Source organism: Myroides pelagicus, assembly GCF_009711055.1.
Classification (GTDB): Bacteria; Bacteroidota; Bacteroidia; order Flavobacteriales; family Flavobacteriaceae; genus Flavobacterium; species Flavobacterium pelagicum.
Window position 1 is genome coordinate 1 of record NZ_WMJY01000007.1, and the last position, 115,343, is coordinate 115,343.

The following is a 115,343-nucleotide window of genomic DNA, read 5'->3' on the forward strand; positions in this document are numbered from 1 at the left end:
TTAAATGCTGTTGCATTTATTTGTTGAATCTAAGATTGAAATAAGTTCCAATTTGGAAATCAAGAATAATTATATCGAGCAGAAGTGGATTGCTGCCCATTTTGACTTTACCCCAGACTGCGATAGAAATGCAAAAACAGCTTATCAAAAGTCAATCATAGAAATCGTTTTAAAAGATGGTCAGTATGCTGCCCATGATAAATATAGTATGACATCTTCACAAGGTACTTACACACTAGAAGGAAGTCGATTGACAATGACTTCAGAACAAGGGAAAGTACATCAATATAAAATAACAGAATTAGGTAAGAGAGAAGCAAGAGTTGAGGTTTTAAATGATCCAAACTTACTAGCTGTAGAGTTAGTGAGTTTATAATTATATCGTTGAGTTTTTAGGTTGTGTTGGAAAAAATGGGGCTATTATGCTCCATTTTTTAATTATCTATAGTCCTTAAACAATTGAGAGTATTGACTTTTATGCAGGTGATCGCATTATTTTAGTTTGTTTTTCGCGTACTTATATAAGTCGCTGCGATGGCTAAGATACTCAATAGTGTTAGTGTAATAAAGTATCCGGACCAATTGGCCTTGTTGACAAATACTCCTGTGCTACTACCGAGAATACTTGATCCCAAGTAATAAAATAACCAATAGAGTGCTGTAGCCGAACTCTTTGCCTTACCAGCCATGGTCGTGACTACCTTACTAGCAATGGTATGTCCGCTAAAGAATGCCATCGTAAAGATGACCAATCCTGTAATGACAATGACTAGACTAGTTGTGGACATGGCTATAATTCCAATTAGTAATAAGGTCAACGCAATAAAAAGGATTCGCTTAGCAGAGAATCTGTCGGATAGACTTCCGGCGACCATATTGCTAAATATACCAAAGGCATACATCAAAAAGATTAAGGCAATTAGGTAATGGGGTAGGTTAAATGGGGCTGCTGCTAGTTTGAAACCTAAGAAGTTGTACACGCTCACAAAGCTTCCCATCAGACAAATTGCTACTACGTACATAGCCAATATCTTCTTGTTTTGGAAGATGCTTTTCATCTGGTCGAGCTTGTCGGTAAAGTTGAGCTTTTGTGGTTCGAAGAACTTTGAGTTTGGAAAGTATATATAAAAGACAACTGCGATAATCGCTGAAATGATACCAATGGATAATACTGCCATTTGCCAACCCAACCAGCCGCTAATAAAAGCTGCTACTAATCGACCAAACATACCTCCAAAGGTGTTCCCCGCCAAATAAAAACTAATAGCTAAACCAATGTTCTTGCTGTCTATCTCTTCGGCTAGATAGGCCAGGGTAACTGCCGATACACCTGATATACACATTCCCTTGATCAGATTGATATTGATCAGTACAGGGAAGTGTTCTACCCAAATAGAACCAATGGTCAGTATAGTTGATGTTACTAGTGAAAAGACCATAATCTCTTTTCGTGTAAAGCGATCGGCTATAAAGGCAAACAACAATAATCCTATCGCCATACCAAGTGTAGAGGCTGATACGAGATAGCTACTCTGGGTAGGGGTGACGTGAAAGTAGTCTGTAATTTCGGATAGAAGAGGTTGATAGTTATATAGTTGAGCAAATACGGATACACCAACAGAAAAGATTCCCCATTTGATGCGCTTGTATCGCCAAGTGCCTGGTATTGCTTTTTCTTGTGAATGTATTTGACGATAAGTTGTGGTAGTCATTTTTCTTTTTTTGGTAAAGTTACTCTACTGTTGTATATTAGTAAAACGTTATTTTTCTATCATATCAATCGATAAAACCGATTAGTCTATGGAACTCAGACAGCTTAAATATTTCTTGAAGGCAAAGGAGTTGCTTAATTTTACACAGGCGGCTAAGCATTTGTATATTACCCAAAGTACATTATCCCAACAGATCAAACAGCTGGAACAAGAACTCAATATGCCTTTGTTTGATCGCATCGGCAAGCGCATTAGCCTTACCGAAGCTGGTGAACAGTTTGCTCAATATGCGCAAAAGAGTGTTGATGCTGCTCAAGAGGGGCTTTTACTACTCAATGATCTCAATACGATGAATACTGGAGAGCTCAAAATAGGACTAACATGGGGGCTAAAGTCGTTGGTATTGACCTCTATGAAGGCATTTGCGGCAGCATATCCTAAAGTTAAGTTGACCGTTACCTTTGGTACTACAACAGAGTTGATTGTCGCCTTAAACAAGCAAGAAATAGATTTTGCCCTTACCTTCTTTGAAGGGGATCACGAAGACAATCTAGTCTATGAGCCTTTAATGTTGTCAAAAATGGCCCTTATTGTCTCAAAGCATTCTTCCTTAGCTTCTCGAAAGCAAATCACCTGGGCTGAGGTAGCATCGCTACGTTTGGCTTTACCAGTTAAGGGGTTTAGTACGCGCAACTTTTTAGATCGACAATTCGAACTGCACAATATACATCCTGAGATTGCTGTTGAGGTAAATCACACATCTACGGTTATTGATTTGGTTCGAGTCAATGCTTTTAAGACAATCTTGACCTTGGCTACTGTACACGGTGAGTCTGGGGTTTGTGCAATTGATATAGCGGACTGCGATATGGATAGAGAGGCGGTTATCATTACCCTGAAGGATTGTTATCAAAAGCGGGCGGTTAAGATATTTATAGACCTACTTTTGAGTGAAGACAAAGATTTGTATAACGAACTTTGATTATTTAGGTAACTATAAGGTGATCACCTATTTGAAAAGAGGTGTGTGGAATCACTATATATAAAGAATAAATAGAAGAGAGAAGACCCCTTATTCTATTGGGATAGCCTAATGGATAAGGGGTGTTTTATTGTTTTTTTTTGTAGGTAGTTCGATTTATTAAAAAACGAAATAAAGTGTTGTTATTTTTAATTAAATTAAATAAGATGTTATTTGTATTGTCCGAGTGTTAATCAAATATGCGGTATACTTAACGTTCTGATAATTTGTAATTCTGCAAAATCGTTATTCCTAAGGGTTTAAGTTTTTGTCGGCTTATTTACTTTTATATATTTGCCATTATTTAAAAAAGTTCTAAATAAACACAACGGAATTATATGATAAGAATTCTTCTCGTTCTTATGCTGCTTATCCTATCTTTTTTATCCCTATTTGTAGGGGTCAAAGACATCTCAATATTTGATATACATCAGCTGGATAAGGACGAATTACTCGTTATTTTTGTGAGCCGAATACCTCGTATGGTGGCTGTTTTGATTGCTGGTGTAGGAATGAGTATATCAGGACTTATCGTTCAACAGATTTCCTTAAACAAGTTTGTGTCTCCCACAACTATGGGGACTTTAGACGCCTGTAAGATGGGAATTCTCTTTAGTATGATTCTTTTCCCCGGAAGTGGCATGATCACTAAGATGGTCTTGTCATTTGTGATAGCACTTGCCGCGAGTATGTTGTTTCTAAACATATCGAGCAAGATTAAGATGCGCAGTCTTATCTTTATTCCATTAGTAGGGATTGTATTTGGTAATATCCTTAGTGCGATATCGACATTTTTTGCTTATAAATACAATTTAGTTCAAAATATGGAAGGGTGGCTGATCGGTGATTTTTCGGCTATTATTAAAGGGAATTATGAGGTGCTGTATTTGGGTATTCCCATTGTGTTTATGAGCTACCTCTATGCCAATAAATTCACGATTGTAGGTTTAGGGCATGAGACAGCTACAAGCCTTGGTCTGAACGCAAAGCGAGTGACTTATCTAGGATTGGGATTTGTCGCTATTACTTCTACGGTTGTTGTTCTAACAGCTGGTGTGATTCCATTTTTGGGACTAATTGTTCCCAATATTGTTAGCTTGATCTTTGGTGATAATTTAAAGAAGACCATCGGGCTAACGGCCTTGATAGGGGCTATTTTTTTACTGATTTGTGATTTGATCAGCCGAACACTGATTGCGCCTTATGAGATACCAATTGGACTGACCGTTAGTATTATCGGTGGAATAATCTTCTTAGTATTAATTTTAAAAAGAGCCAAACATGTTTAAGCATAAAATTATTACTATCCTGCTAGTGGCCTTGTTAATTTGTATTGGGATCTATATGTTCACTTTTACAGGAGTCAATTTAGATTATGTCCTTCCACGTCGAGGTTTTAAGATTATAGCAATGATCTTGATTTCCTTTGCTATTGGATATTCTTCTGTAGTGTTTCAAACTATTTCAGCCAATCGTATTTTGACACCGTCGATAATGGGGTTTGACTCTTTCTATTTATTGATTCAGTCGACTTTAGTCTTTATCTATGGAGACAAGACATTTCAAGTGCTTAATGCAGAGTCTAATTTTGCAATATCTGTTGGGCTGATGATTTTGTTTTCACTTGCGATGTACTATTTAGTATTCAAACGCGAGAGTAAAAGTATGTATCTCTTGCTATTAGTGGGTATGTTGATTGGTACGCTGTTTCGCAGTATATCGTCTTTTATTGTGATGTTGATTGACCCCAATGAGTTTATGATTTTTCAGGCGGCTATGTTTGCGTCTTTTGACAAGATTAACGTAAACTTACTTACGATATCCTCTGTGGTTTTAATTGGTGCTATGATTTTTGGCGCGCGATATTTCCGTCAGTTGGACGTGATGAATCTAGGGAGAGAGAACGCGATTAGTTTGGGTGTGGATTATCACAAGGTTATTCGCGTGAATTTGATGATTATCTCTGTGATGGTTGCGATATCCACTGCTTTAGTTGGACCGATTACCTTCTTGGGGATTTTAGTAGCCAATTTAGCCTATGAATTAGTCAAATCGAGCAAGCATATCTATATTGTTATTACTTGTTGTCTATTGACGGCAGTGACGGTTATTGGAGGACAGTATCTGGTGGAGCACCTATTTAATATGTCCACCACCATTAGCATTATTATCAATTTTGTCGGTGGTATTTATTTCATTTATTTATTATTAAGAAGCAACAAAGGATGATACAGGTAAAGAACGTCTCTAAAAAATACGGAGAGAAAAATATATTAGACAATGTATCTGTTACCTTTCCCAAAGGTAAGATTACTTGTCTTGTCGGTGGTAATGGAACAGGTAAGAGTACACTGCTATCGATTATCAGTCGATTGGTTTCGCGAGACCAAGGAGAGATAAACTTAGTTAACCAAGAGATTGTCAATTTTAAGAACAGAGACTTTGCCAAGCGCTTGTCTATCTTAAAGCAGGCTAATCACCCGAATGTTCGCTTGACAGTAAAGGAACTGGTAGCTTTTGGACGATTTCCTCATTCTCAGGGGCGATTGACTCATCAAGACCAGGAGAAGATACAGGAGAGTTTGGTATTTATGGGGCTTGTGGATATACAAGATCAATACATTGACGAGCTCAGTGGTGGACAAAAGCAGCGTACTTTTTTAGCTATGGTATTAGCGCAGGACACCGACTATATTTTGTTAGACGAACCATTGAATAATTTGGATATGAAACACTCTGTTGAGATTATGAAGATTCTTCGTGTCTTGGCAGATGAATACGGGAAGACCATTATTATTGTTGTGCACGACATTAATTATGCCTCTTCTTACGCAGACTATATCGCAGCAGTGAAAGACCACAAGATCATTCATTTCGGACCAACTGATGAGATCATTCGCGAAGACATCATGAAGGAAGTTTTTGATATTGACATGACGATTGTGGATAACTGCAATAATAAGGTCTGTATTTATTTTAAATAAATTGTAGAATTGTTAAGTAAAGTTATGAGTAAATTATTTATCAGCTGTTTAGCAGCTTCAGCAGTACTTTTTGTTTCGTGCAAAGACACTAAAAAACAAGAAGATAATACCAATAGAACAAAAATCGAAGTAACCCATAGCTCTGGAAAGACAGAAGTATTAACCCAGCCAAAGAATGCTGTGGTTATCTCTTATGGAGCCTTGGATACCTTTGACGAATTGGGGATTCCTGTAAAAGGGGCACCAAAGACTAACCTGCCTTCTTACTTGGACAAATATGCGAAAGACGAGAATGTGGTAGATATCGGAGGCATCAAGAATCCTAATCTTGAAAAAGTAAATGCTACATCAACTGAGTTAATCGTTGTAGGAGCACGTAATGTGGCAATTATGGAAGAGTTAAATAAAATAGCGCCAAGCATTAATCTTGATGTGAATGCAGAGGACTATATGACTTCTTTTCGTGAAAATCAGCAGGCAATCGGACAATTGTACGGTAAAGAAGCTGAGGTAGAAAAAGAGCTAACAGATATTGATGCACGTATCGAAAGTATTAAGAAGAAAACAGCGGCTTCTAATAAGAAAGGATTAATCGTCTTGACTAATGAAGGACGCTTGAGTGCTTATGGGCCAGGTTCTCGTTTTGGAATTATACACGATGTATTTGGTGTGAAACCTACGGATTCAAAAATTGAAGTAGCTAGACACGGTCAGTCGATATCTAACGAGTTTATCAAAGAGGTGAACCCAGATTATATCTTCGTGATTGACAGAGGAGCTGCTATTAAGAAAGATGTGATGACACAAGAAGCATTTGCTAATGTGTTGATCCAACAAACAAACGCTTATAAGAATGGCAAAGTTATCTTTTTAGATCCAGAGGTATGGTATCTATCAGGAGGAGGACTGAAGTCAATCAAAATGATGATAAGCGAGATTGAAAAGGCAATCGCTGAGTAAGTTAATTTTAAATTTGGCAAAAGGGGCTGTGCGTATGTACAGCCTTTTTGTTTTTTAACAAAGACAACGAAGGGCTTTGTAAATATCCAGTCGAGCTGGCGGAGGTGCTGTGATGAGGTTATGTTTCCTTAGTTTATTTTGTATTTTTGTCCTTATAAGTAGTATAGTTAAGCTTATACAAAACAATTAAACCATATGAAAATAGACGCACAGACGGCCCTTGATCAAATATATAATTACCTGGACAAGTACAGCTTAAAAACCAGTACAGCTACCCAGGCAGATCTAATCTCTTTTGTGGAAGAGCAATGGGCAGTGGCAGATGAGACTAAATATCAAATAGCAAGTGCAAAGATCATCATGTCGCGTATGGTAAATGAATACATTCGCTTGAGCGACTATGATAATATGAAAGTCTGGCTGGACCAGATGGATAAACACAGTAGTGCCTCAGACAATCCGACGTATATTCGCCACTATTACAAAGGCGAATGTTGTCTTAGTTGTGGCAATGAAGAAATGGCGTTGCATTATCTGAACCTGTGTTATAAAGAGCAGCCAGATTACATATTTACGCGAGCGCCTTTTTGTTATACATTTTTTAATCAACACTTGGATGAACCAGTCGTTTTACCTGAACCAGAGGAGAGTGATGAATTAGAAATTGAAGGAACAGTCCATTTGGAAAAATGGTCATCTTTTTTCCAAACCAATAAGCCTATCCGCTATCAAGTACTGTTAGATGAGATGGAAGAACAAGCCACAGTAGAACAATTAACAGACTTAGCAGAGCAAGTGCTATTATCTATTCAAGCACAACAGCCACAGCTATTGACACGACTGTTAGACACTTTATTTCAAGAGTACAGACAGTGGCAGCCGATGTATGGCTATCAAGGGGAGGACAAGGAAGCCTTTATGCCTGATGTGCACACACACCAGGACTTCGCTAGACTCCTTACTCCGATGGTTATCTATATTCTACCCACTAGTATGCAAGAGACTCTAGCCGTAGGTTTTTTGTTTGATTGCTCTTGGGACAACGAACACGGACTGGGCTTTCTAACTAAAGAAGGTCAAGTGATTGACCTGGGTGGAGCTAATGTAGCTTTTGGTATGTAAGGACTTTTTTTGAACAGCTCAATACACTCAATAGTTAATTTATAACCAATGAGTGTATTGAGTAATTAGAGTTTCAAAAATTGCCTGTATAGTTTAGAGTACTCCTGTTTTTTCTACCTATTAAGATATTTGATTGGCTAATTCGTTATCATACAGGAGTGATAATTCTTGTAAAAAAAGAGCGGATTATTTCGCTTTTTTATGGGTAGCAATAGCGATTCTATTCCAAGCATTAATAGTTACAGCACACATTACCAGCTGAGCGACATACAATTCATCAAACAAGGCGTGAGCCTCTAGATAAGTGTGGTCGGTTATACCTTTTTCGCTGATAAAGGTAACTTCTTCCGTCAGCTGTAGTATTACGCGCTGCTCGGCTGAGAATAATTCAGTTTCTCGCCAAGCTGCGATAGCTAGAAGTTTTCTTGGGTCAGCACCAAGTTTTAAAGCGTCTTGGTTGTGTAAATCAAGACAATACCCACATCCGTTGAGTTGAGAAGCTCTTATTTTGATCAGCTCAATGTGAAGCGGTTCTAAAAGAGAGTTTTGCAAATACTTCTCTAAGGCGATCATACCGGTATAAGCGGATGGATCAATCTGGTAAATATCTTTTCTTGTCTTCATGTAGAGTTATTTTATATCTACAAAGTTTAGATTTATAAAGAGCAAAAAACTTAAACCAGTTTAAGAAAGTCTCTTCTTCTTTATTTCACTTAAATATTCAGGTGAAAAACCCAAATAAGAAGCGATGAGGTATTGAGGAATCCGTTGTATAAACCAGGGGAAATTAGACTCAAAGTGCAGGTAGAGTTCCTCTCTAGAAAAGTCGTAATGATAAGTGATTCGCCTTTGAGCAGCTGCACTTACCCGTTGATAAATACAGCGAAAATACTTCTCTAATTCAGGGTATTGATCAAGTAGTAAGTTGTAGTTGTCACGAGTAATTTTAGCAATGGTCGTATGCTCGACCGCTTGAAAAGAGTATGCTGAGTTTGTCCTTTGTTCAAATGCCGTATAATCAGTTAACCACCAATTCTCAATAGCAAAGTCAATAGTTTGCTCACTACCGTTGTTTTTGATGTAGTAGCTGCGCATACACCCTTTTATTACAAAATATAAATCGTTACATTTATCATCTTGATGGAGTATAATCTGTTTTTTCTTTATATTTATCAAATCAAAGAAAACAGCAATCTCTTCCCAAGTGTTTTTTAGGTCTAGGTGTGCAATCTTTTGGATATGTAAAAGTAAAGGAGTGAGCATTGTAGTTTAGTTTTGCTGGTTGATACCATAAAGATAAAGAGAAATAACAAGTAAAAAAGCAATAGTATGGCATTAGTCAAGGTAAATCCAACTCGTAGTACATCAGATATACAAGTTTTTGAAGTAAACGCTCGTAGTTTGGCAGATTTATTAGTGTATCGGGAGGAATCGCGAAGCCTAGCCAAAGGCGTCGATCACCTGTGGTACTTCGTAGACTCTGTATCTGTGGCTGACACCCGCATCTTTATGACTTCTTCTCGTGCCACAGCGGATTTGTTAGTATATTATGTTCCGACTCGTTCACTGGCTGGCTGGAGCAAGCAACACCCCCTTCGCGGAAAGATAGGGTAGATATGATCGCTTAGAAGATCTTTTTAGGACTACTGAAAGCCTCAATACCCATTAGACTGATATTCGGGTTCGGTTTTACGCTTGTTCGAGTCTTGGTTCATTAAAAGGCTTATTTTCGTAACAAACTAGGAGAACTATTGTAGTTCTTGTCAAGTTGTGAAGGACGGAGAGAATGATTTGAGTTTTGAAGAGTTAATATATAACTGGTTTATAGAATACGTAATTAATAAACTGAATTAAGAGTTTTATAATCGTAAGAAAGTAGTACCTCTCACGATTTTTTTTATACATAGAATAATGAGTACACAAGAGATTACTAATAAACTATGGAGCTTATGTAGTCGAACCTTAAAAAGTCATTTTGAAATTTAAATTCCAAAATAGTAAGTTGGTTAATCTATAAAAAGCTTCATTAAATCTATTATCATCAATATCTATAGGGATATAGACAAAAAAAGCCCATCAGAATGAATACTCAGATGGGCTTTTTAGGTATCGATAAAGAATAAATTATTCTTCTATTTCGTCTAATACAGGAACAGGTCGTTTGCTCTCGTTAATGGCTACTAAAGTAAACGAACCACTGATTGCTTTTTCGCGTCCATCTCTGTACATACTTTCTACGAATACATCTACGCGTACGTCAAGACTGGTACGTCCAACACGTGTAACAGTACCGATTAATTCAACTAAAGTACCTGCAGGGATAGGGTGATTAAAGTCAACTTTATCACTAGATACAGTTACGATAGGCTTGCGACAAAAGCGTGTAGCTGTCATAAATGCGATCTCATCCATGATGTAAAGGACTGCTCCTCCAAACATCGTGTTGTGGTGATTGGTTTGTCCAGGGAATACTGTTCTGAATACGTGAGTTTCCGAGTCTTTAATCTTCTTTTGAATGCGTAGTTCTCTGTTTGTTAATTGACCTTCCATATTGTTGTAATGAATATTTTATTACGTTGTTAAGTTTTTACCTTTTTCTATGATGGTATAGCTTATGGTTTGGGTTAATTCAGTAAAGCCTATTTCCTAGTGTCATAAGGGAAATAGCGGTTCTGCTGACTTAGCTTCAAATCGCGAAAGCACTTGCCATTTTTTTGTAGGGAGAGCAAGGGTGGTAATCTGACTTGTCATGCTATTTTTGATAGACTGACTTACAGTTGCGCGACAGTTCGTGAATTGCACACGATTCCCCACATTTCACACCGTAGTGTTCTCGTTCTTTGTATCCTTACAAAGAGGCAAATATACGAAGTATTAATGGGATAGTGTTTATTTCTCTGTAAATATTGATAGCAAGTAGTCGCGCTAAGAAATATGGACAGAAGTGTCCACCTGGATTAGATATAATATGTTAGTTTGTACATAGATATGATTTGTAGTTATCTGCATTTTTTGTTAATTTATAACTCAAAAAGATTGAATGTCTTTGTGTATGAACAAGTTGTCGAAGTTTATTGTAGTGGTTTTAGCTATTATAGGGAGTCTATTTATAAGTATATATTGGAGAATTGGCTTGATTGATGTAGAGGTATTACCAATGGAAATCTCTGATATTCACGTATTCCTTAGTGTGTTATTTCAACTAGAATTATCTATTTTGTTTGTAGGTATTCTCCTAAGGCTATTTGTTGTTCGATTTCAGTTTGCTATAGCTCAAGTCTTTCATTTGTTTCTCCTTATTTGGTTTAGAGATTACGGTTTTTGTGTGGTGCTCTACTTGACTCTGTCTTTTCTGATAGCGACGATTATTTTTAGATTGTTGGTGATGTATATTCAGTTTACTTTTTACCGATCGCAATGAGAAGAAGATAGAAGAGAAATAGTAGGGAAAGGGTGAGCTTTTTAATTGTTTAAATAAGTGATTATAAGTCCTGTGGTTAGTTTGGGAAAAGTAATCTTTATAGAAAGCGAATTTAATATTAAATAAAAAGAATAAAGTTTTACTTTTGCTGAAGGATTTCCAAAATTGGAACCAGGAAGTGACCTATCCAAGAGGATTGAGCAAAGTGTACACATTGCGTTTAGAAATGAATAATCACTAGACAATCCCATTTGTGAAAGCTTTAGTCAATACAGGCCTGTCTTAGGTAGGTTTGATATACCGCCAGAGAAACTGGTGAGAACAAAATAAAAGAACTACACAACTTAAATATATGAATAACACAATCACTAAAACAAACTTTTCGTTTCCAAATCAAAAGTCTGTTTATCACGGAAAAGTAAGAGAAGTGTATACAATTAATGACGACTTATTAGTCATGATTGCTACAGATAGACTTTCTGCTTTTGACGTTATTATGCCTAAAGGAATTCCTTATAAAGGGCAAATCTTAAATCAAATTGCAACAAAGTTTATGGAGATGACAGCTGATATCGTGCCGAATTGGCTCGTAGCGACTCCAGACCCTAATGTAGCTGTAGGACATGTATGTGAGCCGTTCAAAGTGGAGATGGTTATCCGTGGATACTTGGCGGGTCATGCTGCTAGAGAGTATCAAGCAGGTAAGCGTGTACTGTGTGGGGTGACTTTAGCAGAAGGTTTAAAAGAAAATGATAAGCTGCCAGAGCCGATTATTACACCTTCAACTAAGGAGGAAATAGGCTTACATGATGTAGATATTTCTAGAGAAGATATTTTGTCTAGAGGGATTGTATCAGAAGAGGATTACTTGGTGTTAGAAAAATACACACGAGCACTTTATGCTAGAGGAACAGAAATAGCAGCTAAGCGTGGACTTATATTGGTAGATACAAAATACGAGTTTGGAAAGACTAAAGATGGTCAGATTGTATTGATTGATGAGATACATACGCCAGATTCTTCGCGTTATTTTTACGCAGAAGGATATCAGGAGCGTCAAGCAAAAGGAGAAGCTCAAAAGCAATTGTCTAAAGAATTTGTTAGACAATGGTTGATTAGCAAAGGATTTCAAGGAAAAGAAGGGCAGCAAGTGCCAGAGATGACAGATGAATATATCAATTCTGTCTCGGAGCGTTATATCGAGTTGTATCAACAAATTATCGGAGAGCCATTTGTTAAAGCAGATGTGTCAAATATAAATGAGCGAATTGAAAAAAATGTTTTATCTTTCCTTTCAAAGTAAGATAAAAACAGATGCAAATGCAGTTATTAGATAATTTAAAGTGGCGCTATGCTACAAAGCGATATAATAGTCAGGTAAAATTAGCTGATGATAAGGTCATGCAGATTGTCGAAGCGGCTCGATTAGCACCTACCTCAAGTGGACTTCAGCCTGTAGAGATGATTCTGATTAAGAACCAAACATTAAAAGAAGAGTTGGTGCCTATTGCTATGAATCAACCTCAAGTAAAGGAGTGTTCGCATTTACTGGTATTTGCGGCTTGGGATACCTATACAGAAGAGCGCATTGATAGGGTTTTTAGTAATATGGAACAAATACGCGAATTGGCAACTGGAGAGATGAGCGATTATCGCGATAGTTTAAAAGCACATTTTGGCGCTATGACTGCCGAGAAACAATTTGAACATGCAGCAAGACAGGCATATATTGCATTAGGATTGGCTATTGCGGCAGCAGCAGAATTAAAAATAGATTCTTCACCTATGGAAGGTTTTCACAATAATCAATTGGACGAGGTATTGGGACTGTCAGCTAGAGGTCTTAAGAGCGTCACGCTTTTAGCCTTAGGACATCGAGACCATGAGAATGATTGGTTGGCTCCGATGAAAAAGGTGAGATTAGAGACTGAAGAAGTTTTGACGATTATAGAGTAAGGATAGGATTACTTTTTATATGAGCTAGAAGCAATTGTTTCTAGCTCTTTTTTTTGTTTGAAGGTGAACGAATAAAAGAAAGGAATAAGAGCCTTGTATCCGAATATTTTTTGTATCTTGCTTGAAGTTGTATGAAATTTGCGTTATGCACGTAATTAGTTGTGTTATTACGGAGAACTATACATAGCGTAAAAAACCAATGAGATTGTGAAAAGTAAAACTTTTGACAATCTTTTTTTTGTTTATATCCTTTGTATTAGGTTGTTTATCACTGTAAATATCGATTAGTGAATTCGAGCGTATTTCGCTTATATTTTGCGAAGAAGTCAATTGTTAAATATTTAATAAGAAGCTTAATATTAAGATGAAATTATTGCATTGGTAATTTTTTGTATTATTTTTTATTGATTTATCAATTGTGTTAGGTATTATTTTTGGATAAACGATGTGGTGAAATTAGCTTTTTTATCTATAATATTTTATCTTCGTAACCAGTAAATTAGTGTTTTTACAATGAGTCAGACTAAAAAAAATGAAGCTCTTTCTTTTGAAGATTTCAAGAAAGAAGTATTACAAGATTATACGATAGCAAAGATTAGTAGAGAATGTAGTCTATTAGGTAGGCGAGAAGTACTAACTGGTAAGGCTAAGTTTGGAATATTTGGAGATGGTAAAGAAGTACCTCAATTAGCACTTGCTAAGGCATTCCAAAATGGTGATTTTAGATCAGGATATTATAGAGATCAAACCTTTATGATGGCCATTGGTCAATTGACCGTAGAGCAATTCTTTGCTGGCTTATTTGGACATGCAGATATTGATCATGATCCAATGTCAGGAGGTCGCCAAATGGGAGGTCACTTTGCTACGCACAGTATCGATAAGGATGGTAATTGGAAAAAGTTGACAGCACAAAAGAACTCAAGTGCTGATATTTCTCCAACAGCAGGACAAATGCCTAGACTATTAGGATTAGCGCAAGCTTCAAAATACTATAGAGAATTTCCTGGAGCAGATAAACAACAAAACTTTTCAGTAGAAGGAAATGAAGTAGCGTGGGGAACTATTGGAAACGCATCGAGCTCAGAAGGATTATTCTTTGAGACAATCAATGCAGCAGGGGTATTGCAAGTTCCTATGGTAATGAGTGTATGGGATGATCAATACGGAATCTCTGTGCACGCGAAGTACCAGACAACAAAAGAGAATATTTCGGAAATACTTAAGGGATTCCAAAGAGATGAAAACGGTAATGGGTATGAGATTATCCGTGTTAATGGATGGGATTACCCAGGGTTAATAGAGGCCTATAACAAGGCATCTAAAATCGCTAGAGAAGAACACGTGCCAGTGCTTATTCACGTGCAGGAATTAACACAGCCTCAAGGGCATTCAACCTCAGGGTCTCACGAAAGATATAAGAGCAAAGAGCGTTTAGCATGGGAAGCAGAGAAAGACTGTGTGCTACAAATGAGAAATTGGATGATAGAGTCTAATATCGCTACAGAAGAGGAATTAACTCAACTAGACAAGGAGCTTAAGAAACAAGTATTAGATGGGAAAAAAGCTGCGTGGAAAGCGTATCTTGATCCAATTGTAGCTGAACGCAATGAGTTAGTCGATGTGTTAAATACAGTTGCTTCAGCTAGTGCAAATAAAGTTTTCTTAGAGAAATTAGCAGTTGATATAGCAGCAATTAAAGAACCTATTCGCAAGGACGTAATAACGGTTGCTAGAAAGGCATTGCGCATGGTAATTAGTGAACCTGTGAAATCAGCTTTAATTGCTTTTATCGAGAAGTATTATGCAAAAGTACAGCCGAAGTACAGCTCTCATTTGATGTCAGAGTCAGCTTATAAAGCAGAGGCAATCGCAGAGGTTAAGCCAGTATATGATGAGACGAGTGAGGAAGTAGATGCACGTATTATCGTGAGAGATAACTTTGATAATATATTGTCAAAGCACGAAAACGTAATGATTTTTGGGGAAGATTCAGGTAATATTGGAGACGTGAACCAAGGATTGGAAGGCTTACAAGAAAAACATGGAGTAAACCGTGTAACTGATACAGGGATTAGAGAGGCGACGATATTAGGACAGGGTATAGGTATGGCTATGCGCGGACTAAGACCAATTGCAGAGATTCAATATTTAGACTATTTGTTGTATGCAATTCAAATCATGAGTGATGATTTGGCTACTTTGCAATACCGTACGGTAGGAAGACAAAAAGCGCCATTGATCGTGCGTACGCGTGGTCATCGTCTAGAAGGGATTTGGCATTCGGGATCACCTATGGGAATGATCATCAACGCAATTAGAGGAATGCATGTGTTAGTTCCTAGAAATATGACTAAAGCGGCAGGATTCTACAATACACTGTTGGAAACAGATGAGCCAGCTTTGTTAATTGAGTGTTTGAACGGGTACCGTTTGAAAGAGAAAATGCCGAATAACTTAGTGGATATGCGTACACCAATTGGAGTTGTAGATACCATGAAAGAAGGAAGTGATGTAACTATCGTTTCTTATGGATCGACACTTCGCATCGTGGAGCAAGCAGCTAAGGAACTATTAGAAGTAGGTATTGATGTAGAAATTATTGATGCGCAATCATTATTGCCATTTGATATCAACCACGATATTGTGAAGAGTTTGGAGAAAACAAATCGCTTATTGGTGGTAGATGAAGATGTGCCAGGAGGGGCATCTGCTTATATTCTTCAAAAAGTATTAGAAGAGCAGGGTGGTTATCGCCATTTAGATAGCGAACCACAAACGTTGACTTCGAGAGCACACCGCCCAGCGTATGGTACTGACGGAGACTACTTTAGTAAACCGCAAATAGAAGATGTATTCGAGAGAGTTTATGCAATGATGCATGAACAGAATCCTACGAAGTATCCAAGTTTGTATTAATATATAAAATAAGGCCTTTCAATTTGAAAGGTTTTATTTTTTTGTTAGATTTGTTGTCCAAAAACAAATTAACAGGCATGCTTATTGTATATAATTGAAAATTGTGTTTTTATACCTTGTGATAATTTTTTTATCATTATTTAGATAGGTTATGGACTCAATTAATAGGTGAATTATTATGAAAGCATATAAAATATAATTAATTTTGCATTTGTTTTTTTAAACATTGTTATATTATGGTAAACGATTTATTTGACAGAATACAGAAAAATAAGGGACCTTTAGGAAAATGGGCTTCACAAGCGGAGGGATATTATGTTTTTCCTAAGTTAGAAGGACCTTTGTCAAATCGTATGATGTTTCATGGAAAAGAAGTGATTAACTGGAGTATTAATGACTATTTAGGGTTGTCTAATCATCCAGAGGTAAGAAAAGTTGATGCTGAATCAGCTGCAGAGTACGGAGCAGCATACCCAATGGGAGCTCGTATGATGTCAGGGCATACTTCAGTGCATGAACAATTACAAGAAGAGTTAGCGTCATTTGTACATAAAGAGTCAGCTTATTTATTGAATTTTGGTTACCAAGGAATGGTGTCTATTATTGATGCATTAGTAACTAAAAATGATGTAATTGTATATGATGTAGATTCGCACGCGTGTATTATTGACGGTGTACGTCTTCACATGGGAAAACGTTTTACGTACCAACACAATGATATTGACAGTTTAGTGAAGAATTTAGAACGCGCAACTAAAATGGCTGAAACAACAGGCGGAGGTATTTTAGTAATTACTGAAGGAGTATTCGGTATGCGTGGTCAACAAGGTAAGTTGAAAGAGATTGTTGCTTTAAAAGAGCAGTTTAACTTCAGATTATTGGTTGATGATGCACACGGATTTGGTACTTTAGGACAGACAGGAGCAGGAGCAGGAGAAGAGCAAGGATGCCAAGATGGTATTGATGTATATTTCTCTACCTTTGCTAAGTCAATGGCTTCTATCGGTGCATTCGTTGCTGCAGATAAGGATATTATAGATTATTTAAAATATAACTTGCGTTCACAAATGTTTGCTAAATCGCTACCAATGATCTTTACAAAAGGAGCATTGAAGCGTTTAGAGCTTTTAAGAACTCAACCAGAGCTTAAAGGTAAGTTATGGGAGAATGTGAACTTGCTTCAAAATGGATTAAAAGACAGAGGATTTAATATTGGTGATACTAATACATGTGTTACACCAGTATATCTTGAGGGAAGTATTCCAGAAGCAATGGCAATGGTAAATGACTTGAGAGAAAATTATAATATTTTCTTGTCAATTGTAGTTTATCCAGTAATTCCAAAAGGTATTATTCTACTTAGAATGATTCCTACCGCTACTCATACAAAACAAGATATTGATGAGACATTATCGGCTTATGAAGCGATCCGTGAGAAATTAGAAAATGGAACGTATAAGAAAATTGCTGAAGCTACAACAGTAGACGTATCTTAACGGGAGTATAGATAAATTGCGTAAAAAGGACAGCTTAAGGGTTGTCCTTTTTTGTTTTTACAGTAATGCTTTTTTAACTTGCTAGGATTTTTAGCACAATATAGTGTTGATTTATAGCGTTTAAGTATTAAATTAGATTATGTAAAACATAAAAAATATGTACTTATGGCAACAACAAACACGTATTTGACTTTTGAAGGAACTTGTGAGCAGGCTTTTACTTTTTATAGATCTGTCTTTGGCGGAGAGTTTACCTACATAGCACGCTTTAGTGATATACCGCCGAGTGAAGAGTTTTTTGTAGAAGAGGGAGATAAAGATAAAATTATGCATGTATCGTTACCGATTGGTCAATCGGTCTTAATGGGAAGTGATAATTCGTGTGCTAATCCGGTGAAATTTATTCAAGGTAATAATTTCTCTGTCTCTGTGATTGTTCAGAGTAAACAAGAGGCAAATGATATATTCCAGGGGTTGTCAGATGGAGCTACAATAGTAATGCCTTTAGCAGATATGTTTTGGGGAGACTACTACGGAATGTTAGTGGATAAGTTTGGGATTCAGTGGATGGTTAATTTTAGTAATGAACAATAATAAAATAAATACCTGAGTATTGAAAAAGGCTGCACTTAATATATTGCAGCCTTTTTATTTAGTGATTAGATTACTCGTTTATCTACATAGTCGGAGTTCATAATTCGAAGTATTCCCATATAATTCATGTGGAAAGGAATAGTGTCACCTACTTTGAGTCCTCTAGGGTTGTCTCCAAGATCAATAACGATCATGTCAGAACTAGCTCCTACGATGCTGGCATCTTCCCATAGAGGGGAGAAGTGTTCAGTATCGATATCTAATAAGCCTAAGTCAATAATCGCTCTGTAATTAGTGGTATTCTCCCAAGCTGGATCAAAGGTTACTTTTTCCCCTGTCATATTTAAACCTACTTCGCCATCTGGCATCATTGGTTTTTCGTGTAATTCGATGATTTCCGTATGAAGTTTAAAGACGTTTTGTTTTAAGTGTTCATATCGGCTTGCATCATACGCATTAGTTCCCATAAACAAAGTCTCTCCGATGCGGAAGTGATTAATGGCCTCGGGTAAGGTTTGGTTTTGAATAAGGGGGATTGTTACAGATGCTCCTCCAGAGATAAAAGGAATGTGCTTGTCGAATCTCAATTCAAGTACTTCCTTGTATAAGGCTAATTGAATGAGTTTATCTGCATTAGGCAATATGCCGTACATACAAGTTAGATTGGCTCCTAGGCCAACTATTTGAACATTGGGTAGCTCGAAGACCTGTTGGTAAAAGTCAACTAAATCATCTCTTAAGACCCCCTCTCTTAGTTCGCCAAGCTCTACCATAATAATCACTTTATGTATGGTATTCTGTCTTTTTGCTTCTGCTGAGAGTAGTTTGATGGTTTCTAGTTCGGTATTAAAGCTAATGTCAGCGTATTTGACAATTTCTTCGATACTAGTATTGGGAGCTGGTTTGATGTATATTGTTTCTACATCAGGGTCTATATTTTTGATAGCCGTGAGATTTGAGACTCTTGAATCACAAATCTGTTTGGGTTTTAAGTCAAGAACTTCATTTAAAAAGATTTCGTTTCCACAAAGTAATTTAGCTACAACAGCCCATTGAATATTATTTTGATCAAATAATTCAGTGAGTGCAGTGAAATTATGCTTTAACTTGTTTTTGTCTAAAGTTATAAAAGCCATAATTCAATTACTTAGTTAAACGCATTTCAATATATTTCTTTTCGAATCCTTCTCTTTCGTATAAGTTTTGAGCGGGGTTGTCTCTATCAACGTGTAGGGCAATAGAGCCTTTGGCTTCTTGTTTGACGCGCTTGATTAATTGTGCACCAATTCCTTTACCTCTTTCTTTGCTATCTGTGGCAATATAAACAAGGATGTGTTCGGGAATAAAACCTTGCATTAGTGTATCTAAAACAACAGTTATTCCTACGATGGTGTTGTCTTGTTTGGTTGCAACTAATAAAAAACCGCCAGGTTTATTGTTGTGGGCTAGTGCGTATTCAATAGCTTTGACGATGTCTTCTTTTTTGTCGCCGTACTGTTCGAGATGCTGATTTAGAAAATCTGCGTACTGGTTGATTTCATTAGGGTTAGTGTTACTTTGTTGGTCAATTTTTTTAATGCTTAGCATATAGTTGTTTTTTCGCTTACGCAATACATTTTAGACCTTAAAACCGATAAGGAAAGTGTGTGGTGATAAGGGTGTAAGCTGGTTATTAAAATAATGTATTTGTTTCAAATTTACGAAAATATATGCTTTAAGTCAAATGTTTACTGTTTTATCGCTTTTTAAAGCGAAATATAATTAAGAAAAACAGTATTGATTTAAAAGTTTACTTTTTGTATATTTAGAAAAAATATGCTCGTTTATTGGGTGCAAAATTATAGTAAATATGAAAGTGAAAATACTAACTCTTTTGTTTGCTTTTACCTTGTTTTCTACAGTGGGGTGTAGCAGTAAGCAAAAGACAATACAAATAGATCAGGAACAAACAATGGTAGAGAGTGATTTGTATCGATCATGGGAACTTGTAAAGTTGTATGATGATAAAGGACAAGAAGTCGATTTAAAGGAGGCTTATAAGGGTGGTTTGCCAACCGTAGCGTTTAACAAGGAAAAAAACAATGTTAAGGGGTTTGATGGTTGTAATAGTTTTAATGGTAATGTACTTGAGGTCTCAGGTAGTCAGGTAGATTTTGGAGACTACTATATGTCTACTGAGATGTATTGTGAGGGTGTTGGTTCGGGTGATTTTCTAAGAGCTTTAGCTACAGCAACTTCCTATGCTTTTGACAAAGGGGAATTACTGCTTAAATTTGATGGGGCAGTAATAGCGGTTTTTAAACCAACGAAGTAAATTGATTTATATTAGATAGAAACTTCCCTAGACTAGTGTTAACTAGCTTATGGGAGTTTCTATTTTTATGCAACAGATAAATACTTTATCATTGTTGGCTAATGTAGTAAAGAAAATATAGTCTTGACCACCGTCTTTTATTTTCCATTTCTTTCGTAGCTCCTCTACTTTTAAAGGGAAGTTACGCGTAGTGATATTTGCTTTTATATTGGTCAAAATGCTTTTAGCACTAGCCTTATTATATGGGTGAGTAGCTATAATCTCAAAAGAGCGACCTGCAAAGTTTTGCACTAAATCTGCACTAGTGTACAAATGGGAGTGAGCTTGTAATTTGTTTATATTGTAGTGTTGTGCTACACAGTCAAACTTCCCCGTTTTAAGTACTGCACTATTGGGCTCATATAAATACTTTAGAGGGTCGGATAGATTGCTCACACAATCCTTGTTTAAAGAAGCTGTAAAGGTACTTGTAGAGTCTCCTGTTAGGTTTACAGCGATAAGTTGAATAGGTGTCTGATTGCCTTTTTCGAGTATCCATAACAATTCTTTTACCTCGTTATTGAGCGCTACAATATGAATGGCTTTTACATCTTTTAATTCGCTAATGCCTACCTGTATGTCTAGTAGAGGAGATGTCTTGATTAATACGTTGTTTGTGTGATTAAATAGTGTGTCTATATTTTCTGGCAAATTAGGCACACAGTCTTTTAAGAAGAAAACTTTTTCCTTGGATTGATTTCTTCTTGCGGGGTCAACATAGATCCAATCCCAACGTTTATTGCTCTGTTGGAGATATGTTAAACTATCCCCACAGTTTGTCGTAATATTATCAACACCGAGAGCCTTGTAGTTGTGGTGCACAATCTCACTAAGGTACTCTTGCATCTCTCCGTGTACTACTTGCTTGGTTTTTTTGGCAAAATAATAGCAGTCTATTCCAAATCCTCCAGTTAAGTCTATTAATGAGTCTGCTTGAATCAAACTAGCTTTATAAGCAGCACAGGCTTCGGAAGAAGTTTGCTCGATGGACAGTTTTGCGGGATAGAGTATATTTGGGGTGTTGTACCAAGTAGGTAGTTTGCTTTTGGCTTTTTGTTTAGCTTGTATTTGTGTGATTAGATCAATCATTGAAACCGCTGTAAAAGGAGATTTCTTGAAAGCTAATTCTTTTGGATCGGTATTGATGTGCTGGTTGATATAAGACTGCACATCATCGGCTAATAATGGATTTTCCAATTAGAGTTTCTTGGTTAACATTTGAACAAAACGAACATTGGGTAAAAATTCTTTACCGATTACCTTAAGACAGGTATACATAGGTATTGCAGCAATCATACCGAAAATACCAGAGAACATACCAGAAGCAAGGATTACAATAAATATCTCAAGAGGGTGCGACTTCACACTGTTTGAGAAAATTAAAGGTTGATTGACTATATTGTCAAATAATTGTATGCCTAAGAAACCAATAAATACAATAATTGCATTGGGTAGGGTAACTTCTGTAAAGTTGTCTCCTAAAAAGCTCAACATCGTAAATAAAACAGCTAGTATATTTCCAATTAGTGGTCCGATATAGGGAATGATGTTTAGTATCGCACATAAAAAGGCAATCATCAATGCTCCGTTTACACCTACTGAGGCCAAAAGTATAAAGGCTAAAGTAAAAATGATGAAACTCTGTATCACTAGTCCTACAAAGTATCTCGACAATAAGTTGTTGATCTTATCAATAGAGGTTAATACTTTATTTTCGTGACGAGGTGGGAATATTTTCTTGAATTGATATTCTAAAATCGATTGATCTTTTAAAAAGAAAAAGGTGATAAATAGAATAGCAAATAATCCCATTCCAAATTCACTTAATATACCTAAGATGCGGTTGAGTAAGTTAGGTACAAATTCAAAGTTTAAGAGAGAGTTGATATTTGCACTTTCTATTATTGTCTCTAGGCTAAATCCTTTGCTAGAAAGGTATAGATCTAATTTTTGTAGTAATCCTTGTATATCTTCTTGTAAATGGGAAGTGTTTAATACGGATAAGTTTTTTGCCTGTGTGGTAAAAAGTGGAATGAACATAAAGACAAATCCAATAAAAAAGGCAATAAAAACAACCATTGTTATACTTACTGCTGCTGTGCGTCTAAAGTGAAGTTTCCTCTTTAAGAACTCGACAAGTGGCTTGCCAATTAAGGCTAAGACGAATGCTAAGGCAGTGTAAATAAATAGTGAGCTAATCTTTTGGGCTAACAATGCTCCTAGGAAAATAACTACAAGGATCAGTACAGCTCTTACGATACCTTTTGAAATAGTCTTTGAATCAGTCATAGTGTTTTTTATTCATTAGTGAATACGAAACTGTGAACAGCTACTAATGCGGCAGTTTCTGTTCGTAGTCTAGTGTGTCCTAGAGATACAGGTTTATACCCTTTTTCTAAAGCTAGTGATATTTCACTAGCAGAGAAGTCTCCTTCTGGACCAACTAAAAGTAAGTAATTTTTGTGAGCTGGTATAGCTTCTTTTAACAAAACTTTTTCTTGGTCGTTTTCACAATGTGCAATATAACGCTCGTCTTGGTGATTTTGATTTAAGAAGTTTTTTAGTGTGATTGGCTCATTTAGTTTTGGCAAATAGGTTTGTAAAGATTGTTTCATTGCGGATTGAATAATTTTTTCAAATCGCTCTGTCTTTACTACCTTTCGTTCAGAATGCTCACAGATGATAGGGGTGATCTCGTGGATACCTATTTCGGTAGCTTTCTCTAAAAACCACTCGTATCGATCATTCATCTTAGTTGGAGCTACCGCCAAGTGTAGGCGAAAGGGAGTAGCTTCTTTAGTCTCATAACTAAGGATATGAGTCTTACAAGCTTTGTCTGAGTCTAGTACGATTTCGGTAGTGTATAGGTTGCCCAATCCGTCCGTTACGTAGAGTGTATCTCCTATCTTACGACGAAGTACTTTGACGATGTGTTTGCTTTCTTCTTTGTCGAAAGTAAAGTCTGTGTGGTCAGGTTGTATATTTGGGGAATAAAATAATTGCATAAATAAGTGATTTAAAATTCAATACGCGCTTTAGAGACAACTGATGAATCGGCAAATATTTCTTCTTTGAATCGGTAGTATCCTACAATTCCAATCATTGCTGCATTATCAGTAGTATATTCAAACTTCGGTACAAAACACTTCCACTTGTACTTTGTCTCTGCATCTTTTAAGGTCTGTCGTATCCCTGAGTTAGCAGATACACCACCACCTATAGCGATCTGTTTAATTCCTGTTTGTTTTACGGCTAGTTTTAACTTATCCATCAGGATATTGATAATGGTGTGCTGTATAGAGGCGCAGATGTCTGCTTTGTTTTCTTCAATAAAGTTTGGGTTCTCTTTTACTTGTTTTTGTATGAAGTATAAGATTTGAGTTTTCAGTCCGCTGAAGCTGAAGTTTAACCCATCTACTTTTGGTTTGGTAAAAGCAAAGGCTTTTGGGTTTCCTTCTTTAGCATATTTGTCTATTAGTGGTCCCCCTGGGTAAGGAAATCCCAGTATTTTAGCTGATTTGTCAAAGGCTTCTCCTACGGCGTCATCTGTCGTTTCTCCTAAGACTTTTAAGTCAAAGAAGCTATTGACTTGTACTATCTGTGTATGTCCACCTGAAATAGTCAATGCCAGAAATGGAAATGTTGGTTTGTCAAATCCTGCTTCATCGATAAAGTGACACAAGATGTGTGCATGCATGTGATTGACTGCAACCAGTGGTATGTCTAAAGCTAAAGAGAGCGACTTGGCAAATGATCCACCAACTAGTAATGACCCCATTAGGCCTGGTCCTTGTGTGAAAGCGATTGCGCTAAGGTCTTGTTTTGTAATCCCTGCTTTTTTTATAGCAATATCTACTACAGGTACGATATTTTGTTGATGTGCGCGTGAAGCTAATTCAGGTACTACACCTCCGTATTGTTCGTGAACTTCTTGACGTGCTACCACGTTGGACAAGACTTTGTTGTTTTCAAGTACTGCTGCTGAAGTATCATCGCATGAACTTTCAATAGCTAAGATATAAGTGGAGTTAGAAGACATTCTTTCGATGTAAAATTTGTTTATTATATGGTCGTTTTATGTTTATAAAACTAGTAATCTCTATGGAAAATTACTTAAATTTGCTTTCCTTATCTTAAATAAGGGAAGGTGTGAATTAGGGGCAAATTTAAAACATTATACGTTATCAAAAAATTTAAAAAAATAGTTTTTCGCGTACTGCTGGCGCTTATTAGTCTATTGATTATTCTAGTGGCGACACTCTCTTTGCCGATTGTACAGAGTGGATTGGCAAGTATGGCTACTGATAAACTGAATGAGAAATTAGGTACTAAGTTTGACATAGAGCGCTTGTACATAGATTTTTTGGGAAGAATTACTATTAAGGGGTTATCGGTTCGCGATAATCACGACCATCCTTTTATTGTTATTGGTGATTTTAAAACGCGTATAGCTGATTTTAATGCCCTCAAACAAGGTCATATCTTTGTTGGCGATACTACTATTGATGAATTGTATTTGAATATTCACAAGTACAAAGATGAGGAACTGTCAAATCTTGATGCCTTTATCGCTGTATTTGACAACGGTGAGCCAGGTGATGGAAAGTTTAGACTGAAATCTAGAAAGATATATTTGTCCAATGCTCACTTTATCGTGTCCGATGACAATCATCCAGAACCAATTGCGGTTGATTTTAAAGACCTAAATGGTGAAGTAGATCAGTTTTTTATCAAGGGGCCTGAAATATATGGAAATATTAAGAAGGCTTCTTTTAAAGATCATTGGGGACTGAATGTAAAGCGACTTACTGGGGACTTCTCTCATACCAAGACTTCTATTGGAATGAAGGAGCTAGTATTGCAGACGGACCAATCCTTAATTGAAGGGGATTTATTATTTACTTTTCAGCAAGGTGATATGAAGTACTTTGTCGATAAAGTAGATTGGGACTTTAAGGTTAAGAATGCTTCTTTAAATACTTCGGATATCAATGTATTTGCACCTGTATTTGCGTCCAATAAGCACCTGTATTTTGCAGGTGATATGCGCGGGGTGATGAATAACTTTCAATTGTCCAATGCGAATCTAACCGATGACAATAATTCTAGAGTTAATGGTCGTTTTGCCTTTAAGAACGTCTTTGATAAAGACAAGCCTTTCTGGATGAAAGCCAAGGTCGGTCGTCTGTACATTTCTAGAGCTAACTTGGTTGGTTTAATGCCTTCGGTATTGACTGATTTACTACCTCCTACCTTAGAGCGATTCGGAATGTTTGATATCTCTGGTGATATCGAACAGATGAAGCGTATGCTTAAAGCAGATGTGACAGCTATTACGGGTTTGGGTAAGGCTAAAGCACAACTCGATATTATTGATTTAGACAATCCAAATATAGCGGCCTATAAAGGAAATATAGTATTGGATCAGTTTGACTTGGGGACTTTTCTTGAAAGCAAGCAATTTGGACTGACTTCTTTAGATGTCTATATCGATGGGAAAGGCTTTAATAAAGAGTCGATTAATACTTCTGTAAAAGGAGACGTGTTTTCGTTTTACTTTGCTGATTATAATTATACACGTATTGCTGTTGATGGCAAGTTAAAGCTACCTTTTTATAAAGGGCTTGTTAATGTGTCTGATCCTAATTTACAATTAGACTTTAATGGGAAAGTTGATATTAGTTCACAAGTGAAGAGTTATGATTTTGTGGCTGATATTGACTATGCGGATCTAAACGCTTTGAAGTTTGTCAATGATAGTATTGCTAAATATAAGGGAAATTTCTCTTTCGCTGCCAAAGGGAATACCCTTGAAAATTTAGAAGGAGAGTTTAAAGTTAATTCTGCAACTTATCAAAATAGTAAAGATGATTATGTGTTTACTGCTTTTGCTCTGACTTCTACTTTTAATCAAGATGGAGAGCGCTCGATTAAGTTATCTTCTAAAGAGGCTTTAGATGGATATGTAATAGGTGACTATCGTATAAGAGATTTAAAATCTTTATTCACTAATGCTTTGGGTAGTTTGTACACGAACTATAAACCATATAAAATTGAAGAGGGTCAATATCTTGACTTTGATATTACCATTAATAACCGATTGATCGAAGTTTTCTTTCCTCAATTAACCGTTAGTGAACGCACCCATATAGAAGGTGTGATTAACAACGACAATAAAGAGTTTAAACTGCGCTTTGACTCTCCGGGTATATCTGTAGAAGATTTTAACTTCCACAACATTATGCTTTATGTCAATAATAATAACCCGCTGTACAATACTTATGTATCTATAGATAGTGTGCGCAGTAATATGTATAAGATAGCTGATTTCAACTTGCTGAACTTAACGCATAACGATACCTTGTTTATACGCTCTGAGTTCAAAGGAGGAAGCGATAACTTAGATGAGTATAAACTCAATTTATATCACACGATTAATAAAGAGAATTTATCAGTAGTTGGTTTTAAAAAATCAGAGGTATTCTTCAAAAAGAACTTGTGGAATATTAATGAAGAGGAGGACAAGTCCAACAAAATTATTTTCAATAAGAAACTAACCGACTTTACGATTGATTCGCTTGCGATGACACATGAGGGGCAACGTGTAGCTCTTAGAGGTGTTATGCGCGATTCGACCTATAAGCAATTGGATTTAGAATTTTCTAAGGTTGACTTGTCGAAAATTACTCCGGATATTGCAAACTTATCCTTTGAAGGAAAAATAGACGGTGATGTTCACTTCTCACAGGAAGGGGAGTTATTTCACCCTGAAGCGAATATTGTCATTGATTCATTGGGAATTAATACATATCCGTTGGGTAATATGGTTTTTAACGTGGATGGAAACCATCGTCTAGACAATTTTAAAGTAAGCTCTTCTATCGTGAAAGAGGATAAAGAGTTGTTTTACCTCGATGGAGATATTGATCTGCTTAATAAGCAAACTCATTTTAATTTAGAATCGGGTTTCAAAGATTTCGATCTGAAGCCTATTGAGCCTTTATTGAGCAGTGTAGCTAGTTCTCTTCGAGGAACAGCATCGGGAAAAATAAGTATACTGGGTACAGCCAAAAAGCCTGAGGTCAATGGGCGATTATACCTGAGTGAGTCAGGATTCTTGTCTAAGTTTACTGGTGTGGATTACAATTTTGAAGAGCACACTCCATTAGATATCACGGAGAATCAGTTCATTTTGCGTCAAGCAAGAATTATAGACGTGATACACAAGACGGAAGGGGTAGTAAACGGTAGTGTATCTCACAATATGTTTAAAGATTGGGTATTAGACCTAAATCTATCTTCACCTAATTTGTTTGCCTTGAATACAAAGTATGCAGAGGGTAGTATTTATTATGGAACTGCTTTTATTAACGGATCTGCTAAGTTAACTGGGCCTGTGGAGATGTTAAACATTAAAATTAATGCTACCTCAAATAGAGGTACAACCATTAAAATTCCACTGAAAGAGGCTCAAGGAACTGGAGAGAATAACTATATTCATTTCTTGACTAAAAAAGAAAAGGAACTTCGTCTTAAAGGAAAAGAAGGAGACTTGTATAAATACAGAAATAGTGGTATCGAGTTAGACTTTGAATTTGTGCTGAATCCTGAAGCAGAGATTGAGATTATCCTTGATCGCGATTCTGGTCATGCCATGAAGGGAAGAGGAGCTGGATTTATCACAATGGAGATTAATACTCTAGGTAAATTCAATATGTGGGGAGATTTCCAAGCGTATGAAGGGGAGTATAATTTCCGCTACGGTGGATTAATTGACAAGAAGTTTGTAGTAAAGAAATACGGAACTATTCGCTGGGATGGAGATCCGATGAATGCAATCTTGGATTTACAAGCGATTTATCAGACAGAGGCTAACCCTCGTGTGATTGTAGATAACTCGATTATTAATAGGAAAGTTCCTACGGAAGTGGCGATTATTCTAAATGGTAGTTTGAGTAATCCGGAGGTTGACTTTGGTATCAACTTCCCTACGGTGAGTTCGGTGGTGCGTTCAGAGCTCGACTATAAGCTGAATGATAGAGATACGCGTGAGCGTCAAGCAATGGCTTTATTGGCTACAGGTGCTTTCTTCTCTTCGGACAATTCTTCTTCTTCTCTAGCGGGAAGTTTGTTTGAACGAGCAAGTAGTATTTTTGATGATATCTTTTCGGATGAAGATGATAAGTTTAAGGTGGGGTTAAACTATGCCCAAGGAGAACGTAACCCTTATACGCAAACAGAGGGACGTCTAGGAGTGACCTTCTCTACAAAAGTGAATGATCGCATCTCAGTAAACGGTAAACTTGGAGTGCCTGTAGGTGGAGAAGAACAGTCCGTTATCGTTGGGGATATTGAGATGTTACTTCGATTAAACGAAGATGGAACCTTGAACGCGCGTTTTTTCAATAGAGAAAATGATATAAACTATCTCGGAGAGGGGATTGGATACACCCAAGGTGTCGGATTGACGTATGAAGTAGATTTCGATACTTTTAAGGAATTAATTGCCAAAGTGCTTGGTCAAGCTGATAAACGTGCTAAACAAAAGGCTAAAAGTGATGAAAATGATACTAATCGTTCAGAAGAGCTTCCAGACTCTGACTTTAACAGAGATTTTATTCGCTTTTATGAACAGCGAAACCGATCGAAGTCTAAATCAATACAATAGATAATATTTTGCGAATATTTGTATAAAAAGTCCCTATTTGGGGACTTTTGTCCTTTGCTAGGTTTTAATTTATTGCTAAATTTACTCAAAATGTTAATCAAATGGGTAAAGCAATAAAGAGAATAGGTGTCCTAACTTCAGGAGGTGATGCACCGGGAATGAATGCAGCAATCAGAGCGATTGTTCGTACATGTTCATATCACGAGATTGAGTGTATGGGAATCTTCAGAGGATTTCAAGGGTTGTTAGATGGAGATTTTGAAGTACTAGGGCCTAGAGATGTAAACTATATCATCAATAAAGGTGGAACAATATTAAAGACTGCCAGATGTAAAGACTTTCGCAATCCTGAGGGAAGAAAGTTAGCTTATAATAACTTAAAGAGTGCTGAGATCGATGCGCTAATTGTAATCGGTGGAGATGGAAGCTTCACAGGAGCAATGGTGCTAAGCAAAGAGTTTGATATCCCTGTAATGGGAATCCCTGGTACAATAGATAACGATATTCACGGAACTAGTCATACCATTGGCTTTGATACTGCGTTAAACACAGTGGTAGATGCAGTGGATAAGATTAGAGATACTGCGAGCTCGCATAAGCGTTTATTCTTTGTAGAAGTAATGGGGCGTGATGCGGGACATATAGCTTTAAACGCAGGTATTGGAGCAGGTGCTGAAGAAATTCTTATACCAGAAGAAAACATGGGACTAGAACGTCTGTTAGACTCACTTAAAAAGAGTAAAAAGTCAGGGAAGTCTTCGAGTATTGTATTAGTAGCTGAAGGCGAACGTATAGGAAAGAATGTTTTTGAACTAGGTGAATACGTAGAAGAGAATCTTCCAGAATACGAGGTACGCGTCTCTGTACTTGGGCATATGCAACGTGGAGGAGCACCTTCTTGCTTTGACCGTGTTTTGGCGAGCCGATTAAGTGTGAAGGCTGTAGAATCACTATTAGAAGGTAAGAGCAACTTTATGGTTGGTTTGCTGAATGATCAAGTAGCTCTGACTCCATTAGAACAAGCTGTAAAAGGGCATTCGCCAATCGATAAAGAACTACTTAGAGTATCTGATATAATCACAATATAGAATTTAACAATAAAAAAAAGATAAAGATGAAAACAAGAATAGGGATTAACGGTTTCGGACGTATTGGTCGCTTGATGCTTAGAGAAGCAGTAAAAAGCAATGACGTTGAAGTAGTAGCTGTAAATGACTTAATGCAGGTAGAGCACTTAGCTTACTTGATAAAGTATGACTCAGTACACGGACGTTTTGACGGAACAGTAGAAGTGAAAGATGGACATTTGGTAGTCAATGGAAAAACTATCCGCGTAACCGCTGAGAAGGATCCATCACTGTTGAAATGGGATGAAGTAAAAGTTGACGTAGTAGCTGACTGCACAGGTATTTTCAAAGATTTGAAAGGGGCACAAAAACACATTGATGCAGGTGCTAAAAAAGTATTAATCTCGGCGCCATCGCCAGATGCACCTATGTTTGTTATGGGTGTGAATGAAAAAGAGTTAAAATCTACTGATACTATTATTTCAAATGCGTCTTGTACTACAAACTGTTTGGCGCCATTGGCTAAAGTATTAAATGACAATTTCGGTATCGCAGAAGGATTAATGACAACGATTCACGCCACTACAGCAACTCAGTTTACTGTTGATGGTCCTTCTAAAAAAGACTTTAGAGGAGGGCGTTCTGCTTTAGTGAATATGATTCCTGCTTCTACAGGGGCTGCTAAGGCAGTAGGGAAAGTTATCCCTGCTTTAAATGGTAAATTAACTGGTATGTCTATGCGCGTACCTACTGCAGATGTATCAGCAGTGGATTTAACGGTGAAATTAGCCAAAGAAACTACATACGAGCAGGTAATGGCTGTACTTAAAAAAGCAAGTGAAAATGAGCTTAAAGGGGTGATGGCTTACGTTGAAGATGACGTAGTATCTCAAGATTTCGTATCTGATACGCATACTTGTATCGTTGATTCTAAAGCAGGTATTGCATTAAACAGCACATTTTATAAATTTGTAGCGTGGTATGACAATGAGTATGGTTATTCTGCTAAGATGGTAGAGATGGCCGCACTTATGAATAGTTTAAAATAAATTTATTGAATGAAGATTATAGTCGATAGTGGTTCTACTAAGGCTGATTGGATCTTCTTTGATCAAAAAAATAACTTAATAACTTCGGTGACTAGCCTTGGACTAAATCCCGAAGTTATTACCCTAGAAGAGTTCTTTACCCGCGTTGATACGATTCCTGATATTAGGAAGAATAAAGACCAGGTTAGAGAACTCTATTTTTATGGATCAGGATGTGGATCAGATAGAACCCAAAGTATAGTTAGACGCTTTTTTGAAACGTATTTTTCCAAATGTACTGCCATTCACGTACACGAGGATACTTACGCTGCTATTTATGCAACAGTAGCTAGAGGAGATAGAGGAATCGTGTGTATCAATGGTACCGGATCGAATGTTACCTATTTTGACGGGGAGAAGATGCATCAACGCATTCAATCGTTGGGGTATATGGCAATGGACGATTGTAGTGGTAGTGCTTTTGGGCGTTTGCTGCTCAAGAGTTTTTTCTTGAAGATCTTACCTGTGGATTTGGCAATTGCCTTTTCGGCTAAGTACGATATTGATGCAGATGTGGTGAAGTACAACTTCTACAAAAAGGAAAACCCCAATGCCTATATGGCATCGTTTTTACCTTTTTTAATTGAGCATAAAGACCATCCATTTTTTCAAAAGCTGATCAGAGAGCAAGTACAGTTCTTCGTGGATCACTATATTAAAAACAATCCAGAATATATGGATTGTCCTGTGCACTTTGTCGGATCTGTAGCTTATTTTTTACAAGATGAGTTTAAGGAGATTCTCGATAAAGAAAACATTACAGTCGGGAGAATTATTCAAAAACCACTAGACGGATTAATCGAATATCACAAATAATAATCGTATGGAAATAGCAATAGTAGCACACGATGCTAAGAAAACGGATATGCTGGATTTTATCAAGCACAATCGAGAAGTACTAATGCGTGAAGATGTCAATCTAATCGCTACAGGTACGACAGGAAGTATGGCAGAAGACGCAGGATTTACTGTTCGACGCATGTTGTCAGGGCCTCTGGGAGGCGATGCGCAAATCGCTGCACGCGTAGGAGAAGGCAAAACGGGTATGGTGCTATTCTTCAAAGATCCATTAGGGAAACACCCTCACGAACCAGATATCAATATGCTGTTGCGTATCTGTGATGTACACAATGTGCCACTGGCTACTAATGAAGCGACCGCTCAGATGTTAATCGACGCATTTAAACACCGCAAAGAAATCTAATCTCTATTGATTTTATAAACAAAAAGACCACCTATTCTCGATAGGTGGTCTTTTTGTTTTTTACTTACCTGGGGAGATACGTGCAGAATACGTGCAGTTTCCTTGAGGTATTCTTCCCAAGGAATACCTTCTGGGTAGGAAAAGTGCACGTATACTGCACTCATTGGTAAGGATTGGTATCAAATAGGCAACAAATCTAAAGACGGAAATATGCTGGTGAAGTAAGAGCGTCTAAATGGTAGATGTCAGGAGGTGTGATCTCAGTAAGTTGAAAGTAAAATCTTTCACTCAAACAAATGTGCACTTGACGAATTATTGTGTAAAGAGAGTTAATAAACTTCCTAGTTTTGTTGGCTTTATTGGATAGGTGTGTCGAGTTTTTGTATTTGATTGGTTTATCCAACTGAAAGTAACTTTAACGAATGATTTTAAAAATGAGAAAAAAACTACTTCTACTATTGTCTATTTTGTCTTTTTACGCTTTTCAAGAGAGACAAGTTTCTAAAGATGATGTGGTCATACTTAATGGAATATGTGTAGAAAGAGAGAATAAAAAACCTTTTACGGGAGTATTGAAGCTTACTACATCTACTAAAAAAGAGGGTTTGTACCTCCGTTTTATAGAGGGTATTAATCACGGGGTAAATTACTGGTATTTTAATAGTGGAGAACTAAAGGTTGCGTGTGAAATTGATAGAGGAAAGCGCCATGGCTCTTATCGTGAGTACTATATAACAGGACAGGTGAAAAAGGAGCATAACTTTGTGGAAAATGTACGTGAAGGCATATATAAGGAGTATTATGCAAATGGTGAATTGAAGCTAGAGCGCAATTATGAGAAAGGAAAGTTGGAAGGAGTAAGCAAAGGCTATTATGAAAATGGAGATCTGAGATTTACTGTGTTATTTAAAAAAGATAAGCTCAATGGCGTATATGCTGCGTACTATCAAGGAGGGGGTTTAGAGTTAGAGCAGATGTATAATGACGGAGTACAACAGGGATTTTACAAAGAATATTATCCAAACGGAGCCCTAAAGTCAAGTGTAATGATCAAGGATAACTTAGCTCATGGAGAGGCAAATAAATATACAGAAAAAGGTCAGTTAGTATTAGTTCAGTACTATAAAGACGGTCAATTAGACGGTCAGTATACAGAATATTACGACAATGGTCAATTAGGGGTTCAGCAGTTGTATAGAAAAGGTTTGTTAGATGGCTTAGCTAAGTACTATGATACTGATGGGAATTTAATAGAAGAAAAAAACTATCGAAAAGGGGAGCTTGAGGGTATGTATAAAAAATATACTTCTACAGGAATTTTACTTTTGACCATTGACTATAAAAATGGAATGAAAGACGGTGTGTATAAAGTGTATAGTCATGGCGTTCAAGTTGCCTTTGAACAGAGGTATAAAAAGGATAAACTTCATGGTGATTATATAGAGTACTACGACAACGCAAAAGTAAGCCTTGTAGTACCTTATAACAAAGGTATAGTTGAAGGAGAAGTGAGGAGTTATTCTGAATCTGGAGAACTCGTTTATAAAGAGAATTATGACCATGGTTTTTTTGATGAAAAACTAAGAAAGAGAATTGAGGATATTCAGTTAAAAATAGATAAACATACCAAAGAAACTAAATAGTAAGCAGGTAAATTATTTTTAAATCTGTTATCTTTATGAGTTATTAATTAATGATAGTTGAAAAAGAAGCTATGAAATACCATATAGACTTATATGCTAGTGTAAAGATCAATATCAATAGCGATGCCAAGGCGTATGCTAATATCTTGTGTTTGGGTGATCGCTGTAAGAGTTTTGCAGAAGGGTTCTCAGAAAACTCCCAATCGCGTATATCGCTAATGGGAATCGTCAAAGGACTTGAACAAATCAAACAAGCGGCAGTAGTAACTATACATAGCAGTAGTAAGTACGTCTGGAATACGTATGAGAAAGGATGGCTTGTGCGGTGGCGTGCGAATAATTGGCTGAAGAAAGATGGTGAACCACCGCTGAATTTGGACTTGTGGAAGCGTTTTGCCCTGCAATTGGATAGACATCAGATACAGTTTAACTACGTCCCTTACAAGCAAGAAAACGCGTATCTAGCAAAAGCGAAAGCGCTAGGAGCAGAAGCATTGGTCAGTAGTGCGTTGAAAGTCGATGAGGTTTATCATATGTATCTGGAGGAGTTGAACCTTCATTTGAATGCAGTGCCTGAGATTGTAGCTTTAGATGAGCAGGAACAAGCTGTGGTATCAGTGGTGGACACAACTCAAGAGGCAAAAATAACGGAAGGTGTTGATCAATTTATTGAAGAGGATTCATTCACTGAAATTGAGATAGTAGCAGACAAAGAAGATACATCTATCGTTCCCCCTGCCTTTGAGTCATTAGCCTCATTGGAAGATGAAGAAGAGGATACAGAACAGGAGGAGGAAGATAGTCAGGTAAATAGCCGTCCGACAATACTTCAAAAGATGCCTAGTGAAATCAAAGTACTTGTTGGTATTCGAGATTTACTGAATAAATACTTTGCAAGTCATACTAGTCAAGAGATTTTGCGCTCAACGGATCTCTATGACTTAATCAAGAAAAACAAGGTGCTCAAGGAGCGTTTTCCGCATTCAGTATTGTTAAATAGTTTTTTGAGACGTCAGCACCAAGAGGGTATTTTAAAGCAAATTATTCCTAACTGCTGTGTAGATACTTTTAATGAAGATTTTTATCAGTGGCGTTTTCATCGATTGTAAAGGAAAGGATGTTACTTTTATGTATTTAAAGGAAATATTAAAATTGTGAAAAATGAGAGTGTTAACAGTACTTATCTGTCTAATGACATTGACCACATTTGCTCAGCCCAAAGCTGTGGTGGGTAAAACGACTTATCAGTTTTGGTTAAATGTACCTAAGGTTGTGGAAGCGAAGAATCCATTGATTATCTTTTTGCACGGCAAGAGCTTATCGGGTACGAATATTGATCAGGTAAAGCGATATGGAGCGTTGAAGGGTATCGAAAACGGGCTAGATATTCCCGCCTATTTAGTAGCGTCACAGTTGCCTTCAGGACCGTGGAATGCGGATAGAATAGACGAAATAGTTCGTTATGTAATAGCTAACTATCATATAGATGAATCTCGAATTTATGTCACGGGAATGAGTTTGGGTGGATATGGTGCGATGAAGTATGCAGGAGAATACTCTAATCGGGTAGCTGCTGCTGTGGCTTTGTGTGGAGGAGGAGATGAGCGCGATGCTTGTGCCTTGGCGACTATTCCTATTAAGTTGATTCACGGGGATAAGGATTTTATTGTCCCGCTGAAAGAATCTAAGAAGATAATGAAGGCTATTCAAAACTGTGACCAACAGGCACCTATTGAATTAGAGGTAGTGCAGGGGGGGACACACGGGAGTGTGGAGGACTTGTTCAGGCACATGGAGTTATACAACTGGCTACTGAAGCATCGGAAATAATTGGAATTTGGGTTTGTCAGTTATATTATTAGAATGAGCTACTCCAAATAAGGATTAATTATTGAAAAACCGAAGTAGCACTTCGGTTTTTTTATTCCCTAAAAGAAACATAGTCTTTACGGATTTCCACTTGTTGGAAAATCTGGAAGGGGACCCTTTATTCTTTTATAGAAGATTTAAGGCAAATGTATGTTTATCACCAGTTCTATAATGCTACGCGTAGCCTTAGTTTATCCAAGTTAGCAAGCGAAGGACCACAAGGAGTATTACCTAAAGGGGTGTGAAGGCTATATTTGTCATCTAATTCATTTAGGCGTGAAAGATATAAGTGAAAATTTTGAAGACCAGATTCAATCTATCATTGATAAATGGATAAAATAGAAGAGTCAAAATAAGTATAGCCCATCGAGAGATGGGCTTTTTTACATTGGTAAATATAGTTATGCAAATCGAAGATTTATTAATTTATTAAAAGTCTTTACTTAAAAAAGTGGGTGGTTTACGGATTTCCGTAAACTAAGTTAAAGTATTCATTTTACATTTGTTGGTGTGCACTTTGTGAAAGCAAGCAGTAATTAGAAGAGGAGCAGTGTTGAAAAATATAAAAGGAAAAATAATGAAAGTTATTGTAAGTAAGTAGTGGATAAACAAGGAAACTTCTATGGCTATTTTTGGGTAAATAAATATCAATCAAAAAGATTTGAATCGTCACTTGGCTTGATTATTTATGAATATTATGAAGAAATAAGAGAAGATGTAGGTGAGTGGTATGATAAAATATTTGATTAAGGCTTTGTTAACACTTGAAGATAGGTGTTTACTCAAAAAAAAGGAGGTTTGACGGAAAATAACAGTAAATAGAGTTAATAAGGGTTAAATTTATATAATTATGTTTACATGTCAACAGCTTTAGCAATTATAGATACTATTAAGTTTAGCTTTTGTAATCTGTTTATGGTTTATAGAAAGGACTGTTAACTGTCTTTTATAATTTTTATAATAAAGTGTGGTTTAGTTTGTTATTGTGTTATTTTAGAATAACTTTATTGTTAATAATAGTTAATTATATATATGAGATATAAGATTAAAGGTAGCTTGATACTTGGGATAATACTTTTAGTAAGTAGCTGCCAAAATAAAGAACCAGAAACAGAGTTGAAATCTGAATTTGGAAAGTCAATTTACTATGATGCATTTTTGTGGAAGCAAGGTAGAAACGACACATTAACAAAGTCATTTGTTTATGATTTTAATCAATGGGCAACTGAGACAGATTCGTACGTACAATTATCTTTAAGCGATCATACTAGTGAGCCAATCTCTTCCTCTAATAAAACTTATCACTTTCTAGTTAATGACAAACCAGTGGTTAATGGTTTGTTTTCAATCGAATCATCTAAAAAGAGCCTTGATACAATTCGCCTACAGATAGTTTTTAAAGAGAAAATTAATAGTGAGTTCTATGGTTTTATCTCTATTAAAGAGCACAACATAGATAGGGTGAATGATATTGATCAATTAAATAGCGCAAATATATATAAGTGGTCAGCTTCTCAGCAAGTTAAGATGAATCCTCTTCAGTTTAGATTAATTTGTATTGCAGGTGTACTTTTGACATTATTACTTATTTATTTATTGGTATTACGCCCTATTATGTTTAAAAGGTTTGGAAGAGGTGTAGTTACAATTCAAAGTCCATTTTATAAGAATACACCAGTTAAAAATAGGATTAAGATTGTCTACACAAATAAAAAAGAAAAACAAGGCTTTTTAAATAAAGTATTTAAAGGGAAGATTGTCTATGTGGTGCATGATTACTTTAACGCACCTTTAATTTTAACCCCTGGAATTAAAGGAAGGATAAGAGTAAAAACTAATGGAGCGTATTCTATTGAGCCTTTTACAAGTAATATGGAAAAGGGAAAAACATTTAAAATAACTAATACATCAACAAACGAAGAAATAACACTAACATATCTATAATTATGGCACATATTTTAAAGAGAAGTTTATTTATTGGACTCGGAGGAACTGGAGCTCAAGCTTTATTACATACTAAGAAAAGATTTTTAGATACCTATGGTGAATTGCCTCCGATGATTGGTTTTTTAGCAATAGACACCGATATCAGTACGGGAGAAAAATCAATTACAAGAGATTGTATTTTAGATAAACATAAAGTTAGAGATAGTAAGGTTTCATTTACTCCATCTGAAATTATTCATATTGGGGTACAAGAAGCAGCCTCATCATATGAGAAGAATAGAGACACTATTTTCGATTGGATGCCTCAAGAGAATGAATATGCTTTAAAAAATTTGTGGCAAGGTGCAGGACAGGTAAGAACAAATGGTAGGTTTGGAACATATTTTAATCAGAACAATATCATGAATGCCGTTCAGAATAAAATAAATGATATTCGAAATATAGATATAGCAAATCAAAATACATTTATTCCAAAAGACAGCGGTATTGAAATTAACTTTGTTTTTTCAATTGCTGGAGGTACAGGAAGTGGGACTTTTATAGATATAGTTTATTTGGTCAAACATGCATTGGCTGGAGTAAATAATGTTAAGTCCATTGGTTTTGCAGTTCTTCCTGATGTATTTAACGCAATGCAGCAAGGTATTTCCATGGCAAATACAAGGCCTAATAGTTATGGTGCATTAGTAGATTTAGATTTCTTGATGAGTAAAAATGTAGAACATTTAGGATTGTCGATTAATTTGAATCAACAGCTAATTGATATAAAGGAGAATCCATTTGATATTTTGTTTACCATAGGTAATAAAAATACAAGTGGTGCGGTAATTGATCATATATCAGATATCTCTGAACAAATTGGACTAGCAATGTTTACAGGGGCAAGCGAATTAAGTGCGAATGTAAATAGTGTATATGATAATGTGATAACTGTGCTGGTAGGGGGGCAACTAGATATTTTGAATAAACGTGCATGGGCCTGTGGAATGGGAGTAAGTGAATTGTATTATGATGGAAATGGTCTAGCAAATATTTACGCGCGTAGAGTAGCTCATAGCATGATTAATAATTTATTGACACAAGGAGTTGGTGCTCAGCCATTGGCCAATAATTTTATTGATAGCCCTGAGGTAAATATTAGAGAGAATAATGGAAGCGACAATCTAATTAATGCTTTGTTAAGTAAAACACCTCAGAATCAATTTCCATATATTAATGATGTTTCTGATATATTGAATCAAATAAACGCATATCTACTTAGCATCGATAAGACTTCTCAGGCAAATGTTGATGAGAATTCTGAAGTTAAATATAACAATGTCTCTAAAGAACTAAAAAGCTTTATTGTAAAAGTATTAGATGATAACAATGGTATTGGTAATACGGAACATTTTTTAGAAGACTTGAAGCAACAGTTAAATATTTTCTTTAATGAAATGGACGATGAAGAAGGTATTTTTCTAAACAATAAGAATAATAACGATCAAGCTATTAAAAGTGAAGTTGAAAGTTTGCAAGCGCTTTCAAAAGGTTTTTCGTTCTTAAAAAAATCTTCAATTAATGATAGTAAAGAAAGTCTGAATGATTTAGTTAACAATCAGTCTATTACGATTAATGAAATTAAAAGAAGAACTTCGGCTAAACAATTTATCACTAAACTTATAGGAGAGGTTAATGATTATCAGAAAACCATAAGTACAATTAAGAATAAATTAGAGCGTATTCAACAAACAATACAATCTTATGTAAATAACGCAATAAACTCGACAAACGAAAGACAAAAAACATTTGTTATTGATTTGCATAAGCTTGATTTGAATAAAACCTATCCAAAAGAAGGAGATTATCTAATGGTTGATTTTATTAATGTATTGAATAAATCCTTGGATAATGGAATACTGGATTTTGATACATTGAAAGATGAAAATATAGAGAGAAAATTCTGGAAATATACTAAGGAGCTACCTAAGTCTAAGGAATTTGTAAACAAATCTATTGACGATGTTTTAAGAGGTTTAAGTGAAGAAGAAACTAAAGCGATTGCTAATCAGTTAATCACAAAATCACATGCCTTATGGCAACATAGTTCAAAAGGTTATGCTATAGGTCAAGAACTCTTCGATTACTTTGTTATCGGTTTACCTACAAGTAATTCTACATTTAAAAAATCATTTGCTACACTTGTACAAAATCAAAACATTGAATATGTTTCCACAGGTATACATAATAAAGTAATTTGTTATCGTATGGAAGCAGCATCTCCTATTTTTGGGGTTCTAGATGTTGAAGGATATTGTAGGGACCATGATAGGGTTAAAGAAAATTCTAATTCTATGATCTATAATATAGATAAGAACTGGTTAACTAAAATGCAACGTTCAAATTTCTCAATATGGCCAGCTAAAAAAGAAGATAATAGTTTGCAAGCTTGGGTTTTAGCTTTTGGTTATGACCTTGTGCGTTTGGATTCAGATACAAAGAAATACAAAGTATATTCTAGAGAACAAGGAAATCCATTACGAAACTATTGGTATGAGCTTTCTGAATATAGAGATGAATCATTTGATTTGTTTAAACGCGGGAAGTTTATAGATGAGATAATTACAGGAATTAATGAAATCAGGCAAAAAGATGGAGAGGTGAAAAGCAATGAATTGATTTCAAAAATGAAGCAAGATTATTTAGCTAATTATGCTCAAATTAATGTAAGTATGGAAGATATTGAAAAACCCATCTATTCAAAAATAAAAGATTTGGTTATTAGAGAAATTGATTTTGTAACAAAAGAATTAAAGTAAAAAAAGATATATGATAAGTCCTTGTATTAATATAGGAATTGGTAAGGATGGAATAACATGTCTTAATGGACTCGCGCGAAATTTTCATTCGCGTGAGTCTGTATTACCTACATTAATGTCTTTTTTAACAGTGGACTTAGAGGGAGCTCAAAAGTTCAATGTTTATGAAAAGGATAAAGAGGAATATGTAGAATATGAGTTACCTAATAAAGTAGATTCTGAGTTAACAGACGAGCATGTTTTTTTAGCAAAAGCTTATAATGATTTGATTTCTATTTTAAATGTATTACATAAAAGTCTACAGTATACCTATATAAATTTAAACTTGGTGTATTCTGCACTTGAACAAGACTTGACGATAATAGAGTCTTTTTCTAATATTGTAAGAGAGTATACCCGTGATGGTACTTTTGGTACGGTGATTATTAAGAATTTTGTAATTATATCAGACGGAATAGGTATCTTATCTAATGAAGAAGAAAGTAGAGTTACTGAAAATTTATTGTTTATTGAAAGTGTTAAAAAGAATAGTCCAATAGTGGATACTATATTTCTTTTAGATGACAAAAACTTAAAAGCTATTTTCTTAGGATATAAAAATGAGTATTTATCATTTGCTCTTTATGAATTTATCATAGCTATTATGACAAATCAGTATAAAGTGCTTAGTAATCTTTCTGGAAAAAGTAACTTCTTGTCTTTTGGTATTGGCTCTATATTTTTTGATAAGTTATATTTTAACGCCTATTTTGATTATGCGATTTTTAGAAAATTTCTTAAAAATGAAAAAATTAGTCTTGATGGGAAAAATAAGTATGAATTATCAAGCCTAACAGAAGTAAAAAAAATATTCAATGAGTATTATTCTAATATAACCACTGATTTAGAACCTGTTTTTGATTTAGTAAATATAGAATCTAATGAAAAAGGAGATTTAGCAATTGGATCTTATCAATACACTTTGCAACTTATGTTAGGGGAGCAAAAGGATAGGGTTATTGATGTAGATAATTTTGTTTTAAAGTATAATATTAAGGAGTTAATATTCAATATTATTTATAAGTATGTATTAGAAGATAAAGAGAAGAAGGAAGTACTATCTGTAGAGGAAGGTAAAAGAGAAATTGTTAGAGCTCATTATCAAGAAATAGAATTATCTGAGTTAAGATCTTTAGAAGAAGATGATTACAAGAGTGATATTGAAGTTTTGAAAAGCCAATTAGCAGAAGCAAAACAGAACTTGTCTAAATACGAAAATCAACTTAAAAAAAGCTTCTTTAAGTATAAAAAACCTCTTGAACGAAAGTATATTAAACTAAGTCGTCAACAAGAATTATCGGATAAACTAGATAAGTTATATGAAAAGAAAAAATTAGTAGAGTTAGAACATAGTAAAAAGTTTTTTATTAATAGGCTCTTTTCTTGTAGAGCTTTCAGGAATACAATTGAAGAGATAGAGTTTGAAATAGGTGATTTAAAACATGAAATTAGCCTTAAAAGTAAAAGTGTTTCGGAAGTTCAAAAAGCATTAGGTGAACTTTATGAGCTCTATGAGCTCTGTGAAACAAAAAACAAGAGAATTACATCGGTTATTAATGTTTTACAAGACCAAGGGAAAATATTTGAAAGAAGATGGTTTGCTACGCCTTATATTGATTATTCTTTTGTTCAAAATGTTATAGATCTTCAATTATTAAAAGCATACTTTAAAACTAATCAGTGGGAGTTAACCAATAATATAAAACAGTCTTATTCTACATTAATGGACAAAGATTACGATAGGTATGAAATATTAGAAAACTATCTGGATATATCAATAAATAATAGAATAGGAATAATTGATTTCGATGCAACTGAATATATGTTGGGCTATTATGATCAAATGAACTTATTTACTGGGTTTAATTTTGATGAAGATATTAAAAAACTTCAAGAAAGAGGAAGGCCTTTTATTAATGTTATACCTACCTATATTGCACAAACACATGAGCTTTATTCTGTGTACAACGCAGAATGCAGGGATAAAGTGATGATTAAAATTAAAGATTACTTTGCTAGCACACCACCTTCTGTAATAGATTGTCTTAATAAAGACCGTTTTTTATCTATTAATATTGAGAGCTTCAATTCAATAGATAATCTAGCAAAATCATTTAAAAATGATAGACAATGAAATTAAAAGAAATATTTGTTTTGGCAATTTGTATATTAGTAACAATGCCAGTTTTTTCTCAACATAGCCTTAAGGATAAGAAGTATATATTTGAGTTAGATATTACAAAGTCTATGTGGGGAGTTGGAGAGCCCGGGTCAATTGATATTTTCGATAAAGTTAGAAATCAGTTAATAACCGCTATTGAAGGGATACAGGATCCTTCTGCTGAGATTGTCTTAATAACATGGCAAGATCAAATTATAAATACTTGGCAAGAGAAAGCAACACAACAAGGAAAAGAGAACTTGATAACTCAACTTAAAGAAATTACAAAGAAGAGTGTGCCAGGTCAGAATACAAACATTTATAATGCTTGGGTGGAAGCTAAAAAACATGTGGTGGGTGATAAGATAAACATTGTTTACTTATTAACCGACGGAAGACATAGTGTGAGTAACCCACCAATTACTAAGTTGTATAATGAAATTCCTAAATGGTCTAGTTTTGTGGCTGATAAAGATGCTTATATGTTCGTAGTAGAACTTACCTCTCAAGCTATTGATGAAAAAATGCGTTCTCAAATTGAGGCTACTGATCATGTAAATTTTATACATGGAATAGAATTTTACACTTTGTTTATCAATAATAGTATGTCGATAATAAATTTAGATGAGAATCTTCAGTTTGAGTTGAGTATTAATAAGCAGAATCTATCAAAGACTTACGATAATCTAAAACTTAGAATTAAATTAGAAAGTGATTTATTTGATGTTGTAAATGATGAAGTTGTCTTAAATGAAACACCGAAGATTATTAAATTAAGGTTAAAAAAAACCTTAGAACAGACGAAAGCTTCTTTAGCAGAAGTGTCTTATCTTCCAGTTACTATTTCCATTGACCAGGAAGATAAGTATTCAAATATTAAATTAGTTAATAGTGATATAACATGTAAAATAGTGAATAAAAAAGAGAAAGTACTCTATTTTAAAGAACTGTAATTACATTAATTATAGTGTTAGAGTTTATATTAAGCCCATCGTACGATGGGTTTTTTTAGTTTTATACTTCGTTGATTATTAAGGAGTAAGGATTCTTTTTGTAGAATTGTTTAAGTTGTTTTAAGGAAACTTTACAAATTAAGAGGACCTCTACTCACCTTTAATTTTGTAACTTCATAGAAAATAAAATTTACGTTTAAACTTAATTTTAATAAAATATGAGTACTACAATTAAATCAAATATCAAAACAATAAACCCGACAACAGGGAAAGAAGAAAAAGTATATCCTGTAATGACTGCTCAAGAGATCGATCAAATCTTGACTAAAGCAGATTCGACGTTTAATTCTTGGGGTAAGACAACAGTGCAAGAGCGTTCGGCTATTATTAAAAGTGTAGCACAGGCATTTCGTGCGCGTAAAGAAGAGTTAGGAGCCTTGATCACTAAAGAGATGGGAAAACTTTTAAAAGAGGGAATAGGAGAAGTACTATTATGTGCTGATATCTTTGACTTCTACGCTGATAATGCAGCGGAGCTATTAGCTGATGAGAAGATTGCTACACCTCACGGTGAAGCGTTCATCAGTAAAGAGCCTATTGGAACGATTCTTAGTGTACAGCCTTGGAACTTTCCTTTTTATCAAATTACACGTTCGGCAGCACCAAACCTAATGGCAGGAAACACAATGGTATTAAAACATGCCTCGAATATCCCACAATGTGCGGAGATCATGGAAGTGATTTTTAAAGAATGTGGTTTGCCAGATGGTGTTTATACTAACTTATTTGTACCTGGAGCTTCTATAGAGGCGATTATAGCTGATCCTCGTGTGAAAGGTGTTGCTTTTACAGGTAGTGAAGTCGCTGGATCGAGTGTAGCTGAAGCTGCTGGAAAATATATCAAGAAGACTACTTTAGAACTTGGAGGTAGTGATGCTTTCGTGGTATTGGATGATGCGGATATTAACAAAGCGATTAGAGGAGCAGTGGAAGGAAGACTGTGGAATGCTGGTCAAGTATGTGTTTCTCCTAAACGTCTAATCGTTGATAAAAAATTAGCCAAAGCCTTTATTGAAGGCGTTGTGGAGCAAGTGAAAAATGCTAAAGTTGGGGATCCTATGTTAGATGAGACACAATTAGCTCCATTGAGTAGTGAACGCGCAAGAGAAGATGTGCTAAAGCAAGTAAATAAAGCTGTAGAGCAAGGTGCTACACTAGTGTATGGTGGACACAAACTAGACAGAGATGGTTGGTTTATGGAACCTACTATTTTGACAGGTATTACCAAAGATATGGATGCGTATAGCCAAGAGATTTTTGGCCCTGTATTTATGATTTATGAAGTGGAAAATGAGGCAGAAGCTATTGCTTTAGCTAATGATACTCCATTTGGATTAGGTGGAAGCGTATTCACTGAAAATAAAGAAAGAGGAGTACAGGTAGCGCGTCAGATTGTGACGGGTATGGTGTATATTAACCATGTGACAGGTATCTCTCCTGAGTTGCCATTCGGAGGTACGAAGATGTCAGGATATGGTAGAGAGCAAGCTAAATACGGTATTCATGAGTTTGTTAACGAGAAACTAATTCGCGTAACGGATATTGATAAGGCATACTAATCAGCGCAATTAAGTTGATTGAAGAGTCGTCTTTACTTTATGTAAGGGCGACTTTTTGGCTTTACACAGTAGTTTATAATAGAGAATATTGACTTTTAGAGAGAATACCAAGCGATGAGAATTTGTTCAAGTATAGTTTTAGCTGTTAGAAGTAATAGGTTTACCTATATAATTTTGTAAATTTGATTATCGATGTACGATAGAAAAAATAGAGATATGATAAAGAGAATTTTGCTGGTAGTAACGGTAGCGTGTACTTCTATAGTTTATGGACAAGAGTATGACTTTAAGAATGTAGGCTTTCAAGAAGTATCTGATCAGCACATAAAACAGTTAGATAATCGCGATGGATTGTTGCTATTTGATCAACGAAATGAGCTTCAGTTGGACTTAGCTTCAGGTGAGATGATTCAGTATAATATGTTGCATTATCAGCAGTATATTGCTACGGACTCTACAGCGGCTAGCTTTAAAAAAATATTGTTGCGCAATACTAAGGATCTAGGTACGCTCAAGCAGATGTTTCGCGTAGTCGATCCTCAGGGAGTGGCTTATATTTATCCCAATGATAGTATCAAGGAAGTAACTAATCCACATACAGGAGAAACATTGATGTATTTTGATGTTTCTGGGGTTAAAAAGGGGAGTGTTGTAGAGCTCTTAACACAGTGGAAAGAACCAAGTGTTATTGACGGACAAGACATAATGTTACAAATGGAATTGCCAATTGTTGAGAGTCGCTATGAGTTGATTTACCCAGAAGATGTAGCTTTGAATATCAAATCGTATAATGGAGTTCCTCCTGGAGAAGAACAGGAGTTAGAAGGTAAAACCAAAATGGTGTTCAAGGCTGACAATGTAACGCCTATTCCTTTGAATGAAGAATATGCCGTACCCTATAAGTCTGTTCGTTTTTTGCGATACAAAGTTGACGGGATATTTGGTGGAGTAGAAAAGAACATGTTTACAGCTAAGTTATTTGCCGATGAATTAGTTATGCAGATCCGTAAACCGTTGTCGAATAAAGAGGTAGAAGCAGTACAAGCCTTTGCAGATAAAATTGAGAAGAATATGTCGCCTCTGTTGACAGTGCGCAATATAGAGTATAAAATAAAAGGAGCAGTTCAAGTAGGACATACAATAGCTAGTCAGCCATTGGGTCAGGCATTAGAAGAGCATTCGGCCAATATGTTAGACATTGTTCGTCTATACGAGGCTACTTTCGATTATTTTGGCATTCGCTATGACTTAGTTTTGACAACTAAAGGGGATGAGTTGAAATACGATGCTAAGTTTCCAACACGATTGAATTATAATGATGTATTGTTTTACTTTCCTAGTTTAGATGCTTATTTGGCTCCTTTTTCATTTGATAGCTTGATTCCTTTGTCTGATATGAGTTATCACAACAATGAAGGTTTATTTGTAGTGACTAAGCAGTATGCAGGGATGGAGACTACAGCATATGAGAATAAGAAGGTTGTGTTAAATACTTTCTATACAAAGGACAACTTTACTTGTTTCGTGGATCTACAAGACTTAAATAAGGTTAATGTACAGACTAAGCACAGTGTGATGGGCGAACGCGGTATAGATTTTCAAAAGTATTTCGTCTTTTTGTCTGCGAGTAAGCACAAGGAATTGGAGCAGTTTATCGCAGAGGCTTATTCAGCAGGTGCTACAGACTATAAAATTAAAGTGAACAATATAAGATATGAGGATTATGGTATTCAGCCATTTGTCTTCGATTTAGATTATAACGGTAATTTTCTAGTGGATTATCAAGGTGATGTCGCTTATGTGAGCATTGGTAAAGTAATTGGAAACCAAGTGAAATTGGAGGATAAAAAGCCTCGTGTATTACCAATCGAATTGACTACTGCTGTGGATTACAGTAGAGAGATTAAGGTCAAATTGCCTAAAGGGTATAAAGTAGAGAATTTGTCAGACTTGAAGATGAAAGAAAAGCTTGTAGTCGATGGCAAACAGGTGGGGTTATTTGAATCGAGCTATACTTTGAAAGCAGGTGAATTGACGATTGATTGTAAAGAGGTTTATGACTTTTATTCAATTGATAAAAAGTATTGGGAAGACTATAAAAGGGTGATCAATGCAGCTTCTGACTTTAGTCTTATTAAGTTGAAATTAGTAAAGAAATAAGAGCTTATTTGTAAGGCTATTGAATACAAAAAAGGGATTGCCAGATCGGCAATCCCTTTTTTTGTATGATCAGATGATCTTATTTTGAAGCGATCATTGAGATTTCTACGTTTACGTTTCTAGGTAGCTTAACTACTTGGATACATTCTCTAGCTGGAGCAGATGCTGGAGAGAAGTGACTTCCATACACTTGGTTTACTGTAGCAAAGTCGTTCATGTCTGTTAGGAAAATTGTCGCTTTCACTACGTTTTCAAAAGTCATTCCAGCAGCCTCTAAGATAGCCTCTAGGTTTGCCATTACCTGTTTAGCTTCATCCTCAATACCTGTTGTAACCAAAGTTTCTGTAGCTTGGTTGAAAGGTATTTGACCTGAGATAAACAGTAAGTCACCCGTCATTACAGAGTGATTGTATGGACCTATTGGTGCTGGTGCCTTGTCTGAGTTAATAATCTTTTTCATAAGGTTATTTATTTCTATTATCTATATCGTTTGTCTGGAGCTTTTCGTTTTTCCCATTTCACATCGCTTAAAACAGAAGAGCGAATACCGATGAAGAATCCCCAGCTTGTATAAGATCCAACAGGAACCCAGCTAAAGTCCATACGCCAGCTCTCTAAGTCTCTCTCAAAGCGCAATTGTGTAAATGTTACCCCGTTTTGTACGAAGTCATATCCACTTGAGAATCCTATTTTCCATTTAGGTGTTAAATCGACATTCCCTGATACCATGACTGAGTTATTGACAATTTGGTTTTGACGCTGTGCATTGCTGTAAGTAAGCGAATAAGCAAAGGTTAAGTCCCACGGCAGTTTTGCATTGAAGAATCCTGCTAAAGGATCTTCTCCATCATCTTTTTTATTATTGTTGTTAAACATACTCTGTCTGGTATCTCCTAGCTCAACTGCACGACCAAATAAGTCATCTCCACGTCCACCATTGTCCATTGAGTTTTGGTTTCTGTTGTCTCCTTCTCCTCCAAACCAAGGATCTTTACTTGACATAGACCAGTTTACTGTAAGGTTGGCACTTGTTAGGCGGAAAAGACTTCCTCCGTTGTCTATATTGAATTTATCGATACGACGGTTGTTGTTGTCTAAGGCATAAGGATCTAAGGTGGCATTCAGGTTAATTTGCATTTTATCCTTGAAAATAGCCGTTCCTGTACTTACACGCATTGGTGCCCATCTCAACGAGTCTGCAGACATATTGTAACTTGTAGAGAAGTTTAAGCTGTTTAGCAGCATGACTTTTTTTGGTTTTCCATCTTTGCTTTCATCGTCCCTTACTTTTGCCTCAAAAGTATTACTCAGGTTGAAATTCATCATATTAGAGTTCATTCTTCCTGGTGCACCAAAGATACCGCCTTGGAATCGGGTATAGTCTTGTACGGTTTGACCAGTAGCATCGATGGCATAGGTATCGTAGTACTGTTCGAAGCTTGGAGTGTAGGAGTATCCTACGCTTGGTCGCATTACGTGGCGAATCGCTTGAATTTTAGCTTTTGGATTAAAGTTAAAGGTACCGTAAATTGTTGTTCCAATATTAGTGTTAAAGTTGTAGGTTCTAAAGCTGTCAAAGCCATTAACACGTGTATCTTCTACTTTATTGCTTTCCGGGTTAAATTCCTTTTTTGTTGTATTCATATACCAAACTTCGTTGTAGTTAGCTCCTGCTGTCACAGAGAAGTACTTGAATAATTTAAAGTTTGTAGAAATTGGAATACTGTGTTGAAATCCGGTATTTAAGCTATCGAACATTTCGCGTTTAAAGAAGTTGTCTTCGTGAATGCGTACGCGGTTTTCTCCTCTTAAACTATAAGAAAAGTTCAAGTTTTTAATAATTCCTTTTTTAGTACCGTATTTTGGAGCAAAAGGGAATACACGATCCATATTTACCTGAAGGGTAGGTAGGGTCATGTTCACTTGCTTTGTATTTGTTGATTGAGAGTGTGTTGCTGTTAATGACATATTAACTTGAGGTACACTTTCAAATGTTTTCGAATAGTTGATCGATGAACTCATTGTATTGTTCAACGATGCTCCAACGTTATAGGAGTTATTAGTTTGTCTAAAGTATTGGCTACTACCTAAGTTAACAGAAGCTGAGAAGCGAGAGCTAGGATTAGCTTTTGCATCTTGGCTATGTGTCCATTGGATATTGTACACTTTTGATGATGAGTAGTCAGGCAATCCTTTTTCGCTAAAGATATTGTTCTCGTAGCGAAGAAGTACACGGCCATTGTATTTATAGCGTTGAGCGTATTGGCTACTTCCGCGAAGCCCCCAGCTACCGTTGGTATAATAGTCTCCTTGGAGTGTTAAGTCTAAGTTGTCACTTACCGCAAAGTAGTATCCTCCGTTTTGTAAGTAGTATCCTTGTTGGTTTGTATCCCCCACACTTGGTATGATAAATCCTGATTTTGCTTTTTCACTCATTGGAAAAAATGCAAATGGAAGTCCTATAGGAGTAGGTACGTCAGCGATTACCATATTAGTTGGGCCTGTGACTACTTTTTTTCCTGGAACTAATTTAATCTTTCTAGCTTTGAAGTAATATTCTGGATTGTCTAAGTCTTTTGCTGTTGTGAAAATTACGTCCCCCATAAAGTACACAGAGTCATTCTCTTTCTTGGTTACGTCTGCTTTGATATTAAACTCTCCTTGAGAAGTACGCGATTGAAATACTAAAGCCTTGTGTGTTTTAGTGTTGTATCGAATAGAGTCAGGCTCTACTACTTGACCTGCTTGTGTGAATACAGGGTACTGAGATAATTGCCCAAGGCTATCTTTGATACCACCGGCATAGATTTCATTCTTATCGTAGTTAAAGACGATTTTACCAGCTTTTAGATTAAAGTCTAAATAGTTGATTTCTGCCTCGTCATATAAGGTGATCTCTCTTTTTTTGTGATCAAGAGTCTCGTAACCTTTAGCTTTTCTATCAACAACTCCTTCCAAAAAAGACTTTGGTTTTTCCACTTTCGTACTTGGTAAGGTGTCTTTTGATGCTGTTAGACTATCTTTAGGTAGAGGTAATAAAGGAGTGGCTATGCTATCCTGAACAGGAGTGATAGGTTCGGGTAATTTGTTGTCTTTTATTACTGTACGTTTATTTCCAAACTCTTGTGCGCTTATGTGATAAGACGATAATGCACTACATAGAAATAAAACTAAAACGATATTGAAAATATTTGTACGCAAATCTATTATATATGCTATTTTTGTAAATGCTTGACTCGGTAATTTTAGCGTGTCAAACTTACATATATTTTTTCTGAAAAATGTAATTTAATTCAAATTATACGTAATAATAAAGAACTTTTTTATGAAATACAGTCACTCGAAACTGTTTACTTTACTGACGTTGTTATTTTTATCAATCGGTGTGTTTGCGCAAGGATCTTCAAAGTTTAAAGTGGTTATTGACCCTGGACATGGAGGTAAAGATACAGGAACTAATCACGGGAAATATAAGGAAAAGGATATTGTTCTGTCCGTAGGTCTAGAAGTAGGTAGACTATTAAGTAAACACAGTGATATAGAAGTTGTCTATACGCGTAGTACAGATGTATTTGTTCCAGTTAAAGAGCGCTCGGTTATCGCTAATGAAAAAGGGGGAAATGTATTTGTGTCTATTCACTGTAATGGGGTAGCTAGTACCTCTGCGTATGGGACAGAGACTTTCGTTATGGGTTTGAGTAAGAATAAATCCAATTTAGAAGTCGCGAAAACGGAGAACTCGGTAATTATGTTGGAGGATGATTATAAAACTAATTATGCAGGATTTGATCCTAGTTCGCCAGAGTCTATTATTGGACTTACTTTAATGCAGGAGGACTATATTCACCAGAGTATTGATTTGGCTAGTCGTGTACAAGATGGCTTTACCAATGATTTGAAACGTCGCAACAGAGGTGTAAAGCAAGGTCCATTTTGGGTACTACACGGAGCTTTCATGCCTAGTATCTTAATCGAACTTGGATTTGTGTCTAATAAGGAAGAAGGAGCTTATTTATACTCTAAAAAAGGGCAAAAAGAATTGGCTGAGTCTATTGCAGTGGGTATTATTGCTTATAAGAAAGCATATTATGGTTCAGGGGTGACTACAGGTACGGTTGTTAAAGAGAATCAGTCTAAACAAACTAAAACTACATCAACTAAAAACACATCTTCTAAGTCTACGGAAACTAAAGTTGCTAAGGGAGTGTCGTTTAAAGTGCAGATTGCAGCTAGTAAGCGTGTGTTGCCTTTAAAACCACAGAATTTCAGAGGATTGCGCAATGTAACAATGCTCAAATCTGGTAGTCTCAATAAGTACTTTTATTCAGAAACGACAAGCTATGAAAGGGCAGAAGAGCTATTAAAAGAAGCGAAGGATAAAGGACACAAAAGCTCGTTTATCGTAGCCTTTAAAAATGGTAAAATCATTTCGCTAGAGGAAGCATTGAAATAAAATTAAACGCATTGCAAATAAAAGTTTATTTTTGCGACACATAAAATATAAAAGTTTTGAAAATATCTAAAGAAATTAAAACGGCTATTTTAGTGCTAGGTGCTATAGCGTTGTTTATATGGGGATACTCTTTTTTGGACGGTAAAAACATATTTGACAACAGTACAAAGTATTATGTAGAGTATGAAAATGTGGAAGGAATTACTACTTCTTCTAATGTAACCATTAACGGTTTAGTTGTAGGTAAAGTATCGAATATTACTATCGATCAACAAACAGGTAAAATAGTAGTAGAGCTTTTAATGACAAATCCGATTCAGATTTCTAAATCAAGTGTTGCTTCTATTTACTCTCCTGGACTTATTGGAGGTAAGGCAATTTCAATTGATCCAATTTTTGGGGACACACAATACGCAGAAAAGAACGCACATCTAAAAGGAGCTGTAGTACCTGAGATGACTGATAAATTGTTAGGAGAGCTTTCTCCAATAGCAGAAAAGCTTTCGTTAGTATTAGATAATGCTAATAAAATGTTGGTGTCTGTAAATGGTATTGTTGATGAGAATATGCAACAAAACTTAAAACAGTCTATCGCTGAATTACAAGGGACACTCGCGGGTACAAATCGCTTGTTTAAAACAGCAGGACCTCAGTTGGACGGGACGATGAAGAACTTAAACCACATGAGTGCTAATTTCGCAGAATTATCTACAGAATTAAATTCTTTGGATATTCAAGCAACGTTTAGTAAATTAGACAACGCTTCAGGAAGTATAGATAAATTATTAGCCGATATTCAGAGCGGAAAAGGTTCTGTGGGAATGCTATTGAAAGACGAACAATTATACAATAATTTAGAAGGAGCTTCTAAAGAGTTGGAACAATTGATGCGCGATTTAAAACAAAACCCTAAACGTTACGTACACTTCTCTTTATTTGGTAAGAAAGCGACACCTTATCAAGTGACAGAACAAGACTCAAGTGTAGAGGTAGTCAATACCACTGAAGACCAAACAAACAAAAACTAAGAAAAACGAATTAAAAAACTAACAATTACTGAAACAATTATTACCACTATGCAGTATTTAGGCCAAGTATTATTTTTATTATTATTGGTTGCTGGGTTCGGTTTTTTTATTAAAAATATAAAGAAGCTTATACGCAACATTAAGTTGGGTCGTGATATAGACCGTAGTGACAATCCAAAAGCACGTATGCGAAATATGATTCGCGTTGCTTTAGGACAGTCTAAAATGGGCAAACGACCAATACCTGCTATTTTACACATATTCGTATATGTAGGATTTATCATTATCAATATTGAGATGCTAGAGATTATCATCGATGGTCTTTTTGGGACACACCGCGTGTTTAGTTTCTTGGGAGTAGGGTATGATTTCTTAATCGGATTTTTTGAAGTATTAGCCTTCTTAGTAATTTTTGGAGTCGTTGTTTTCTGGATTCGTAGAAATGTGATTAAGCTAAAACGTTTGAACCAACCAGAAATGGAAGGATGGGCAAAACGCGATGCAAATAATATTATCTATATAGAAACAATATTAATGTGTTTCTTTTTGATTATGAATGCTGCTGATGGATACTTACAAAGTATCGGTCATGGACATTATTTTCAAGCTGGATCATTTCCAATTTCTGGATTGATTAGCCCTTTATTTGAAGGAATGAATCCTGATACAGTGGCGTTAATAGAGCGTTTTTGTTGGTGGGGACACATTATTGGGGTAATGTTGTTTATGAATTATTTATACTATTCTAAACACCTTCACATCTTCCTTGCTTTTCCTAATACGTATTATGCAAATCTAAAACCACAAGGGGAGTTCAATAACTTAGAGTCTGTAAAGAAAGAAGTTGCACTGATGATGGACCCAAATGCAGATCCATTTGCGGCACCTGCAGAGCCTGTTGGTGAGCCTGAGAAGTTTGGTGCACAAGATGTTATGGATTTAAACTGGGTGCAGTTGATGAATGCATATTCATGTACCGAATGTGGTCGTTGTACTTCTTCTTGTCCACAAAACACAACAGGAAAGAAATTATCACCTCGTAAGATCATGATGTCAACACGTGATCGTCTTGAAGACGTGAGTAAAATATTAGATGCTAACGCAGGTCAGTTTGTCGATGATGGTAAAACATTGTTGAATGACTATATTACTCCAGAAGAATTATGGGCATGTAACACTTGTAATGCGTGTGTTGAGGAATGTCCGATTGATATTAGTCCACTATCTATTATTATGGATATGAGACGTTATTTAGTTATGGAGCAGAGTGCTGCACCTGTTGAGTTAAACAATATGATGCAAAATATTGAAAACAACGCAGCTCCTTGGCAGTATAATCAGATGGATCGTTTGAATTGGAAAGACGAAAATTAATCAACTAAATGGTGGTAATCTGTATGAATTGATTATCACTACAAAACACAGCAAATAGTATGTCACAAAATATAGTAGTGCCAACAATGGCAGAAATGATGTCTCGTGGTGAGACGCCGGAAGTTTTGTTCTGGGTAGGATGCTCTGGAAGTTTTGACGATAGAGCAAAGAAGATTACAAAAGCATTCGTTAAGTTATTAAATAAAGCTAATGTTTCTTTTGCTGTATTAGGTACAGAGGAAGGGTGTACGGGTGACCCTGCTAAACGTGCGGGTAACGAGTTTGCTTTTCAAATGCAAGCAATGATGAATATCCAAGTATTAGATGGGTATGAAGTTAAAAAGATTGTTACCGCTTGTCCTCACTGTTTTAATACACTAAAAAATGAATATCCTGATTTAGGAGGAAAATACGAAGTGGTTCACCATACTGAATTCTTAAAGTCTTTATTAGACCAAGGGAAACTTAGTATTGAAGGTGGACAATTCAAAGGAAAGAGAATTACCTTCCACGATCCTTGTTATTTAGGGCGTGCGAATAAAGTTTATGAAGCACCTCGTCAGTTAATCGAAAAGTTAGATGCTGAATTAGTTGAGATGAAGCGTTCTAGAGCAAATGGTTTTTGTTGTGGAGCAGGTGGGGCACAATTGTTTAAAGAACCAGAACACGGAGATAAAGAGGTACACGTAGAGCGCACAGAAGAGGCGCTAGGTACGCAACCTGAAATTATTGCGGCTGGTTGTCCTTTCTGTAATACTATGTTGACCGATGGTGTAAAATTCAAAGAAAAAGAAAGCGAAGTCAAAGTTATGGACGTTGCTGAATTAATTGCAAACGCAGAAGATTTATAATACTATGTATATACCAATAGATCAAATGCCAGACCACTCACGTGTCTGGATTTATCAATCAAACCGTAAATTCACAGACGAGGAAGTACAGGAGATTGAACAAACACTACAAAGCTTTGTAGAACAGTGGGTAGCACATGCTACACCATTGACAGCTTCTTTTGAAGTGAAGCACAATCGCTTTATTATTTTAGCTGTTGACCAAGAGATCCACGCAGCTTCAGGTTGCTCGATTGATGCGTCAGTACGTGTTATTCAAGAGCTAGAAGCTAAGTACGGTGTGGATTTATTAGATAAGATGAATGTAACGTATAAGACAGGAGAGTTTATTGCATTCAAAACTTTAATTGAATTTAAACAAATGGTAAAAACAAAGGCAGTATCTGCTAACACCATTGTTTTTAATAACTTAGTAAATGATTTAGGAGAGTATAGAGAATTTTGGGAGGTTCCTGCTGGTGAAAGTTGGCATGCTCGCTTTTTTAAGTAAATAGTATTTTCTAAATTTACAAATATCAAAGAATCATCATCAAGCTTTTTGATGATGATTTTTTTTTATGAGCAAATAAGACAACTAATGAAAAGACTTACACTAGTAACATTACTGTTCTCATCACTTGGATGGGGACAGGCAAATGATTATGCCCTTGAGAAAAAACAATGGGTAGATAGCGTTTACAATACGTTAAGCTTAGAAGAAAGAGTAGGCCAATTGTTTATGGTAGCTGCTTATTCGAACCGCAATGACTCACACCTGAACGACTTAGCATCTTTGGTAGAAAATCAACATATAGGAGGGTTGATTTTCTTTCAAGGAGGCCCAGTGCGTCAAGCAGAGATGAATAATAAATTGCAGAGTTTGAGTCGATTACCGATGTTGGTGGGGATTGATGGAGAGTGGGGGTTGAGTATGCGCTTAGATTCTACCTATAAGTTTCCTTATAATATGACCTTAGGAGCTATTCAGGATATGAAACTGATTGAGCAGACAGGGGTAGCAATGGCCAAACAGGCCAAACGTATGGGGATGCAGTTCAACTTCGGTCCTGTGGTGGATATTAATACCAATGCAAAGAATCCTATTATTGGTGTGCGTTCCTATGGAGAGACGGCTGAGATTGTATCTAAGCGTGCTGTTGCCTTTACTAGAGGGTATGAGAGCCAGAATGTATTTGCTACAGCTAAGCATTTTCCAGGTCACGGAGATACTTCTGTCGATTCGCATTACAAGCTTCCGGTAGTGGCTTTTGATAAGCAGCGCTTAGAGGAGGTGGAGCTTTATCCGTACCGCGAATTAATCAAAGAAGGATTGGGGAGTGTGATGGTTGCTCATCTTAATTTACCTGCCTTAGAGCCAGATGCGAATATTCCTAGTTCACTGTCTTACAATATCGTGACTAAATTATTGCGCGAAGAGATGGGATACGAAGGTTTAATTTTTACAGATGCTTTGAATATGAAAGCAGCTGCCAATTATGCTAAACCTGGTGAGGTTGATTTAGCTGCCTTTAAAGCAGGGAATGACTTGTTATTGTTCTCAGAAAATGTACCTGTGGCTCTTAGGATGATTGTGTCAGCTTATCAATCTGGAGAAATAACTGAAGAGCGTTTAGCGTATTCTGTTAAGAAGATTTTAGCTTATAAGTATAAGTCTAATATGACAAAGTACCAGCCAATCGAATTGACTAATTTGGTAGAGGACTTAAATGCTAGCCAATATGATGATTTGAATTATAAATTGTATAGTGCGGCAATGACAGTTATCAAAAATACTGAACACCAATTGCCAATCAAGCATTTGGATCGTAAAAAAATAGCTTATTTAAACTTAGGTGATGATTCAAATGGAGAGTTTTTATCTTATTTGAACCAATATGCAGAGGTTAAAGAGATTAATAAGAATAACTTAGGAGACTTAAGTTTTTATACAACTGTGATTATTGGGTATCACAAAGTAGATAACCCATGGAAAAATCACAACTACTCAGCTCAAGAAAAACAGTTAATTGAGCAGATATCTGCTGAGAAAAATACGATTTTAGTGTCTTTTGCTAAGCCGTATGCTTTAAGTGGGCTAACCAATACACAGGATATCAATAGTATTGTCGTTGCTTATCAAAATAATGATTTTGCGCAACGAGCAGCAGCAGATGTAATCTTCGGGTCTATTGGTGCAAAAGGAGAGCTTCCAGTAACGATTAATTCAAAGTTTAAGGTAGGTAAAGGAATCAAGACTAAAGCAATTGATCGTTTGGGATTTTCTACCCCAGTTAATGAAGGTATGGACGCTACTGTTTTAGCGAAGATCGATAGCATTGCTAATTATGCCATTGAACAAGAATTAACTCCTGGTATGCAAATCGTTGTGGCACGTCACGGAAAGGTCGTGTATCAAAAGGCTTTTGGATATCATACCTATGATAAGCAGCAAATAGTTAAAAATACGGACTTATACGACTTAGCTTCCTTGACCAAGATATTGGGATCTTTACCTGTACTGATTAAAATGTATGATGAAGGAAAGCTTTCAATGACTTCAAAACTGGGTAATCTTGTTCCTGCATTTAAGGGATCGGATAAAGAGGATATTACCTTTAAGTCATTGATGACACATCAGTCTGGACTGCCAGCATGGATTCCTTTTTACAAACGAACTCTAGATGAAAACGCAAAGCCTGACTTGACGATTTATAATTACTTTTTAACCTCAGGGTTTTCGACACAAGTAGCAGAAAATTTGTTTATTCGAAAGGATTACAATAGAGAGATTTTACAAGAAATTATAGACTCTAAGTTAAGTTCTAACCCTAAGTACAAATACAGTGATTTAGGATTTATCGCTTTAAAGGAGTTTATAGAACGAAAATATGAGTTGCCTTTGGACGAAGTGGTTCAAGCAGAATACTTTGCTAAAATAGGTGCTAAACGCTTAACGTACTTGCCTCTGCGCAAGTTTGATCTTAGTGAGATTCCTCCAACAGAAAAAGATACGTATTACCGCTATACGACAGTACAAGGCTATGTTCACGATATGGGGGCAGCTATGCAGGGTGGAGTAGCTGGGCATGCTGGATTATTTGGTACAGCACTAGATGTGACCAAGATGATGCAAATGTATCTCAATGAAGGAGAGTATGGTGGAGAGCGTTTCTTTTCTACAGAGACTTTCCACGATTTTAATGACTGCGTGTATTGTACAAAAGGCAATAGACGTGGTATAGGCTTTGACAAACCTCAAGAAGAGGGTAAACCTGGACCAACTTGTGGTTGTGCATCAATGACGAGCTTTGGACATACAGGGTTTACGGGTACCATGGCGTGGGCTGATCCAGAGCAGGATTTAATCTATGTATTCTTGTCTAATCGTACTTATCCAGATAGTAGCGTGAATCGCTTGTCAAAAGAGAATATTAGAGAAAATATACAAACGTTGATTTATCAGTCAATCGTAGAATAATATCAAGTTAATAATCTTTAAACCGAAAGTAGCTTATTGTAGTTTTTAAACAAATTGCGGTAAGCTACTTTTTTATTTTATAAATATTCTAGGACAAGGGTGAAGAGAGATCGCTTAAAATATCTTCTTGTGGCTGTGTGGATTAGACCTATCTTTTCTGAGGTAGTCAGCGTTATTCGAGTGTTAAATAAAGACATTGTAGTAAAACTAGCCAGAGAAATATAAGGTGTTTTTAAATATATAACTTACCTTTAAGCAGTCAAAATAAGCATATATAATATGAAAATCGCCATCGTATGCTATCCTACCTTTGGAGGAAGTGGTGTTGTTGCTACTGAACTTGGGTTAGAGTTAGCCAAAAGAAATCACGAAGTGCATTTTATTACTTATAGTCAACCAGTTCGTTTAGCTTTGCTAAACCCTAATATACACTATCACGAAGTAAATGTACCGGAATATCCATTATTCCACTACCAACCATACGAGCTTGCTTTATCTAGTAAGTTAGTAGATATGGTCAAGTTATTTAAGATTGATGTACTACATGTACACTATGCTATTCCTCATGCCTATGCAGGATATATGGCCAAGCAGATGTTGAAGGATCAAGGAATCCACCTGCCGATGATCACTACCTTGCACGGGACAGATATTACCTTAGTTGGAAATCATCCAAATTATAAAACAGCTGTAGCTTTTAGTATTAATCAATCGGATTATGTAACTTCTGTATCAGAGTCGCTAAAGCGTTCTACTCATAGTTTATTTAACACTGACAAGGAAATACACGTTATTCCAAACTTTATAGAGGTCAAAGAGTTTGATTGTGATGACACGCCTTGCAAGCGAAGTGCTATGGCGGAAAAAGATGAGTTTATTATCACGCATATAAGTAATTTTAGAAAAGTGAAACGTATCAGTGATGTTGTTTCTGTGTTTTATGGAATTCAACAACACCTACCTGCTAAACTCATGCTTGTAGGTGATGGTCCTGAGAAAGAAAGGGCTGAACGCTTGGCTTTAGAACTAGGTATATATGACAAGATTATTTTCTTTGGTAATAGTAATGAGATTGAGCATATTTTATCGTATTCTGATTTATTTTTATTGCCTTCAGAGACAGAGAGTTTTGGATTAGCTGCCTTAGAAGCTATGGCTATGGGGGTACCTGTAATCTCTAGTAATACTGGGGGGTTACCTGAAGTAAATGAGGCTGGAATATCGGGGTATTTGAGTAGTGTAGGTGATGTTGATGATATGGTAAGTAATGCCCTGAAAATACTAAAAGACAAGGATACTTTATGCGGATTTAAGGAGCGTTCTAGAGAAGTGGCTCGTAAATTTAGTATTGATAGAGTGTTGCCTTTATATGAGAAGCTGTACGAAGCGGCAATCGAAAACAAATAGTAATGAATATAGAATAAAGGGACCAATAACTGGTCTCTTTTTTTGTTTTTAAAGCAAAAGTGATGGAAGGATCTTTCTAAAGGATGACCAATGGAAGAAACTAAAGGATTCTTGTTATATTTGGGTGAAATGCTTAACATATTTTGAGATGGATGAAATACAAGAATTACTCCACGAGATTAGTCGTTCGGTTACCCTATTTACTACAGGAGGATTTAGGCCTACCCATACGATAGAAGAGTCTTGGATAGGAAAGGTTAATTGTTATGGAGTAGATGAAGAAATACCTCTAGATGAACACGGAGCACTAATGCTTCCTATTGCGCAGTTTTACTTACCTTCTTTACCTTTTATCCCAGAAGCTGTAAAAGATACTCAGATCGTTACGGTATTTGCTTCAGCTAAGTTAGCAGATCCTTTAGAACCCATGGGGGCCAATTGGCTTATAAGGGAGTATAAAGCTTTAGAGGATATCCAGATAAAAGAATTATCTCATGCACATTCGTTCTTGAAAGCATTCCCTCTTCAGCCAGCTTATGCTGCTGACGACTGTCCACTATGGGATGGTGGAGGGCTAACTGCAGCACAAGAAGCTCGAGTAATTGCATTGGAGGAGAAAGGTGTGATAGATAGTTACTACGATATTACTCAGCATCATTACCAGACCAAATTTGGAGGTTATCCATCTTATTGTCAATCAGGTATAGGGATAAGTGGAGATGACTTATTCTATCTTCCTCTTGAAGTAGAAGGAGTTGCAGTTCATGAGCCACAGGGATATGGTGAGGGCTTTGAATTTGTATTTCAAATAAGTTCAGATGAGAAAGCAGGTCTAAATGTAGTGGATAGTGGTAGTCTGATGTTTGCGAAGAACAAGCAGACAAAACAGTGGAGTATGTATTACGACTTTTATTAGTGAATATCGTTATTAAATAAGAATAAGAGATGATAGCAGCGTTTAAAAAGAAGGCAATGGCATTAATGCAACAGATAACGACAGATCGGCGATGGGATATTGAAGATCAGACGTTGTTTGTTGTGATGGGAATGACCTACTACGGGTATTGTCTAGGTTATGGCAAATTGGTTTGTATGCTAGATGATCAGCAGGTCAATGAAGAAGTAGTAGAGATTTTGCATCGACTAGGGGCAGGTGATAAGTATGTAAGAGGGCTCATTAGTGCAGCGAATACTAGTTTTTATAGTCAAGAACAGACTTTATATAATCAACTTGTCAATATCGGTCATAATTATTTTATGATGGATCAATTGAAGGAATTAGTTGACGGTATCTACCTCAATGCACAAACTGTTGCCCAACAGCGATAAATGCAAAAGAGCAGTAAGGAATAATCCTTCTGCTCTTTTGTCTTTGTATTACTTGTAAAATAGTTGTTCTTCGTTTAAATCCTACCAGAACCCTAAGAACTTCCACCATAAACTACCTACACTTAACCAGATAATTAGGTTGATTACGGTCACTACAAAACCAGCTTTCCACCATTCGCCTAAGGTTGTATATCCCGAACCAAAGATAATAGGAGCAGTACCTGTTCCATAGTGTGTTAGTGATGACATGATCGATGATGAAAAGGCTAATGCAAAAGCTAATAACATTGGTGGTGCACCTAAGGCAATTCCTGCTGCAAAGAAGGCTCCAAACATTGCGGTAATGTGTGCAGTGGTACTAGCAAAGAAGTAGTGTGTAAATACGTAAATCAATACTAATAAAATCGAACCAGCCCACCAGCTCACACCTAAATGGTTGATGCCAGTACCTACTGAATTTGCTAGCCATGATACTAAACCTAGTTTTCCAAGGAAACTAGCCATCATCACTAAGGCAGCAAACCATACGATCGTATCCCAAGCTCCTTTGTTTTTCAATACATCGTCCCAAGTCAGTACGCCCGAACAAATCAAGATTGCTAATCCTAAGAAGGCTGCAGTAGTTGGCTGTACAATAAATGCATCTCCAAAAATCATCGCTGGTACTCCTGCCCATAACATTAATAGCAAGATGAATGTTGACATTGTTATCTTTTCTGCTAGCGTTAATGGCCCTAATTCTGCTAGTTTTTGTTTAGCAAATTTTGGTGCATCTGGCGTCTTTTTGATTTGAGGTGGATAAATCACATAGATAATCAAAGGCAATAAGATCAAGGAAATAAGCGCAGGTAATAAAGCTGCTTTAGTCCATGTCAGCCAAGATATTGTATAGTTAGGATCTGTACCTTCATAAATCAAACTTACAATCAGCGGGTTTGGCGCTGTAGCTGTAATGAATAGAGCAGAGGTGATCGGGTTGAAGTTATAGTTAACCAAAGCTAAATAACGTCCAATTTTTTCTGTTGATCCACGTTCTGGTTTTGAACCAAAACTATCCGCAATAGAACGCATAATCGGGTGGATAATACCTCCTCCACGCGCTGTGTTACTTGGTGTTACAGGAGCAAGTGCTGTCTCAGCTAGCCCTAATGCGTAGGCAATACCTAAAGTACGCTTACCAAAAATTGCGATTAGGGAGTAACCAATTCTACTTCCAAGACCTGTCTTTCCAAGACTGATAGATAACATAACAGCTACCCCAATTAACCAAATCAGGTCATTAGAAAACCCACTTAAGGCATCAGCTAAAGCTGCTTTGCTATTTCCTGGATTGGTTACTCCAGTAATTGCCACAAGCGCAATGGCTACGATGGACACACCTCCAATAGGTAATGCCTTTCCGATGATTGCTGCGATTGTACCTACGAATAAGGCTAAAAGATGCCATGCATTAGGAGCTACTCCTTCTGGAATAGGAATCACAAACCAGATAATTAACGTCAGTGCAATGCTAATTGCTGCTGGAATTGGTTTGATTGGGTCAAGTCTATTTTGCATATCTAATATTTATGTGTTGACAAATAATTGTTTGCAATTTTAATACCAAAGTTTTGTGTTTTTCTGTGAAAAACACTTGTTTAATGTTATAGGGTGTAAAGTGTTTTATTCTTTTCTTATAACATCTTTTGGTGTTTTTGATATTATTATATGCTAAATTATTAATTTTAATTTATTTAATTGTGCTTTTTGTTGTGTTTTATTTTAGGTGTTTTTTACTTTTATACTTGTGGTATAGTGGGAAAAGTACTACTAAAGTTGACCTTATGATGATTTTAGTTTATAAGTAGGCTCTTTTATGTATATGTCTGTTAGCTGTAATAGGCGGATATAAGTTGATATTTCTCTAATTAGACAACAGTGAATTACTTTTCAAATAGATGGTATGTTTTTTTTATACTTCTGAATTAGCTACTACTTTTTCTATTAACTTATTAGTTTGTTGCAAAGCTTGTGCTATACTACATGTATAGATCAAGAAAGCATGGACATAAATCTTCTTTGGCGTTTTTGAACGCTTAATTGGCCATTTCACTTTTGTGTTTTTGATTCAAAAAGGAGTATTTAACGATTATTCACTAGCTGTATCACATTTTTTTGTATTAAAATGAGTGTTTATTAAATTAACTGCCACCCGTTGTAAATAGGGGGGTAAAAGATAAATATTGTGTGATTATTTCTGTTTATTTGATTATTTTTTTTCAAAAAAATAAAAATAAATCGTCTGGGTGTTTATTTTTTGTTAATTTAGTTCCACTTATGAGAGACAACAATAAGACATATAATATTCTTTCAACCACCATTATCTTAGGTGGCACCGGTCTTATTGTATCTACGTCCTCCAGTATTATTACCACAATTATTACCCGCTTCTAAGGGGATTCTATTTATTTATTGTCGTAAAAATTGGTTGCTCATCTTTAGGGATTAGTAGCTATTGGTATTGTTAATCAATTTTATAAACTATGAAAATATTAAAGTTTGGCGGCACGTCTGTAGCCAATGCCGAGAACATTAGACGATGTATAGCCATTGTTGAAAGTAAGAGTGATTCTACTATTGTAGTGGTATCAGCTTTAGGAGGTATTACTGACCTTCTTCAGCATACAGCAATTTTAGCCTCTGAGCGAGATTCTTCATATATGTCAAGCTATACTACCATTGAAAACAGACACCTAGAGGTAGTCCGCGCTTTAATACCAGTCGCTAATCAAGCTGGAGTACTCAGCAATGTTATCCGTCAGTTAAACGAATTGGAGACTTTGTTACAGGGGTGTTTTTACTTAGGGGAGTTGTCAAGCAAGACAAAGGATGTTATCTTTTCATTTGGTGAGCGACTATCGTCATTTATCATAGCAGAGGCTTTTAAATTTCGAGCAGCGGATTGTGTTCACGTACCAAGTGGACAATTGATTAAGACAAATAATCGCTACGGTCGTGCTGTAGTTGATTTTGCGATGACGGATCAGTTAATTCAAGACTATTTTGCCAAGGATAAGCACGCTATTTATGTAATGCCAGGCTTTGTAGCAGAGTCAAAAGATGGACAGATTACTACCTTAGGACGCGGTGGATCAGATTATACGGCAGCTATTGTAGCAGCTGCGCTACATGCAGCTGATTTGGAAATATGGACTGATGTCAGTGGTATCTTTACAGCTAATCCCAAGGTGGTAAAACAGGCGCGTGTGATTGAGCAAATTAGTTTTCAAGAAGCAATGGAACTATCTCACTTTGGGGCAAAGGTATTATACCCTTCTGCGATAGAGCCTATTTTGCCTAAGAAGATCGATATGTACATCAAAAACACGTTTGAGCCAAACTCTAATGGGAGTTTAGTTACTCATGCGAGTTTAGATGATAATCGAATTGTTAGAGGGATTAGCAATGTAGATAATATTGCGCTAATGACTTTAGAAGGGCCAGGTATGGTAGGTGTAGCAGGTATTTCAAAACGATTGTTTGAAGTCTTAGCCAAGGAAGAGATCAATGTGGTCTTTATCACGCAAGCTTCTTCAGAACACTCAATTTGTTTTGCAGTAACCAAGGTGGATGCTCACCGAGCGGAAGCAGTGATTAACGATGAATTTGCCTTTGAGATTGACTATGGTAAAGTACGTCCTGTACAGGTAGAGTTGGGTATGAGTATCGTTGCTATTGTTGGTAACAATATCAAGAGTCACCAGGGGGTAAGCGGTAAGATGTTTAGTGCTTTAGGACGAAATAACATCAATATTTGTGCGATTGCACAAGGAGCTTCAGAGCGAAATATCTCAGCGGTTATTTTAGAAAAAGATGCAAAAAAAGCATTGAATGTGTTGCATGAAGCCTTCTTTGAGGAAGTTACTGTTCAAGTTAACTTATTCGTCATGGGTGTAGGCAATGTAGGAGGTAAGTTTCTTGAGCAGGTGTATAATCAAGGCGATTTTCTAAGAGAGCATCTCAAAATTAATCTACGCGTAATCGGGGTAGCTAATTCAAAGCAAATGCTTTTTAACGAGGAAGGATTAGATACAGAAGCAATTAAAACATTAAATGAGACAGGTGTACCTATGCAGGGATATGCTTTTCTAGAGCAGATTAAAGAGTTAAACTTGCGCAATAGTGTGTTTGTGGACAACACTGCAAATCAGGGTGTAGCCATGTCGTATGAATCTTATTTGCGCAATAGTATAGGAATTGTGACTTGTAACAAGATTGCTTGTTCATCGACAATGGAGTATTACCGTTCATTGAAGTTTTTATCTAAGAAATATAGTGCTTCTTTCTTGTACGAAACAAATGTAGGTGCAGGGTTGCCGATTATTGATACGATAAAGAACTTAGTAGCTTCGGGTGATAGAGTGCAAGAGATACAGGCTGTTTTAAGCGGTAGTTTGAACTTTATCTTTAATCAATACGACGGCAGCAAACCATTTGTAGAAGTAGTTAAGCAAGCCCAGGCTGAAGGCTATACAGAGCCCAACCCATACATTGATTTGAGTGGAGTAGATGTAAAGCGAAAGCTGCTGATTTTAGCTAGAGAGAGCGGGTATGGGTATGAGGATTCAGATATTAAGGTGAAGTCATTTTTGCCAGAGCGTTGTGCAGAGGTGCAAAATGTTGAGCAGTTGTTTGAGATTTTAGCCAATGAAGAAGCGCATTTCAAAGCATTGTTGGATATGGCCAATAAAAAAGGAGCCAAACTACGTGTGGTAGCGAATTTTAAAAAAGGAGAAGCTACGGTAGAGTTACAAGCAGTCGATGGGACACATCCGTTCTATCAATTGGAAGGGAAAGACAATATCGTCTTATTCTATACCGATCGTTATACAGAGCAGCCCTTGTTGATCAAAGGAGCTGGAGCTGGAGCAGAAGTAACAGCTTCTGGAATATTTGCTGATGTAATACGAATAGCTAACAAATTGAATTAAAATGAAAGAAATAAAGATATATAGCCCAGCGACAATAGCTAATGTGTCATGCGGATTTGACGTATTAGGATTGTGTTTAGACAATGTAGGAGATGAAATGATCTTTAGACAATCAGCTGAAAGAGGGTTGCGCATTGTAGAAATAACAGGAGCAGATCTCCCCTTGGCTTTAGAGAAAAATGTAGCGGGGGTAGCCGGTCAAGCATTGATGGAACACTTAAACCCAGACTTTGGTATAGAGATGACAATCCACAAAAAGATAAAAGCGGGTAGTGGTATCGGCAGTAGTGCAGCCAGTGCAGCTGGAGCGGTTTATGGTATCAATGCACTGTGCGGCTATCCATTGAGCAAAAAGGAGCTAATCTATTATGCTATGCAAGGAGAGGCTTTGGTAAGTGGAGCTGCGCATGCTGATAATGTGGCACCTGCACTATTGGGTGGTTTTGCATTTATCCGAAGCTATGATCCATTAGATATTGTTTCGATCAAAGCACCTGAGCAGTTATACGCGACTGTTATTCATCCACAGATAGAACTCAAAACCATAGATTCGAGATCGGTACTCAAGCAAACGGTGACACTTAAGCAGGCCATAACGCAATGTGGTAATTTAGGCGGACTAATCAGCGCTTTATATACGTCTGATTATGATTTATTGGGGCGCTGTTTACACGATGAGTTTGTCGAGCCTAAACGCTCAGTCTTGATTCCCAACTTCAAAGAGTTAAAAGACGTAGCTGCTAAATGTGGTGCATTAGGAGGAGGAATTTCGGGAGCAGGACCGTCAGTTTTTGTCTTGAGTAAAGGTAAGGAAGTGGCAGAGTGTGTTGCTCAGGCCATGAAGGCTATTGTAGCCAATGTAGATTATGCGTGCGATATTCACGTATCACCGATTAACCAAACAGGAATAAGAGAATTGATATGAGGTATTATAGTTTAACGGACCACAGTATAGTCGCTACTTTTAAACAAGCGGCCTTAAAGGGAATTGCTCCAGATAAAGGATTGTACTTTCCTTCAGAGATCCCACAATTACCCGCTAGTTTTTTTCGCGATATAGCACATAAGAGTGAAGCGACGATTGCCTTTGAAGTAATAAGGCCTTTTATCAATAAAGAAATTGCCGATGCGGAACTTTATGCGCTTGTAAGCGATGTGCTCAACTTTAATTTCCCCTTAGTGTCAATAGAGAAGGATATCTATGCTTTGGAGTTGTTTCACGGGCCTACATTAGCCTTTAAAGATGTAGGAGCACGTTTTATGGCACGTTGTTTACAGGCATTGGTCAAAGACAAAAAAGAGAAGATAACGATCTTAGTAGCAACCTCAGGAGATACAGGAGGGGCGGTAGCCAATGGGTTTTATGACGTGGAAGGCATAGAGGTCGTAATCCTATACCCTGCTAATAAAGTCAGTAGTATTCAAGAAAAGCAGTTAACGACACTGGGTAAAAATATTAAAGCTATTGAGGTAGAGGGAAGTTTTGACGACTGTCAGGCAATGGTTAAAAGAGCCTTCTTAGATGAGGAACTAAAACAGAGAAACCTCACGTCAGCTAATTCAATTAACATTGCACGTTGGTTGCCTCAGATGTTTTATTATTTCTTGATGTATAAGGAACTGAGCACGCAGGATAAACCAATTGTGGTATCTGTACCAAGTGGTAACTTTGGCAATATCTGTGCAGGGATGTTAGCTAAAAAGATGGGATTGCCAATTGCTCATTTTGTAGCAGCTACCAATACCAATGATACTGTACCAAGGTATATGCAACAAGCGATATACGCACCTAAACAAACACAGGAAACTATATCTAATGCCATGGATGTAAGTGATCCTAGTAATTTTATTCGCATTCAAGAGTTGTACAACGGAGATAAAGAAGCTTTAGAGAAAGACCTAGATGCTTATTCATTTACTGATGAGCAAACTTTAGCGACCATTAAGCAGATTTATCAAGCCAATGACTATATCGTCGATCCTCATGGAGCTGTTGGTTATTTAGGGTTGAAGAAATACCGCGAACAGGTGCAGGAAGATTTTATAGGTATATTTTTAGAAACTGCACACCCTGTTAAATTTCCTGAATGCATTGAAGGATTACTAGGGGTGGAGATTGAAGTACCAGAGCGATTAGCAGGTGTTTATCAAGGAGAGAAACAAACGGTAGGTATTCAGACTTATCAGCAATTAAAAGATTATTTATTGGAGTGTAAGTCTTAAGACTACAATCTATGATGTGATTAATTTGTCTAAAGCGAGTAAAGTATTATTCTTTGCTCGCTTTTTAAGTTTTAAGTAGTTTATTCAGAGATGATTATTTTGTGTTTAACTGTTAGTTAGTTTAAGGTGAATAAATTGTTGAAACTTTATTGTCCAAGGGATAATAAAGTAAGTAAAACAACAATAGCGTACTTAAAAGGTATCCATTATGTTATAAGTAATATAATAAATTATTGATATTGTTATTTTTTTGTATCATTGTAGTATAACATAGTATAAAAAAACAATGACATTATTATTAGTCTATTTAGGGCTAGCACTATCTATTTCTTTTATCTGTTCGATAGCGGAAGCAGTATTATTATCAGTACCTATTTCTTACTTAAAATCAAAACAAAGTAAAGGAGATGCTAAAGCAGGTAAGATGTTGAAGCTAAAAGAAGATATAGATAAACCACTCTCTGCCATCCTTTCGTTAAATACCGTAGCACATACTGTAGGAGCAGCAGGAGTAGGAGCACAGGCTTCTATCGTATTTGGAGAAGCTTATTTCGGGGTTGTTTCGGCTGTTTTGACTTTATTAATTTTAGTGATTACAGAGATTATTCCTAAGACAATCGGAGCGAATTATACCAAGAACCTGTATGGGTTTGTAGCGAATGTAACTTCATTAATGGTTGTTGTTTGTTACCCTTTAGTAATTATGTCATCAGTATTGACACGTTTTTTGAGCAAGAAACAAGAAGAAGGAACAACGAGTCGTGAAGAGATTTCGATGTTAGCTACTATTGGTGAGCAAGAAGGAATCTTAAAAGGAAAAGAAAGTAAGATTATACAAAATATTATTCGTCTAGAGACAGTTCAAGTATCAGAGATATTGACTCCTCGAATAGTTATGGTTACGGCAGATGAAGAAATGACACTGCGTGAGTTCCTAGCAGAGAAAGAGTTTTTATATTTCTCTAGAATTCCTATTTATCAAGGCAATCGCGATAATGTAACCGGTTATGTCTTGAGAGAACAAGTTTTCGAATATTTGGCAGAAGATAAGTTTGACATTCGATTAAAGGATCTGAAACGCGAGTTGATACATTTCTCAGAGAAAAATAGCGTCGTAGCAGTATGGAGCAAATTTACAGAGAAACGCGAGCATATCGGTATAGCACTAAACGAATACGGAGAAGTAGAAGGAATAGTGACGTTGGAAGATGTCATAGAAACTTTACTGGGCTTTGAGATAGTTGACGAAAAAGACAAAGTAGTGGACTTGCGCAAGTATGCCTATGATCGTTGGCAGCGCAAAAAGATGAAGTACCAGTACTTAGACGGAAAAGAGAATGAGGATAAATCAGAACAGACGAATTAGAAAATAGTCTTAAAGCAGATAAATATAACCCGTAAAATCAAGTGATCTTACGGGTTTTTTGTCAGATTGTTTTTAAGCAAATAAGTTTTGTTATATCTTGCCACGAGCAACAAAGCCTTACTTGTTTGTGATCAAATAAGTATGTAATAGAAAAACAACAACAAATATGAGAAAACTAGTGATAGGGTTGTTCTTATTGACTTCTAGCGTAATGCAAGTCATGGCACAACAACCAGCAACATTCAAGAATGGAGTAATCGTCTCAGCTCACCCTGAAGCGAGTAAAGTAGGAGTAGATATCCTTAAAAAAGGAGGTAATGCAGTAGATGCTGCTGTTGCAGTAGAGTTAGCGCTTGCTGTAGTTTATCCCAATGCGGGGAATATCGGAGGTGGAGGTTTTTTAATCTACCGAGGACACGATGGAAAGATAGATGCTTTAGACTATAGAGAAAAAGCACCAGGACAAGCTCGCGAGAATATGTACTGGGGAGCAGACGCAGAGGCAATTACAGAGTTGAGTTTGAGAGGATCACTATCAGCAGGAGTTCCAGGGACTGTAGATGGAATGGTAAAAGCACATGCCAAATACGGTAGCCTTACTTGGGAGGAACTAGTGCAGCCAGCGATAGACTTAGCGAGTAAAGGATTTCTATTGACAGAGAAGCAAGCTAATGAGTTTACTAAAAACAATGAGGTATTTGTCAAATACAATACAAGAGAAACAGCGCTAACCAGTAAAACGCAATGGCAAGCAGGAGATCTGTTTGTACAAGAGGAGTTAGCTAATACACTAAGACGTATTCAACAAGAGGGAAGAAAAGGATTCTACGAAGGAGAAACAGCAGAATTGATTGTCGCAGAGATGAAGCGCGGTAATGGAATGATGACACTTGAAGACTTGAAAAATTATGAAGCTGTATGGCGTACGCCGATTGTCGGACAATACAAAGGGTTAAAAGTAATATCAATGCCACCGCCTAGTAGTGGAGGTATTGCTCTTATTTCTCTATTTCAGTCTATTGAGAAGTTTCCATTAAAGAAATGGGGCTTTCAGTCAGAGAAGGCAGTTCAAGTTATGGTTGAAGCAGAACGACGCGTTTATGCTGATCGTGCAGAACATTTAGGTGATCCTGATTTTCACAATGTTCCAGTGACTAAGTTAGTGGATAAAGGCTATAATGTAGATCGAATGAAGTCAATGAGTTTTGACAAGGCGACCAAGAGTGAGGATATAAAAGCAGGAGATATCGCCTTGCCAGAGAGTGAAGAGACCACACACTACTGTGTAGTGGATCAGTGGGGTAATGCAGTATCAGCTACAACTACGCTAAATGGATCATACGGGTCAAAAGTTGTTGTAGGAGGTGCGGGTTTCTTGTTGAACAATGAAATGGACGATTTTTCAGTGAAGCCAGGTGTGCCAAATATGTATGGGTTAGTAGGAGGTAAGGCTAATGCAATCGAGCCAAATAAGCGAATGTTAAGTTCGATGTCACCAACTATTTTGGAGAAGAACGGCAAGCTGTACATGGTGGTAGGAACACCAGGAGGGTCAACGATTATAACTTCTGTGTTTCAAACGATATTGAACGTTGTAGAATTTGGAATGAATATGCAAGAGGCTGTGGCAGCTCCTCGTTTTCATCATCAATGGTTGCCAGATAGAATAGATTACGAGGCATCAGCAATTGATTTAAAGGTGAGAGAGCGTCTGACAGAGAAAGGGTATATCCTAAAACAGCGCAAACCTTATGGGCGTGTAGAAGGTGTATTGGTTTTGCCAAATGGAGAATATGAAGCTGGAGCAGATCCAAGAGGTGATGATGTGGCAAATGGGTACTAGAACAACTAAAGTTTGTTGACTGACTTTAGTGTTGTAAATACAAGACTTAGTTTCAATAATAAACAAAGAGCCTATAACGCTTGTCGTAATAGGCTCTTTAACCCAAATAAAATAGTCTGCGTGTAAACAGACTATATTTTTTAGAAGATGTACACCTTTAAGTGTGCATCTTTTTTTGTTATATATTATTAATCCCAGATATAATCCATGGTTGCTTTACCACTGTATTTTCCTTCAACTTCTTTGCCACTTTCGAATTGGAATAGGAAAGTAATTGAGGCTTTTTCAGCAGCGTATTTATCCGTTTCATATTCTTCGAACTTAGACAGTTTGTGGATATTCATAAATGTATTAGAGTTGAGGTTAACTTTTTCGTCAAGTTTAACTCCATTCACATAAAACTCTGCTAAGGTCCAATCAGCATAATAAACCTCCTTAGCATATGGATAAGTAAAAACATTATTGTCTTCTCTCATGAAGGCTACTTTGATATATATCGAGTTCTTTTCATTTGCAGATTTTAAGAAGATCTCTTATACCCGTCGCATATATGAGGATCAGCAGTAAATGGAGTATTTACATTGAAACGCAATTTGTCCAGTGGGTATTTGTTTGAGTAAATTTTTTGCTAAAATAACTTTTAGAGTTATAGTATTCAAACTAATGGAATTGAAAGTGTATAAAAAACAAATAAATAGTGAGTAGTTCGTGTTTTTAGTATATGTAAAGTTAATCTTATGATGGCTGGATAATATAATGAAAAGCAGCCGAGGAATAACGCCTAGATCTAAAAGGAAAGAAAGGTAGAGATTGCAAGGCTTTTACAGTAATTTATAGATATCGCAATACACATTCTAAGGCGAGATTTACTGTTCTTGCTGTTTTTTAGTGTGTATTTACAATTAAAGGTCTTTTTTATTTGATTCTATTAGTAATAATTTAAGAATTAATAATGTAATAAAATAGCATTAAGTTTTTAGATGTGTTATTTTTTGAAGTATAATTAGTGTTTTTTATTGATAAATTAAATTATATATAATTAAGTTAAACTAATTTGTTAAGAAAATCTTTATTTCTAAGTTGGGATAACTAAAAACTAACATAAAATTTTAAACATGAAAAAAAGTTTATTATTCCTTACAGGAATATGTATGTTCTTATCATTTGCAACAAGTTGTTCAAGTGATGACAGCAAAAATGCGGCTGAACAAACTAAATTAGTTGTCTTGTCTGATGATTTGGTATTTGACTTAGAAGGAGGTAGTAAAGAGATTACCGTAGAGTCAAATATAAAATGGGGGACAATGCCAATAGATAATCAAGTAAAAGATTGGTTGTCAGTAGAGAAATTAGAGAATAGCATTAAGGTGACGGTTGCAAAAAATGAAACAGACCAAGAGCGAACTTCTACAATAGTATTTGTAGCAGAAAACAATCCAAGCAAGGGATTGGTGAACCTGAATGTAAAACAGGAAAAAGGAGTATTACCTGTGGAAAAAGTATCTTACAGAGTAAATATACCGACTAAAGCAGACTTTAAAGCTTCCAATATCTATAGTGCAGTGAACGAGTCAGATGTAGAGCTTGTTCGTTTTCACTTAGAGTATTTAAAAGGGGAGAATATTAGTGAGCAACGCATCACAATGCACCAAGTTGTTGATGGAAAAGTAAAAGGAGAACAGGGGGTAGTGTTTCCTGACGCAGGGCAGATTAAATGGGATTTAGCGATGAATAAGTTGATGTATACAAAAGGAGAAAAAGAGGCAGTAGAAGCGGTGTATATATCAGAAGAAGGAGTCGTATCCTATGAGGTGTCAAATGAAGTAAGCGTAGTAGAGACAAACTTGGTGCCATTTGTCTTAGAAGACAAACGCGCAAGCGAAGTAGTAACCTATGCTTTGACTAAAGTAGGTAATCAAGTATGGATGGCCGAAAACTTAGTAGCTAAGACTTATCGCGACGGAACAGCTATAACTAAGTACACGACAAAAGAAGATTGGTATAAAATGTTAGAAGGAGGAATAGCTTACTATGAAAACGATGAAACTAAAGGAGAAGGGGCTTTATATAATTGGTATGCAGTAAATGATCAACGTGGATTAGCACCTGAAGGGTATCGCGTAGCTTCAGATAAAGACTGGGGAGAAATGGTGTATTATTTAGATCCTGCACAATATGATGTAGATGAGGTACACGGTGGAGCAAGAGAGTCTGAAACGACTGCTCCTTTACTTAAATCAACAACGAAATGGCAGTATAATGAATATGGAAAGACGCAAGGTAATGGAAATAACCTTTCTGGGTTAAATGTGTATGCGGGAGGATCAACATCATCGAGTATGTATATGGATTTTTACGGTGAAGGTAGACAAGCGTATTTCTGGACATCTACAGACTATGGTGAAAATGTAGCTATGTTTAGACGTTTATACTTTGATGAAGTATTTGTTAACCGTTGGTTTGAGTTGTATAATCACGCTTATTCTGTACGTTGTGTAATTGATCTAAAAGATATTTAGTTTTTTTAATACGCTATTTTTACGATGGAGGGAGTCTAGAATAGGCTCCCTCTATTGCTTATTAATTGAATTGAACGATTAGCTTTTTGCTGATGCACGACAAGTAGTGAGGGGCGTGTTGTATTCTTGTTTGAATGACTATTAAGTTGGATTTGGGGTGTTTGTTTTTTTATAGAAAAAAAGTATACCTATAAGTGCTATATCTATCATATGTAAAATAGCTTAAGTGTTGATGGTTAGTTCTTTATATTTTTACTTGAGATTAAGTGATTTTTATTGTTTATCTTTATTAGTGTGAATTATTTAGCGAATTAATGTTGTTTTGCTGTTTATATAGTGCTAATGTCGTTAAAATAATTAAATCTTTTAAAATTGTTTAAAAATTATGTATAATGTGCAATTATGCTATGAAGGGGGGGCCGAATTAACAGCTTTAGGTTGTATATTTGTTTCTTTACTAAGAAATAGTTGCTTTTTTATGTAATTACTCAAAAGAATAGGCTTATGTAAGTGTTTTTTTGTGCATTAAGTATATTGATTAGTCTACTATCTAGATGCAAGATAGCTGGTTGTTTTGAATATAGGATAGAGTATTAATAAGAAGAATAAATAACAAGACTAGAAATAGGATAATATGGTAGAAAAGTTACTAGCGTTACAAGAGAGAATCTATACATATTATAATCGTGAATATCCTTTTAGTTTGAGCTATTCTCCTAGAATTAGCTTTGCAAAATTGGGAGAGTTTTATGAGTTGAACTACTTTGGTGACGGTTATGATGAAGATATAACATTGTCTCCAGATGAAATAGAGCAGAATGATGATCTTGACTTTGCTTTTTGTGCAGTACTAGACTTCATTATTGCTCATCCTAATTCTTTTGTATCCTTGAATTTTAATGGACCAGATGCTGGTGCTAATGGGGTTCGCAATTGGAATTTTAATCGCTTGGTGGAGTCAGGTGTCGTACTATCTCATGTAAAGTCTTTTAAAGTTGGACTTACTAATATGGGAGATCACCACGTCACCTTAATCGGAGAATATGATCTAGAAGAGGGTGTAATTGCTAAATTAGTTGCCAAGATGCCTAAGTTAAAGGTATTACAGATGCCTTCGGCTCCTGATAAGTCATTCTTTGAATTGGATAATTTGAAGATTGAGGAATTGGTCATACAATCGGGATTGAATCATCAGAATTTCGTTACTAATTTGTCGAGGAGTAAAAATATGAGATCGCTTCGTTTGTTAGATTTTACAGATGTATTCGAAATGGCTGAAGATACTGGCAAGACGAAGTTTACTTCGGTGATGGAATATATGGAGTTGTTTAAGTCTGAATTGTTTCAACACACGCCCAATTTTTTGTTTAAACTAAGAGATTGTCACTTGTCAGTTTCAAATAGTTCAATGTTAAAGCGATTAGCGAACGTGCAACTGTTACATATCGTTGAGGTTCCAGGCCGGTATAGATAGGGAAGATACTAAAAGAGAATATTTATAGAGGGGATACTAGTTATAGTATTCCCTTTCTTGATACTACTTATTAAGATGGTTTAGTAAATGGTAGCTGTGTCAAGCATAGGGTTTGGAATTAAAAAGACTTGGAGAGATTCCAAGTCTTTTTAGGTTATGCCTTTAAGCTAAACAACTGTGTGCGTGAGTTTACGTTTAGTTTAATGAATATGTTGCTGATGTGGTACTTTGTAGTACTTAGCGAAATACTTAGTGCTGCAGCTATTTCTTTATTCGTCATGCCTTCCCAGATCAACTCCAGTACTTCTGCTTCCCGTTCGGTTAGTTTGTAGAGTTGTTTTAAGTCTTGACTGCTTTCCTCTCCAGTTAATGTGATAGTTGAATGTGCGGTATCTGAGGAATTATTAAGCACTAAGTCATTGTCTTGCGCATTAGCATCTTTGGATTGTACCAATAAGTTGTGGTAGTTCTTCACTAACAGCATATATTGTGAGGAGAATATCTCTGTTTTCTTTTGACGGTTGTGGTATTTCTTAATTAGAATATAGTTGTTGAATATGCCTAATAAGATAATAAATAAACTAAAGAACTTTAATTCTGTGACTTGGTCAAAGTACTCGCTTAGGTCTAAAGTGATATCGGTATTGGTTAGACTCGCAGAGAATAACACAATAAGTGACAGAAGTAACATAATGTATTGGTTGTACACGCATTTGATACTGACTTTGTTTAGCAGATATTGCGCAACCACAAAACTGCTTAGTACTAAAAAGTCAAAGTAATACGAATGACAACTCGTAATATAGATATTAGCAATATATGCCACTAGAGCTAAAACTGTAGCAGCCTTGTATGCTGTGAATTCATTTTTATGGATCAGCTTCTTGTATCTAAAAGGGAGATGTATGCTTATAGTCAAACCAGTAAGGAAGACTAGGCTGATTACGGTTGCTTTTAAGACAAAGCGCTCTATTAAAGTGATCTGAAAGGTCAGGTGTACCAGTAGGTCGCTATAGACCTGTGTCCCAAACATAAATAGTAAAACGGAGTAGATGGCTGCCCATTTTTTGATGCCATATATTTTATAGATAACCACTGTAGATGTGATTGCTATAACAATAAAGCCGTAAAATAATCCAGAGACAAAGAAGTTCATCGAAATATCCTTATTGCTTTGAATAAGTGCTAAGGTTTCTTCACTAAAGTCTTGTTGGGCATCGCTTGTTTGTTCCAAGATTGTATTCGAAATAGATGGGGTGTCTATGGTGATGTCTTGCAATTGTATACTTAAAGGATATACAACGCTACTTATTAGCAATATAACTAATAAGAAATAATATTCTTTTTTTCTCAATTCCATTATCGTCTATTAGGTGATGTGTGTAATTGGTAGGAAGTAGTTGTCTTCTAAGAGGGCTATTAATCAAATTATAGGTAGTGAAAAAAGAAGAAATCTAATTATTGTGATGGGTGTTATATTCACAAAATGTAGATTATGATAATTAACCACTACTACTAACCACACCAGTCTTTTGTGAGTTATGTGTTTTATTTAAGAATTCTTTATTAAGAATAGGGGATAGGCTATTTCTTAATACTTCTTAAAGGACTAATATGCCGAATAATGTCAATATAAGATAAAAGTGCTAAGGGAACTTTAAGTCTTTGAATTATAGTGTGTTGTTTGTAAATCATGTTTTCTATTGTTGTTTTGTTTTGTAATTGCAATATAGAAGTAATGAATTGGAAATATCCTGTGCTAAAGTTTGGGTTTGTGTTAAATGTTTCACAACCCTATTTTGTGATAATTGATACTTTTGAGTTTTTTTAGTTTTCGCGCATTGTGAAGTTGTTTGTTTTTTGTCTTGTTAATTTATTGAGCTATTTATGGCTTTACTGAAATTTCTATCTATTACACTGTTATTATAACAAAATATAAGATTAATCTGTAATAGATTTAAAAAATAACTTGCTATCTAAGTGTTCTTAGTCATATTTATTCAAAGGAATTTTTTGTTTTTTATTTTCTGTCTAAAAAGAGCACTTTAGTCTAGGTCTAGTACTTTTTTAAGAACTTAAATTATTGGTATGTAGTGTTTTGGTGTTTTTTGAAAAAATTTCTAATAAAAGGACTAGGTCTAGTGTTCGTTGTGTTAATTGACGTTTGATGCCTTGTTTTAGTAGAAAAACTATGCTTCGGTATAGGTTGCGCTCTATAGGTAAAGGGTAATTTTGAAGTAAAATAAATGCAGGGTTTATAAGTAACCTTAGTATGTAAGTGAAACACTGTATTCGTTGCATTTTGTAGGGTTGATTGAAGAGTTGTAATGAGTCAACGATCAAAAATCTACACACCACCAACCGACTAACGAAAATAATACGAACCTAGTTATAGGAAGTATTTAACAGAATAACAGTTTCTGTAAAGCTTATGAAGGCTTTATGGGAGATTAACTAGCGAATAGGTCAGGCTTTCTATTTAGAGAGACTGTATTATCGTGGAAATAAATGTTAGTATGGCAAATTTAGTAAAACACAAAACGTAAATAACGAAAACAATAGCACGAGGTCTATGCGATAAGCAAGGTAGATGCTTGGTCATTCTTGAATTGTTTTCATGTGTTATTTGCAAGTACTTTTCAAGAATAACATCTCAGCCAACTCACACATTTGATGATGTTATACAAGCACTATTTTCTTACCTAATTTACTCAAGTGCTTTTGGGCATGGTTTTGGTATAGCACCCAATCCAGCTTATTAATCAAACATAATTTAAACAAACAACAATGAAACAAAAAACTACTTTTCCTCTCTGGAAGAGGTTATTACTTTTGCTGGTCTTGTTCGTCCCGATCGTACAGTCTTTTGGGCAGGATCGTGTAGATGCTAAGTTAGAGGATTATGACCAAACAGTAGCAGGTGGATTACTTGGGATAGGCGCTACACCTGTAGTAGAGAATCCAGGTAATGTAAATCAATTCAATAATAATTATGCTCGTCTTAAAGCATCACCTGGGTTAGCTGTAGGATTAGGAGCTTTTACATCTTATATAGAACTAGAATTCCCTAAAAAACTAAAAGCTAATCAGACTTCTTATGTACGTCTACAGCCTGATGGTAAACTATTAGAGGGATTATTAGGAGGAAGTTTAGGAGAAACATTAACTACAGTTTTAGGAATTGTATTAACGGGTAATCAAGAGTTTGATTTATCAGTTGGTTTAGGCAGTAATACATTGTTTACAACAGGTAGTGTGTCAAAGTTTACTTCTAAAGATGGTGTGATAAATGTGGTAAAAGATAAGGATAACTATTATTATTTAGCCATTACTCCTAATAGTGAGTATGATCGTATTAGACTAACTAATAAAACAGGAGGTTTACTGGGATTAGGAGTAGTGAAGAACTTAGATGTATATCATGCTTTTACTTATGACGAGCAAGGAGCTGACTGTGGTAAACCTGTGGTTACCTCTTTTGATGGAGGAGGACTTAACCTTGATGTTCTAGCTGTGACTGATCCGATGTTAAATCAAGCTATTGATAATGATATTAATACTTATTCTACACTTAATAAAGGAAGTCTTTTAAGTGTAAACGTAGGAGGTTCTATGTCTCAGATATTCTACTTCCCTACCACATCAGATGAGAAGTCTACCGTTAATATAAGATTAGCAGTAGAGAGTACTGGTGTATTAGATTTAAATCTGTTAGGTGGAGTAGAGGTTTTAGCCTATAATGGTAAAAGTCAAGTATACCAAAAGTCATTATCAGGAGGGTTAGTTTCTGATTTAAATCTATTAAACTTAATTAAAAATGGTCAAGAAGTTGATATTACTGTAGCACCTGGTAAGTCATTTGATCGTTTAGAGGTTCGTCTTAAAGCTCCTGTAGGAGTTGATTTAGCAGGTAGCTCTGTGCGTATTTATGATGTAGAGCGCTTTGACGGCATTACGTGTAAAAATCGTTTAATTGTTACTCCAGAAGCTACTGCGCAACCTTTTGATGTAGCTTCATGTGCAACACAATTAGGTGTTTTTGAGAATGTAGATTTTCCATATAATACAGTTGATGGCAATAATGAAACATATGCTTCATTAGTAGCTAATAATGGTAGTTTACTTGTTTCTTCTCCTCAGGAAGGAAGAATACAGATGAAATTTGATGAAGCTTTACCTGCAAACAAGACATCTTATATTCGTATTGATGCAGATAAAGATATGCTTAATGCATTATTAGGAGGTACATTAGGAGATTTGATTGCTAATGTAGGTGGTTTGGTGTTAGGTAATCATATATTTACTGTAGAGGCATTTAATACTGCAGGGACATCTGTCTTAAAAAGTTCAAGTTCAAATCAATTTGAAGGAACTACTAATGGTGCTGTTAAATTAGTGCAAGATAATATAGGAAGATTTTATATTGCTGTTACTCCAAATCAAGCTTATCAGAGTATCGTAGTATCAAATAGTGTAAGTAGTTTATTACCTACTGGTGAGATTCGTACGCTAAAAGTATATAATATGTGTACTGACATAGGTACAGATTTATGTTACCCTGCTCAGTTTACTTCTTATAGTCAGCAAGGAATCAACTTAAGCCTTTTAGACTTAGGAAAAGCAGGAGTTAAGGATCCTTATCATGCAATTAGTGGCAACTCATCTAATTATTCTGAAATTAGTACAGGGGTAGTTGCTATAGCAGGTTTGATTAAACAAACTGTATATTTTAATCAATCTTCTCAAGTAGGAGATGAATTGAAAATGAGATTACAGTTAAATCCAAGTTCAGCTTTATCTGTTCAATTATTAGGAAACTATAAAGTAGTTACTTATTTAGGAAATGAACAGAAAGAATCATTTACACTTCAACAAGGTTTAATTAATAGTCTAAACCTATTAGATTTATTTAATTCAGGAGGAGTACAAACGTTGACTTTTGATACAAAACAAGTTTTTGACAGAGTAGAATTACAAGTAGGTAATTTACTGAATGTTGAATTAACTCCTTCAATTCGCTTGTATGATGTAAAACGAGTAAGCTCTACTTGTCCTGAGAAAACAACTGATTCTCCTTTTATCAAGCCAGTATGTGCTACTACAGTATTGAGTGCATCTAACACAGACGATATTGATAATATCTTTAGTGATAATTTTGATGCTTATGCTACTATAAATTCAGGAGCAGGATTATTATTAGGTTTAGGTGATAAGTTTTCGGGTCATATAGAATTAGGATACGACAAGGTAGTAAAAGCAGGTACTACATCATACATTCGCTTTGATATGGATCAAGCTATCTTAGATAAGTTAGTCGGAGGTAGTCTAGGTAACGTCGTGTCTGGCCTACTGAATGGATTAGTCCTTGGAAACCATTACTTCTCAGTAGAGGTTAAAGATGCTACGGGAGATGTAGTATTAGAAGGTAGTAGTAAAGGTCACGAAGACACTTTTATTAAAAATGGAGATATCCGTATTGTAAGTGATAAATATGGAAGAACCTATATCGCAGTTAAACCAACTGTTGACTATAAATCGGTTAAAATTACGGATCATACAGATAGTGCTTTAGGTTTGTTAGCTCAGCCTAATACAATGAATGTTTACGGTATGTGTTATGAAGCATCTACTGATATCTGTGTGCCAGCATTCGCAACATCATACGAGTTCAATGGCTTAGGTCTGACAGTAGATGATTTATCAGGTGCAGGAGTGAAAGATCCTGAGCATGCTATAGATGATAACAGTACAAACTATTCAGAAATATCTTCAGGAACCTTACAAATAGCAGGTGCTGTTAGACAATACATTTATTTTAACAGTGATGCAAAAGCTGGTGAGGAGACTTTAATCAAGTTTAAAACTCAAGGAGGTCAAGTAAATGTTGATTTAGTAGGGGCTTTAGAGATTAAAGCTTATAAAGGAGAGAAAGAAGTAGATGCGTTATCAAGTACTAATGGATTAATCAACGGAATCAATGTTCTTGATTTATTGACTACAGGTCAAATGGTAGAACTTCCATTTAAACCAAAAGCAGCTTATGACCGTATTTCTATAGGTATGAAAACTTTAGTGGGAATAAATGTAGGTGCAAGCATTCATCTATACGATGTTGTGCGTACTTGTAGAGTAGTTAATCCTAATCAGTCTTTAGTTTCTTGGAAATCATATAAAGTTAATAATGATGCTACAATCAATACTGTAAAAGGTGGCGAAGTAGTAGACTATACTATTCATGTTCGCAATGAAGGAACTACTCCGATAGCAGATTTTATTGTAAAAGATAAAATGCCTAAGGGAGTACAGTATAAATCAAGTGTTGCAGGTGTAATAACTGGAGATGAAGTTGTTTTTACACATAAAGGAAGTTTGGCTCCTGGCGCAACAGTAACTTTTACTTTTACAGTAGATGTAGATGCTGATTTATCAGGTATAGTAGAAATTAAGAATATCGCTTATGTAGGTGAGGCAGGACAAGAAGCAGGTAAGGAAATATTCTATCCATCTTATCCTCCAGTAGAAAATACTAATCCTACACAACCAGACGGAACTAAAGCACCTGGTACTGTGATTAAAGTAGAGAGCGCTTGTTCTTTGACTAAAGCAGTGATTACGTCTACATTTACTAATGGAAACATTTGCGAGGGTACTGAGGCTGTATTAGACGCTGATGTTATAGCAGATACTTATCAGTGGTATTTAGATGGTGTGGCTATTACTACTGGGGATCCAGATAATAAATTAGGAATAGAAAAAACACTAAAAACATCTACGCCAGGTAATTATACAGTAATCTATACTGAAGGGACGTGTATGTCTGAAGTGTCTGACAGTTTTACTGTTACAACTATGGCTGCCCCAATTATTACAATTACGGGAAATACATTCTTTACAGTAGTAAAAGGAGAAAAGATTGTTTGGCCAATAGTGAGTGTTAATGAAGGAACATTAACGTATGCTGACCAAAATAATACAACAATTCCGAATTTACCAGTATCTCTTGATACTGCAGGACAAACATCATTTATCATTACAGCAACAAATGCTAATGGATGTACTTCATCAGAAGTAATAACAGTAACTGTATTGGATAATTCAGATTGTCCACCAGCAATTCAACGAGTATATGCAGATGGAGATACTTCTTGGGGATCTATTATTACAGGAGGAGTTACAGCTAAAGAAAATGCTATTGATAACAACCCTACAACTCATTCACGAATTGTAACAGGATTAGGATTGTTAGGTATTGGTACAACTTGGCAAAATATAAACTTTGATCATGTGGTACCAAAAGGAACTCCAGTTACGATCAAATTAGGAAAAGAGTACAGTGGATTAATGTTGGCAGGAGGTTTATCTGTACAAGGATTAGATGAAAAAGGGAATGTTATTGGTTCGTTGAAACCAGTAGCAGGAGGACTTTTAGATTTACTTTCTGCGGATAATGTAAATGAATTTACTTTTGTGCCATCTAATTCAAAAGGCCCTCAAGATTATAAAGGAGTTCGTATTACTCAAGGTTCTTTACTTGGTGTAGCACAAATAGCTAAAGTATATAGTGTTTTCTATACAAAATTAGGAAGTGTAAGTTGTCAAGCGGTAATACCTAATATTCATAAAACAGTTGAAGATGTTTATCATGGTGTTGGAGATATTGGTTTAGGAGTTGCAAGTAGTGTATCAGGTGTATACAACCCTTGGAGAGCTGTGGATAATGATCCAGATTCTTATGCTACAATCTCGAGAGTTTTAGGAGTAGCAAATCAAGCACATATGACAGTTGTATTTAAACAACAAACTATGCCTACAGATGAGCTACATATTATTACTGAAATACCAGGTAACCCTGTATTGAGTTTAGAATTGATAAAAGGTTATAAAGTACAACGCTATTTAGGAAATAAGAAAGTAGGACCAGAAATAGAAGGAAGTAAAACAAACTTTATAGACTTAAAGTTGTTAGGTATTAATTATAAGAACAGATATAAGTTTGTTGTTCAGGCATATAACGAGCCTTATGATAGAGTAAAAATTACTTATACAACTTTAGTGAGTGTAATTGGTGATTTTGTAAACATTTATGATGTGAACATTGTCCCTAAAGTTGATCCTGGATATGAACCAGGCAAAGAATCTAAAGATATGTGTTTCGGAGGAGTCTTACAATTGTCAAGAATTGATGCTTGTTCGGATTATGAAGTTTTCAAATCTGAAGCAGATACAACTCCTTTGACAAAAACAGGAAATATGAGTTTTAGACTACCAAATGACTTAGAAACTATTGATCTAGAAATAGAAGAAAACGGAGTGCCTAAGCAGGTAACATACCATGTAGTTTACGTTCAAGTTTACAGAAATGGTTGTGAAGCAGGAGCAAGAGTACCAGTCTATTTAGATATGAAAAACTGTTCTGTGAAATCAAACTTAAACATCACACAAAAGATTAAATAATAAACAAACAACAATAATTTATAACACTTTTTAGAAATGAAAAAAATCACATTAATAGCAGCATTATTAGGAGCTTCGTATTTTGCAAATGCGCAGGTAGGGATCGGTACGCCGGATCCTGCTACTTCAGCAGAACTTGACATTGTATCTAAATCCGGTAAAAAAGGTATCTTGATTCCTCGCGTGGAATTAAAGAATACTAATGAGTTTCAAATGGAAGGTATTTCTACTGAAAGTACAAGTCTATTAGTATTTAATAAAGTAAAAACTGCAGATGTATTAACTGGTTTTTACTACTGGGATGGAACTAAATGGAATAGAATAATAGGTAAAGAAGAATTAGATACAGTAGTTGAAAATATTGGTGGAGATATCACAAATGTGATCAACGATGTAGAAAGCTTACAAAAAGTAGTAAACTATATCTTACCATCTAATCCAGGTAATAAGGATACAACTAAACCAGGTCATACAACTATCGTATATGATAATACTACTGGTGATATGTATGAGGTAGTATATGATGCTACAAATAAAAAGTATATCACTAATAAGATTGACTTGCTTAAAATGATCCAAGGTAAAGAAACTAACACTTTCTTTAAAGAGATTAGAGATGCTAATAATAAGGTTACAGGTTATGTGTACTTCAACGAAAGTACTATTGTAAAAGCTATTGGTGAGGAAACCGATGAAGCTAAGATTCAAGAGATTTTAGATGGATTGAATGCTGAAACACCAGGAGCAATTAGTATTGATGTAAAAGGAACTGTAGTAAACAACTTCAAAGAAATCTTAGAAGCACCAACATCTATTACAGTAACTACAATAGAAGGAGATAAGACTTTCAAAACTGTTGAAGAGTATTTACAGTACATTTCTCAGTCTGCAGATGGTAATGTTATCTATAAAAACATTAGCACAGATCCAGCTAACCCAAATTGGGTATTCCAATACTATGATAAATCAACAGGAAAATATAAAACAATTAGTCTTCGTGATTTAGTAGCTGGTACAGAGTCTAAAACAACGATTGTTACTTATAATAATAAACAATATTACTTATCTGAAGCATACATTGTAGGAGGAGGAGAATTAGATGTGACTAAATGGACTGCTGTTCCAGCGGGAGCTATCCATGTAGATGTAGTAGGTGGAGTTATCAATAACATCGAAGAAATCTTAACTACTCAAGGAAATATAACAGTCAAAGTAGGAGGTCAGGATATGACTTTTAATTCTGTAGAGGAGTACTTACAGTATATCACTCAGTTCTCAGAAGGGAATGTTATCTATAAAAATATTAGTACAGACCCTAACAAAGAAGAATGGGTGTTACAGTATTGGGATAATACAGTAAATGACTACAAAACAATCAATCTAACAGATCTTGTTGCTGCTGTAGAAACTAAAACAAGCATCTTAAGAACAGAGTCTAAAACAGACGGTACGTTAGAAGATTATGCAGCTGCAGTAGCTCCAGTAGAAGCTGATGTTAAAAAAGGTGAGATCTTCTATAAGTACAATAACGAAGATAAAGAAGAGCAATTCATCAACATGACTGCTGATATTATTTCTTCTATCAATAACAACGAAGAGGTAAAGAATGCATTGACGAATGTGTTAAACCAAGGGGGTAACGTGTACTTCGGTGATCATGATAATGACGCTAATACAGATAATGTATTCTACACAATGGTAGTAAATGCCGATGGTACGACTACTAAAACACCTATTGAATTACCTGCTTCTTTCTTGTTAGAAATTATTAATAACTATACAGATGTAATCAAACAAGCGCTTGGAGATCACATTACAAATGAGGGAGATATTATATTCACAGGTGATATCTATAACGGTCGTAAAGTATTATTAGTAAAAGGTAGTACAACAGCTAACGGAACTTCTGCAAGAACAACAGGAGTTACTTTAGCAAACGCGACTGGGGATAATGCTATCAACGGAGTGCTTTCAATCAAGGTATTGCAAAATGGAGTGCTAATTACTGAGTCAACTAAAGATGTTGTAGTGACTGGCACTAAGATTGACTTTAATATCGGTGTGGGTAATATCTATACTGCTTTACCTGCAGGGGACTATGAAGTAGTAGTAGAATATTTAGGAAAAGAAGTAGATCCTACTACAACTCAACCATAATCTAGTAAACAACAAACAACAATTATAATTCTTTTCGAAAAAGGGAGAGTAAGCCAACTCACTTGAGACTCTTCCCTTTTTATTAAATCAAACTTACATTATGAAAAAAATATATTTAAGCTTAGCTCTTGCACTACTTACTTCAGCAGGCTATGCACAAACAAAGATAGGAGTAACAGGGAATAATAATCCTGATGTAAATGCTAATGCAGTATTAGAACTTGATGCGACTGACAAAGGTCTTTTATTACCTCGTGTTGAATTAAAGGAAACTAATAATCCTGCTCCATTAACTGCTCACGTAAGTGGTATGACTGTGTATAACACAGCGAAAGCGGGTGATGTAGTTCCAGGTTTTTACTATAATGATGGTACTAAATGGCAACAGATGGTAACTACAGATAACAAAGCTGTGAAGTTCTTCTATATGCCTACAATTACTTTTGATACTTCAACTCTTGGCGTTGTTACAGAGCCAAAAGATTTATATGCTGAGTATAAAAAACAGTTTAGTATGACTAGTGGTAATGCTGTGATGAGTCAAGGGGCTCCTGCTACTATCCCTCATTATCCAGAAGCAACTGATCTATACTATTACGTAACGGATTACGATCCAGCTGTTTTTAAAGATATTGTGATTACTGCTGATGGTAAAATGACCTATGAAATCATTGGTAACGGTACACCAACTTCTATAATGAATATTGTTTTTGTAGTAAAATAAGAATCTATGAAACAGTATAAAACACTATTAATAGCCTTCGCGTTGTCTTATGCGGGTACACATGCCCAGACAGTTAATAAAGGTGATTTCTATATTAGCCCTGATGCTGTGGTGTCTTCTAAGTATAGCTTAGAGAACAAGACAGCGGCTAACTTTAGAAATAACGGGACACTTATCTTGGAAGATGACTTGATTAACAATGGTGATTTCTTCGATTATAAGGGAAATACAGCTCAAGGAAAAACACTGTTGAAAGGAAGTAAACTACAAACGCTTAAGGGGTCATCGATTACGATGTTTAACGATCTTGAGCTTTTCAACCCGACAGCTGATAAAGCATTTGCTATTGAGAATACAGTTGTTGTGGCTGGAGAGATGACTTTCTCTGAAGGAATTGCTCATGTTACGGGCAATGAAGCTTCGCTAACTTTCTTAAACGATGCTACAGCTATTCAGGTTAAAGATATTAGTCATGTCCAAGGACAAGTAGATAAAGAAGGTAAAACGGCTTTTGTTTTTCCTGTAGGAGATGATGGATATTATCGCAAGGCTGAAATTTCTGCTCCTGCACAGGAGAAAGACTTGTTTAAGAGTAGATATGAATTAGATAATACACAGTTTTTTGTTAGTAGAAACAATACAGCAGGTATCATTGAAAAGTTGAATACCAGAGAATATTGGTTAGTAAATCGGCCTGATAATGTAACTAGTGATGTTATATTGACTCTTACTTGGGACGAGCGTACTACACCAGCTGATTTATTGGTTGACCCTGTGAAAGATTTACATATTCTTCGTTGGGATGCTGATCTTCAGCTTTGGGTAGATGAAGGAGGAATCGTTGATGTTGACGCGAAATCTGTAACTACACCTACTTCTGTTAAAGGATATGGTTTTTTTACTTTAGGTACTGTAGATACAGACAGTATGCTTGATGGAGGGGTAGTGATTTACACCTTAGTATCGGCAAACGGAGATGGTAAGAATGACTTCTTTAGAATTGATAATATTGATCGTTTTCCGGGTAATAAAGTTGAGATTTATAACCGTTGGGGCGTACAAGTGTACGAAACAACAAATTATAACTCTAGAGGTAATGTCTTTACAGGAAAGTCTGATGGACGTGGTACTATTAACAAAGGAGAAGATCTACCGACAGGTACGTATTACTACGTAGTGACGTATGACTACAAAGATCAAAGTGGTACGCGAGCGATCAAGAAAGCAGGATACTTACACCTAGAGGCTAATTAAAGCAAGACGTAAACATGAATTACAAAACAATTTTTAAATATACTGTATTAGGACTTGTGATGGCTAGTGGCGTAGAACAGGCTATGGCGCAACAAGATCCGCAATTCACACAATATATGTACAATCCCTCAAATATCAACCCTGCTTATGCAGGGAGTCGAGGGACATTGAACTTCTTCGGACACTATCGTTCACAGTGGGTAGGGATGGAAGGAGCTCCTAAGACGGCTAGTTTCTCAGCGCATTCGCCAATTGGTGATTCTAGAGTTGGTATGGGAGTTAACTTTACCAATGACCGCTTAGGTGCTATGAATGAAAATAATATCGCTATTGACGTGTCTTATACAATAGATGTAAACCACGAATATAAATTGGCTTTCGGATTGAAAGGAACGGCGAATTTACTTAACGTGGATTATACTAAACTAAAGATATTCGACGGTACTGATCCTGTTAATAATAATATTGACAATCAGTTTACACCAAACATAGGAGCGGGTGCTTATTTGTACTCTGATAAAGCATATGTTGGTCTTTCTGTCCCAAACTTTCTATCGACAGATCGTTATGATGACAACGAGATTACTACAATGCGTCAAAAAGCTCACTTTTATTTGATGGGAGGTTATGTATTTGAACTAAATCCTAGTTTAAAATTTAAGCCAGCTACTTTGATTAAGGTAGTGGAAGGTGCTCCCCTTCAGGTCGATTTAACGGCTAATTTCCTATTTAGAGAGAAGTTTACATTAGGAGCAGCTTACCGTTGGGATGCCTCAGTGAGTGGATTAGTTGGTTTCCAAGTGAATGACAATTTATTTGTAGGTTATTCTTACGATGCAGAAACCTCGAAACTGGCTAATTACAACTCTGGTTCTCACGAGGTGTTTTTGAAGTTTGAATTATTCAATAGACGCAGTAGAATTAATACACCGCGATTCTTCTAATCCTATAAAGTGTAGATAATGAAAAAAAGTATATTAACAGCGCTTGCCTTTGCTTGTTGCGTAGTATCCGGGGGGAACACATATGCACAGAAAGCAAAGGAAAAAAGAGCGGACAAAACCTTCGAACAATTCGAATATGTCAATGCCATTGAGGTATATGAACGAATTGTAGCTAAGGGGTATAAGAGTGTCAATACGCTGTCAAAGCTCGGCGATGCTTATTATTTCAAAGGTGAACTTAAGCAAGCTAATGGGTGGTACAAAGAGCTTTTTGCCTTAGCTAGTCAAAAGTCTACTACCTTGCCATCGGAGTATTACTACCGCTATGCACAGACTTTTAGAGCCCTAGAGGATTATGTAAATGCAGATAAATACTTATCTGAATTTGCACAATTGGAAAAATTTGACAGTAGAGGGGTGCTTTTCGAAGCAGAAAAGGATACCTATCTAAAGACTATTAATGCCACTATTAAGCGTTATGAGTTGCAGAGTTTACCGATTAATAGTCAATATTCAGATTATGGCACAGCTTTGTTAGATAATAATTTGGTATTTACCTCAGCTAGAGAAACTGAAGATACGCGTGAGGGACGCAGACATAATTGGACCAACGAAGCTTTTACTAATTTGTATGTAACACAAATCAATAGCGATGGGGATTTTAGTGAACCTGAATTATTTGATAAACAAATGCGTACAAAGGTAAACGAGGCATCGGCAATTTTTACAAAAGATGGTCAGACGATGTACTTCACTCGTAATAATTCACGCAAGGGAAAAAAGGTGCATAATCAAGACTATGCTATTTTGTTGAAATTGTATAAGGCAACTAGAGAAGCTGATGGTTCTTGGTCTGAAGCCGTTGAATTACCTTTTAACTCAGATGACTTTAATACTGCTCATCCAGCTTTATCCCCTGATGAGAAGGTATTGTATTTCGTGTCGGATAGAGATGGAAGTATTGGTCAATCAGATTTGTTCAAAGTAAGTATCCACGAAGATGGATCATTCTCTGAACCAATCAACTTGGGCAAAAAGATAAATACAGAAGGAAAAGAGACTTTTCCGTTTGTCTCTGCAGACAATATGTTGTATTTTTCTTCTGATGGACGTCCAGGTTTAGGGGGATTAGACGTCTATAAAGCAAAGATCAATGTAGATGGGTCTTTTGGTAAAGTTGTTAATGTCGGAGCACCAATCAATACAGCTGCTGATGATTTTGCTTTCTTTGTCGATGCCAATAACCGCAAAGGGTTTGTCTCTTCAAACCGTGAAGGAGGTCATGGTAATGACGATATCTACTTCTTTAAAGTAGTAGATTGTAAACAACAAATTAAAGGAACAGTATTTGACAACAGTAAAGCTGTAGTGATTCCAAAGGCGAGCGTTGTACTTTATGATAGTAATTATAAAGAGCTAGGGCAATACACGACCAACGCAAATGGGGAGTATATCACAGAATCGCTGCCTTGTAATTTTAAATACAGAATTAAGGCAAGTGCAACAGGCTATCAAACCAATGAGGTAGTTACTGTATTGGGCAAAGAGTTTGATGCTTTCCACGAATTGAATATTGGGCTTGATCCGATTGTTGAGAAAATCGAGAAGAACGATGATTTATTCAAAAAGTTGAAACTAGAACCGATATATTTTGATTTTGATAAATCGAATATCCGTCCTGACGCTGCTATTGAATTAGCTAAAATCGTAGAAGTATTGGAGATGTATCCAGCCTTGAAGATAGATGTGCGTTCTCACACAGACAGTAGAGGAAACGATGCCTATAATATGAAATTATCTGATAGACGTGCCAAATCGACAATTGCGTGGATTATCGCTCAGGGAATCGCTCCTGAACGTGTATCTGGTAAAGGATATGGCGAATCAGACTTAACTAATAAATGTAAGAATAAAGTTCCGTGTACTATTCAAGAGCATCAAGCTAATAGACGAAGTGAATTTATAATCTTAGATTTATAATCATTTGAATTACCACCAAAATTAGAATTACAAATAAATGTGTAGAAAGAGCTCCTATTGTATAGGGGCTCTTTTGTTTTTTATACAAAAGGGTAAAAGGACTTGCTTTAGGTATTTTTTTACAGCCTTGAAAACGAGTTTTTTCAATAATATGGTTTCTTTCAAAAAGGAAGATAAAGGCTCTTTTATATTTTTTCGAAAAAATTCTGTTTTTTAAATAAGTAACTTGTTTTAGAGCTTATAGGTATCAAAATCATGGCTTTTGTTGCCAAGCTTGTGCTACGTGTGCAGTATTCCTGCAGTTTACGAGTCCAGAAACAGGTTCTTGGCAAGTAAAGCTCAAGCAAACTACACCTATAGGTCAAGGAAGTGTGGAAAAATAATGTCTATAAGAAGGTGATCAGCTGCAGTGCTTTGATCGATTAAAAAAAATACGAACTAGTGTATTAAATAGCCTGATTTCAACGACTTTATGAATATCTTTTTGATGAAAAAAAGCTCCAAATTACTTTAGAGCTTTCTTAGGAAACAACATATAACTTGAATAGAAGTGATCTCTATTTCAGTTCGATAGATTGGGATTGGGTAAGTGATTGACTTCTATAGTTAGCAATCCTTACAATTACTCGTTTAGTGATGATATCAACAACCTTTGAGTACAACACAAAAGTAGGGAAAGCCTTATACGTAGGCTAATTTTTTTCCTTAAAAAGGAATTAAAAAAGTGATAATTAGGTCTTTTTGCGAATTACTAGATAATGATGTTAATCTCTATTTTATTCTATCTGTTTTTCTGATAATCTTTTCTAGGATAATGGAATTATTTTAGACTATTGATAGGTTATATTTATTCTGAATTTACTGATTTACTGTTTTTTATAGATTTATTAAGAAAAAATATAGAACTCAGTATGTTTTTTTAAATAATAATTCTTCTTTCATTTTTGTTTATCGATCCATATGTTGTTAGTGAATGGTGAAAAAAGAGTACAGTCAAAACGTTGGAAAAATGTCGGTTAGATTTTCTCATAATGTAATTTTTTGTTGCTAAAAATCAAATATTAAGATTGGCTTAACAGGGAGAGATGTTCTGTTTAGAAATGATTAAATATTGATTAGTAGTGGATTAATTAGTGATAGATAGTGTGTTGAAGTTGAGGTGTTTATTAATGTTTTCTTAAATAGCATTAGCTGCTTAGTTTAAAAAACGATCGATAGTTTTGGCTATCAATCTTATACTAAAACAGTTAATAATGAAAAAACTAACGGTTTGTTGTTATGTAGCATTCCTTATCAGCTCCCATTTTTTAGGAGCTCAAGAGCGAAAAGTGGAGACATCCTCTCCTATGGTTACAATTAATATTCAAAATGATGCTTCACTGGGGGATATCTTACAGTCTTTAAGTCAGCGGATTGGCGCAAAGGTGAGTTACCAAGATGTTTCATTCAAGGAGTATAAATTAGTGGCTTATGACTTCAAAACAACTCCTGTGACTGATGTTTTAGCCTTTTTGAGCATGCAAACAGGTCTGGAGATTAAACAGGTAAAAAACCAAATCAAAGTAACAAATCCAAGTTTTGCGACACAGTTAGATGATGTTGTAGTGGTAGCGATTGGTTATGGAGATAAGAAAAAACAAAACATTACTACCTCTGTCGTAGAAGTGGACACAGACTTATTGAGCAACCGTCCAAGTGCAAATGCTATTGCCTCTCTTCAAGGTACTACCCCTGGTTTGAATGTCAATCAGGCGACTGGAAAAGAAGGTAGTGAACCAAGAGTGAATATTCGTGGGTTTACCTCTATTAATGGTGGTTCTCCACTAATCTTAATTGACGGAGTGGAAGGTAGCTTAGGTAACCTTAATCCAGACGATATAGAGAGTATCAGTGTGCTGAAAGATGCTGGAGCTGCTGCAGTATATGGGGCTCGTGGTTCGTTTGGGGTGGTACTGGTAAAAACTAAAAATGCCAAAGAAGGCGAGATTAAAGTAGGTGTAAATTCTTCAGTAAACTTTTCTTCGGTTACTCATGATACTGATTTTTTGACAGATCCTTATCGCTCGACGAAGATTGTTGATGACGCTTTTTTAGCGAGTACAGGGAGACGCTATACTGGATATACAGACGAAGATTATGAGCAATTAAAGATGGTGGCTAATGATCCTTCCCTTGCTCGTGTGGAAATACAAAATAGAAATGGACGTGATCAGTTCGTACACTATGGAAATACCGATTGGTGGGATTACTTCTGGAAAGATACACGCCGCTCGTATATCAACGATGTGAACATTCAAGGAGGTAGTGAGAACGTTAAAGGATATTTCTCTTTTAGAAACTATCAAACCGAGGGTATTCTGCGTACACAAGACGACAATTACAAGCGAAATAATATTCGAGCTAAGTTTGACGTAAAGGTAAATGACTGGATTACATTCAGTACCAATAACCAGTATTTCAAATCGTCTGATTTAGTACATGGAGGTAGTCAATATGGATGGAGAGACCCGTGGAGTAACTTAATGCTTGTACACGCGCTACCGGCGTATGTACCGACAAACTCTGATGGGACAGCACTATGGCGTACCGAACTGAATAACTATACGGTAGGAGATGGATATTTTGCTGCTTTACTTCACGGTAAGTCAAATCGCTTAGATGTTAGAGATGAGTTTTCTACGATCAATGCTTTCCACTTCAAGCCAATTAATAATTTAGATATTCACGCAAGTTACGCCTATCGAAAAAATACTACTAAAATTTCAGAGCGCTCCACAAAAGTGCCTTACTCCATCTTTCCAGGTAAAGTAGATTATTTTGGAACCAATAAACTCAGTGTAAACAATCGAGAAAACGACTATAATGCACTGAATATTTATGGGCAATACCGTTTAGATTTAGGCGATCACAATTTTGATGTGATGGGAGGGTATAACCAAGAGTACTTCAGAAGTCAAAACATGATTTCTAGTATTCAGGATTTAATCTCAGATGACTTGAATAACCCTGGTTTGGGGTCTTCTAATCCTCAAGTGACAGGTAGTGCTTATGAATGGGCATTAAGAGGATATTTCTACCGTTTGTCATATAATTTTGCAGATAAATACTTAGTGGAGTTTAACGGTCGATATGACGCGACTTCGAAGTTTCCAGAGGATCAGCGCTGGGGATTCTTCCCATCCTATTCTGTAGGGTGGAATGTAGCGAATGAGCCGTTCTTTAAACGTGCGATGTCGTTCTGGAATCAGTTTAAACTTCGTGCATCTTACGGAGAATTAGGTAATCAGAATATTGGAGCCTATGACTATATACCTACGTTAAACAAGCAGATTGACAATGGTTATGCACTAGATGGAGCTTATTTAGACTATATCAGTGCACCAGGATTAAATCCAAAAGACATTACATGGGAACGCGTTGAGACGTATGATGTTGGGGCAGACTTAGCATTCTTTAACAATAAGCTATCAATGTCTTTTGATTATTTCCAACGAGATATCCAGGGCATGCTGACTAAAGGTATGACTCTACCAGGTGTACTGGGAACAGGAGCGCCAAAAGAGAATGCAGCAAACTTGAGAACCAATGGCTTTGAGCTTTCTGTAGGATTCAACGATTCATTTAAACTGGCGGGTAGTGATTTTAATTACTCTATTTCAGCCGGTTTGTCTGACTCTAAGACTAAAATTACCAAATTCGATAACCCAAAAGGATTATTGAGTGACTATTATGTAGGTATGGAACTTGGTGAGATGTGGGGGTACGAAGTAGAAGGATTGTTTCAAAGTGAAGAACAAATCGCTAATCACGCAGACCAATCAAAAGTATCGGCTTATATCTATTCATTGGGAGGGCTAAAACCAGGAGATGTGATGTTCAAGGACCTTAATGGCGACGGTAAAGTAGATCAAGGAGACAATACCCTAAGTAATCCTGGAGATATGCGTAAAATCGGAAATACAGCTCCAAGGTATATGTATAACTTCAAAGTAGCTTTTGACTGGAAGGGAATTGACTTTTCAGCTTTCTTTCAAGGAGTTGGAAAACAAGATTGGTATCCAGATAAGGACAGTAGAATGTTCTGGGGGCCATATAGTAGACCATACAACTCATTTATACGTCCTGACTTAGCCGATAATATCTGGTCAGAAGAGAACCCTGATGCTTACTTTCCTCGTCTAGTGGGATATACAGCACTAGGAAACAATAGACAGTTAGGAGTGGTGAATACGCGTTATAAGCAAGATATTTCTTACTTGAGAATGAAGAATATAACCATTGGATATACATTGCCACAGAGCTTCTTGAAAAAGATAAAAATGGATAAAATACGCTTTTATTTAAGCGGAGAAAACCTATTAACTTTTTCCAAGTTGACTGATTTTATCGATCCTGAGGCAGCGAGTAACGCTTTTAATTTTAATAGTCCGAGTTCAGCACGAACTAGAACACAGGCTCAGAACTATCCTTTCTCTAAAGTGGTAAGCTTTGGGGTACAACTTAACTTTTAATCCACACAACCAATACAACAATGAAAAGAAATAAATTTATACTAATTGCTTTAGCTGCATTAACACTAGGTTCGTGTAGTAGTGATTTCTTAGATAAAGAACCATTATCTGACGTTACAGGAGATAACTTCTTTCAAAAAGAGAGTGACTTACAATTATATGCTAATTCATTTTACCGAATGTTTCCGGCTACAAGTATCTACAATGGAGATAATACCCCAGCAAATATTGTACAGAATATCTTGTCTGAAGAAATCAGAGGAACCCGTACAGTGCCAACAACAGGAGGAGGTTGGAGTTGGGCAAACCTAAGAAACATCAATTACTTCTTAGAAAACCATGAGCGTGTACCAGTAGAGAGTGCTGTAAAGCACTATGGAGGCGTTGCTAAGTTTTTCCGTGCTTATTTCTACTTTGACAAGTTGAAGCGTTTTGGTGATGTGCCTTGGTATGACTATGTTATTGATCCATCTGATACTGCTTCATTAGAAAAAGCAAGAGATCCACGCAAAATGGTAGTGGACAATATTTTAAAAGATTTAGACCAGGCAATCGCGGGGTTAAATACTTCTAAAAAGACCTATACTATCACCAAATGGACAGCATTGGCACTGAAGACAAGAGTAGCACTATACGAAGGTACGTATATGAAGTATAGAGGTATTCCAGGATATGAGCCTTACTTGACACAGGCTTATACTTCTGCAGAAATATTGATGAATGAATCGGGGTACAAAGTGTTTTCAACAGGTAATCCATCGACAGATTATAGAGATTTATTTGCCTCACATAAAGCCATAGGAGATGAAATTATTTTGGCTAGGGAGTATGATGATGCTTTAAATGTGAAACACAATGTAAACTATTATACCGTTACCTCTTCCTATGGACGTCCATCGATGCCAAAAGAGTTGGTCGATAGCTATTTAATGCAAGACGGGAGTCGTTTTACAGATTTGCCAAATCATAAGACCATGATGTTTGGTGAGGAGACACAAAACAGAGATCTACGCCTTAGTCAGACAATTCGTACACCGGGTTATACGCGTTTGGGTAGTGATAAGACACTTGCGCCGGACTTGTCTGCTGCTGTGACAGGATATCAATTAATCAAATATGTGACAGAGCAAAAATACGATAGTAATAGTAGTTCAATTGTTGATTTGCCTTTATTTAGATTTGCAGAAGTATTGTTGAATTATGCAGAAGCAAAAGCTGAGTTAGGTATTTTGACTCAAGAGGACTTAGACAAGAGTGTAAACAAACTACGCGAACGAGTGGCAATGCCAGTAATGGACTTAGCAGGGGCTAATGCAAATGCAGATGCGTTCTTAGCTAAGCAATATGCAAATGTAACAGGAGCTAATAAAGGAATTCTATTAGAGCTTAGAAGAGAGCGCAGAATTGAGTTGTTCATGGAAGACTTCCGTTGGGATGATATTGTTCGTTGGAAAGCAGGACAAGCCTTGACTTTGCCTATTGAGGGTATGTATTTCCCAGGTGCTGGTCAATATGACTTAGATAATGACGGTAAGATAGACATTAATCTCTATGAAGGACAACGCCCTAATCCTACAGAAAAAGGTGTGTTTTACATAAAACTTGGTTCTGAAATCTACCTAAATCAAAACAATCGCGTAGATCCTCATCCGACATTTGCTAATCGTACTTTTGATGAAAACAAGGATTATTTATATCCTATACCGACCCAGGAATTACAATTAAATAATAATTTAGAACAGAATCCAAGATGGTAAGAAGTATTTTAACTGCTTGCTTAGTACTTTTGGCAGGCGTGGTATGGGCTCAAAAACCTATGCCAGAAGAGTTGAAAGTGATGAGCTTTAATGTGCGTATGGATAGCCCTTTAGATGGAATCAATCAGTGGGGACTGCGCAAGGAGTGGGTCGCTGAGATTGTGTTTTTTAATGAAACAGATATCGTCGGAATGCAAGAGGTAACGTATCCCCAACTCGTGGACTTGCAAAACCTATTACCCGGGTATGATTATATTGGTGAGGGTAGAGAAGGAGATACTAAAGGAGAGTTTAGTCCAATCTTTTATTTAAAGTCTCGCTTTAAAGTCTTGGAGAGTGGAACTTTCTGGTTATCAGAGTCTCCTCAAGAAAAAAATTCTAAATCCTGGGATTCTTCACTACCTCGTATCGTTACATGGGCGAAGTTTGAAGACTTGGAGTCAAAACAGGTGTTTTATCATTTCAATACACATTTTGATCACAGAGGGAAACAGGCAAGAGAGAAGAGTGTGGCTGTTATTGAGCAATACATAGACCAATTAGTCATGGGAGAGACCGTTGTATTAACAGGAGATTTGAACTTGCCACCCAATGATACACCATATCAAAAAATTATTGAATTAGGCTTTGCCGATACACGAGATCAAGCGATGTACCGTGCAGAGATGGGACATACTTTCAATGCGTGGGATATACAGGCTGCTAAGCGCCATCGCATTGATTATGTTTTTGTCAAAGGGAATGCATTAGCTCCACTTAAATATCAAGAACTCGACATTCAGCGAGGCCCTCGCTTTGCATCGGATCACTATCCGGTTCTGACTACTTTTCGATGGGTTTCGCAAATAGCCGTTGAAACAAAGGGGGTGGAGGCCGTTCGCGTGGTTAACTATAATGTACATCACTTCGCGGCGGCAAATGATCGCTATCATTGGATCGATTTGAATTCGCTGTCAGCATTTGCAAAGCAGCATCAGGTTGATGTCCTTACCCTACAAGAGATAGATGTACACACAAAGCGCTCAGGTGAGCATTTAAATCAAGTTCGTGCATTAGCACAACGCTTAGATATGTACTATTCATTTGGTCGTACGATTGACTATGAAGGAGGACAGTACGGCATTGCGATATTGTCTAAGTTTCCTATTGCTAGTGAGCATTTTTACCGCTTGCCTAAGGGAGAACTTAAAGAAGAAGCAAGAGGGCTATTGGTAAATGAAATAGTACTCCCTGAGGGAAGATTAGTAATAGGTACTACGCATCTAGCGAGTAACAGTAATAAGAGTCGTACACTGCAAGCTAAGGCAATCACTGAGATTCAACAGAGTCAGCCTATGATGCTTTTAACAGGGGATTTTAATGCAGAAGAAGGTAGTGAGCCATTGAAGGTCTTAGCTAAGGAATTTAGCTTTGATTCAAGGGTAGCAGATCAATTGACTATCCCGGTTGTGAATAGTAAGAAGAAGATAGACTTTATTGTCAAATCAAAAGAATCACACCTAAGTATAGAAAAGCATCATACACATGCGCTAAATGGTTTGTCTGATCATAATTTAATTATTACAGATGTTACTTTTTAAAACCTAGTGATAGGTATTTAGGACAAACTAAGTTGAATAGCAGCCCTAGGGCTGCTATTCTCATTTATATACTGTTGATTATTTTGCTTTTAATAATACACTTGGAGGGCAACCGTAGTAACGTTTAAAAGCTGTACTGAAGTGATTCTGTGAACTGTAGCCTAATAGTTCAGCTATTTCTTTAATGCTGTATTGCCCGGACTCCATCTTAATCTTGGCTTTTTCCATGATATAAGCTGTTAGATAGGTATAAATCGTGTTGTTGTAAACTACTTTAAATTGCTTCTTTAGCTTAAATTCATTAGTACCTACGCGCTTGGCTAACTCTTGTATTGTAATTCTCTTATTATAATTTTCAATTAAGATTCGCTGGGCTAAAACAATTTTTTCTTTATCCTCTTTAGTGATTAACTCATTGGATTGATGCTGTAAGTGCCGATCTTCTAAAACTAATAAGAGCAATTCGTGTATTTTGTTTTCTAAAAATAATATTTTGAAGGTATCACATTTTGTACAATTTTTAATAAGGTGTAGTACGCCTAGCATTTCAGATGTAATGGTCGGACTTTGGTCAATGAATTGATTAGATAACTCGTGTTGTGTGTTTAGTTGCGTTAAATTGTTATGTGTAGTTTGTTCAATAGTCAAGAGGTGTTCCTTAGTCAAAGGAATATAAATAAAGAAGAAGTTATAAGTCTTATCTACTGTTGTAAACTCTATAGTATAATTCTTATTAGTAGACACGCTATAAAAGAGGTAATGAGTAGTGGTAGATAGACTGTTGTTGAATAAAAGTAGTAATACACCAGACTGCTGTATATCTAATGCAATAGTTTTGATAGGTGAGGCAAGTGCTAATTCCTCTTCTGTATTAAATATTGGCGATATAAAGTAGTCCTTGATATGGGACAAAGAATTCGTTAAAACCTCCTTATTATTTAAGTTAAAAGCAAAGTGATTATTCTTTATCATTTGTATGGTATTACCTAGTGTATTGTTTTTATCGTTGGCAAATATAATATTATTTAGATTTAATAAAAACAAATCCTGAAAGTATAAATCAAAATCCCGATGTGAAAGATACCAGCAGGAGTACTATAATTAGTTTTGCCCATAGAATAATAATAGTAATAATAATAGCGGTTATCTTAATAAAATCTATGGATAATAAGGTATGTTTTGACAAAATGTGGTCATTTTTAGATAATGGTTTACAGAATAAAAATAAACAATCAAAAGTGATATATCACTGGTTTAAATTACTTTTGATTAGTTGTGTTTTCGGGGTAATGTCTATAAATAGTTATGCTGGTGAGGATCACAAAAGAGGGATAGAAGGACAAGTAACTTATGCCAATAAACAGCCTGTCGGTTATGCAACAGTATTTATAAGGGAGCTAAATAAGAGTGTCTTAACCAATGAAGAAGGTCGTTTTTACTTAACAGGATTACCTTATGGAACATATGAAGTAGAGATTAATTCATTAGAGATTCAACCAATTAAGCAGACCGTTGTATTTTCCTCAACCAGTAAGAATTTGATCATTACAGCTACTGCAGCTAAAGGAGTTAATCTAGAAGAAATGGTCATTGATGTTCAAACAGATAAAAAGCGTATTGAATCAAGTGGATTTGCTGTAAATGTGATTAATACAAAGGATGTAGCATTACAGTCGATACAGACTAATGAACTTTTAGATCGCACAGCAGGAGTAAAGATTCGCCAAGACGGTGGACTGGGTTCTCGTGTTAATTACAATCTTAATGGACTTTCAGGTCGAGCGATTAAAATATTTATAGATGGTATTCCTAGTTCTAATTATGGAAGTTCTTTTTCGCTGAACAGTATTTCTCCTTCAGCGATAGAGCGAATAGAGGTGTACAAAGGAGTAGTACCTACCTATTTGTCAGATGATGCATTAGGTGGAGCTATTAATATTGTCTTGAAGCAGAAACAAACCAATACCTTAAATGTTAGCGGAGGGTATGGATCTTTCGGTACACATCAATACAATGTGAATGGTAGTTATCGTGCTGACAATGGCTTTACGTTTAGTGGAACTGGTTTTTTTAACTATAGTAAGAATAATTACCGTGTAAATGGACCACAAATACGCTTTGTCGATGGAAGTACTGGCGCAATAAGCTATCCAGAGAATGGAGCAAAGCGCTTTCACGATGCTTACCAGTCTCAAGGAGGTAAGTTTGACATAGGTTTTACTGATGTGAAATGGGCAGATAAGTTTTTGATTGGTGGAGTTGTCTCAAGTAGAGAAAAACAAATACAACATGGAAGTACTATGCAGAAGGTTTATGGGGATCGTTTAACTAAACAACATTCCTTTATTGGATCATTACAGTATCTTAAGAAAGATTTATTGATAGAAGGATTAGATGTACGTTTAGATGCGACTTATAGTAACCTGACTAGACAGATAGTTGATACTGTAGGTATGATGTATGACTGGAGTGGAAAACCAATGAGGGATAAACAGGGGAATATCATATATTACAACAATGGTGCTGAGGCATCAGCTGATAAATCACTGCAGAAATACATAGATAAGACAACAGCTTTACGTGCGAATATAGCCTATGAGTTTTTGCCTAACCACACCATAAGTGCTAATTACTTTTATACGTTCTTTTTAAGAGATAGCAGTGATGAATTGCAGCCAAAACAATTACAACAATTAGTTAATACTCGTGACTTAAATAAAAGCATTCTGTCTTTTAACTACGAGAATGCTTTGTTTGACAATCGTTTGCGAATGAATATATTTTACAAAAAGTATTATCAAAAAGCAATTTCTAAAGAGCCTTATCAGTTAAGTGGTCCTGGTAAAGTGGCTTATGCTGTACGTCAATTAGATAATGTCGTGGATCACAATGGTTACGGGGCGAGTTTTTCTTATAAAGTTTGGGATAAGTTATACTTACTTGGTTCGGCAGAAAAGGCGATTCGAATGCCTTCTGAAGGGGAATTGTTTGGTAATAATGCTGACAATGTATTGTCTGCCTTTAATCTAAAACCTGAAGAGAGTACGAATTTCAATATCGGTTTTCAGGCTGGACCATTTGAATTTAAACATCATCGCATCGGATTAAATGCAACTTATTTCAAGCGTGATACCAAAGGTATGATCCGTGAGGCTATTGATCAAAGAGGTAATTATACTAGACATGAAAACTTAGAGAAAGTTTTAAGTACAGGTATTGATGTGGAGTTAAATTACTCATTTAAAGATAAAGTGTTCTTAACTGCCTCAGTTTCGAAGTTTAATGTGTTGTTTAACACCCCTTTTGATGCTGAGGGTGTTCCTTATCATTACTATAAGTTACAGATTAGAAATGAGCCTTCATTAAAGATGAATGCAAATTTAAGTTACCAGTTTAAAGACATTATTCAAAAAGGCTCTAGGTTGCGCTTGTATTACAATGTGTATTATGTGGAGGAGTTTTTGAAAGACTGGTCTAATGTGGGAGGAACAAATCTAGCGACTATACCAACACAATATCCTAATGATATGGGATTGTCGTATCAATTTCCATCAAACAAGACAACAATGAGCTTTGATGCCAAGAATATATTAAACCAAGATATTTATGACAACTTCGGTTTGCAAAAGCCGGGTAGAGCATTTTATATAAAAGTTACACATTCATTTTTTAATTAAATTAATATAGTTATGAGTTTTAAATTTAGGTCATTAGCAACCTCATTTGCTTTGGTGGGTATGTTAGCTTTCTCTGCTGCTTGTTCATCTGATGATAGCGCAGTAGAAGGCGGTACAACTACACCTCCAGGAAAAGATAAACAATTTCAATTAGCTTTTGCTAGTGGTTCGGGGTCTGAGTCAGCAATTTATATGCAAGGGGTTGATGATGTAACCAAAGGAACAATTAGTTTTTCAAATTCAGGTTATCAGTTGCCTTCATCGCGTACGGCACGTATTTTCGTTTCAGACGATGGTAAGTATGTTTATAGTTTAAACTATACTGTGGGTGATATTTCTAAATTAGAGCATTTAGGTGGTCAGAACTATAAGTCAGTAGCCCAAATTGATTCTTCTCCTATTTTAGGTGTTAGAACTGGACGTTTTACCAAAGTAACTGAAGACTTAGGGTCTATCCATTATATCAAGGCAACTGCTAAGTACTCTGATCAAGAAGGTAAACAAGGGTATTTAGGACATTCTATGGTAGCAAGTATTGCACTGCTTGATTTGGATAAATGGGCATTTACAAATTCAGAGCAGAAAATAGAGGTTAAAATTCCAGAGGAATTAGCAAAACAAGGGTATTACATTTCTCGTATTGACTCTCCTGTATTGTCTGGTGATAAATTATACTATGGAGCTTCTGCGTCTCTATTAGACTTAACTACAGGAAAGCGTAAACCAGTTGATAAGGCGTTTACATTAGTGGTTGATAAAAATGATTTAACTAAAACATCTGTTCTAACGACTGATCACGTTGAAGGAACAACAAATGGATACCGTACTCCTACACTTCACAAAGATGAGCAAGGTGCAGTATTACAAATGGTTAATGGGAATGATAAGACTTATGTCACTAAATTAGTAAACGGAGCTTATGACAAATCATTTATTTTTGATTTAGGTGCTGCATTAGGTGGTAAAAAAGTATCAAGTAATGGATGGTTTTATGTAGGTAATGGAATTGGTTATATGCCATACCAAAAGCTTGATGAGGAAGGTTTTGAAATGGGAGTTGATCCACAAGGAAACCCTACAAAAACAAACCTATGGGGATTAGCTCGTATTGATTTAAATAACAAGACTGCGGTAGACTTAAATGTGCCGAATGGAAAATTGTGGTTGACACAATACCAAACCTCTATAGTACGTGATGGTAAGTTTTATATTGCACTATCTGAGGTATCAGGTGAAGGTAATATCTATATCTTTGATGTAGCGTCTAATGCTCCAGAAGGAGTAAAAGGAGCGAAAATTACTTCAGGTAAGGACCAATACTATATTGGAGTTTACTAAACGATAATTCGTGAAAAATAAAGAGCAGTGGTAAGTTTACTTATCACTGCTCTTTATTTTTATAGATGGCTTCCATTGCCTAGGAATGACTAATGTTGTTCTAGTAAGGAGTGAGGTGGTGTTATTCCCCTGACTAACTTGACATATTTGCTTTGTTTGTCTATACAGTTTAGTCCATCATTTGCGGGGTAGCAGAGCATTGTAGTGTAAATTGCAAGTATGCAGTTGTTGTTACCGAGCATTAGAAAGGTGGCTTCACTTCTCAACAACCATACGGGATGTAGAATAGAGATTATTGTGTGATTTTTTGTCTTAGACTTTAAGTAGTAATCCTTGTCTTTTGTGATGATGTCTGTTGCCTCTACTGTCCCTATGTTTGGAGCGTAATAAGCATAGTAGTTTGTGAGTAATTCTTTGACTAGTTTATCTTTGAGTAGCCACACGTAGGGAGGATTGGCCATTGTATCAATACGAATAAGACTTTTTTCATAAATAGGGATGTCCCGATAAGGTTTACTCAAGTCAATCGTTACTTGTCCTAGTGAACTTATTGATTGTAAGAGTAGTAAAAAAGTAAATAGTGTTTTCATTCGTTTTTATAAACTATGCACAACTATTGTTCCTTTTTTAGTTTACTTTTAGCTAAAAGTCTTGAATATTGTTCTGCTTTATAAAGATTTGGACTTTGAATAGTGAAATAATGTTAAAATCTTTTTGTTTGTCGTTTTTATTTGTGCTAATATTGTTAAGTAATTTTATTAAATGTTGCTATAGGTTGTATTTAGTGTGTTTATTTATGTTAATATACTGAATGTTTTCATATATTTGATTAGTGTATAAGTTGTGAAAAAAGTAATATGAAAAAAGTTTGTTTAGCCATATGTGGCCTTGTGTTTTTGAGTTCTACAGCGATATTTGCGCAAAGAGTTGAAGGCAAATTATTTGATAAGAAAAAGAATAGACCAATTGTTGATGGTGCGGTATCTTTTTATGATCGCAATGGAGGAAGAATAGTTACAGTATATTCAAATGCACAAGGGTTTTATGCTTTGGACTCGAGAGCATTAGTTGATGTTTACAAGATTGTAGGTACTGCAAAGGATTATATTCGTGTAGAATACTTTGTTGAACGCATGGAGGACGTATTAACTGCTAATATGGGCTTTGAGCGCATGGACATTACAAAATATGACGATGGACGATCATCTTTTGTTACTCGTGAACTCAAATTGATTAATGAAGGACATTCTAATGATGACTATAAGCAAAAGTCAAAGATAATGGCTTCAAAAAGTAATTCAACAGTACGCTATGTAGTTAATGAAAAATATGACAGTGAGAATTATGAAGAACTATACGACGAGGAAACTCACCACGAAACTGTTAACCAACCAACTAGTCATCAATCAACTCAACTAGCTAAAGCAAGTTTCTCTAGAGATAATCACTTTGAAGATCCTAATCCACAAACGAATACCCCTGCTGTAGAATCACCTTTATCTTCTAATGGGAAACGAGAAATAGTGTTAAATAGTGAACAACTTCAGCGTATTAACGAAGGACAATATGTAAATAACTCTTCAAACCGCGCATCAGCTCGTGAGGTAGCATACGAAGATCCTCGTGATCATGCTAGAGGAGCTTCACAGAACTATAATAATCAAGCTAACTATAATCAGTCAAACCGCGCATCAGCTCGTGAGGTAGCGTATGAAGATCCTCGTGGTCATGCTAGAGGAGCTTCACAGAACTATAATAATCAAGCTAATTATAATCAGTTAGCGAATGCATCAATCAATGATAACAGTCGAGCAAANTTATAATCAGTTAGCGAATGCATCAATCAATGATAACAGTCGAGCAAAGAGAACGAGTCCTTATGACGATCATCGCGCGACAAGCTATACTACTCCTGTAGTAGCACAAGCTGTAGAAGAGTACAACGATGTCCGTGAGACTCCATCGGGAAAAAAGGAATTGGTGGTTGATCTTAAGAAGTTAAATAAGACAAATGTTCCTAAAGTACTTACTTTGCCGATGTTTTACTATGCGTACAATAGTTCGTATTTGACAGAGGCCAATAAACAAGTTGCTGATGAAATCGCGGCTTATATGATCAAGAATGCATCAGCTCGTGTTCAGGTGAAGGTTTATTTAGACACAAGAGGAAACTTAAAATATGACTCTTGGTTGACAGGACGTAGAGCAGATCGTGTAATTGATTATTTGATAAGTTTGGGGATTGATAAGTCTTGCTTGGTAAAAAAAGTAGAACGGGTAAACTATGATCTATCTCGATTGTCTGTGAGTACATCGACTTCTCCTGAACAGGAGAATAGAAGATGTGAATTCAATGTGATTTAGTTTGATATATAAATGTTGGATAAACACTTAGGTACATTAGGTATTTAAGTGTTTTTTCTTTTTATAAAGTAGTGACAGTTGTTCGAATTATGTTATTTTTGGTCTTTCAATAACAACATAACTAAAGTATGGAATTAAAGTACAAAGGAAAAACAAAAGATGTTTATTCACTTGGAGGAAACGAAGTATTATTAAAGTTTAAAGATGATGTAACTGGAGAGAATGGTGTATTTGATCCAGGAGCGAATAGCGTAGGATTGACTATTGAAGGGGTAGGACGTAGTGGGCTTCGCATGACTAAGCATTTCTTTGAATTGTTAAAGACAAAAGAAGTACCTTCACACTATGTGTCAGCTGATTTAGATGATGTATCTATGGTCGTAAGAGAAGCTGTTCCATTTGGAAAGGGATTAGAGGTTATCTGTCGCTTTCGCGCAGTAGGTAGTTTCTATAGAAGATATGGAGCATACCTAGAGCAAGGACAAAGATTAAATAGTTTGGTTGAGATTACGATCAAGGATGACGAAAGAGGTGATCCAACGATTTCAAAAGATACACTGAGTGAGTTAAATGTTCTTACAGAGGCTGAGTACGAAGCGCTAAAACAATTAACTAAAACAATCTGTGGTTATATTAAAGAGGAATTGGCGACAAAAGGATTAGAGTTATATGATATCAAACTAGAGTTTGGTCGTGATAAAGAAACGAATGATATCATTCTAATTGATGAGATTTCAGGTGGAAACATGCGTGTTTACAAAGGAGATCAATACATTGAACCATTAGTGTTAGAGAAAGAGTTTTTCAAAGCATAACAAAAAAAAATCCTAGTCTCAACAGACTAGGATTTTTTTTTTGTTATTTTATTGGGATTGATAAGGAAGCTCCAGGACCAATTGGAATGTCAAACCATATCCAAATGATCAATAATACAGACCACCCAATAAAGAATACGAAAGTATAAGGAAGCATCGTTGATACGATGGTACCAATACCTGCATTCTTGTCATAGCGCTGCATAAAGGCTACTATTAAGGCAAAATAACTCATCATCGGTGAAATGATGTTAGTCACACTGTCTCCTACACGATAAGCTACTTGCACTAACTCTGGTGAAAAGCCAAGTAGCATAAACATCGGTATAAAGACTGGCGCCATAATAGCCCACTTAGCTGATGCACTTCCCATAATCAAGTTGATTACTGCTGATACGATAACGAAGGCTAACATTAAGGGAATAGCTCCTAATCCTGACTTCTGTAGCGTTTCTGCTCCTTCAATAGCAAAGATTAATCCTAAGTTTGTCCAATTGAAGTAAGCCACGAACTGGGCAGCAAAGAAGACTAATACGATATAGGAACCTAAAGTCTGCATTGCCTTAGACATTCCTTTCATTACATCTTCGTCATTCTTGATTGTTTTAGCTCCAATTCCATAGGCAATACCTCCGATAGCTGATCCAATGAATAATAAAGCTACGATACCTGACATAAATGGAGATTTTAATATTTGCCCTCCTTCACCTCTTAGGTATCCGTCTTCTGGTATTAAACCTCCCAATACGAATGCTGTGAATAGTAAGCCTCCTATCGTTGCATATACTAACCCTCTTTTTTCAAGAGCCGTTAAGGGCTCGATAGGTAGTGCTTTTTCATCTCCTTTATATTCTCCTAGGCGTGGAACTACGATTTTCTCTGTTACCCATGTACCTAAAATAGAAATTAGAAAAGTAGAAACGAATAGGAAGTAATAGTTTGATGCTGGATTGACTACGTAAGTAGGGTCGATAATTCGCGCAGCTTCTTCTGAAAGCCCTGCTAATAATGGGTCGATAGTTCCCAGTAGTAAATTAGCACTATATCCTCCTGATACACCTGCAAAGGCTGCGGCTAATCCTGCTACAGGGTGTCTTCCTGCTGCTAAAAAGATTATCGCTGCTAGGGGTACTAACAATACATAACCTACTTCACTTGCAGTGTTTGATAGAATACCTGCAAATACAATAACGAAGGTTAAAAGCTTCTTTGGTGAAGATAATACGATTTTCTTTAATACAGTACCGATTAATCCTGATCCCTCTGCGATACCAATACCTAGTAAAGATACTAATACTGTTCCTAATGGAGCGAAACCAGTAAAATTGGTTACCATTTTTGTTAGAATGAGTTTTAGACCTTCTGCACTTAAAAGGTTTACAGAATGAATTTCTTCTTTTGTTCCTGGGTGTATCACGGACAGATCAAAAAAACTGGCAATCCAGGAAGCTATAATTACTAATAAGGCAAAACTGGCAAACAAGGTTGCAGGGTGTGGCAATAAGTTCCCTATTCGCTCTACGGAAGATAGGAACCGGTCAACTAAACTCTTTTTTGTCTTTGTACTCATTCTTTGTTTTTAAAAATTCGAAGTCGCAATATAGTATTTTTTACTTATGTGAAAAATACTCTTGTCAAAATCTATTGAATTCTTAAATATCAATAGTACTTGGTGCGAATAATGTTAGATCCAATCGACAGCGTTATCACAAATTTGTTGAATGTGCTGAATTAGCATTGCTGTATGATATCCATCGGCAACGGCGTGATTGACATAGATGCTTAAGGCAATTTTGGTCTGCTCACATTCAGTATAAAATTTGCCAAAGCGAATGATCGGTCTCAGAAAGTCATTGTCAATTACAGTATCTTGACTAATACTCTCAAAGTCTATCCATGGAATACATGAAATAGGGAGGAGGTTGGGGGGTTGATGATCTCTTATCTTGATTCCCTTGACGTCTTTATAGGTTTTGATGTCTTGGGTAATTATGCGATAAAAGTCTGTGAATTCTGGGTGATACTCACTCCATAGGTCAGAGAAGGTACAGTCATCTTTGTGAAAGATCGTAAAGGATGGCTGCATATAGCTCCAATGCCCAAGTTTGCCTTGGTGAAAAGTTGTGCGAAATGCTTCACTTGCATTGATTGCTTTCATGATAACGTAGAGAAAAGTAGGATAGAATCTATACTGCTTTTCTCTGCGTTTTATATCCAAGGTTGTTATATCTATTTTTACACTGATTGTGTACCTTGACTTTAGCTTATAATAGTAATAGTCAAAATAAGGCTTACGCGCCCAATTATCATAGTCAATAGGAGTAAAAATAGCTTGGTTTGGCATTGTTATTTTCGAGTGTAAAAGGGAGTTGATTGATTGTAGAAAAAGTCACTGAAGTTGCCTCCTGGTTCTAATTTGACGATGTCAATTACTTGGTCGCCATTGAGGTGATCTTGACAAACTGTAGAAGTCAAGACAGCAAATTCTTTAAAGGGCTTCTCTGTCTCTGTTTCGATAGCAATTGTATAGTGAGCTTCATTATCGACTTCCTCTGTAAAGGTCCAACCTAGGTAAGCATTAGTGATTTCTGACACTTCAGCATACGCATTAGATAAAGCATTTAATAGCTGTGTTGGTTCATATTCTGGATGTCCGATCAATGCATTCATTTTTGTGCGCAAGATAGGGCTGTGCTTTGGGTTAAAGATACTGCCATTAAGCATTTCAGAAACCTCTGGGGGCACGAGCTCTTTGTATATCTTAGAAAATGGATTGACAATTAAAGGATTGCCAATGGTCAATTCTAAGAATGAACGCCCTCTCACTTTGATATAATCCATTTCCTCATTAATGGCACCCCCATCGTAGATGCGATCAGGGTGTGTAAAGACAGGGATACCCCCGTTTTCAAAAGTAATTACTGGAATATTTGGATCGATGCCAACGGTTAAGTCTTCTGGTTTGTATCCTGACTGTACCAATACGTAGATATAATCCTTCAACATGCGCTCGTAGAAAATAGCTCTATACTCTGGTTGAGTTCCTGCTTGTTCTATTATTTGCGCAAGGGTCAAATTGCGATTTATTTTTTCAGTTGTTTTTTTGTTTTTATTGTAAATAGACATTTCTATTAGTTTGATTTATTCAAAAGTACACATAATTAACGGGAGTTTCTAAGAATGATCTTGGATAAATGGTAAGCCCTGATTTTTATCTTTTATTTTCAGATGAAGTCTAAGTTAATGATCGCCATTAGATTTGTGTGAAGTATTTTTTTTATAGAATTAATTATAGGGTTAATATTGCCGTTTGGTATCCGCAGATGATTCAGGTATACGTGCAGTATTCTTGACCTTTTGTTACCAAGAGAAGTGTTTTTGGGAGGTATTCTGCAGGTATACCGCACTGATAGGTAAGTCTTGGCAAGAAAAAGAATGTAGAAGAAGAAAGTTAGCGTGGTAAAAATACCTTTTTAGGGTGGTAATCTTTGGCTAAAAAGAGTAGATAAACTCTTAATTTAAATAAAGTTGAAGCGTGAAAAAAGAAATGAGGTTCATTTTAGTTTGTGCTGGTCTAGGAGGTTTTCTTTATTCTTTAAAGAGAGAGAATTTATTCAAACTAGAAAATCCTAAGGTAACAAAAAACCTCAAGAGTTAATCTCTTGAGGTTTTTTTGTTATTAGTAGTCCGTCCTTATTTGAAATAAGAGAATGTTTCATTGTTCTCTATTTTAAGTACAGATTCATAGATTAGTTGAATGGTGTGCTCTACATCATCTTTGTGAACCATCTCTACAGTTGTATGCATATAGCGCAGCGCTAAAGAGATCAGGGCAGAAGCCACCCCACCATTGCTATAGGCAAAGGCATCTGTATCTGTACCAGTCACGCGAGACATTGCATTGCGTTGAAATGGTATGTTGTGTGCTAGGGCAGTATCTTCGATTAGTTCTCTCAGTTTATTTTGAATAGCTGGAGCATATCCGATCACTGGGCCTTTACCAATTTTGTTGTCTCCTTCGATTGTCTTATCTACAAGGGGAGTATTTGAGTCATGACATACGTCAGTCACGATGGCTACATTCGGCTTGATGCGTTGGGTGATCATCTCCGCTCCGCGTAATCCTACTTCTTCTTGTACACTATTAACAATATATAGACCGAAAGGCAACTGTTTGTTGTTTTCTTTTAATAGACGAGCTACTTGAGCAATCATAAAACCGCCAATTCGATTGTCAATTGCACGACAAACAAACTTATTTTTATTCAAGATGGTAAAAGTATCTGGGTAGGTGATCACACAGCCTACATGTACACCTAATGCTTCTACTTCAGCCTTAGTCTCACAGCCTACGTCGATAAAGTTTGTTTCGATTTTAGGCATTTCTTCTTTCCCTGCTCTGTTGCGAATATGGATAGCCGGCCAACCAAAGACTCCTTCTACAATGCCGTTTTTGGTATGAATGTGTACGCGTTTTGACGGGGCAATCATGTGGTCACTACCACCATTGCGAACCACGTGAATAAAACCTTCCTCCGTGATATACTTCACGTACCAAGAAATCTCGTCAGCATGTCCTTCAATAACTACTTTGTAAGGAGCATCGGGATTAATAACCCCTACGGCTGTCCCATAAGTGTCAGTAATAAAGGTGTCTACATACGGTTTTAAGTATTCCATCCACAATTTTTGTCCATTAACTTCATGACCCGTAGCGGAAGTATTGTTTAAATATGATTCTAAGAAAGCAAGGGATTGCTCATCTAAAATATTGTCTATGTGCATTTTTTTAATTTTTTGCTAATTTAATTAGAATTGTACAATAACTCAATTAAAATGGCTAATTTTGACTTATATATTTCTTTATGAGACGAATCGTTTATAGCCTTGTTTTATTCTTGCCTAGTGTAGGTTTTAGTCAAGAAATAACTTTGGTTCCTACACCAGAAATACCGGTTGAAGTTACTGTTGAGGGAGATACTCTACAGCTTTATTCCATGCCTGAAATTTACATAGGTGTTGATATGCGTGAAGAACAATATCGCAAGGATATGCGTATTCTTCGCAATCGAATTCGTCGTGTCTATCCCTATGCAAAAGCTACAGCGCAAAACTTAATCATACTAAATGAAAACTTAGCTAAGATAGAATCAAATAGAGATAAGCGAAAATATATCAAGCGCTCACAGCATTACTTAGAAAGTCAGTTTAAGGAGAAGTTAAAAAAACTTTCTAGAAATGATGGGAAAGTGCTATTGAAGTTAATTCACCGAGAGACAGGACAGAGTGCATTTGAACTTATTAAAGAATTTAAAAGTGGTTGGACTGCCTTTTGGTCTAATGCGACAGCAAAAACCTTTAGCCTTAATTTAAAATCCACCTATCACCCAGAAAGTGATTTGAATGATTTCTATTTGGAGACACAGCTGCAGTACCTATCTTTTCGTTATGAAATAGACCTTACCCGAGGAGCAAATCCAGTTAATTTTAACGAGCTTAGAATTATGTGGAAGAATAAGATAAGAGAAGATCAATTTTTCCCGTTAGAGTTACGTGAATAATTTTCGCAATAAGAAAATTAAAATTACCTTTGCTCACAAGATTATATGCCAATGGAACAATTTATCGTATCAGCCAGAAAATATAGACCACAGACATTTCAAGATGTTGTCGGACAGCAAGCGATTACTAATACCTTATTGAATGCTATTGAAAGCAATCACTTGGCTCAAGCTTTGTTGTTTACAGGACCTAGAGGTGTAGGTAAGACTACATGTGCGCGTATATTGGCTAGAAAGATAAACCAAGAAGGGTATGATGATCCGAATGAAGACTTCGCATTTAATGTATTCGAATTAGATGCTGCTTCTAATAATTCCGTAGATGATATACGCAACTTGATAGACCAGGTAAGAATACCTCCACAGACAGGAAAGTATAAAGTATATATCATAGATGAGGTGCATATGCTATCATCAGCAGCATTCAATGCTTTCTTAAAAACATTAGAAGAACCGCCACGTCATGCTATATTCATTTTAGCAACGACAGAAAAGCACAAGATTATACCAACGATATTGTCTCGTTGTCAGATATTTGACTTTAAGCGTATCACAATAGCAGATGCTGCGAATCACTTAGCATTAGTGGCTAGAAGCCAAGGGATAAACTATGAAGATGATGCCTTACGCATCATAGCTCAGAAGGCTGATGGTGCTATGCGTGATGCTCTATCAATCTTTGATCGCGTGGTCTCTTATTGCGGTCAAAATTTGACTAGACAGGCTGTAGCGGAGAACTTAAACGTATTGGACTTTGAATATTATATCCGCATTACTGATATGATATTGGCAGGACATATTCCTGCTTTACTTACAGCGTTTGACGATATCTTAGCTAAAGGTTTTGACGGACAGCACTTTGTAGCTGGGTTAGCTTCGCACTTTAGAAACTTAATGGTAGTAATGGCGCCAGAAACAGCTTCTTTATTAGAAGTAGGCGAACACGGTAAGCAACTGTTTATCGGTCAGTCTCAAAAGACGTCTTTTCCATTTTTACTAAGTGCTATAGCGTTGGCAAATGATTGTGATCTTAAGTATAAATCGAGTCAAAATCAGCGTTTATTAGTAGAGTTGTGTTTGATGCAACTTGCTTCACTAGCCATTGATGGCGAAAAAAAAAAGATAAATCAACAATAATATCGGCTGAAAGGTTAAAGGAAATACTGCAAGAGTTACCTCCTTTACCTAATGCGTTACCTAGTTATCCTGTAAGTGACTTAAGTGGTTTACAGCAACCTATTGCACCTGTGAGTCAGCCTGCTGTAACTAATGGTATTTCGACAGTGGAACAACCATCAGTCAATCAGGTAGCTGTGTCTGCTGCTGTCTCTCAATCAAGTACAGCTGAGCCAGTTAGTACGGTGGAAATACCACAAGGTAATTCTGCTTTAGAGCAAAAAGAAAATACTACGCGTATTAATGCATTGTCTCTATCTAGTATTCAGAAGCGTAGGGCTTTGGAGTCATCATTAGAACAGACAGTAGTTAATCCAGAAGATTTACCAAGGAATGCATTTACGTATGATTCGTTGATGAATGAGTGGAAGCTATACCAAGACAAGCTAAGTCGTTCAGGTTTTATGCTTATGTCCTCTTTGATGGGAATGACACCACCCAGATTAGCCGGGAGTCATATATCCTTAGAAATGCCCAATGCCGGATCTAAGCTTAGTTTTGACGAGTATAAGTATGAATTGGTTAATCACTTGCGCAAGCGCCTAAAGAATTACGATATCGAAATAGAGATTATTGTAAACGAAGAAGTTAAGTTAGTTAAGAAAGTATTTGATAATAATGATAAGCTAAAACATTTTATTCAGCTAAATGACAACGTACGTTTGTTGAAAGAAAAGTTTGAGTTAGAATTTTAATACCCCATAGAAAGAATGATAAAGATAGGAGACGATAATACATTGAGAATAGCCCGCAGCACAAGTATAGGATTGTATTTGACAGACGGAGAGAAGGATATATTACTTCCAAATAAATATGTACCAAAGCAATATGAGATTGATCAAGAGTTAGTCGTATTTGTTTATTTGGATCAAGAAGAGCGCCCAGTAGCGACTACTTTAGAACCATACATATATAGAGATGAGTTTGCACTATTGAAAGTGAGCTATATCAATCAATATGGTGCATTTATGGATATGGGCTTAGAGAAAGATTTGTTTGTACC

Annotated in this window: 85 protein-coding genes and 1 riboswitch (1 of these 86 running past the window's edge); of the genes, 62 read left to right on the forward strand and 23 right to left on the reverse strand. The window is 36.1% G+C overall.

The genetic code is table 11. The annotated features are described in order from the left end of the window. Positions 1–52 precede the first annotated feature (52 nt). Complete coding sequence (locus GJV77_RS04460) at positions 53–376, forward strand: hypothetical protein (RefSeq protein WP_155035154.1); 324 nt, start codon at positions 53–55, stop codon at positions 374–376. A 121-nt stretch (positions 377–497) separates the two neighbouring features. On the opposite strand, the gene GJV77_RS04465 is transcribed toward GJV77_RS04460, so the two are convergent. After that, positions 498–1,712 (reverse strand): MFS transporter, encoded by a 1,215-nt coding sequence (locus tag GJV77_RS04465; protein ID WP_155035155.1) that lies wholly within the window; start codon positions 1,710–1,712, stop codon positions 498–500. A gap of 88 nt (positions 1,713–1,800) precedes the next feature. Here GJV77_RS04465 and GJV77_RS04470 point away from each other — a divergent pair, with 88 nt between their 5' ends. The 6 genes from GJV77_RS04470 to GJV77_RS04495 all read left to right on the forward strand — a co-directional run bounded on the left by GJV77_RS04470 (position 1,801) and on the right by GJV77_RS04495 (position 7,799). Further along, positions 1,801–2,694 (forward strand): LysR substrate-binding domain-containing protein, encoded by an 894-nt coding sequence (locus GJV77_RS04470; protein WP_155035156.1) that lies wholly within the window; start codon positions 1,801–1,803, stop codon positions 2,692–2,694. Positions 2,695–3,071: 377 nt separating this feature from the next. Then, the gene (locus tag GJV77_RS04475; RefSeq protein ID WP_155035157.1) at positions 3,072–4,022 is read left to right on the forward strand and encodes an ABC transporter permease; all 951 of its coding nucleotides are present in this window, start codon (positions 3,072–3,074) and stop codon (positions 4,020–4,022) included. Further along, positions 4,015–4,962: an iron chelate uptake ABC transporter family permease subunit gene (locus GJV77_RS04480; RefSeq protein WP_155035158.1), complete on the forward strand. Its 948-nt coding sequence runs from the start codon at positions 4,015–4,017 to the stop codon at positions 4,960–4,962. Before GJV77_RS04475 ends, GJV77_RS04480 begins: the two co-directional genes overlap by 8 nt. Next, on the forward strand, positions 4,959–5,717 hold the full coding sequence (locus GJV77_RS04485; protein WP_155035159.1) for an iron ABC transporter ATP-binding protein: 759 nt from the start codon (positions 4,959–4,961) through the stop codon (positions 5,715–5,717). Before GJV77_RS04480 ends, GJV77_RS04485 begins: the two co-directional genes overlap by 4 nt. Before the next feature lie 24 nt (positions 5,718–5,741). After that, on the forward strand, positions 5,742–6,677 hold the full coding sequence (locus tag GJV77_RS04490) for a siderophore ABC transporter substrate-binding protein (protein WP_155035160.1): 936 nt from the start codon (positions 5,742–5,744) through the stop codon (positions 6,675–6,677). Between the two features lie 195 nt (positions 6,678–6,872). Further along, positions 6,873–7,799, forward strand: coding sequence for a DUF6985 domain-containing protein (locus tag GJV77_RS04495; RefSeq protein ID WP_155035161.1), 927 nt, complete (start codon positions 6,873–6,875; stop codon positions 7,797–7,799). A gap of 186 nt (positions 7,800–7,985) precedes the next feature. Here GJV77_RS04495 and GJV77_RS04500 read toward each other — a convergent pair whose 3' ends face one another. Next, entirely contained in the window at positions 7,986–8,423 is a 438-nt protein-coding gene (locus tag GJV77_RS04500) for a carboxymuconolactone decarboxylase family protein (protein ID WP_155035162.1), read from the reverse strand. A gap of 60 nt (positions 8,424–8,483) precedes the next feature. Next, positions 8,484–9,062: a Crp/Fnr family transcriptional regulator gene (locus tag GJV77_RS04505; RefSeq protein ID WP_155035163.1), complete on the reverse strand. Its 579-nt coding sequence runs from the start codon at positions 9,060–9,062 to the stop codon at positions 8,484–8,486. 66 nt (positions 9,063–9,128) lie between these two features. Here GJV77_RS04505 and GJV77_RS15055 point away from each other — a divergent pair, with 66 nt between their 5' ends. Continuing rightward, positions 9,129–9,413 (forward strand): DUF6150 family protein, encoded by a 285-nt coding sequence (locus GJV77_RS15055; RefSeq protein ID WP_326378022.1) that lies wholly within the window; start codon positions 9,129–9,131, stop codon positions 9,411–9,413. A 510-nt stretch (positions 9,414–9,923) separates the two neighbouring features. Here GJV77_RS15055 and GJV77_RS04510 read toward each other — a convergent pair. Then, entirely contained in the window at positions 9,924–10,349 is a 426-nt protein-coding gene (locus tag GJV77_RS04510; protein ID WP_155035164.1) for an acyl-CoA thioesterase, read from the reverse strand. A gap of 174 nt (positions 10,350–10,523) precedes the next feature. After that, positions 10,524–10,623: riboswitch (adenosylcobalamin-variant (AdoCbl-variant) riboswitch) on the reverse strand. A gap of 228 nt (positions 10,624–10,851) precedes the next feature. On the opposite strand from GJV77_RS04510, the gene GJV77_RS04515 reads away from it, so the two are divergent. From GJV77_RS04515 to GJV77_RS04540, 6 genes are all read left to right on the forward strand, one after another. Beyond that, a complete protein-coding gene (locus tag GJV77_RS04515) occupies positions 10,852–11,220 on the forward strand; it encodes a hypothetical protein (protein ID WP_155035165.1) in 369 nt (122 codons plus the stop codon). 352 nt (positions 11,221–11,572) lie between these two features. Further along, positions 11,573–12,523 (forward strand): phosphoribosylaminoimidazolesuccinocarboxamide synthase, encoded by a 951-nt coding sequence (locus GJV77_RS04520; protein WP_155035166.1) that lies wholly within the window; start codon positions 11,573–11,575, stop codon positions 12,521–12,523. Between the two features lie 17 nt (positions 12,524–12,540). Beyond that, on the forward strand, positions 12,541–13,176 hold the full coding sequence (locus GJV77_RS04525; protein ID WP_155035167.1) for a nitroreductase family protein: 636 nt from the start codon (positions 12,541–12,543) through the stop codon (positions 13,174–13,176). A gap of 513 nt (positions 13,177–13,689) precedes the next feature. Beyond that, entirely contained in the window at positions 13,690–16,095 is a 2,406-nt protein-coding gene (locus tag GJV77_RS04530) for an alpha-ketoacid dehydrogenase subunit alpha/beta (RefSeq protein ID WP_155035168.1), read from the forward strand. A gap of 236 nt (positions 16,096–16,331) precedes the next feature. Then, positions 16,332–17,591, forward strand: coding sequence for an aminotransferase class I/II-fold pyridoxal phosphate-dependent enzyme (locus GJV77_RS04535; RefSeq protein WP_155035169.1), 1,260 nt, complete (start codon positions 16,332–16,334; stop codon positions 17,589–17,591). Positions 17,592–17,756: 165 nt separating this feature from the next. Beyond that, a complete protein-coding gene (locus GJV77_RS04540) occupies positions 17,757–18,185 on the forward strand; it encodes a VOC family protein (RefSeq protein ID WP_155035170.1) in 429 nt (142 codons plus the stop codon). Between the two features lie 65 nt (positions 18,186–18,250). Here the strand turns inward: GJV77_RS04540 and GJV77_RS04545 are convergent, their stop codons facing one another. Both GJV77_RS04545 and GJV77_RS04550 read right to left on the reverse strand, forming a co-directional pair. Then, positions 18,251–19,321, reverse strand: coding sequence for an alanine racemase (locus GJV77_RS04545; protein WP_155035171.1), 1,071 nt, complete (start codon positions 19,319–19,321; stop codon positions 18,251–18,253). Between the two features lie 7 nt (positions 19,322–19,328). Next, positions 19,329–19,772 carry a GNAT family N-acetyltransferase gene (locus GJV77_RS04550; RefSeq protein WP_155035172.1) on the reverse strand — a complete coding sequence of 148 codons (444 nt, stop codon included), beginning with the start codon at positions 19,770–19,772 and terminating at the stop codon, positions 19,329–19,331. Between the two features lie 262 nt (positions 19,773–20,034). Between GJV77_RS04550 and GJV77_RS04555 the strand changes: the two genes are divergently transcribed. Beyond that, positions 20,035–20,499: an META domain-containing protein gene (locus GJV77_RS04555; RefSeq protein WP_155035173.1), complete on the forward strand. Its 465-nt coding sequence runs from the start codon at positions 20,035–20,037 to the stop codon at positions 20,497–20,499. A gap of 42 nt (positions 20,500–20,541) precedes the next feature. Here GJV77_RS04555 and GJV77_RS04560 read toward each other — a convergent pair whose 3' ends face one another. From GJV77_RS04560 to tsaD, 4 genes are read right to left on the reverse strand one after another with little or no spacing between them, the layout of a single operon-like run. After that, on the reverse strand, positions 20,542–21,735 hold the full coding sequence (locus GJV77_RS04560) for a THUMP-like domain-containing protein (protein ID WP_155035174.1): 1,194 nt from the start codon (positions 21,733–21,735) through the stop codon (positions 20,542–20,544). Continuing rightward, a complete protein-coding gene (locus GJV77_RS04565; RefSeq protein ID WP_155035175.1) occupies positions 21,736–22,827 on the reverse strand; it encodes an AI-2E family transporter in 1,092 nt (363 codons plus the stop codon). It lies immediately after the preceding gene. Between the two features lie 8 nt (positions 22,828–22,835). Beyond that, on the reverse strand, positions 22,836–23,543 hold the full coding sequence (locus GJV77_RS04570; RefSeq protein WP_155035176.1) for a 16S rRNA (uracil(1498)-N(3))-methyltransferase: 708 nt from the start codon (positions 23,541–23,543) through the stop codon (positions 22,836–22,838). 11 nt (positions 23,544–23,554) lie between these two features. Continuing rightward, entirely contained in the window at positions 23,555–24,577 is a 1,023-nt protein-coding gene (tsaD, locus tag GJV77_RS04575; RefSeq protein WP_155035177.1) for a tRNA (adenosine(37)-N6)-threonylcarbamoyltransferase complex transferase subunit TsaD, read from the reverse strand. A 210-nt stretch (positions 24,578–24,787) separates the two neighbouring features. Between tsaD and GJV77_RS04580 the strand changes: the two genes are divergently transcribed. The 5 genes from GJV77_RS04580 to GJV77_RS04600 all read left to right on the forward strand — a co-directional run bounded on the left by GJV77_RS04580 (position 24,788) and on the right by GJV77_RS04600 (position 32,565). Beyond that, the gene (locus tag GJV77_RS04580; RefSeq protein ID WP_317162546.1) at positions 24,788–29,206 is read left to right on the forward strand and encodes a translocation/assembly module TamB domain-containing protein; all 4,419 of its coding nucleotides are present in this window, start codon (positions 24,788–24,790) and stop codon (positions 29,204–29,206) included. Between the two features lie 101 nt (positions 29,207–29,307). Further along, positions 29,308–30,294 carry a 6-phosphofructokinase gene (gene pfkA, locus GJV77_RS04585; protein WP_155035179.1) on the forward strand — a complete coding sequence of 329 codons (987 nt, stop codon included), beginning with the start codon at positions 29,308–29,310 and terminating at the stop codon, positions 30,292–30,294. A gap of 26 nt (positions 30,295–30,320) precedes the next feature. Then, a complete protein-coding gene (gap, locus tag GJV77_RS04590) occupies positions 30,321–31,322 on the forward strand; it encodes a type I glyceraldehyde-3-phosphate dehydrogenase (RefSeq protein WP_155035180.1) in 1,002 nt (333 codons plus the stop codon). A gap of 9 nt (positions 31,323–31,331) precedes the next feature. After that, positions 31,332–32,177: a BadF/BadG/BcrA/BcrD ATPase family protein gene (locus GJV77_RS04595; protein ID WP_155035181.1), complete on the forward strand. Its 846-nt coding sequence runs from the start codon at positions 31,332–31,334 to the stop codon at positions 32,175–32,177. Positions 32,178–32,184: 7 nt separating this feature from the next. Continuing rightward, positions 32,185–32,565: a methylglyoxal synthase gene (locus GJV77_RS04600; protein ID WP_155035182.1), complete on the forward strand. Its 381-nt coding sequence runs from the start codon at positions 32,185–32,187 to the stop codon at positions 32,563–32,565. On the opposite strand, the gene GJV77_RS04605 is transcribed toward GJV77_RS04600, so the two are convergent. After that, positions 32,562–32,729 carry a hypothetical protein gene (locus GJV77_RS04605; protein ID WP_155035183.1) on the reverse strand — a complete coding sequence of 56 codons (168 nt, stop codon included), beginning with the start codon at positions 32,727–32,729 and terminating at the stop codon, positions 32,562–32,564. The two genes, GJV77_RS04600 and GJV77_RS04605, sit on opposite strands and share 4 nt — an antisense overlap. A 270-nt stretch (positions 32,730–32,999) precedes the next feature. Here GJV77_RS04605 and GJV77_RS04610 point away from each other — a divergent pair, with 270 nt between their 5' ends. The 9 genes from GJV77_RS04610 to GJV77_RS04650 all read left to right on the forward strand — a co-directional run bounded on the left by GJV77_RS04610 (position 33,000) and on the right by GJV77_RS04650 (position 47,754). Then, complete coding sequence (locus GJV77_RS04610) at positions 33,000–34,208, forward strand: toxin-antitoxin system YwqK family antitoxin (protein WP_162521562.1); 1,209 nt, start codon at positions 33,000–33,002, stop codon at positions 34,206–34,208. Positions 34,209–34,258: 50 nt separating this feature from the next. Then, positions 34,259–35,317 (forward strand): RNase H family protein, encoded by a 1,059-nt coding sequence (locus tag GJV77_RS04615; protein WP_240142817.1) that lies wholly within the window; start codon positions 34,259–34,261, stop codon positions 35,315–35,317. 52 nt (positions 35,318–35,369) lie between these two features. After that, the gene (locus GJV77_RS04620) at positions 35,370–36,038 is read left to right on the forward strand and encodes a carboxylesterase family protein (RefSeq protein ID WP_155035185.1); all 669 of its coding nucleotides are present in this window, start codon (positions 35,370–35,372) and stop codon (positions 36,036–36,038) included. Between the two features lie 1,071 nt (positions 36,039–37,109). Then, positions 37,110–38,021: a hypothetical protein gene (locus GJV77_RS04625; protein ID WP_155035186.1), complete on the forward strand. Its 912-nt coding sequence runs from the start codon at positions 37,110–37,112 to the stop codon at positions 38,019–38,021. A 2-nt stretch (positions 38,022–38,023) separates the two neighbouring features. After that, the gene (locus GJV77_RS04630) at positions 38,024–40,822 is read left to right on the forward strand and encodes a tubulin-like doman-containing protein (RefSeq protein WP_155035187.1); all 2,799 of its coding nucleotides are present in this window, start codon (positions 38,024–38,026) and stop codon (positions 40,820–40,822) included. Between the two features lie 10 nt (positions 40,823–40,832). After that, complete coding sequence (locus GJV77_RS04635) at positions 40,833–42,995, forward strand: hypothetical protein (RefSeq protein ID WP_155035188.1); 2,163 nt, start codon at positions 40,833–40,835, stop codon at positions 42,993–42,995. Then, positions 42,992–43,975, forward strand: a complete 984-nt coding sequence (locus tag GJV77_RS04640; RefSeq protein WP_155035189.1) for a vWA domain-containing protein — start codon at positions 42,992–42,994, stop codon at positions 43,973–43,975. Before GJV77_RS04635 ends, GJV77_RS04640 begins: the two co-directional genes overlap by 4 nt. A gap of 218 nt (positions 43,976–44,193) precedes the next feature. Then, entirely contained in the window at positions 44,194–45,594 is a 1,401-nt protein-coding gene (locus GJV77_RS04645; RefSeq protein WP_155035190.1) for an NAD-dependent succinate-semialdehyde dehydrogenase, read from the forward strand. Positions 45,595–45,810: 216 nt separating this feature from the next. Beyond that, on the forward strand, positions 45,811–47,754 hold the full coding sequence (locus tag GJV77_RS04650; protein ID WP_162521563.1) for a DUF3857 domain-containing protein: 1,944 nt from the start codon (positions 45,811–45,813) through the stop codon (positions 47,752–47,754). Between the two features lie 79 nt (positions 47,755–47,833). On the opposite strand, the gene GJV77_RS04655 is transcribed toward GJV77_RS04650, so the two are convergent. Both GJV77_RS04655 and GJV77_RS04660 read right to left on the reverse strand, forming a co-directional pair. Next, a complete protein-coding gene (locus GJV77_RS04655) occupies positions 47,834–48,214 on the reverse strand; it encodes a Rid family detoxifying hydrolase (RefSeq protein ID WP_155035192.1) in 381 nt (126 codons plus the stop codon). A 17-nt stretch (positions 48,215–48,231) separates the two neighbouring features. Beyond that, positions 48,232–50,955, reverse strand: a complete 2,724-nt coding sequence (locus GJV77_RS04660; protein ID WP_155035193.1) for a putative LPS assembly protein LptD — start codon at positions 50,953–50,955, stop codon at positions 48,232–48,234. A gap of 124 nt (positions 50,956–51,079) precedes the next feature. Here GJV77_RS04660 and GJV77_RS04665 point away from each other — a divergent pair, with 124 nt between their 5' ends. The 9 genes from GJV77_RS04665 to GJV77_RS04705 all read left to right on the forward strand — a co-directional run bounded on the left by GJV77_RS04665 (position 51,080) and on the right by GJV77_RS04705 (position 61,653). After that, on the forward strand, positions 51,080–52,207 hold the full coding sequence (locus GJV77_RS04665; protein WP_155035194.1) for an N-acetylmuramoyl-L-alanine amidase family protein: 1,128 nt from the start codon (positions 51,080–51,082) through the stop codon (positions 52,205–52,207). Positions 52,208–52,263: 56 nt separating this feature from the next. Beyond that, positions 52,264–53,235: an MlaD family protein gene (locus GJV77_RS04670; RefSeq protein ID WP_155035195.1), complete on the forward strand. Its 972-nt coding sequence runs from the start codon at positions 52,264–52,266 to the stop codon at positions 53,233–53,235. A 48-nt stretch (positions 53,236–53,283) separates the two neighbouring features. After that, the gene (locus tag GJV77_RS04675) at positions 53,284–54,609 is read left to right on the forward strand and encodes a (Fe-S)-binding protein (RefSeq protein WP_155035196.1); all 1,326 of its coding nucleotides are present in this window, start codon (positions 53,284–53,286) and stop codon (positions 54,607–54,609) included. A 59-nt stretch (positions 54,610–54,668) separates the two neighbouring features. Continuing rightward, positions 54,669–55,460 (forward strand): (Fe-S)-binding protein, encoded by a 792-nt coding sequence (locus GJV77_RS04680; protein ID WP_155035197.1) that lies wholly within the window; start codon positions 54,669–54,671, stop codon positions 55,458–55,460. A gap of 4 nt (positions 55,461–55,464) precedes the next feature. Beyond that, positions 55,465–55,950 (forward strand): ABC transporter ATPase, encoded by a 486-nt coding sequence (locus GJV77_RS04685; protein ID WP_155035198.1) that lies wholly within the window; start codon positions 55,465–55,467, stop codon positions 55,948–55,950. An 87-nt stretch (positions 55,951–56,037) separates the two neighbouring features. Beyond that, positions 56,038–58,917 carry a glycoside hydrolase family 3 N-terminal domain-containing protein gene (locus GJV77_RS04690; RefSeq protein WP_155035199.1) on the forward strand — a complete coding sequence of 960 codons (2,880 nt, stop codon included), beginning with the start codon at positions 56,038–56,040 and terminating at the stop codon, positions 58,915–58,917. A 279-nt stretch (positions 58,918–59,196) separates the two neighbouring features. Beyond that, on the forward strand, positions 59,197–60,324 hold the full coding sequence (gene bshA, locus GJV77_RS04695; protein WP_155035200.1) for an N-acetyl-alpha-D-glucosaminyl L-malate synthase BshA: 1,128 nt from the start codon (positions 59,197–59,199) through the stop codon (positions 60,322–60,324). Between the two features lie 148 nt (positions 60,325–60,472). Beyond that, positions 60,473–61,240 (forward strand): hypothetical protein, encoded by a 768-nt coding sequence (locus GJV77_RS04700; protein ID WP_155035201.1) that lies wholly within the window; start codon positions 60,473–60,475, stop codon positions 61,238–61,240. A 29-nt stretch (positions 61,241–61,269) separates the two neighbouring features. Beyond that, a complete protein-coding gene (locus GJV77_RS04705) occupies positions 61,270–61,653 on the forward strand; it encodes a hypothetical protein (RefSeq protein WP_155035202.1) in 384 nt (127 codons plus the stop codon). 81 nt (positions 61,654–61,734) lie between these two features. Here the strand turns inward: GJV77_RS04705 and GJV77_RS04710 are convergent, their stop codons facing one another. Both GJV77_RS04710 and GJV77_RS04715 read right to left on the reverse strand, forming a co-directional pair. Then, the gene (locus GJV77_RS04710) at positions 61,735–63,210 is read right to left on the reverse strand and encodes a DASS family sodium-coupled anion symporter (protein WP_155035203.1); all 1,476 of its coding nucleotides are present in this window, start codon (positions 63,208–63,210) and stop codon (positions 61,735–61,737) included. Between the two features lie 394 nt (positions 63,211–63,604). Further along, complete coding sequence (locus GJV77_RS04715) at positions 63,605–63,745, reverse strand: hypothetical protein (protein WP_155035204.1); 141 nt, start codon at positions 63,743–63,745, stop codon at positions 63,605–63,607. A 430-nt stretch (positions 63,746–64,175) separates the two neighbouring features. Between GJV77_RS04715 and thrA the strand changes: the two genes are divergently transcribed. The 5 genes from thrA to ggt all read left to right on the forward strand — a co-directional run bounded on the left by thrA (position 64,176) and on the right by ggt (position 72,055). Beyond that, positions 64,176–66,623, forward strand: a complete 2,448-nt coding sequence (thrA, locus tag GJV77_RS04720) for a bifunctional aspartate kinase/homoserine dehydrogenase I (protein ID WP_155035205.1) — start codon at positions 64,176–64,178, stop codon at positions 66,621–66,623. 1 nt (position 66,624) lies between these two features. Next, the gene (locus tag GJV77_RS04725; protein ID WP_155035206.1) at positions 66,625–67,548 is read left to right on the forward strand and encodes a homoserine kinase; all 924 of its coding nucleotides are present in this window, start codon (positions 66,625–66,627) and stop codon (positions 67,546–67,548) included. Next, a complete protein-coding gene (gene thrC, locus GJV77_RS04730; protein ID WP_155035207.1) occupies positions 67,545–68,846 on the forward strand; it encodes a threonine synthase in 1,302 nt (433 codons plus the stop codon). The genes GJV77_RS04725 and thrC overlap by 4 nt, the downstream gene beginning before the upstream one ends. A gap of 286 nt (positions 68,847–69,132) precedes the next feature. Then, positions 69,133–70,212, forward strand: a complete 1,080-nt coding sequence (locus GJV77_RS04735) for a CNNM domain-containing protein (protein WP_155035208.1) — start codon at positions 69,133–69,135, stop codon at positions 70,210–70,212. 166 nt (positions 70,213–70,378) lie between these two features. Further along, positions 70,379–72,055: a gamma-glutamyltransferase gene (gene ggt, locus GJV77_RS04740; protein WP_155035209.1), complete on the forward strand. Its 1,677-nt coding sequence runs from the start codon at positions 70,379–70,381 to the stop codon at positions 72,053–72,055. A 188-nt stretch (positions 72,056–72,243) separates the two neighbouring features. Here ggt and GJV77_RS04745 read toward each other — a convergent pair whose 3' ends face one another. Next, entirely contained in the window at positions 72,244–72,531 is a 288-nt protein-coding gene (locus tag GJV77_RS04745; RefSeq protein ID WP_155035210.1) for a hypothetical protein, read from the reverse strand. Positions 72,532–73,170: 639 nt separating this feature from the next. Between GJV77_RS04745 and GJV77_RS04750 the strand changes: the two genes are divergently transcribed. After that, positions 73,171–74,574: an FISUMP domain-containing protein gene (locus GJV77_RS04750; RefSeq protein WP_155035211.1), complete on the forward strand. Its 1,404-nt coding sequence runs from the start codon at positions 73,171–73,173 to the stop codon at positions 74,572–74,574. Between the two features lie 634 nt (positions 74,575–75,208). Then, complete coding sequence (locus tag GJV77_RS04755) at positions 75,209–76,048, forward strand: hypothetical protein (RefSeq protein WP_155035212.1); 840 nt, start codon at positions 75,209–75,211, stop codon at positions 76,046–76,048. Positions 76,049–76,202: 154 nt separating this feature from the next. On the opposite strand, the gene GJV77_RS04760 is transcribed toward GJV77_RS04755, so the two are convergent. Continuing rightward, positions 76,203–77,408: a LuxR C-terminal-related transcriptional regulator gene (locus tag GJV77_RS04760; RefSeq protein WP_155035213.1), complete on the reverse strand. Its 1,206-nt coding sequence runs from the start codon at positions 77,406–77,408 to the stop codon at positions 76,203–76,205. Between the two features lie 1,427 nt (positions 77,409–78,835). Here GJV77_RS04760 and GJV77_RS04765 point away from each other — a divergent pair. From GJV77_RS04765 to GJV77_RS14895, 9 genes are all read left to right on the forward strand, one after another. Next, a complete protein-coding gene (locus tag GJV77_RS04765; RefSeq protein ID WP_155035214.1) occupies positions 78,836–84,502 on the forward strand; it encodes a DUF11 domain-containing protein in 5,667 nt (1,888 codons plus the stop codon). A 36-nt stretch (positions 84,503–84,538) separates the two neighbouring features. Then, positions 84,539–86,659: a hypothetical protein gene (locus tag GJV77_RS04770; RefSeq protein ID WP_155035215.1), complete on the forward strand. Its 2,121-nt coding sequence runs from the start codon at positions 84,539–84,541 to the stop codon at positions 86,657–86,659. Positions 86,660–86,759: 100 nt separating this feature from the next. Beyond that, positions 86,760–87,383, forward strand: a complete 624-nt coding sequence (locus GJV77_RS04775; RefSeq protein ID WP_155035216.1) for a hypothetical protein — start codon at positions 86,760–86,762, stop codon at positions 87,381–87,383. A gap of 6 nt (positions 87,384–87,389) precedes the next feature. Continuing rightward, positions 87,390–88,637 carry a gliding motility-associated C-terminal domain-containing protein gene (locus GJV77_RS04780; RefSeq protein ID WP_155035217.1) on the forward strand — a complete coding sequence of 416 codons (1,248 nt, stop codon included), beginning with the start codon at positions 87,390–87,392 and terminating at the stop codon, positions 88,635–88,637. A 14-nt stretch (positions 88,638–88,651) separates the two neighbouring features. Next, positions 88,652–89,581, forward strand: a complete 930-nt coding sequence (locus GJV77_RS04785; protein ID WP_155035218.1) for a PorP/SprF family type IX secretion system membrane protein — start codon at positions 88,652–88,654, stop codon at positions 89,579–89,581. A gap of 18 nt (positions 89,582–89,599) precedes the next feature. Further along, positions 89,600–91,561: an OmpA family protein gene (locus GJV77_RS04790; protein WP_155035219.1), complete on the forward strand. Its 1,962-nt coding sequence runs from the start codon at positions 89,600–89,602 to the stop codon at positions 91,559–91,561. A 1,253-nt stretch (positions 91,562–92,814) separates the two neighbouring features. Next, positions 92,815–96,072, forward strand: a complete 3,258-nt coding sequence (locus GJV77_RS04795) for a SusC/RagA family TonB-linked outer membrane protein (RefSeq protein ID WP_155035220.1) — start codon at positions 92,815–92,817, stop codon at positions 96,070–96,072. Between the two features lie 20 nt (positions 96,073–96,092). Beyond that, a complete protein-coding gene (locus GJV77_RS04800) occupies positions 96,093–97,829 on the forward strand; it encodes a RagB/SusD family nutrient uptake outer membrane protein (protein ID WP_155035221.1) in 1,737 nt (578 codons plus the stop codon). Then, positions 97,823–99,409: an endonuclease/exonuclease/phosphatase family protein gene (locus GJV77_RS14895; RefSeq protein ID WP_240142818.1), complete on the forward strand. Its 1,587-nt coding sequence runs from the start codon at positions 97,823–97,825 to the stop codon at positions 99,407–99,409. The genes GJV77_RS04800 and GJV77_RS14895 overlap by 7 nt, the downstream gene beginning before the upstream one ends. A 78-nt stretch (positions 99,410–99,487) precedes the next feature. Here GJV77_RS14895 and GJV77_RS04810 read toward each other — a convergent pair whose 3' ends face one another. Next, positions 99,488–100,381, reverse strand: a complete 894-nt coding sequence (locus GJV77_RS04810) for a helix-turn-helix domain-containing protein (RefSeq protein WP_155035222.1) — start codon at positions 100,379–100,381, stop codon at positions 99,488–99,490. Between the two features lie 188 nt (positions 100,382–100,569). Between GJV77_RS04810 and GJV77_RS04815 the strand changes: the two genes are divergently transcribed. Both GJV77_RS04815 and GJV77_RS04820 read left to right on the forward strand, forming a co-directional pair. Continuing rightward, complete coding sequence (locus GJV77_RS04815; protein WP_240142819.1) at positions 100,570–103,086, forward strand: TonB-dependent receptor; 2,517 nt, start codon at positions 100,570–100,572, stop codon at positions 103,084–103,086. Positions 103,087–103,098: 12 nt separating this feature from the next. Next, positions 103,099–104,424 carry a hypothetical protein gene (locus tag GJV77_RS04820; RefSeq protein WP_155035223.1) on the forward strand — a complete coding sequence of 442 codons (1,326 nt, stop codon included), beginning with the start codon at positions 103,099–103,101 and terminating at the stop codon, positions 104,422–104,424. 89 nt (positions 104,425–104,513) lie between these two features. On the opposite strand, the gene GJV77_RS04825 is transcribed toward GJV77_RS04820, so the two are convergent. After that, positions 104,514–105,014, reverse strand: a complete 501-nt coding sequence (locus GJV77_RS04825; RefSeq protein ID WP_155035224.1) for a hypothetical protein — start codon at positions 105,012–105,014, stop codon at positions 104,514–104,516. Positions 105,015–106,461: 1,447 nt separating this feature from the next. On the opposite strand from GJV77_RS04825, the gene GJV77_RS15100 reads away from it, so the two are divergent. Both GJV77_RS15100 and GJV77_RS04840 read left to right on the forward strand, forming a co-directional pair. Beyond that, the gene (locus GJV77_RS15100; protein WP_449406771.1) at positions 106,462–106,788 is read left to right on the forward strand and encodes an OmpA family protein; all 327 of its coding nucleotides are present in this window, start codon (positions 106,462–106,464) and stop codon (positions 106,786–106,788) included. 128 nt (positions 106,789–106,916) lie between these two features. After that, entirely contained in the window at positions 106,917–107,603 is a 687-nt protein-coding gene (locus GJV77_RS04840; protein ID WP_155035227.1) for a phosphoribosylaminoimidazolesuccinocarboxamide synthase, read from the forward strand. 43 nt (positions 107,604–107,646) lie between these two features. Here GJV77_RS04840 and GJV77_RS04845 read toward each other — a convergent pair whose 3' ends face one another. The 4 genes from GJV77_RS04845 to GJV77_RS04860 all read right to left on the reverse strand — a co-directional run bounded on the left by GJV77_RS04845 (position 107,647) and on the right by GJV77_RS04860 (position 112,388). Further along, positions 107,647–109,173 carry an AbgT family transporter gene (locus GJV77_RS04845; protein WP_155035228.1) on the reverse strand — a complete coding sequence of 509 codons (1,527 nt, stop codon included), beginning with the start codon at positions 109,171–109,173 and terminating at the stop codon, positions 107,647–107,649. 114 nt (positions 109,174–109,287) lie between these two features. Beyond that, positions 109,288–109,947 carry a CatA-like O-acetyltransferase gene (locus GJV77_RS04850; protein WP_155035229.1) on the reverse strand — a complete coding sequence of 220 codons (660 nt, stop codon included), beginning with the start codon at positions 109,945–109,947 and terminating at the stop codon, positions 109,288–109,290. A gap of 2 nt (positions 109,948–109,949) precedes the next feature. Next, the gene (locus GJV77_RS04855) at positions 109,950–110,729 is read right to left on the reverse strand and encodes an enhanced serine sensitivity protein SseB C-terminal domain-containing protein (RefSeq protein WP_155035230.1); all 780 of its coding nucleotides are present in this window, start codon (positions 110,727–110,729) and stop codon (positions 109,950–109,952) included. Between the two features lie 567 nt (positions 110,730–111,296). Next, positions 111,297–112,388, reverse strand: a complete 1,092-nt coding sequence (locus tag GJV77_RS04860) for a M42 family metallopeptidase (RefSeq protein ID WP_155035231.1) — start codon at positions 112,386–112,388, stop codon at positions 111,297–111,299. A gap of 80 nt (positions 112,389–112,468) precedes the next feature. Here GJV77_RS04860 and GJV77_RS04865 point away from each other — a divergent pair, with 80 nt between their 5' ends. The 4 genes from GJV77_RS04865 to GJV77_RS04880 all read left to right on the forward strand — a co-directional run. Further along, entirely contained in the window at positions 112,469–113,164 is a 696-nt protein-coding gene (locus GJV77_RS04865) for a DUF4294 domain-containing protein (protein ID WP_155035232.1), read from the forward strand. A 51-nt stretch (positions 113,165–113,215) separates the two neighbouring features. Beyond that, entirely contained in the window at positions 113,216–114,301 is a 1,086-nt protein-coding gene (gene dnaX / locus GJV77_RS04870; protein ID WP_155035233.1) for a DNA polymerase III subunit gamma/tau, read from the forward strand. A 110-nt stretch (positions 114,302–114,411) separates the two neighbouring features. Further along, positions 114,412–115,035: a hypothetical protein gene (locus GJV77_RS04875; protein ID WP_155035234.1), complete on the forward strand. Its 624-nt coding sequence runs from the start codon at positions 114,412–114,414 to the stop codon at positions 115,033–115,035. A gap of 15 nt (positions 115,036–115,050) precedes the next feature. Continuing rightward, positions 115,051–115,343, forward strand: the 5' end (the start) of a protein-coding gene (locus tag GJV77_RS04880) for a CvfB family protein (protein ID WP_155035235.1). 541 nt of this gene lie beyond the right edge of the window; 293 of the gene's 834 nt are visible here — the first part of the coding sequence; the start codon lies at positions 115,051–115,053; its stop codon lies beyond the right edge, outside the window.

Bases quoted from the DNA above. Each gene is read 5' to 3' on its own strand.
- GJV77_RS04465 (WP_155035155.1), bottom strand. From the start codon at position 1,712: ATGACTACCACAACTTATCGTCAAATACATTCACAAGAAAAAGCAATA.
- GJV77_RS04470 (WP_155035156.1), top strand. From the start codon at position 1,801: ATGGAACTCAGACAGCTTAAATATTTCTTGAAGGCAAAGGAGTTGCTT.
- GJV77_RS04475 (WP_155035157.1), top strand. From the start codon at position 3,072: ATGATAAGAATTCTTCTCGTTCTTATGCTGCTTATCCTATCTTTTTTA.
- GJV77_RS04480 (WP_155035158.1), top strand. From the start codon at position 4,015: ATGTTTAAGCATAAAATTATTACTATCCTGCTAGTGGCCTTGTTAATT.
- GJV77_RS04485 (WP_155035159.1), top strand. From the start codon at position 4,959: ATGATACAGGTAAAGAACGTCTCTAAAAAATACGGAGAGAAAAATATA.
- GJV77_RS04490 (WP_155035160.1), top strand. From the start codon at position 5,742: ATGAGTAAATTATTTATCAGCTGTTTAGCAGCTTCAGCAGTACTTTTT.
- GJV77_RS04495 (WP_155035161.1), top strand. From the start codon at position 6,873: ATGAAAATAGACGCACAGACGGCCCTTGATCAAATATATAATTACCTG.
- GJV77_RS04500 (WP_155035162.1), bottom strand. From the start codon at position 8,423: ATGAAGACAAGAAAAGATATTTACCAGATTGATCCATCCGCTTATACC.
- GJV77_RS04505 (WP_155035163.1), bottom strand. From the start codon at position 9,062: ATGCTCACTCCTTTACTTTTACATATCCAAAAGATTGCACACCTAGAC.
- GJV77_RS15055 (WP_326378022.1), top strand. From the start codon at position 9,129: ATGGCATTAGTCAAGGTAAATCCAACTCGTAGTACATCAGATATACAA.
- GJV77_RS04510 (WP_155035164.1), bottom strand. From the start codon at position 10,349: ATGGAAGGTCAATTAACAAACAGAGAACTACGCATTCAAAAGAAGATT.
- GJV77_RS04515 (WP_155035165.1), top strand. From the start codon at position 10,852: ATGAACAAGTTGTCGAAGTTTATTGTAGTGGTTTTAGCTATTATAGGG.
- GJV77_RS04520 (WP_155035166.1), top strand. From the start codon at position 11,573: ATGAATAACACAATCACTAAAACAAACTTTTCGTTTCCAAATCAAAAG.
- GJV77_RS04525 (WP_155035167.1), top strand. From the start codon at position 12,541: ATGCAGTTATTAGATAATTTAAAGTGGCGCTATGCTACAAAGCGATAT.
- GJV77_RS04530 (WP_155035168.1), top strand. From the start codon at position 13,690: ATGAGTCAGACTAAAAAAAATGAAGCTCTTTCTTTTGAAGATTTCAAG.
- GJV77_RS04535 (WP_155035169.1), top strand. From the start codon at position 16,332: ATGGTAAACGATTTATTTGACAGAATACAGAAAAATAAGGGACCTTTA.
- GJV77_RS04540 (WP_155035170.1), top strand. From the start codon at position 17,757: ATGGCAACAACAAACACGTATTTGACTTTTGAAGGAACTTGTGAGCAG.
- GJV77_RS04545 (WP_155035171.1), bottom strand. From the start codon at position 19,321: ATGGCTTTTATAACTTTAGACAAAAACAAGTTAAAGCATAATTTCACT.
- GJV77_RS04550 (WP_155035172.1), bottom strand. From the start codon at position 19,772: ATGCTAAGCATTAAAAAAATTGACCAACAAAGTAACACTAACCCTAAT.
- GJV77_RS04555 (WP_155035173.1), top strand. From the start codon at position 20,035: ATGAAAGTGAAAATACTAACTCTTTTGTTTGCTTTTACCTTGTTTTCT.
- GJV77_RS04565 (WP_155035175.1), bottom strand. From the start codon at position 22,827: ATGACTGATTCAAAGACTATTTCAAAAGGTATCGTAAGAGCTGTACTG.
- GJV77_RS04570 (WP_155035176.1), bottom strand. From the start codon at position 23,543: ATGCAATTATTTTATTCCCCAAATATACAACCTGACCACACAGACTTT.
- tsaD (WP_155035177.1), bottom strand. From the start codon at position 24,577: ATGTCTTCTAACTCCACTTATATCTTAGCTATTGAAAGTTCATGCGAT.
- pfkA (WP_155035179.1), top strand. From the start codon at position 29,308: ATGGGTAAAGCAATAAAGAGAATAGGTGTCCTAACTTCAGGAGGTGAT.
- gap (WP_155035180.1), top strand. From the start codon at position 30,321: ATGAAAACAAGAATAGGGATTAACGGTTTCGGACGTATTGGTCGCTTG.
- GJV77_RS04595 (WP_155035181.1), top strand. From the start codon at position 31,332: ATGAAGATTATAGTCGATAGTGGTTCTACTAAGGCTGATTGGATCTTC.
- GJV77_RS04600 (WP_155035182.1), top strand. From the start codon at position 32,185: ATGGAAATAGCAATAGTAGCACACGATGCTAAGAAAACGGATATGCTG.
- GJV77_RS04605 (WP_155035183.1), bottom strand. From the start codon at position 32,729: ATGAGTGCAGTATACGTGCACTTTTCCTACCCAGAAGGTATTCCTTGG.
- GJV77_RS04610 (WP_162521562.1), top strand. From the start codon at position 33,000: ATGAGAAAAAAACTACTTCTACTATTGTCTATTTTGTCTTTTTACGCT.
- GJV77_RS04615 (WP_240142817.1), top strand. From the start codon at position 34,259: ATGATAGTTGAAAAAGAAGCTATGAAATACCATATAGACTTATATGCT.
- GJV77_RS04620 (WP_155035185.1), top strand. From the start codon at position 35,370: ATGAGAGTGTTAACAGTACTTATCTGTCTAATGACATTGACCACATTT.
- GJV77_RS04625 (WP_155035186.1), top strand. From the start codon at position 37,110: ATGAGATATAAGATTAAAGGTAGCTTGATACTTGGGATAATACTTTTA.
- GJV77_RS04630 (WP_155035187.1), top strand. From the start codon at position 38,024: ATGGCACATATTTTAAAGAGAAGTTTATTTATTGGACTCGGAGGAACT.
- GJV77_RS04635 (WP_155035188.1), top strand. From the start codon at position 40,833: ATGATAAGTCCTTGTATTAATATAGGAATTGGTAAGGATGGAATAACA.
- GJV77_RS04640 (WP_155035189.1), top strand. From the start codon at position 42,992: ATGAAATTAAAAGAAATATTTGTTTTGGCAATTTGTATATTAGTAACA.
- GJV77_RS04645 (WP_155035190.1), top strand. From the start codon at position 44,194: ATGAGTACTACAATTAAATCAAATATCAAAACAATAAACCCGACAACA.
- GJV77_RS04650 (WP_162521563.1), top strand. From the start codon at position 45,811: ATGATAAAGAGAATTTTGCTGGTAGTAACGGTAGCGTGTACTTCTATA.
- GJV77_RS04655 (WP_155035192.1), bottom strand. From the start codon at position 48,214: ATGAAAAAGATTATTAACTCAGACAAGGCACCAGCACCAATAGGTCCA.
- GJV77_RS04665 (WP_155035194.1), top strand. From the start codon at position 51,080: ATGAAATACAGTCACTCGAAACTGTTTACTTTACTGACGTTGTTATTT.
- GJV77_RS04675 (WP_155035196.1), top strand. From the start codon at position 53,284: ATGCAGTATTTAGGCCAAGTATTATTTTTATTATTATTGGTTGCTGGG.
- GJV77_RS04680 (WP_155035197.1), top strand. From the start codon at position 54,669: ATGTCACAAAATATAGTAGTGCCAACAATGGCAGAAATGATGTCTCGT.
- GJV77_RS04685 (WP_155035198.1), top strand. From the start codon at position 55,465: ATGTATATACCAATAGATCAAATGCCAGACCACTCACGTGTCTGGATT.
- GJV77_RS04690 (WP_155035199.1), top strand. From the start codon at position 56,038: ATGAAAAGACTTACACTAGTAACATTACTGTTCTCATCACTTGGATGG.
- bshA (WP_155035200.1), top strand. From the start codon at position 59,197: ATGAAAATCGCCATCGTATGCTATCCTACCTTTGGAGGAAGTGGTGTT.
- GJV77_RS04700 (WP_155035201.1), top strand. From the start codon at position 60,473: ATGGATGAAATACAAGAATTACTCCACGAGATTAGTCGTTCGGTTACC.
- GJV77_RS04705 (WP_155035202.1), top strand. From the start codon at position 61,270: ATGATAGCAGCGTTTAAAAAGAAGGCAATGGCATTAATGCAACAGATA.
- GJV77_RS04710 (WP_155035203.1), bottom strand. From the start codon at position 63,210: ATGCAAAATAGACTTGACCCAATCAAACCAATTCCAGCAGCAATTAGC.
- thrA (WP_155035205.1), top strand. From the start codon at position 64,176: ATGAAAATATTAAAGTTTGGCGGCACGTCTGTAGCCAATGCCGAGAAC.
- GJV77_RS04725 (WP_155035206.1), top strand. From the start codon at position 66,625: ATGAAAGAAATAAAGATATATAGCCCAGCGACAATAGCTAATGTGTCA.
- thrC (WP_155035207.1), top strand. From the start codon at position 67,545: ATGAGGTATTATAGTTTAACGGACCACAGTATAGTCGCTACTTTTAAA.
- GJV77_RS04735 (WP_155035208.1), top strand. From the start codon at position 69,133: ATGACATTATTATTAGTCTATTTAGGGCTAGCACTATCTATTTCTTTT.
- ggt (WP_155035209.1), top strand. From the start codon at position 70,379: ATGAGAAAACTAGTGATAGGGTTGTTCTTATTGACTTCTAGCGTAATG.
- GJV77_RS04745 (WP_155035210.1), bottom strand. From the start codon at position 72,531: ATGAGAGAAGACAATAATGTTTTTACTTATCCATATGCTAAGGAGGTT.
- GJV77_RS04750 (WP_155035211.1), top strand. From the start codon at position 73,171: ATGAAAAAAAGTTTATTATTCCTTACAGGAATATGTATGTTCTTATCA.
- GJV77_RS04755 (WP_155035212.1), top strand. From the start codon at position 75,209: ATGGTAGAAAAGTTACTAGCGTTACAAGAGAGAATCTATACATATTAT.
- GJV77_RS04760 (WP_155035213.1), bottom strand. From the start codon at position 77,408: ATGGAATTGAGAAAAAAAGAATATTATTTCTTATTAGTTATATTGCTA.
- GJV77_RS04765 (WP_155035214.1), top strand. From the start codon at position 78,836: ATGAAACAAAAAACTACTTTTCCTCTCTGGAAGAGGTTATTACTTTTG.
- GJV77_RS04770 (WP_155035215.1), top strand. From the start codon at position 84,539: ATGAAAAAAATCACATTAATAGCAGCATTATTAGGAGCTTCGTATTTT.
- GJV77_RS04775 (WP_155035216.1), top strand. From the start codon at position 86,760: ATGAAAAAAATATATTTAAGCTTAGCTCTTGCACTACTTACTTCAGCA.
- GJV77_RS04780 (WP_155035217.1), top strand. From the start codon at position 87,390: ATGAAACAGTATAAAACACTATTAATAGCCTTCGCGTTGTCTTATGCG.
- GJV77_RS04785 (WP_155035218.1), top strand. From the start codon at position 88,652: ATGAATTACAAAACAATTTTTAAATATACTGTATTAGGACTTGTGATG.
- GJV77_RS04790 (WP_155035219.1), top strand. From the start codon at position 89,600: ATGAAAAAAAGTATATTAACAGCGCTTGCCTTTGCTTGTTGCGTAGTA.
- GJV77_RS04795 (WP_155035220.1), top strand. From the start codon at position 92,815: ATGAAAAAACTAACGGTTTGTTGTTATGTAGCATTCCTTATCAGCTCC.
- GJV77_RS04800 (WP_155035221.1), top strand. From the start codon at position 96,093: ATGAAAAGAAATAAATTTATACTAATTGCTTTAGCTGCATTAACACTA.
- GJV77_RS14895 (WP_240142818.1), top strand. From the start codon at position 97,823: ATGGTAAGAAGTATTTTAACTGCTTGCTTAGTACTTTTGGCAGGCGTG.
- GJV77_RS04810 (WP_155035222.1), bottom strand. From the start codon at position 100,381: ATGATAAAGAATAATCACTTTGCTTTTAACTTAAATAATAAGGAGGTT.
- GJV77_RS04815 (WP_240142819.1), top strand. From the start codon at position 100,570: ATGGATAATAAGGTATGTTTTGACAAAATGTGGTCATTTTTAGATAAT.
- GJV77_RS04820 (WP_155035223.1), top strand. From the start codon at position 103,099: ATGAGTTTTAAATTTAGGTCATTAGCAACCTCATTTGCTTTGGTGGGT.
- GJV77_RS04825 (WP_155035224.1), bottom strand. From the start codon at position 105,014: ATGAAAACACTATTTACTTTTTTACTACTCTTACAATCAATAAGTTCA.
- GJV77_RS15100 (WP_449406771.1), top strand. From the start codon at position 106,462: ATGTTTTACTATGCGTACAATAGTTCGTATTTGACAGAGGCCAATAAA.
- GJV77_RS04840 (WP_155035227.1), top strand. From the start codon at position 106,917: ATGGAATTAAAGTACAAAGGAAAAACAAAAGATGTTTATTCACTTGGA.
- GJV77_RS04845 (WP_155035228.1), bottom strand. From the start codon at position 109,173: ATGAGTACAAAGACAAAAAAGAGTTTAGTTGACCGGTTCCTATCTTCC.
- GJV77_RS04850 (WP_155035229.1), bottom strand. From the start codon at position 109,947: ATGCCAAACCAAGCTATTTTTACTCCTATTGACTATGATAATTGGGCG.
- GJV77_RS04855 (WP_155035230.1), bottom strand. From the start codon at position 110,729: ATGTCTATTTACAATAAAAACAAAAAAACAACTGAAAAAATAAATCGC.
- GJV77_RS04860 (WP_155035231.1), bottom strand. From the start codon at position 112,388: ATGCACATAGACAATATTTTAGATGAGCAATCCCTTGCTTTCTTAGAA.
- GJV77_RS04865 (WP_155035232.1), top strand. From the start codon at position 112,469: ATGAGACGAATCGTTTATAGCCTTGTTTTATTCTTGCCTAGTGTAGGT.
- dnaX (WP_155035233.1), top strand. From the start codon at position 113,216: ATGGAACAATTTATCGTATCAGCCAGAAAATATAGACCACAGACATTT.